Source organism: Lentzea sp. NPDC036955 (assembly GCF_055608005.1).
In genome coordinates, this window is record NZ_JBVJRC010000004.1 from 311,841 (window position 1) to 423,151 (window position 111,311).

General features: G+C 70.0%; 113 protein-coding genes, 1 tRNA gene and 1 riboswitch (2 of these 115 cut by a window edge). Of the genes, 65 read left to right on the forward strand and 49 right to left on the reverse strand.

Features of this window, described 5'->3' with window-relative positions; all coding sequences use genetic code 11:
- Window positions 1-42, reverse strand: the 5' portion of a protein-coding gene (locus ACZ7CF_RS14895; RefSeq protein WP_360393986.1) for a hypothetical protein. It extends 396 nt beyond the left edge of the window; 42 of the gene's 438 nt are visible here — the first part of the coding sequence; its start codon is at window positions 40-42; the stop codon falls past the left edge of the window.
- A gap of 52 nt (window positions 43-94) precedes the next feature.
- Here ACZ7CF_RS14895 and ACZ7CF_RS14900 point away from each other — a divergent pair, with 52 nt between their 5' ends.
- From ACZ7CF_RS14900 to ACZ7CF_RS14910, 3 genes are read left to right on the forward strand one after another with little or no spacing between them, the layout of a single operon-like run.
- Window positions 95-1,597 carry a dynamin family protein gene (locus ACZ7CF_RS14900; RefSeq protein WP_470369779.1) on the forward strand — a complete coding sequence of 501 codons (1,503 nt, stop codon included), beginning with the start codon at window positions 95-97 and terminating at the stop codon, window positions 1,595-1,597.
- Complete coding sequence (gene grpE, locus ACZ7CF_RS14905) at window positions 1,594-1,959, forward strand: nucleotide exchange factor GrpE (RefSeq protein WP_360393992.1); 366 nt, start codon at window positions 1,594-1,596, stop codon at window positions 1,957-1,959. The genes ACZ7CF_RS14900 and grpE (ACZ7CF_RS14905) overlap by 4 nt, the downstream gene beginning before the upstream one ends.
- On the forward strand, window positions 1,956-3,776 hold the full coding sequence (locus ACZ7CF_RS14910) for a dynamin family protein (RefSeq protein WP_470369780.1): 1,821 nt from the start codon (window positions 1,956-1,958) through the stop codon (window positions 3,774-3,776). The genes grpE (ACZ7CF_RS14905) and ACZ7CF_RS14910 overlap by 4 nt, the downstream gene beginning before the upstream one ends.
- On the opposite strand, the gene ACZ7CF_RS14915 is transcribed toward ACZ7CF_RS14910, so the two are convergent.
- Entirely contained in the window at window positions 3,773-4,153 is a 381-nt protein-coding gene (locus ACZ7CF_RS14915) for an Imm32 family immunity protein (protein ID WP_360393998.1), read from the reverse strand. The two genes, ACZ7CF_RS14910 and ACZ7CF_RS14915, sit on opposite strands and share 4 nt — an antisense overlap.
- Window positions 4,154-4,250: 97 nt before the next feature.
- On the opposite strand from ACZ7CF_RS14915, the gene ACZ7CF_RS14920 reads away from it, so the two are divergent.
- From ACZ7CF_RS14920 to ACZ7CF_RS14930, 3 genes are all read left to right on the forward strand, one after another.
- The gene (locus ACZ7CF_RS14920; RefSeq protein ID WP_360394001.1) at window positions 4,251-4,937 is read left to right on the forward strand and encodes a hypothetical protein; all 687 of its coding nucleotides are present in this window, start codon (window positions 4,251-4,253) and stop codon (window positions 4,935-4,937) included.
- 303 nt (window positions 4,938-5,240) lie between these two features.
- Window positions 5,241-7,052, forward strand: a complete 1,812-nt coding sequence (locus tag ACZ7CF_RS14925; RefSeq protein ID WP_360394004.1) for a phosphoenolpyruvate carboxykinase (GTP) — start codon at window positions 5,241-5,243, stop codon at window positions 7,050-7,052.
- A 115-nt stretch (window positions 7,053-7,167) separates the two neighbouring features.
- Window positions 7,168-7,380, forward strand: coding sequence for a hypothetical protein (locus ACZ7CF_RS14930; RefSeq protein ID WP_470369781.1), 213 nt, complete (start codon window positions 7,168-7,170; stop codon window positions 7,378-7,380).
- Between the two features lie 296 nt (window positions 7,381-7,676).
- Here ACZ7CF_RS14930 and ACZ7CF_RS14935 read toward each other — a convergent pair whose 3' ends face one another.
- From ACZ7CF_RS14935 to ACZ7CF_RS14995, 13 genes are all read right to left on the reverse strand, one after another.
- Window positions 7,677-8,519: a septum formation family protein gene (locus ACZ7CF_RS14935; protein ID WP_360394010.1), complete on the reverse strand. Its 843-nt coding sequence runs from the start codon at window positions 8,517-8,519 to the stop codon at window positions 7,677-7,679.
- Window positions 8,516-9,781, reverse strand: a complete 1,266-nt coding sequence (locus ACZ7CF_RS14940) for a pyroglutamyl-peptidase I (RefSeq protein WP_470369782.1) — start codon at window positions 9,779-9,781, stop codon at window positions 8,516-8,518. Before ACZ7CF_RS14940 ends, ACZ7CF_RS14935 begins: the two co-directional genes overlap by 4 nt.
- Before the next feature lie 80 nt (window positions 9,782-9,861).
- Window positions 9,862-11,496 carry a monocarboxylate uptake permease MctP gene (gene mctP / locus ACZ7CF_RS14945; protein ID WP_360394016.1) on the reverse strand — a complete coding sequence of 545 codons (1,635 nt, stop codon included), beginning with the start codon at window positions 11,494-11,496 and terminating at the stop codon, window positions 9,862-9,864.
- Window positions 11,496-11,762: a DUF3311 domain-containing protein gene (locus ACZ7CF_RS14950; protein ID WP_360394018.1), complete on the reverse strand. Its 267-nt coding sequence runs from the start codon at window positions 11,760-11,762 to the stop codon at window positions 11,496-11,498. Before ACZ7CF_RS14950 ends, mctP begins: the two co-directional genes overlap by 1 nt.
- A 107-nt stretch (window positions 11,763-11,869) precedes the next feature.
- The gene (locus ACZ7CF_RS14955) at window positions 11,870-12,562 is read right to left on the reverse strand and encodes a GntR family transcriptional regulator (protein WP_360394020.1); all 693 of its coding nucleotides are present in this window, start codon (window positions 12,560-12,562) and stop codon (window positions 11,870-11,872) included.
- Window positions 12,563-12,668: 106 nt separating this feature from the next.
- Window positions 12,669-13,565: an ROK family protein gene (locus ACZ7CF_RS14960; RefSeq protein WP_458429889.1), complete on the reverse strand. Its 897-nt coding sequence runs from the start codon at window positions 13,563-13,565 to the stop codon at window positions 12,669-12,671.
- A gap of 72 nt (window positions 13,566-13,637) precedes the next feature.
- Entirely contained in the window at window positions 13,638-15,749 is a 2,112-nt protein-coding gene (locus ACZ7CF_RS14965; protein ID WP_470369783.1) for a pentapeptide repeat-containing protein, read from the reverse strand.
- A gap of 58 nt (window positions 15,750-15,807) precedes the next feature.
- Complete coding sequence (locus tag ACZ7CF_RS14970) at window positions 15,808-16,569, reverse strand: amino acid ABC transporter ATP-binding protein (protein WP_470369784.1); 762 nt, start codon at window positions 16,567-16,569, stop codon at window positions 15,808-15,810.
- Window positions 16,566-17,363, reverse strand: coding sequence for an amino acid ABC transporter permease (locus ACZ7CF_RS14975; RefSeq protein WP_360394031.1), 798 nt, complete (start codon window positions 17,361-17,363; stop codon window positions 16,566-16,568). Before ACZ7CF_RS14975 ends, ACZ7CF_RS14970 begins: the two co-directional genes overlap by 4 nt.
- A gap of 74 nt (window positions 17,364-17,437) precedes the next feature.
- Entirely contained in the window at window positions 17,438-18,259 is an 822-nt protein-coding gene (locus ACZ7CF_RS14980; RefSeq protein ID WP_360394033.1) for a transporter substrate-binding domain-containing protein, read from the reverse strand.
- Between the two features lie 258 nt (window positions 18,260-18,517).
- Window positions 18,518-21,172: an MGH1-like glycoside hydrolase domain-containing protein gene (locus tag ACZ7CF_RS14985; protein ID WP_470369785.1), complete on the reverse strand. Its 2,655-nt coding sequence runs from the start codon at window positions 21,170-21,172 to the stop codon at window positions 18,518-18,520.
- 63 nt (window positions 21,173-21,235) lie between these two features.
- Window positions 21,236-22,933: an ATP-binding protein gene (locus ACZ7CF_RS14990; protein ID WP_360394038.1), complete on the reverse strand. Its 1,698-nt coding sequence runs from the start codon at window positions 22,931-22,933 to the stop codon at window positions 21,236-21,238.
- 75 nt (window positions 22,934-23,008) lie between these two features.
- The gene (locus ACZ7CF_RS14995; RefSeq protein ID WP_470369786.1) at window positions 23,009-24,430 is read right to left on the reverse strand and encodes a M20/M25/M40 family metallo-hydrolase; all 1,422 of its coding nucleotides are present in this window, start codon (window positions 24,428-24,430) and stop codon (window positions 23,009-23,011) included.
- A gap of 355 nt (window positions 24,431-24,785) precedes the next feature.
- Between ACZ7CF_RS14995 and pdhA the strand changes: the two genes are divergently transcribed.
- From pdhA to ACZ7CF_RS15015, 4 genes are all read left to right on the forward strand, one after another.
- Window positions 24,786-25,982 (forward strand): pyruvate dehydrogenase (acetyl-transferring) E1 component subunit alpha, encoded by a 1,197-nt coding sequence (pdhA, locus tag ACZ7CF_RS15000; protein ID WP_470369787.1) that lies wholly within the window; start codon window positions 24,786-24,788, stop codon window positions 25,980-25,982.
- On the forward strand, window positions 25,982-27,007 hold the full coding sequence (locus ACZ7CF_RS15005; RefSeq protein ID WP_470369788.1) for an alpha-ketoacid dehydrogenase subunit beta: 1,026 nt from the start codon (window positions 25,982-25,984) through the stop codon (window positions 27,005-27,007). The genes pdhA and ACZ7CF_RS15005 overlap by 1 nt, the downstream gene beginning before the upstream one ends.
- A 14-nt stretch (window positions 27,008-27,021) precedes the next feature.
- Window positions 27,022-28,428: a dihydrolipoamide acetyltransferase family protein gene (locus ACZ7CF_RS15010; protein WP_470369789.1), complete on the forward strand. Its 1,407-nt coding sequence runs from the start codon at window positions 27,022-27,024 to the stop codon at window positions 28,426-28,428.
- Between the two features lie 116 nt (window positions 28,429-28,544).
- Entirely contained in the window at window positions 28,545-29,468 is a 924-nt protein-coding gene (locus ACZ7CF_RS15015; protein WP_470369790.1) for a helix-turn-helix domain-containing protein, read from the forward strand.
- A gap of 142 nt (window positions 29,469-29,610) precedes the next feature.
- On the opposite strand, the gene ACZ7CF_RS15020 is transcribed toward ACZ7CF_RS15015, so the two are convergent.
- Together ACZ7CF_RS15020 and ACZ7CF_RS15025 are read right to left on the reverse strand one after the other, a co-directional pair.
- Window positions 29,611-30,825 carry an acyl-CoA dehydrogenase family protein gene (locus ACZ7CF_RS15020; RefSeq protein ID WP_360394054.1) on the reverse strand — a complete coding sequence of 405 codons (1,215 nt, stop codon included), beginning with the start codon at window positions 30,823-30,825 and terminating at the stop codon, window positions 29,611-29,613.
- A gap of 12 nt (window positions 30,826-30,837) precedes the next feature.
- Window positions 30,838-31,467 carry an SCP2 sterol-binding domain-containing protein gene (locus ACZ7CF_RS15025; protein WP_360394057.1) on the reverse strand — a complete coding sequence of 210 codons (630 nt, stop codon included), beginning with the start codon at window positions 31,465-31,467 and terminating at the stop codon, window positions 30,838-30,840.
- Between the two features lie 101 nt (window positions 31,468-31,568).
- Between ACZ7CF_RS15025 and ACZ7CF_RS15030 the strand changes: the two genes are divergently transcribed.
- Complete coding sequence (locus tag ACZ7CF_RS15030) at window positions 31,569-32,204, forward strand: TetR/AcrR family transcriptional regulator (protein ID WP_360394060.1); 636 nt, start codon at window positions 31,569-31,571, stop codon at window positions 32,202-32,204.
- On the opposite strand, the gene ACZ7CF_RS15035 is transcribed toward ACZ7CF_RS15030, so the two are convergent.
- Together ACZ7CF_RS15035 and ACZ7CF_RS15040 are read right to left on the reverse strand one after the other, a co-directional pair.
- Window positions 32,193-32,954: a MaoC family dehydratase gene (locus ACZ7CF_RS15035; protein ID WP_470369991.1), complete on the reverse strand. Its 762-nt coding sequence runs from the start codon at window positions 32,952-32,954 to the stop codon at window positions 32,193-32,195. The two genes, ACZ7CF_RS15030 and ACZ7CF_RS15035, sit on opposite strands and share 12 nt — an antisense overlap.
- A complete protein-coding gene (locus ACZ7CF_RS15040; RefSeq protein WP_470369791.1) occupies window positions 32,954-34,189 on the reverse strand; it encodes a 3-oxoacyl-ACP reductase in 1,236 nt (411 codons plus the stop codon). The genes ACZ7CF_RS15035 and ACZ7CF_RS15040 overlap by 1 nt, the downstream gene beginning before the upstream one ends.
- A 53-nt stretch (window positions 34,190-34,242) precedes the next feature.
- Here ACZ7CF_RS15040 and ACZ7CF_RS15045 point away from each other — a divergent pair, with 53 nt between their 5' ends.
- Window positions 34,243-35,448 (forward strand): acetyl-CoA C-acetyltransferase, encoded by a 1,206-nt coding sequence (locus tag ACZ7CF_RS15045; RefSeq protein ID WP_360394064.1) that lies wholly within the window; start codon window positions 34,243-34,245, stop codon window positions 35,446-35,448.
- A 58-nt stretch (window positions 35,449-35,506) separates the two neighbouring features.
- Complete coding sequence (locus tag ACZ7CF_RS15050; RefSeq protein WP_470369792.1) at window positions 35,507-36,478, forward strand: serine hydrolase domain-containing protein; 972 nt, start codon at window positions 35,507-35,509, stop codon at window positions 36,476-36,478.
- 57 nt (window positions 36,479-36,535) lie between these two features.
- Here the strand turns inward: ACZ7CF_RS15050 and ACZ7CF_RS15055 are convergent, their stop codons facing one another.
- A complete protein-coding gene (locus ACZ7CF_RS15055) occupies window positions 36,536-37,144 on the reverse strand; it encodes an SIMPL domain-containing protein (RefSeq protein WP_458429901.1) in 609 nt (202 codons plus the stop codon).
- Between the two features lie 359 nt (window positions 37,145-37,503).
- On the opposite strand from ACZ7CF_RS15055, the gene ACZ7CF_RS15060 reads away from it, so the two are divergent.
- The gene (locus tag ACZ7CF_RS15060; protein WP_167969512.1) at window positions 37,504-37,650 is read left to right on the forward strand and encodes a hypothetical protein; all 147 of its coding nucleotides are present in this window, start codon (window positions 37,504-37,506) and stop codon (window positions 37,648-37,650) included.
- Between the two features lie 229 nt (window positions 37,651-37,879).
- On the forward strand, window positions 37,880-38,734 hold the full coding sequence (locus ACZ7CF_RS15065) for an NAD(P)-dependent oxidoreductase (protein ID WP_458429902.1): 855 nt from the start codon (window positions 37,880-37,882) through the stop codon (window positions 38,732-38,734).
- Here the strand turns inward: ACZ7CF_RS15065 and ACZ7CF_RS15070 are convergent.
- Window positions 38,731-39,867 (reverse strand): LGFP repeat-containing protein, encoded by a 1,137-nt coding sequence (locus ACZ7CF_RS15070; RefSeq protein ID WP_470369793.1) that lies wholly within the window; start codon window positions 39,865-39,867, stop codon window positions 38,731-38,733. The two genes, ACZ7CF_RS15065 and ACZ7CF_RS15070, sit on opposite strands and share 4 nt — an antisense overlap.
- A gap of 5 nt (window positions 39,868-39,872) precedes the next feature.
- Entirely contained in the window at window positions 39,873-41,054 is a 1,182-nt protein-coding gene (locus ACZ7CF_RS15075; protein ID WP_470369794.1) for an LGFP repeat-containing protein, read from the reverse strand.
- Between the two features lie 135 nt (window positions 41,055-41,189).
- On the opposite strand from ACZ7CF_RS15075, the gene ACZ7CF_RS15080 reads away from it, so the two are divergent.
- On the forward strand, window positions 41,190-42,563 hold the full coding sequence (locus tag ACZ7CF_RS15080) for a S28 family serine protease (protein WP_360394081.1): 1,374 nt from the start codon (window positions 41,190-41,192) through the stop codon (window positions 42,561-42,563).
- A 15-nt stretch (window positions 42,564-42,578) separates the two neighbouring features.
- Window positions 42,579-42,923 carry an NTP pyrophosphohydrolase gene (locus tag ACZ7CF_RS15085; protein ID WP_360394084.1) on the forward strand — a complete coding sequence of 115 codons (345 nt, stop codon included), beginning with the start codon at window positions 42,579-42,581 and terminating at the stop codon, window positions 42,921-42,923.
- Window positions 42,924-42,926: 3 nt separating this feature from the next.
- Here the strand turns inward: ACZ7CF_RS15085 and ACZ7CF_RS15090 are convergent, their stop codons facing one another.
- Window positions 42,927-43,700: an HAD family hydrolase gene (locus ACZ7CF_RS15090; RefSeq protein ID WP_360394087.1), complete on the reverse strand. Its 774-nt coding sequence runs from the start codon at window positions 43,698-43,700 to the stop codon at window positions 42,927-42,929.
- Between the two features lie 97 nt (window positions 43,701-43,797).
- Between ACZ7CF_RS15090 and ACZ7CF_RS15095 the strand changes: the two genes are divergently transcribed.
- The 3 genes from ACZ7CF_RS15095 to ACZ7CF_RS15105 all read left to right on the forward strand — a co-directional run bounded on the left by ACZ7CF_RS15095 (window position 43,798) and on the right by ACZ7CF_RS15105 (window position 46,438).
- A complete protein-coding gene (locus tag ACZ7CF_RS15095; RefSeq protein WP_360394090.1) occupies window positions 43,798-44,469 on the forward strand; it encodes a dienelactone hydrolase family protein in 672 nt (223 codons plus the stop codon).
- A gap of 85 nt (window positions 44,470-44,554) precedes the next feature.
- Window positions 44,555-45,709, forward strand: coding sequence for a PucR-like N-terminal domain-containing protein (locus ACZ7CF_RS15100; RefSeq protein ID WP_470369795.1), 1,155 nt, complete (start codon window positions 44,555-44,557; stop codon window positions 45,707-45,709).
- A gap of 135 nt (window positions 45,710-45,844) precedes the next feature.
- Window positions 45,845-46,438 (forward strand): DUF6801 domain-containing protein, encoded by a 594-nt coding sequence (locus ACZ7CF_RS15105; RefSeq protein WP_470369796.1) that lies wholly within the window; start codon window positions 45,845-45,847, stop codon window positions 46,436-46,438.
- Window positions 46,439-46,445: 7 nt separating this feature from the next.
- Here the strand turns inward: ACZ7CF_RS15105 and ACZ7CF_RS15110 are convergent, their stop codons facing one another.
- Window positions 46,446-47,489 carry an NAD(P)-binding domain-containing protein gene (locus tag ACZ7CF_RS15110; protein WP_470369797.1) on the reverse strand — a complete coding sequence of 348 codons (1,044 nt, stop codon included), beginning with the start codon at window positions 47,487-47,489 and terminating at the stop codon, window positions 46,446-46,448.
- A 174-nt stretch (window positions 47,490-47,663) separates the two neighbouring features.
- Here ACZ7CF_RS15110 and ACZ7CF_RS15115 point away from each other — a divergent pair, with 174 nt between their 5' ends.
- The 5 genes from ACZ7CF_RS15115 (at window position 47,664) to ACZ7CF_RS15135 (ending at window position 53,185) form a co-directional block, all read left to right on the forward strand.
- Window positions 47,664-48,065, forward strand: a complete 402-nt coding sequence (locus tag ACZ7CF_RS15115; RefSeq protein WP_360394101.1) for a DUF4259 domain-containing protein — start codon at window positions 47,664-47,666, stop codon at window positions 48,063-48,065.
- 44 nt (window positions 48,066-48,109) lie between these two features.
- A complete protein-coding gene (locus tag ACZ7CF_RS15120) occupies window positions 48,110-49,930 on the forward strand; it encodes an NHL domain-containing thioredoxin family protein (protein ID WP_470369798.1) in 1,821 nt (606 codons plus the stop codon).
- Between the two features lie 36 nt (window positions 49,931-49,966).
- The gene (locus tag ACZ7CF_RS15125; protein WP_360394817.1) at window positions 49,967-50,260 is read left to right on the forward strand and encodes a GroES family chaperonin; all 294 of its coding nucleotides are present in this window, start codon (window positions 49,967-49,969) and stop codon (window positions 50,258-50,260) included.
- 289 nt (window positions 50,261-50,549) lie between these two features.
- The gene (locus ACZ7CF_RS15130; protein WP_470369992.1) at window positions 50,550-52,346 is read left to right on the forward strand and encodes a VanW family protein; all 1,797 of its coding nucleotides are present in this window, start codon (window positions 50,550-50,552) and stop codon (window positions 52,344-52,346) included.
- A gap of 110 nt (window positions 52,347-52,456) precedes the next feature.
- The gene (locus ACZ7CF_RS15135; RefSeq protein WP_360394823.1) at window positions 52,457-53,185 is read left to right on the forward strand and encodes a DUF1206 domain-containing protein; all 729 of its coding nucleotides are present in this window, start codon (window positions 52,457-52,459) and stop codon (window positions 53,183-53,185) included.
- A gap of 86 nt (window positions 53,186-53,271) precedes the next feature.
- On the opposite strand, the gene ACZ7CF_RS15140 is transcribed toward ACZ7CF_RS15135, so the two are convergent.
- Window positions 53,272-55,107, reverse strand: coding sequence for an acyl-CoA dehydrogenase (locus ACZ7CF_RS15140; RefSeq protein WP_360394103.1), 1,836 nt, complete (start codon window positions 55,105-55,107; stop codon window positions 53,272-53,274).
- 163 nt (window positions 55,108-55,270) lie between these two features.
- Window positions 55,271-56,305: an FAD-dependent oxidoreductase gene (locus tag ACZ7CF_RS15145; protein WP_470369799.1), complete on the reverse strand. Its 1,035-nt coding sequence runs from the start codon at window positions 56,303-56,305 to the stop codon at window positions 55,271-55,273.
- Window positions 56,306-56,387: 82 nt separating this feature from the next.
- Here ACZ7CF_RS15145 and ACZ7CF_RS15150 point away from each other — a divergent pair, with 82 nt between their 5' ends.
- Window positions 56,388-56,966 carry a TetR/AcrR family transcriptional regulator gene (locus ACZ7CF_RS15150; protein WP_470369800.1) on the forward strand — a complete coding sequence of 193 codons (579 nt, stop codon included), beginning with the start codon at window positions 56,388-56,390 and terminating at the stop codon, window positions 56,964-56,966.
- Here ACZ7CF_RS15150 and ACZ7CF_RS15155 read toward each other — a convergent pair.
- On the reverse strand, window positions 56,928-57,566 hold the full coding sequence (locus tag ACZ7CF_RS15155; RefSeq protein WP_360394112.1) for a response regulator transcription factor: 639 nt from the start codon (window positions 57,564-57,566) through the stop codon (window positions 56,928-56,930). The genes ACZ7CF_RS15150 and ACZ7CF_RS15155 overlap by 39 nt on opposite strands.
- 243 nt (window positions 57,567-57,809) lie before the next feature.
- Here ACZ7CF_RS15155 and ACZ7CF_RS15160 point away from each other — a divergent pair, with 243 nt between their 5' ends.
- The 4 genes from ACZ7CF_RS15160 to ACZ7CF_RS15175 all read left to right on the forward strand — a co-directional run bounded on the left by ACZ7CF_RS15160 (window position 57,810) and on the right by ACZ7CF_RS15175 (window position 61,835).
- Window positions 57,810-59,312 (forward strand): sodium:solute symporter family protein, encoded by a 1,503-nt coding sequence (locus tag ACZ7CF_RS15160; RefSeq protein WP_360394115.1) that lies wholly within the window; start codon window positions 57,810-57,812, stop codon window positions 59,310-59,312.
- A 122-nt stretch (window positions 59,313-59,434) separates the two neighbouring features.
- Window positions 59,435-59,851, forward strand: a complete 417-nt coding sequence (locus ACZ7CF_RS15165; RefSeq protein WP_458429915.1) for a hypothetical protein — start codon at window positions 59,435-59,437, stop codon at window positions 59,849-59,851.
- A gap of 123 nt (window positions 59,852-59,974) precedes the next feature.
- Window positions 59,975-61,168 carry a helix-turn-helix domain-containing protein gene (locus ACZ7CF_RS15170; protein WP_470369801.1) on the forward strand — a complete coding sequence of 398 codons (1,194 nt, stop codon included), beginning with the start codon at window positions 59,975-59,977 and terminating at the stop codon, window positions 61,166-61,168.
- 64 nt (window positions 61,169-61,232) lie between these two features.
- Window positions 61,233-61,835 (forward strand): hypothetical protein, encoded by a 603-nt coding sequence (locus ACZ7CF_RS15175; protein ID WP_470369802.1) that lies wholly within the window; start codon window positions 61,233-61,235, stop codon window positions 61,833-61,835.
- 50 nt (window positions 61,836-61,885) lie between these two features.
- On the opposite strand, the gene ACZ7CF_RS15180 is transcribed toward ACZ7CF_RS15175, so the two are convergent.
- Window positions 61,886-61,959: transfer RNA gene (locus ACZ7CF_RS15180), tRNA-Gly, on the reverse strand.
- A gap of 94 nt (window positions 61,960-62,053) precedes the next feature.
- Here ACZ7CF_RS15180 and dcd point away from each other — a divergent pair.
- Window positions 62,054-62,635, forward strand: a complete 582-nt coding sequence (gene dcd / locus ACZ7CF_RS15185) for a dCTP deaminase (protein WP_360394139.1) — start codon at window positions 62,054-62,056, stop codon at window positions 62,633-62,635.
- Here dcd and ACZ7CF_RS15190 read toward each other — a convergent pair.
- Window positions 62,632-63,606, reverse strand: a complete 975-nt coding sequence (locus ACZ7CF_RS15190) for a cation diffusion facilitator family transporter (protein WP_360394141.1) — start codon at window positions 63,604-63,606, stop codon at window positions 62,632-62,634. The two genes, dcd and ACZ7CF_RS15190, sit on opposite strands and share 4 nt — an antisense overlap.
- A gap of 311 nt (window positions 63,607-63,917) precedes the next feature.
- Between ACZ7CF_RS15190 and ACZ7CF_RS15195 the strand changes: the two genes are divergently transcribed.
- Window positions 63,918-64,298 (forward strand): phage holin family protein, encoded by a 381-nt coding sequence (locus ACZ7CF_RS15195; RefSeq protein WP_360394144.1) that lies wholly within the window; start codon window positions 63,918-63,920, stop codon window positions 64,296-64,298.
- A gap of 59 nt (window positions 64,299-64,357) precedes the next feature.
- On the opposite strand, the gene ACZ7CF_RS15200 is transcribed toward ACZ7CF_RS15195, so the two are convergent.
- Window positions 64,358-66,619: a (Fe-S)-binding protein gene (locus ACZ7CF_RS15200; RefSeq protein ID WP_470369803.1), complete on the reverse strand. Its 2,262-nt coding sequence runs from the start codon at window positions 66,617-66,619 to the stop codon at window positions 64,358-64,360.
- A 144-nt stretch (window positions 66,620-66,763) separates the two neighbouring features.
- On the opposite strand from ACZ7CF_RS15200, the gene ACZ7CF_RS15205 reads away from it, so the two are divergent.
- From ACZ7CF_RS15205 to ACZ7CF_RS15240, 8 genes are all read left to right on the forward strand, one after another.
- The gene (locus tag ACZ7CF_RS15205) at window positions 66,764-67,087 is read left to right on the forward strand and encodes a DMT family transporter (RefSeq protein ID WP_458429921.1); all 324 of its coding nucleotides are present in this window, start codon (window positions 66,764-66,766) and stop codon (window positions 67,085-67,087) included.
- Entirely contained in the window at window positions 67,084-67,659 is a 576-nt protein-coding gene (locus ACZ7CF_RS15210; RefSeq protein WP_470369993.1) for a TetR/AcrR family transcriptional regulator, read from the forward strand. The genes ACZ7CF_RS15205 and ACZ7CF_RS15210 overlap by 4 nt, the downstream gene beginning before the upstream one ends.
- A gap of 5 nt (window positions 67,660-67,664) precedes the next feature.
- Window positions 67,665-68,219, forward strand: coding sequence for a hypothetical protein (locus ACZ7CF_RS15215; RefSeq protein WP_470369804.1), 555 nt, complete (start codon window positions 67,665-67,667; stop codon window positions 68,217-68,219).
- Window positions 68,220-68,302: 83 nt separating this feature from the next.
- Window positions 68,303-69,139 carry a DUF4097 family beta strand repeat-containing protein gene (locus ACZ7CF_RS15220; RefSeq protein WP_360394156.1) on the forward strand — a complete coding sequence of 279 codons (837 nt, stop codon included), beginning with the start codon at window positions 68,303-68,305 and terminating at the stop codon, window positions 69,137-69,139.
- Window positions 69,140-69,327: 188 nt separating this feature from the next.
- Window positions 69,328-71,196, forward strand: coding sequence for a molecular chaperone DnaK (gene dnaK / locus ACZ7CF_RS15225; protein ID WP_360394159.1), 1,869 nt, complete (start codon window positions 69,328-69,330; stop codon window positions 71,194-71,196).
- Window positions 71,193-71,819 (forward strand): nucleotide exchange factor GrpE, encoded by a 627-nt coding sequence (grpE, locus tag ACZ7CF_RS15230; protein ID WP_470369805.1) that lies wholly within the window; start codon window positions 71,193-71,195, stop codon window positions 71,817-71,819. The genes dnaK and grpE (ACZ7CF_RS15230) overlap by 4 nt, the downstream gene beginning before the upstream one ends.
- Window positions 71,820-71,836: 17 nt before the next feature.
- Window positions 71,837-72,997, forward strand: a complete 1,161-nt coding sequence (gene dnaJ, locus ACZ7CF_RS15235) for a molecular chaperone DnaJ (RefSeq protein WP_470369806.1) — start codon at window positions 71,837-71,839, stop codon at window positions 72,995-72,997.
- Window positions 72,998-73,003: 6 nt separating this feature from the next.
- Complete coding sequence (locus ACZ7CF_RS15240) at window positions 73,004-73,432, forward strand: heat shock protein transcriptional repressor HspR (RefSeq protein ID WP_360394166.1); 429 nt, start codon at window positions 73,004-73,006, stop codon at window positions 73,430-73,432.
- A 1-nt stretch (window position 73,433) separates the two neighbouring features.
- Here the strand turns inward: ACZ7CF_RS15240 and ACZ7CF_RS15245 are convergent, their stop codons facing one another.
- Entirely contained in the window at window positions 73,434-74,330 is an 897-nt protein-coding gene (locus ACZ7CF_RS15245; RefSeq protein WP_470369807.1) for an SDR family oxidoreductase, read from the reverse strand.
- A gap of 83 nt (window positions 74,331-74,413) precedes the next feature.
- Between ACZ7CF_RS15245 and ACZ7CF_RS15250 the strand changes: the two genes are divergently transcribed.
- Window positions 74,414-74,980 (forward strand): TetR/AcrR family transcriptional regulator, encoded by a 567-nt coding sequence (locus ACZ7CF_RS15250; RefSeq protein ID WP_470369808.1) that lies wholly within the window; start codon window positions 74,414-74,416, stop codon window positions 74,978-74,980.
- A 4-nt stretch (window positions 74,981-74,984) separates the two neighbouring features.
- On the opposite strand, the gene ACZ7CF_RS15255 is transcribed toward ACZ7CF_RS15250, so the two are convergent.
- The gene (locus ACZ7CF_RS15255) at window positions 74,985-75,455 is read right to left on the reverse strand and encodes a pyridoxamine 5'-phosphate oxidase family protein (RefSeq protein WP_360394175.1); all 471 of its coding nucleotides are present in this window, start codon (window positions 75,453-75,455) and stop codon (window positions 74,985-74,987) included.
- Between the two features lie 456 nt (window positions 75,456-75,911).
- On the opposite strand from ACZ7CF_RS15255, the gene ACZ7CF_RS15260 reads away from it, so the two are divergent.
- The 3 genes from ACZ7CF_RS15260 to ACZ7CF_RS15270 all read left to right on the forward strand — a co-directional run bounded on the left by ACZ7CF_RS15260 (window position 75,912) and on the right by ACZ7CF_RS15270 (window position 80,302).
- Entirely contained in the window at window positions 75,912-77,015 is a 1,104-nt protein-coding gene (locus ACZ7CF_RS15260) for an FAD-binding oxidoreductase (protein WP_360394178.1), read from the forward strand.
- Window positions 77,016-77,021: 6 nt separating this feature from the next.
- A riboswitch (ZMP/ZTP riboswitch) is annotated at window positions 77,022-77,106 on the forward strand.
- A 14-nt stretch (window positions 77,107-77,120) separates the two neighbouring features.
- Window positions 77,121-78,338 carry a serine hydroxymethyltransferase gene (locus ACZ7CF_RS15265; RefSeq protein ID WP_470369809.1) on the forward strand — a complete coding sequence of 406 codons (1,218 nt, stop codon included), beginning with the start codon at window positions 77,121-77,123 and terminating at the stop codon, window positions 78,336-78,338.
- A gap of 293 nt (window positions 78,339-78,631) precedes the next feature.
- Entirely contained in the window at window positions 78,632-80,302 is a 1,671-nt protein-coding gene (locus tag ACZ7CF_RS15270; protein WP_360394180.1) for an MDR family MFS transporter, read from the forward strand.
- On the opposite strand, the gene ACZ7CF_RS15275 is transcribed toward ACZ7CF_RS15270, so the two are convergent.
- Window positions 80,200-80,583 carry a VOC family protein gene (locus ACZ7CF_RS15275; protein WP_360394183.1) on the reverse strand — a complete coding sequence of 128 codons (384 nt, stop codon included), beginning with the start codon at window positions 80,581-80,583 and terminating at the stop codon, window positions 80,200-80,202. The genes ACZ7CF_RS15270 and ACZ7CF_RS15275 overlap by 103 nt on opposite strands.
- A gap of 147 nt (window positions 80,584-80,730) precedes the next feature.
- Here ACZ7CF_RS15275 and clpB point away from each other — a divergent pair, with 147 nt between their 5' ends.
- The 7 genes from clpB to ACZ7CF_RS15310 all read left to right on the forward strand — a co-directional run bounded on the left by clpB (window position 80,731) and on the right by ACZ7CF_RS15310 (window position 87,267).
- Complete coding sequence (clpB, locus tag ACZ7CF_RS15280) at window positions 80,731-83,316, forward strand: ATP-dependent chaperone ClpB (protein WP_360394186.1); 2,586 nt, start codon at window positions 80,731-80,733, stop codon at window positions 83,314-83,316.
- Window positions 83,317-83,418: 102 nt separating this feature from the next.
- The gene (locus ACZ7CF_RS15285; RefSeq protein ID WP_470369810.1) at window positions 83,419-83,802 is read left to right on the forward strand and encodes a hypothetical protein; all 384 of its coding nucleotides are present in this window, start codon (window positions 83,419-83,421) and stop codon (window positions 83,800-83,802) included.
- 108 nt (window positions 83,803-83,910) lie between these two features.
- A complete protein-coding gene (locus ACZ7CF_RS15290) occupies window positions 83,911-84,627 on the forward strand; it encodes a type III secretion system chaperone family protein (RefSeq protein WP_360394832.1) in 717 nt (238 codons plus the stop codon).
- A gap of 88 nt (window positions 84,628-84,715) precedes the next feature.
- The gene (locus tag ACZ7CF_RS15295) at window positions 84,716-85,489 is read left to right on the forward strand and encodes an SDR family NAD(P)-dependent oxidoreductase (RefSeq protein ID WP_470369811.1); all 774 of its coding nucleotides are present in this window, start codon (window positions 84,716-84,718) and stop codon (window positions 85,487-85,489) included.
- A 37-nt stretch (window positions 85,490-85,526) separates the two neighbouring features.
- A complete protein-coding gene (locus tag ACZ7CF_RS15300) occupies window positions 85,527-85,877 on the forward strand; it encodes a hypothetical protein (RefSeq protein WP_360394194.1) in 351 nt (116 codons plus the stop codon).
- On the forward strand, window positions 85,877-86,824 hold the full coding sequence (locus ACZ7CF_RS15305; protein WP_360394196.1) for a WXG100 family type VII secretion target: 948 nt from the start codon (window positions 85,877-85,879) through the stop codon (window positions 86,822-86,824). The genes ACZ7CF_RS15300 and ACZ7CF_RS15305 overlap by 1 nt, the downstream gene beginning before the upstream one ends.
- Window positions 86,821-87,267: a hypothetical protein gene (locus ACZ7CF_RS15310; RefSeq protein ID WP_360394199.1), complete on the forward strand. Its 447-nt coding sequence runs from the start codon at window positions 86,821-86,823 to the stop codon at window positions 87,265-87,267. The genes ACZ7CF_RS15305 and ACZ7CF_RS15310 overlap by 4 nt, the downstream gene beginning before the upstream one ends.
- Window positions 87,268-87,271: 4 nt before the next feature.
- Here ACZ7CF_RS15310 and ACZ7CF_RS15315 read toward each other — a convergent pair whose 3' ends face one another.
- Window positions 87,272-87,847, reverse strand: coding sequence for a hypothetical protein (locus ACZ7CF_RS15315; RefSeq protein ID WP_470369812.1), 576 nt, complete (start codon window positions 87,845-87,847; stop codon window positions 87,272-87,274).
- 71 nt (window positions 87,848-87,918) lie between these two features.
- Here ACZ7CF_RS15315 and pyrE point away from each other — a divergent pair, with 71 nt between their 5' ends.
- Genes pyrE through ACZ7CF_RS15335 form a run of 4 tightly spaced genes read left to right on the forward strand, consistent with a single transcriptional unit; the run spans window position 87,919 to window position 90,678 of the window.
- Window positions 87,919-88,467, forward strand: coding sequence for an orotate phosphoribosyltransferase (gene pyrE / locus ACZ7CF_RS15320; RefSeq protein WP_360394835.1), 549 nt, complete (start codon window positions 87,919-87,921; stop codon window positions 88,465-88,467).
- A gap of 58 nt (window positions 88,468-88,525) precedes the next feature.
- A complete protein-coding gene (locus ACZ7CF_RS15325; protein WP_470369813.1) occupies window positions 88,526-88,894 on the forward strand; it encodes a DUF2784 domain-containing protein in 369 nt (122 codons plus the stop codon).
- Window positions 88,895-88,904: 10 nt separating this feature from the next.
- The gene (locus ACZ7CF_RS15330; RefSeq protein ID WP_470369814.1) at window positions 88,905-89,570 is read left to right on the forward strand and encodes a TrmH family RNA methyltransferase; all 666 of its coding nucleotides are present in this window, start codon (window positions 88,905-88,907) and stop codon (window positions 89,568-89,570) included.
- 25 nt (window positions 89,571-89,595) lie between these two features.
- On the forward strand, window positions 89,596-90,678 hold the full coding sequence (locus ACZ7CF_RS15335; RefSeq protein ID WP_360394210.1) for a glycoside hydrolase family 76 protein: 1,083 nt from the start codon (window positions 89,596-89,598) through the stop codon (window positions 90,676-90,678).
- Here the strand turns inward: ACZ7CF_RS15335 and ACZ7CF_RS15340 are convergent.
- Window positions 90,660-91,394 (reverse strand): sugar phosphate isomerase/epimerase family protein, encoded by a 735-nt coding sequence (locus tag ACZ7CF_RS15340; RefSeq protein ID WP_470369815.1) that lies wholly within the window; start codon window positions 91,392-91,394, stop codon window positions 90,660-90,662. The two genes, ACZ7CF_RS15335 and ACZ7CF_RS15340, sit on opposite strands and share 19 nt — an antisense overlap.
- A complete protein-coding gene (locus ACZ7CF_RS15345) occupies window positions 91,388-92,362 on the reverse strand; it encodes a LacI family DNA-binding transcriptional regulator (RefSeq protein WP_360394215.1) in 975 nt (324 codons plus the stop codon). The genes ACZ7CF_RS15340 and ACZ7CF_RS15345 overlap by 7 nt, the downstream gene beginning before the upstream one ends.
- Window positions 92,363-92,395: 33 nt before the next feature.
- Here ACZ7CF_RS15345 and ACZ7CF_RS15350 point away from each other — a divergent pair, with 33 nt between their 5' ends.
- Both ACZ7CF_RS15350 and ACZ7CF_RS15355 read left to right on the forward strand, forming a co-directional pair.
- Complete coding sequence (locus ACZ7CF_RS15350; RefSeq protein ID WP_470369816.1) at window positions 92,396-93,241, forward strand: PfkB family carbohydrate kinase; 846 nt, start codon at window positions 92,396-92,398, stop codon at window positions 93,239-93,241.
- Window positions 93,242-93,264: 23 nt separating this feature from the next.
- A complete protein-coding gene (locus ACZ7CF_RS15355; RefSeq protein ID WP_360394837.1) occupies window positions 93,265-93,840 on the forward strand; it encodes a nucleoside/nucleotide kinase family protein in 576 nt (191 codons plus the stop codon).
- A 21-nt stretch (window positions 93,841-93,861) separates the two neighbouring features.
- Here ACZ7CF_RS15355 and ACZ7CF_RS15360 read toward each other — a convergent pair whose 3' ends face one another.
- Complete coding sequence (locus ACZ7CF_RS15360) at window positions 93,862-94,521, reverse strand: DedA family protein (protein WP_470369817.1); 660 nt, start codon at window positions 94,519-94,521, stop codon at window positions 93,862-93,864.
- A 153-nt stretch (window positions 94,522-94,674) separates the two neighbouring features.
- Here ACZ7CF_RS15360 and ACZ7CF_RS15365 point away from each other — a divergent pair, with 153 nt between their 5' ends.
- Window positions 94,675-96,051, forward strand: coding sequence for an FAD-binding oxidoreductase (locus ACZ7CF_RS15365; RefSeq protein ID WP_458429942.1), 1,377 nt, complete (start codon window positions 94,675-94,677; stop codon window positions 96,049-96,051).
- Between the two features lie 79 nt (window positions 96,052-96,130).
- On the opposite strand, the gene ACZ7CF_RS15370 is transcribed toward ACZ7CF_RS15365, so the two are convergent.
- The 5 genes from ACZ7CF_RS15370 to ACZ7CF_RS15390 all read right to left on the reverse strand — a co-directional run bounded on the left by ACZ7CF_RS15370 (window position 96,131) and on the right by ACZ7CF_RS15390 (window position 99,834).
- Window positions 96,131-96,802, reverse strand: a complete 672-nt coding sequence (locus ACZ7CF_RS15370) for a DedA family protein (protein WP_458434286.1) — start codon at window positions 96,800-96,802, stop codon at window positions 96,131-96,133.
- Between the two features lie 68 nt (window positions 96,803-96,870).
- The gene (locus tag ACZ7CF_RS15375) at window positions 96,871-97,041 is read right to left on the reverse strand and encodes a hypothetical protein (RefSeq protein WP_360394226.1); all 171 of its coding nucleotides are present in this window, start codon (window positions 97,039-97,041) and stop codon (window positions 96,871-96,873) included.
- Between the two features lie 38 nt (window positions 97,042-97,079).
- On the reverse strand, window positions 97,080-98,231 hold the full coding sequence (gene nagA, locus ACZ7CF_RS15380; RefSeq protein WP_470369818.1) for an N-acetylglucosamine-6-phosphate deacetylase: 1,152 nt from the start codon (window positions 98,229-98,231) through the stop codon (window positions 97,080-97,082).
- A complete protein-coding gene (locus tag ACZ7CF_RS15385) occupies window positions 98,231-99,139 on the reverse strand; it encodes an ROK family protein (protein WP_360394231.1) in 909 nt (302 codons plus the stop codon). Before ACZ7CF_RS15385 ends, nagA begins: the two co-directional genes overlap by 1 nt.
- Window positions 99,140-99,267: 128 nt before the next feature.
- Complete coding sequence (locus tag ACZ7CF_RS15390) at window positions 99,268-99,834, reverse strand: SigE family RNA polymerase sigma factor (RefSeq protein WP_065915671.1); 567 nt, start codon at window positions 99,832-99,834, stop codon at window positions 99,268-99,270.
- Window positions 99,835-99,897: 63 nt separating this feature from the next.
- Here ACZ7CF_RS15390 and ACZ7CF_RS15395 point away from each other — a divergent pair, with 63 nt between their 5' ends.
- Complete coding sequence (locus ACZ7CF_RS15395; protein ID WP_458429945.1) at window positions 99,898-100,158, forward strand: YciI family protein; 261 nt, start codon at window positions 99,898-99,900, stop codon at window positions 100,156-100,158.
- Here ACZ7CF_RS15395 and ACZ7CF_RS15400 read toward each other — a convergent pair.
- The 3 genes from ACZ7CF_RS15400 to ACZ7CF_RS15410 all read right to left on the reverse strand — a co-directional run bounded on the left by ACZ7CF_RS15400 (window position 100,148) and on the right by ACZ7CF_RS15410 (window position 102,326).
- Window positions 100,148-100,999, reverse strand: coding sequence for an SDR family oxidoreductase (locus tag ACZ7CF_RS15400; protein ID WP_470369819.1), 852 nt, complete (start codon window positions 100,997-100,999; stop codon window positions 100,148-100,150). The genes ACZ7CF_RS15395 and ACZ7CF_RS15400 overlap by 11 nt on opposite strands.
- 45 nt (window positions 101,000-101,044) lie before the next feature.
- Entirely contained in the window at window positions 101,045-101,971 is a 927-nt protein-coding gene (locus ACZ7CF_RS15405) for an aldo/keto reductase (RefSeq protein ID WP_458429947.1), read from the reverse strand.
- A 70-nt stretch (window positions 101,972-102,041) separates the two neighbouring features.
- Window positions 102,042-102,326 (reverse strand): DUF427 domain-containing protein, encoded by a 285-nt coding sequence (locus tag ACZ7CF_RS15410; RefSeq protein ID WP_360394242.1) that lies wholly within the window; start codon window positions 102,324-102,326, stop codon window positions 102,042-102,044.
- A 10-nt stretch (window positions 102,327-102,336) separates the two neighbouring features.
- Between ACZ7CF_RS15410 and ACZ7CF_RS15415 the strand changes: the two genes are divergently transcribed.
- Together ACZ7CF_RS15415 and fbaA are read left to right on the forward strand one after the other, a co-directional pair.
- Window positions 102,337-103,134, forward strand: a complete 798-nt coding sequence (locus tag ACZ7CF_RS15415) for a TIGR03620 family F420-dependent LLM class oxidoreductase (protein ID WP_470369820.1) — start codon at window positions 102,337-102,339, stop codon at window positions 103,132-103,134.
- A gap of 57 nt (window positions 103,135-103,191) precedes the next feature.
- Entirely contained in the window at window positions 103,192-104,226 is a 1,035-nt protein-coding gene (fbaA, locus tag ACZ7CF_RS15420) for a class II fructose-bisphosphate aldolase (protein ID WP_360394248.1), read from the forward strand.
- Window positions 104,227-104,294: 68 nt separating this feature from the next.
- Here the strand turns inward: fbaA and ACZ7CF_RS15425 are convergent, their stop codons facing one another.
- The gene (locus ACZ7CF_RS15425) at window positions 104,295-105,134 is read right to left on the reverse strand and encodes an SDR family oxidoreductase (RefSeq protein WP_470369821.1); all 840 of its coding nucleotides are present in this window, start codon (window positions 105,132-105,134) and stop codon (window positions 104,295-104,297) included.
- An 84-nt stretch (window positions 105,135-105,218) separates the two neighbouring features.
- Here ACZ7CF_RS15425 and ACZ7CF_RS15430 point away from each other — a divergent pair, with 84 nt between their 5' ends.
- The gene (locus ACZ7CF_RS15430; RefSeq protein WP_360394253.1) at window positions 105,219-105,608 is read left to right on the forward strand and encodes a winged helix-turn-helix transcriptional regulator; all 390 of its coding nucleotides are present in this window, start codon (window positions 105,219-105,221) and stop codon (window positions 105,606-105,608) included.
- Here the strand turns inward: ACZ7CF_RS15430 and ACZ7CF_RS15435 are convergent.
- The gene (locus ACZ7CF_RS15435; RefSeq protein ID WP_470369822.1) at window positions 105,601-106,716 is read right to left on the reverse strand and encodes a hypothetical protein; all 1,116 of its coding nucleotides are present in this window, start codon (window positions 106,714-106,716) and stop codon (window positions 105,601-105,603) included. The genes ACZ7CF_RS15430 and ACZ7CF_RS15435 overlap by 8 nt on opposite strands.
- A 250-nt stretch (window positions 106,717-106,966) precedes the next feature.
- On the opposite strand from ACZ7CF_RS15435, the gene ACZ7CF_RS15440 reads away from it, so the two are divergent.
- Window positions 106,967-107,374 (forward strand): DUF3151 domain-containing protein, encoded by a 408-nt coding sequence (locus ACZ7CF_RS15440; RefSeq protein WP_360394259.1) that lies wholly within the window; start codon window positions 106,967-106,969, stop codon window positions 107,372-107,374.
- 220 nt (window positions 107,375-107,594) lie between these two features.
- Window positions 107,595-108,755: an FUSC family protein gene (locus ACZ7CF_RS15445; protein WP_360394261.1), complete on the forward strand. Its 1,161-nt coding sequence runs from the start codon at window positions 107,595-107,597 to the stop codon at window positions 108,753-108,755.
- Window positions 108,756-108,914: 159 nt separating this feature from the next.
- Here the strand turns inward: ACZ7CF_RS15445 and ACZ7CF_RS15450 are convergent, their stop codons facing one another.
- Both ACZ7CF_RS15450 and ACZ7CF_RS15455 read right to left on the reverse strand, forming a co-directional pair.
- A complete protein-coding gene (locus ACZ7CF_RS15450; RefSeq protein ID WP_470369823.1) occupies window positions 108,915-109,544 on the reverse strand; it encodes a GmrSD restriction endonuclease domain-containing protein in 630 nt (209 codons plus the stop codon).
- 115 nt (window positions 109,545-109,659) lie between these two features.
- Entirely contained in the window at window positions 109,660-110,268 is a 609-nt protein-coding gene (locus ACZ7CF_RS15455) for a hypothetical protein (RefSeq protein ID WP_470369824.1), read from the reverse strand.
- Window positions 110,269-110,378: 110 nt separating this feature from the next.
- Between ACZ7CF_RS15455 and ACZ7CF_RS15460 the strand changes: the two genes are divergently transcribed.
- Window positions 110,379-111,311 carry the 5' portion of an adenylosuccinate synthase gene (locus ACZ7CF_RS15460; protein ID WP_360394269.1) on the forward strand. 357 nt of this gene lie beyond the right edge of the window, so 933 of the gene's 1,290 nt are visible here — the first part of the coding sequence; it begins with the start codon at window positions 110,379-110,381; its stop codon lies beyond the right edge, outside the window.

Genomic DNA, 111,311 nt, shown 5'->3' on the forward strand with positions numbered 1-111,311 from the left:
GACGATCCCCAGCACTAGGAACGTCACGTAGCTGTCACCCATGCACGGTGGCTACCCGAGTACGTACGTGCACAAACCGTGGCAGGATTCGGACGTGACGGCGTTGCAGGGACGACAACTGGCCGGCCCGCTCTGCGCGGCGGTGGCCCACCTGTGCGTCGCGCTGCAACAGCAGGTCTCCCCCGCCACGGCCGCCGGTTTCCAGGAGGTCCTGCGCCGGCTGCACGCACCGTTGCAGGTCGCGGTCGCCGGCCGCATCAAGTCCGGCAAGTCGACGCTGGTCAACGCACTGATCGGGCGTCGGGTCGCGCCCACCGACGTCGGCGAGTGCACGCGGCTCGTGACCCGGTACCAGTACGGGACGGTCGACCGGATCGAGGTGGTGCTGCAGGACGGGCGGCGGCAGGTGCTGCCGTTCGACGCCGCCGGCATGATCCCCGCCTCGCTCGGCCTCGACGGCGTCTCGCACATCGAGGCCTACCTGACGAACGCGGTCCTGCGCGACTTCACCGTCATCGACACGCCCGGCCTGGGCTCCCTGGACGCGAGCTCGGTAGCGCGGACCGAGGAGCTGCTGGACCCGGTGTCGCGCAACGCGGTCGCCGGTGCCGAGGCCGTGCTGTACGTCGTGACGCAGGGCGTGCGCGCCGACGACCACCAGACGCTGGCCGCCTTCACCGCCGCCACGGCGTCGCGGGAGGCGGGGCCGGTCAACGCGGTGGCGGCGTTGAACAAGGTCGACGCGGTCGCCCCGGAGTCGGTCGCGGGGTCGGACGGCGACGTGTGGCGCGCCGCCGAGATCCTGGCGGCGAAGCAGGCCGAGCTGCTCAAGCCGCGGGTGGCCGACGTGCTGCCGGTGATCAGCCTGCTCGCCGAGTCCGCGGAGACCGGCGAGTTCACCTCCGCCGACGCCGACGCGCTGCGGCAGCTGGCCGCGCTGGACGCGGACACCCGCACGATGATGCTGATGTCCGGCGACCTCTTCACGTCGTGGGACTGCGCGGTGCCGGCGGGCGTGCGGTCGCGGTTGCTGGAGAAGCTCGACCTGTACGGCATCGGCCGCGCACTGGCCGCCCTGGACGCCGCGCCCGGTCTCACCGCCGGCGCGTTGCGGCGGGTGCTGTTCGACGCGTCGGGGTTCGCCGCCGTGCGGGCGCGGCTCGACGCGGTGTTCCGCTCCCGTGCCGACGGCATCAAGGCGGCGGCCGCGCTCGCGTCGGTGACGTCGCTGGCCGCGGCCGACCCCGGTGAACGGCAGCGCGTGCACGACGCGATCGAGGTGCTGCTGGCCCGGCCGGAGGCGCACCAGCTGCGGTTGCTGGAGGCGTTGACGCTGGTCTCGTCGGGTGCGGTGGTGCTGGCGCCGGACCTGACCGAGGAGGTGCTGCGGCTGGGCAGCACCCCCGGCGTGTCCGGCCGGCTGGGACTGCCCGGCCGTCCGGTGGCGGAGCTGCAGGCGTTCGCGCTGGAACGGGCCGGCTGGTGGCGTTCGTTCGCCTCCTTCGGCGCGACGCCGGCGCAGGCCCGGGTGGCGCACGTCGTCCACAGGGCGTATTTCCTCATTTGGCAGCAACTACGTGCTGGGGGGCACCGATGAGCGTGGGTGGAACCGATCCGGCGGACCTGGCGTCGGACGCTGGTGTGGAGACCATTGCCGACGAGCTGCTCGACCAGGCGCTGGCCGAACGCCGCGCACTGGTCCAGCTCTGCCTGTACGCGCTCGACCGCGCGAGCTCCGGCGTGGTGCAGCGCATCGAGGAAGGTCTGTCGTCCATAGGAGTGGTCGCGGTCCGCGCGGACGGCCAGCGGTTCGACCCCGCGCAGCACGAGGCGGGCGGCACGGTGCCGACGGACGACGTGTCGTTGCTCGGCCTGGTCGCCGAGACCGAGGTCCCCGGCTTCTGCGACCGCGGCCGGGTCCTGCGCGCACCGATCGTGACGGTCTACACGCCCCGATGAGCAACCTCCCGCAGACGGTCCGCGCGACCCGTGAACGCCTCACGGCGGTGGTCCGCGACCTCGACCCGGCGATGGCCGACTGGGTCTCCCGCCGCTCGGTGCCGGAGACCTCGTCCGTCGTGGTCGTCGGCGAGACCAACCGCGGCAAGTCGTCGCTGGTCAACGCACTGCTGGCCGCACCGGGCCTGTCGCCGGTCGACGCCGACGTGGCCACCTCGACCTACCTGGTCTTCCAGCACGGCCCCGACTGGGCCGCCCGCGCCTGCTACCCCGGTGTGCTGGCGCCCGTGTCGTTCCCGCTGCCCGCCTTGATCAACTGGGTGTCCGCGGCCCACGAGCTGCCGCCCGGCGAGCTGCCACCGCGCTACGTCGAGGTCGACGCGCCGATCCCGCTGCTCTCGCGGATGTCCGTTGTGGACACTCCGGGGGTCGGCGGGCTGGAGTCCGTGCACGGCGAGCTGGCCCTGGAGGCCGTCACCTCCGCCACCGCGCTGGTGTTCGTGGTCGACGCCTCCTCCCCGTTCACCCGCGGTGAGCTGGACTTCCTCAAGCGCGTCGGCGACCGGGTCGAGACCGTCGTCTTCGCCCTGACGAAGACCGACCGGTACCGCGGCTGGCGCCAGGTCCAGGACGCGAACACGGCCCTGCTGGCCGAGCACGCCCCGCGCTTCGCCGAGGCGGCGTGGTTCCCGGTCTCCTCCCGCATGTTCGAGATGGCCGCCCAGGCCCCGAACCCTGACGCCGCCGCGATGCTCCGCGAGCGTTCCGGCGTCGCCGCGTTGCAGACCTCGTTGCAGGAGCTGGTCTCCGGCCGCGCCGGGATGCTCGCCGAGGCCAACGCCCTGCGCGCACTGACGACGGTGCTCGCCGAGCTGACCATCCGCCTCGACCACGAGAAGCGCGCCCTGTCCGTCGGCGAGGACGAGGCGGAGGTGCTGCGCGCCCGCCGCGAGGAGCTCGTCACCGAGCGCCGTTCCTCCACCCGCGGCTGGCAGGTCCGCCTGCGCGGCGAGGTCCAGCGCGCCCGCGTCGAGAACTCCCACGAGATCTCCCGCCAGATGCGCGACCTGCAGACCTGGTACCGCCAGGCCATCGACACCGCCGACCGCACGGCACTGGCGGCGCTGCCCGCCCAGGTCGACACGGCACTGCAGGTCGTCTCCAGCCGCATCTCCACCGTGCTGTCGGTGCGCTTGGCCGCCATCGCCGACACCGTGCTGTCCTCGTTGTTCAGCCCCGACGAGCTGACCCTGATCCGCGGCCAGTTCGCCCGCGGCGAGCGCCCCCCGGTCGTGTTGCGCCCCAAGGAGAAACGCCCACCCACGGCGGAGGACAAACTGCTGGTGTTCATGGGCGTCTCCGGCGGCCTCGGCGCCGGCAAGCTCGCCGTCATGCCGCTGGCGGGCCTCGGCATCGCCGCGCTGAACCCGATCGTCCTGCCGGTGACCATCGCGCTGGGCCTGGGCGCCGGCTGGTGGATGGCCAGGACCCGCACCCACACCGCCGAGAAGCAACACGTCAAGCAGTGGCTCTCCGACGCCATCGCCGACGCGCGGTCGATGGTCGACCAGCTCGCCGCCGAACAGCTCATCGAGGCCGAACAGGCGTTGTCGCTGGCGCTGGACGAGGCGCTGGCCAAGCGGATCGAGGCCATCGAGGCCGAGCTGCGCGAGGTCGACAAGGCCCTCCGCATGGAGGCCGGTGAACGCGGCCGCGAGCTCCAGGCCGTGACGCGTCAGCTGGCGGAGGTGGAGTCGGGGCGGTCCAGGGCGGAGGAGCTGCTGGGCCGCATCCGCCAGGTCCGCGACCGCACCTAGGCTTCGGTGACCTGCACGACCAGCGGCCACGACTCCTCGGCGAGGTGGTGGTGGCCCGGGAAGTGGTCGACGTGCACGTGGTGGTCGAAGTCCGCCTCCTCGGCCAGATCGCGCAGCACCTCGCCCAGCACCGCCAGGTGCTCGGCCCCACCGCTGACCACGAGCTCCTGGTCCACCACGTCGACCACGACCTCGCCCCCGGTCACCCGGACCTCCAGTGCCCGCAGGCACGTCTCGTACGGGGCCGGGTCGGTCAGCTCCGTCTCCACCCGCCCGCCCGTGCAGAAGAACAGGTCGGCGGCCTGCGCGACCGACCCTCGGGAGCCCGACAGGTCGACCTCCCGCGTACGCGACGAGCAGCGCAACACGACTGCCATGACTGTTCCTCCGGTCGGCGGGTGTGGTTGGCGGTGGAACCAAACCGGCATAACGTAGGTCAGACCGGTACGCAGAAGGTGTAGGAGGTGTGTCCCGGTGTACATCGACGAGAACGGTGCGGCCGACGCCGAGCTGAAGGTGACCGTCGAGGACGAGGAGTACACCGCCGACGTCACCTTCGACCTGAACGACGACGGCGTGAACGACTCCGCCGTGGTCGAGACGGACGACGGCGGCCATCTGGCGTTCACCGACACGAACGGCGACGGTGACGCCGATCTGATGAGCACGTTCGACAAGGACGGCAATCTCCTGAGCCAGGCGCGGTTCGAGGAGAATTCCGGTGAGTGGGTTGCCGTCCACCCGGACGACCAGACGCAACAAAAGACGAATTCCGGTGCTTCGCAGACGATTGTCGTGGACACCGACGAAGGTGAGCGAAAGGTCGGTCCGGCGACCGAGGACACCGACGGCGACGGCAAGGCCGACACCGCGGTGGTCAAGGACGACGAGGGCGACACCTGGCTGTTCACCGACAAGAACGGTGACGGGCGTGCCGACGTGGCGACCGAGATCACACGGTCTGGCGAGGTCACGATGTCCGAGCAGCGCGGTGACGACTGGGTCGAGGTCGAGCACGGGCACATCGAGTCCGACGGCCGGTACGTGACGGACTCCAAGAGCGGCGTTCTGGACGACTCGGACGAGTGGTTCGAGGAAGAACGGTTCAACGGGGTCGTCCGAATCGATTCCACGACCGGGCAGTGGATCAGCCCCAACTGAAGCGCAGCTCACAGGCCCCGATGTGGTGAGAACCGCATCGGGGCCTCTTGTGTTTTTCCCCCGTCGTGGACGCCTTAACTCCGTCCGTGTGCTGAATCGATTCCAGAATCGGTTTTGTGAGGCAAGCGACAGGCTGGGGGTGCGTTACCCGCCATTCACCGGGCTAACCTCGGTCCATCCCCTTCCACGTGCGCCCGGCCCCACCGGGCGTTGTGGAGCTATTCCCGAGGACGACGAAGTCCCGCACACCGGACGATCCACGTCCTCGGGCGGCCGAGGCGTTCAGTCAGGAGACGAGACGAGATGACGGCAGTGACCATTCCCGGTCTCGACCACGCACCTACCAACCACGCGCGTCTGCTCGCATGGGTTCAGGAAGTCGCAGAGCTGACCTGCCCCGACGAGGTTGTTTGGGCTGACGGGTCCCAGGCCGAATGGGACCGCCTCACGAAGAAGCTCGTCGACGCCGGCACGTTCGTGCCGCTGAAGAAGAAGCCGAACTCGTTCTGGGCCGCCTCCGACCCCAGCGACGTGGCCCGCGTGGAGGAGCGCACGTACATCTGTTCGGTGCGCGAGGAGGACTCGGGCGCGACGAACAACTGGATGGACCCTTCCGAGATGAAGGCCATCATGACCGAGCTCTACCGGGGCTGCATGCGTGGCCGCACGATGTACGTGATCCCGTTCTGCATGGGCCCGCTCGACGCGGAGAAGCCGATGCTGGGCGTCGAGATCACGGACTCGGAGTACGTGGTCGTCTCGATGCACATCATGACCCGCATGGGCAGCAAGGCCCTCGCGGTCTTCGGTGACGACGCGGACTTCGTGCCCGCGCTGCACTCGCTGGGCGCTCCGCTGGAGCACGGTCAGGAAGACGTGCAGTGGCCGTGCAACGAGACCAAGTACATCTCGCACTTCCCGGAGACCCGCGAGATCTGGAGCTTCGGCTCCGGCTACGGCGGCAACGCCCTGCTCGGCAAGAAGTGCTACTCGCTGCGCATCGCGTCCGTGATGGCGCGCGACGAGGGCTGGCTCGCCGAGCACATGCTGATCCTCAAGCTCACCTCGCCGGAGAACAAGGCGTACTACGTCGCCGCCGCGTTCCCGTCGGCCTGCGGCAAGACGAACCTCGCCATGCTGGAGCCCACCATCCCGGGCTGGAAGGTCGAGACGCTCGGCGACGACATCGCCTGGATGCGCTTCGGTGAGGACGGCCGCCTGTACGCGGTGAACCCGGAGAACGGCTTCTTCGGCGTCGCGCCCGGCACCGACTACCACACCAACCCGAACGCGATGCGCACCATCGCCAAGGGCAACTCGCTGTTCACGAACGTCGCGCTGACCGACGACGGCGACATCTGGTGGGAGGGCATGGGCGAGCCCCCGGCCCACCTCACCTCGTGGAAGCACCAGGACTGGACGCCGGACAGCGAGGAGCTCTCCTCGCACCCGAACTCCCGCTACTGCACGCCGATCGAGCAGTGCGACATCAAGGCGCCCGAGTGGGACGACCCGAAGGGCGTGCCGATCAGCGCGATCTTCTTCGGTGGCCGTCGCGCCACGACGATCCCGCTGGTCACCGAGTCGCGCGACTGGCAGCACGGCACCTACATGGGCGCCACGCTGTCGTCGGAGACCACGGCCGCTGCGGTCGGCAAGACCGGTGTCGTGCGTCGTGACCCGATGGCGATGCTGCCGTTCATCGGCTACAACGCCGGCGACTACTTCCAGCACTGGGTCGACCTCGGCAAGCGCGCCGACGCCGACAAGCTGCCGAAGATCTTCTACGTCAACTGGTTCCGCCGCGGCGACGACAAGCGCTTCCTGTGGCCCGGGTTCGGCGAGAACTCGCGCGTGCTGAAGTGGGCCATCGAGCGCATCGAGGGCAAGGCCGCCGCCCAGGAGACGCCGATCGGCTACGTGCCGACCGCCGCTGACCTGGACCTGGAGGGCCTGGACGCGCCGATCGAGGACATCGAGGCCTCGCTCGCGTTCGACGCCGACGAGTGGCGTGCCGAGATCCCGCTGGTCGAGGAGTGGTTCGACAAGATCGGCGAGAAGGTGCCGACCACGCTCCGCGACCAGTTGGCCGCCCTGAAGCAGCGCCTCGGCTGACCTTTCACGGCACGCGGGGACCCCGCGTTCCCCCAGAGGGAACGCGGGGTCCCCGCGTGCGTTTTCAGCGGAGGCGGGGAGTGACTGGGTCGCTGAGGTGGGGTATCACTGAGGGGTGACGCAGGACGAGGACTTCCTCGGCGGACTCCACTACGACGGCACCAGCCGCGACGTCGCGGTCGGTCCCTCCACGGGCATCGTCCGCTACTACCCCGTGCCGCCCGCACCACCGGCCCGCACGCCGTGGTGGCGCTACGCCCTCGTGTTCCTCGTCGGCCTCGCACTAGGCGTTGCCGTCGGCGTGGTCCTGTGCAGCGAATTCCTCTGAGTCCGCGCAGCTCATCGTCCATTGCGGACGAAGTTGTCCACAGGTGTGGACGGCTCTGTGCACAGGTTGTGGATGGTTGTGGACAGCCCTGTGGGCACACCGGGGCGCGGTCTCGATCGGGAGAAGCGGTCCCGCTCCAGGAATGAACCCGGCCCCTCCCGGGAACGTCTTGTACATGTGATGGCGATCACCAAGATCGTCACCGGGGACGGAAAGGGAGGTGTGCCGTGGGAATCGCAGGAGTCGCGATGCTGGTGCTGTCCCTCGCCGCCGTGCTGATGGTCGTGATCGCCGGATCAGTTGGGCAGCGGGTTGTCGCGGATGCCGAGGAGAGTGCCGCTGAAGGCCCTGGTGGCCTCCGCGTAGCAGATGGCGTTGGTCCAACCCTCTGACCACGCCTGCGAACCGGGGTTCCGCCACGCCGGGAAGACGTCCGTGCGCTTGGACGAACCCAGGTAGTCGTGCACGGCCTTGGTGCACTTGTCCGTCGCGATGGCGTTCATCTGCTCCTTGGACGGAGCCGGGTCGCTCGGCTTGCCGAGGGAGACCACACCGCCGGGCACGGCCTCGGCGAGGTGCGCGCCGTTGCAGGCCGTCACCTTCACCTCCGCGTCCTTCGACGGTGAGCCGCTGGTGCAGGTCTGGAACGTTGAGAAGCCGTTCTGGCCGAGGATGTTCTTCACGGAACCCTTGCGCGCCAGTGGCTTCTCGTCGGGGCTGATCTCCACGACGGTGCACAGCCGCCAGCGCTGACCGTCCTTCCAGCCCTGCTCGTTCGGCCAGAAGGCCCACACCCGCAGGCGCGTCGAGTCCGCGTCGCCACTGCCCAGGTACTCGGTCAGCACCGAACGGCACGGCGGCAGCGCGACCTTGCGCAGCGCCTGCGTGTCCGGGTAGCTCGCGCCGAGACCGGAGAGCTCACCGACGCTCATCACCTCGGCCTCGTGCGCCCCGGCGCAGTCGAGGACCTTGAGGTCGAACGCGTTCATGCACTGCCCCGCCTTCGGCAGCGTCGGCGCGGACGCGCTGGCGGTGGACGGCATCGGTCCGGGGACCGCCTGCCCGCCCACGTTGATCGTGCAGGCCGAGACCGCCCACGCGCTCAAGAAGATGCCCACCGCCAGCCGCACACGAGTCACACCGCAGAGACTAGGGCCTTGACCTGATCGGCGATGGCCCGGCGCTGGTTTTCGAAGGCCGCATCGGTCAGCGCGGCCGGGTCGGCGGGCTGCCCGAGGACCGGCGTGTGCAGGTGTCCACCGAGGACTTCCGTTGCCCCGTAACCGATCCGCAGCCGGTTCGCGCGGTACATGCTCTCGTTCGACAGGTAGTCGCCGCCACCGCCGACCGCCGCGACCGCACCGGGGGTGGGCTCGTCCGTGCGGCAGTCCTGCTGCGAACCGACCGGCGTGCCGACCTTCCACTCGCAGAAGCTGCGGTTGAGCACCACGGGGTACGGACCGGTGCCCGCGTCGATCATCTTCTGGTACGGCAACGAGGTCTCGATGAACTCGGTCGCCGGCTGCGGCCACCCGGCCGCGTCCGGGACGCTGCCGAACGTGCGCACGTCGTTGTTGTCCGGCGAGCCGCCCCGCCAGCGAGCCGCCCACCGTTCGACGTCGAACCGGTCCGGCCGGCCCTGGCTGATCGTCACGAACCCGTCCGGCCGGTTCCGCTGCTGCAACGCGGAACCGTAGAACTGCTCGACGATCCCCTCGTCGAAACCGCCCCACAGCACCGGGAGCACCGCCGCCTGCACCACGACCTTGCCGCCGGGGGTGTCGATCTCACGGCCGTCGAGCTGCAACGCCGCCGCACCGGCCGGGTTGGCGCGCCGGACGTTCGTGCCGGTGAGCTGGAACGGGTCGAAGCCGGTCACCGCGATCCGCCGCACCCCCGGCCTCGTGGGGAACGCCGCGTCGCTCAGCCCGCGCGAGGCCCAGTCGAACTGCTGGATCAGCTTCGCCCGGTCGTTGACGGACAACGCGAACCGCGGCTTCCACTGCCGCAGCGCGGTGGTGAGCTGCAAGCGCGCCCAGTAGAGCGGGCGGTCGTCGTAGGCGTCGTGCGCGAGCGGTTTCGCGCTCTGCGCGCGGGCGACGGCGGCCTTCCACAGCGCGTTGCCCTCGTTCACGACGAACTGCCGCGCCTGCTTCGCGACGATCTGGCGGCACAGCTTGGCGGTGAAGTCCCCGACCCTGCCGTCGAACCCGCCGAGCGCCACCAGTGCGGGACCGACCGCGGGCCCGCCGGGCACGAGCACGTCGTCGAGCCGCTGCTCCTCGACCGTGAGCGGTGCGGCGGTGTCGTAGCAGTGCGCGTCCTGGGCCTGCGCGACCCCCGGCGCCACGACGAGCGACGCCGTCGCGATGAGTCCGACCAGACCGGCGATGGTTTTCACACCTAGATGCTTAGCGCAACGGGCCACCCGGCAAACCCGCCAGGTGGCCCGTTGTCGTCAGCCTTGCGTCTCGACAGGTGTCAGTGCGCGGCCACCGGCTTGACCCGCGGGCTGTCCTCGTCGACGTGGTAGTCCGACGGGTCGGTGTGGTCGACGCCGTTGGAGACCCCGGCCTTCCTCGCGATCAGCGTGGCGATCACCGCGACCAGCAGGTTCACCACCAGCGCCACGATGCCGACGTAGATCTGCACGGTAGAGGCGCCGAACGGGTGCCAGCCGAAGATCGACAGTTTGCCGAGCGGCAGCGCCGACCCGGCGAAGTGCGCCTTGCCGATGGCCGGGTTGCCGATGTTGTAGAGCAGCCACATGCCGTAGCCCATGCCCGCGACCCAGCCGGCGATCAGGCCGTAGACGTGGAACCAGCGGGTGTACAGCGCGATCGCGACCGCCGGCAGCGTCTGCAGGATCATCACGCCGCCGATGAGCTGCAGGTCGATCGAGAACTGCGGGTCGACGAACACGATGAACGCGACAGCGCCGAACTTCACGACCAGCGACGCGAGCTTGGCCTGCTTCGCCTCCTGCGCCGGCGTCGCGTCCTTCTTCACGTACTCCTTGTAGACGTTGCGCGTCCACAGGTTCGCCGCCGCGATCGACATGATCGCCGCGGGCACCAGCGCACCGATGCCGATGGCCGCGAACGCGATGCCCGCGAACCACGACGGGAAGTTCTGGCCGAACAGCTCGGGAACGATCGTGTTCGTGTCGGGGCGGCCGGTCGCCTGGTTGACGATCGGCTTGGTGCCCGCGCTGATCGCGACGTAGCCCAGCAGCGCCAGCAGACCCAGCACCAGCGAGTACGCCGGCAGCGCGACCATGTTGCGCTTGATGACGTTGCGGCCGCGGCTCGCGAGGATGCCGGTCAGCGAGTGCGGGTAGATGAACAGCGCCAGCGCGGAGCCCAGCGCCAGCGTCGCGTACTGCAGCTGGTTGTTGCTGTTCAACAGGATGCCGTCGGTCTTGGCCGGCGTCGCGTCGAACTTGGCCTGCGCGTCGTTGAAGATCTCGCCCCAGCCGCCGAACTTCGCGGGCAGGTAGACGATCGCCACGAGGATGACGATGTAGATCAGGATGTCCTTGACGAACGCGATCAGCGCCGGCGCCCGCAGGCCCGACTGGTAGGTGTAGAGCGCGAGGATCACGAACGCGATGAACAGCGGCAGGTGGCCGAGGATGCCGGAACCGTTGAGGCCCATCGACCGCAGCACCGCTTCGAGACCGACCAGCTGCAGCGCGATGTACGGCATGGTCGCGACGATGCCGGTGACGGCGATGATCAGTGCCAGCCAGTGCGAGCCGTAGCGGCCCTTCACGAAGTCGGCGGGCGTGACGTAGCCGTGCACGCGGCTGACCGACCACATGCGCACCAGCGGCAGGAAGACGATCGGGTAGAGCACCACCGTGTACGGCAGGGCGTAGAAGCCGAGCGCACCGGCACCGAACATCAGCGCCGGCACCGCGACGAACGTGTACGCGGTGTAGAGGTCGCCACCGACCAGGAACCACGTGATCCAGCTGCCGAACTTCCGGCCGCCCAGACCCCACTCGTCGAGGTGGTCGAGGGTCTCGCCCTTCTGCCACCGCGCCGCCACGAAACCCATGACCGTGACGAGCAGGAAGAGGACGCTGAAGACGATCAGCTCAGTCCACTGCATCAGTTCGCTCCCTCGTCCAGGTCGTCGACACCCAGCTCGTCCGGCTTACCGGTGACGACCGGCGCGTCCTTGGTCTTCACGTAGACCAGACCGACGGCGAGCACGCCGACCGGCACGAACACGAACTGGTACCAGTAGAAGAAGGGGAGCCCGAAGAGGCGGGGCTCGTCCATGTTGAACCACGGTGTGATGAGCATCAGCAGCGGGACTATCAGCAACAGGTTCCAGTTGCTCCAGCGCAAGCCGGTCCTGGGTTCCGACGGCATGGGGCCCTCCGTGTACGCGGTGTTGCGCGGATGTTAGGCCTGACGACACGGCTCGTCAGCACGCTGATCGGAATCGTTGCACTCCGCTTAACACTTTCTTTGGGCGGTCAGCTCCGCGCTTCCCCGAGCTGCTCGACGAGGTCGGCCTCCGCGAGGTCGAAGTACTCCCGCAGCTTGCCGGTCGCGCGGTCCACGTCACCCGCGTTGAGCAGCTCGACTATCTCCCGGTTCAGCGGCAGGTACGCCAGGTGCAGCCGCTTCGGATCGCTGACCACCCGGAACGCCAGCATGAGCTCCGCGAACAGCCGGTCGGACTCCTCGCTCAGCCGGCTGCTGCCCGCCAGCCCCACGATCCCGCGGTGGAACCGCACGTTGGCCGTCCCGACCCGCCCCCAGTCCTTCCTGGACCCGTGCGAGAGCGCTTCCTCGACCGGCATCCGCACCGCGTTGCGCCGCGCCTCGTCGACGTCGGCCCACTTCTGCAGCGCACCGCACTCGATCACCCGCCGCGCCGCGTAGAGGTCGCGCACGTCCTCGGCCGTCGGCGTCCGCACGAACACCCCGCGGCTGTGCTCGTGCACGAGGATTCGATCCCGCGTGAGCAGCCGGAACGCCTCCCGCAGCGTGTTGCGGCTGACCCCGAGCGCCCCGCCGATCGCCTCCTCGCTGAGCCGCAGGCCCGGCGCCAGCTCCCCGTCGAGCACGCGCTCGCGCAGCATGTCGGCGACCTTCTGCGCGGTGCTGGCCCGCTCCAGGCCGCCCTTGCCCTGCGCCAGCGTCGACACCCACGTCTCGGTCACCGCGCCAGTCTATTTGCGGGATCGTTCGATTGCAGTATCGTTCAACAATTCTACAATCGCGCGCCGGTGCCCACGCATCGCCGCACCGGATCGCGCCTGCCCCGCCTCACCGGGCCTGGACCAGCGCCGCCGCCCCGACCAACCCCGCTTCCCCACCGAGCTCCGCCGCCCGCACCTCAAGACCCGCCAGGTACGACAACCCGGCGTGCGCCTTCAACGCCCGCCGCACCGGCTCGAACAGCAGCTCACCGGCCTGCGCCACCCCGCCGCCGATCACCGCCACGTCCAGGTCGCACACCGCAGCCGCCCCCGCGATGGCCATCCCGACGGCTTGGCCAGCGCGGTCGAAGGCGGCCAGCGGGATCTCCTCACCGGCGAGCGCTGCGGCGGCGAGCAGGGCGGCGTCGGCGTCGTCCGGGGCCTGCCAGCCCGCGTGGCGCGCCCAGGCGACCATGCGGGGGCCTGCGGCCACGGTTTCCACGCAGCCGCGGCCACCGCACGTGCACGGCGTGCCGTCCGGGTCCACGACGACGTGGCCGATGTGGCCGGCGTTTCCGGTGCGACCGCCGAACGGGCGGCCGTCGAGGACCAGGCCGCCGCCGACGCCGGTCGAGACGACCAGGCCGACCAGGTAGCGGCTGCCCTGGCCGGCGCCGCGCCAGTGCTCACCGAGGGCCATGCAGACGCCGTCACCGGCCAGTTCCACCGGCACGCCGGGGAGCAGGGACGCCACCGAGTCGCGCAGTGGGAAGTTCCGCCAGGACGGCACGTTGATCGGCGACACGGTGCCGTCCACCGTGTTGACCGGGCCGGCCGAGGCGATGCCCACACCGGCCACCGCCACGTCGGCGACCACCGACGTGACCAGCGACGACACCGCGGGCCACGGGTCCGCGGCGGGGGTGGGGACGCGGGTGGTCCGCACCACCGCGCCGGAGGGGTCGACGAGGGCGGCGGCGATCTTGGTGCCGCCGAAGTCCAGTGCCAGCACCAGATCAGTCACGGTCGCCGATCCTAATCCGCGCACCCCGGCAGCGGCTCCACACCGATCACAGTGGACGGTGTGGCGGCGGGGTCAGCGCTTCAGCATCCGGGTGAGACCGGCGGCCACGGTCGTCGCCAGCACCCAGCCGGACACGATCAGGCCGGACGCGATCCACATCGACGTGCCCGGCGTCTGCCAGCGGTTCTTGTTGCCGAAGTCCACGATGGGCACGACCAGGTCGATCGTGTAGAGCCACGCGTTCCACGGCAGGTGGTCGTCCTCGTTGATCGGCACCAGCGGGCCCTTGTGCTGGAACCAGATGCTCCCGATCAGCCACGCGGTGATCAGCCACCCCAACGCGCGCGCCGGGCGGTAGCCGTAGCCGACCATCGAGCGCTGCAGGAAGCTCCACAGCAGCACCAGCGGCCCGAAGAACCGCATGCCCTCGGCGACCGCGCGGTACCGCAGGCGCTGCTTCTCGATCAGCACGGTGGAGGCGTGCTCCTCGTTGCCGGCCGCGGTCAGCATCTCCGCGAACTGGTCGTACGGGCGCGGGTGGTAGCTGCGCCGCATCGCGTGCCGCAGCCAGCGCAGCCGCTGCTCGACCTGGGCGTCGTCGCGCAGGTCGATCGGGTGGGCCAGCGAGTCGTAGCGGAAGTCGTCGAGGTCGATGAAACCGGTGGCGTTCCAGAAGTTCTCGTTGTCGTCCAACGAGTTGCAGCGCGCCTGCCGCAGCGTCACGAGACCCTTCGGCGGTGACACCACGTTCAGCATCAGCTCCTGGACCTGCATGCCCATGCCGTTCAACGCGTGGCTGTCGAGCTTGTAGCCGAGCACGCCGCCGTTGAAGTTCGCCATGCGGCCGATCACCGCGCGCCGGCACCGCACCCCGCCGTGCGCCACGAACTCCTTCTCGCCGCGCGCGCAGATGAGGTCGCGGCCGATGGTGGCACCGCCGATGTCCAGCGACGGCTTCTCCCGCGGCTGGTGGCGGTACTTGCCCGGCTTGGTCAACCGGCTGCCGCGCAGGTCGAGGTTCGCGCCCACGGTCACGGCGCGCAGCTCCAGCCCGCCGGAGACGTTCGACTCGCGGACCACGAAGTTGCTGCCCACCCGCGTCCGGTTCGCCAGCACGGCGTCCGCGAACGGGTTGTCCACAACGGCGCGTTCCACGGTGATGCTGCCGCGCACGTGCGTGTCGACCATCCGCAGCTGGCCCTGGATGTGCACGCCGCGGCCCACGACGTCACCGCCGATCTCCGCGCCGTCGACGTGCAACGCGCGCCCGGCGCCGGTCGGCTCGGTGCCGACGGCGGGGGGCGACACGGCGTCCAGCACGGCGTCGGCGAACGACAACGTGCCGCAGATCTTCGCGTTCACCGCGCGGATCGTGCCCGCGCTGGTGAAACCGCGGTCGAGCTCGACGTCACCGGACACGTCCACGCGGTCGAGGACCAGCGTCGCCGACGGGTCCGCGTGCGGGTCGGTGGTCTCGTCGAACTCCGCGCCGCGCGATAGCACCGCGCCGCGCAACGACAACGCCGAGCTGATCCGGGCGTTCGCGAGGAACACCACGCCGTGCGAGGTGAACGTGCCGAGGAAGTTGCCGCCGACCTGCACCCCGTTGCCGTTCAAGGTGAACCCGTCGGCGTTGCTCAGCACCGCGCTGACGAGGTTGACGTTGCCGCCGATCCGCGCACCGGCGATCCGGATCTCGCCCTCGGTGCGGATGCCGAAGCCGAGCAACGCGCCGGCGAGCGTCACCCGGTCAGCGTGCACGCACAGCCCTCCGGGAACGCTGAACTCGCTGTCGCGCAACAGGACCGAACCCGCGATGTCGGCGTCGGTCAGGTCGACGAGGCCGCCGACGCGACAGCCGAGCAGCGAGACGTCGTTGCTGCTGTGCAGGTTGCGCGCCTGCAGACCGGGCAGGTCGCAGTCGGTGAAGGAGATGCCGGCGAGGTTCGCCTGCCGCAGGTCCGGTGTCGCCTCGAACCGGCAGCGCTCGAACTCCAGCACGTACGGCACCTCGACCGCGCGCAGGTCGAGCACGCCGGTGACGACGTGGTCCACCACGCGGATGACGGGTGGGGTGCTCGGCTTGCGCCGCGGCAACCGCCACCCGCCACCGCCGGTGCTGTTCTCGTTCTCCCCCAGGCCGCGCAGTACGTCAGCCGCAGGGAGCCTCTTCTGCGTGGCCACCGCACCAGTGTGACCGGCCGCGCCGCGTTTCGAGGTCGATCACGGGGAACCGGCGCGGCTACGCGGACGGCCCCTGGTGCGTCGGGTCGAGCACGCGCGACAGGAACGACTTGGTGCGCTCCTCCTGCGGGTTGCCGATCACCTCGGCCGCCGGGCCCGCCTCGACGATGTAGCCGCCGTCCATGAAGATCACCTTGTCGGCGACCTCGCGGGCGAACTGCATCTCGTGCGTGACGACCAGCATGGTCATGCCCTCGTCGGCGAGCTGCCGCATGACGCCGAGCACGTCACCGACGAGCTCGGGGTCGAGCGCGGAGGTCGGCTCGTCGAACAGCATCACCTCTGGGTCCATCGACAGCGCGCGGGCGATCGCCACGCGCTGCTGCTGCCCGCCGGACAGCTCCGCGGGCATGGAGTTGGCCTTCTCCTTGAGCCCCACGCGTTCGAGGTTGCGCAACGCGATCTCGTTCGCCGCCTGCTCGCTGCGCTTGAGCACCTTGCGCTGCGCCATGGTCAGGTTGTTCATGACGTTGAGGTGCGCGAACAGGTTGAAGCCCTGGAAGACCATGCCGATCTTCGTGCGCGCGAGGTCGATGTCGACGTCCGGGTCGGTGAGCTCGACGCCGTTGACGACGATCCGGCCTCCCTGGGGCTCCTCCAGCAGGTTGATGCAGCGCAGCAACGTGGACTTGCCGGAACCGGACGGGCCGATGATGCAGACCACGTCACCGCGGTTGACCTGGAGGTCGATGTTCTTCAGGACCTCGAGCGGGCCGAACGACTTCTTCAGCCCGCTGATCTCGACACTGACGTCGCTCATACGACGGCCACCTTCTTCCCGCCGGAGCGCCGTTCCAGGTACCGCGACAGGTAGCCCAGCGGCAGCGTGATCACCAGGTAGGACAGGCCGACCACGAGGATCGGCGTCAGCGTGGGGCTGCGGCTGAGGAACTCGCGGCCGAACTTGAGCAGCTCGTAGTCGTCGCGCGCCAGGCCGATGACGTAGACCAGCGACGAGTCCTTGGTGAGCAGGATCAGCTCGTTGGTCAGCGGCGGCAGGATGATCCGGAACGCCTGCGGGATCACGATCGTGATCATCGCGCGGCCCCGCGACATGCCCAGCGAGCGCGCGGCCTCGACCTGGCCCTTCGGCACCGCCTGGATGCCGGCGCGGACCGTCTCCGCGATGTAGGCACCGCCGACGAGGCCGAGCGCCATCATCACGATCGAGTAGATGTCGAACTTCAGCTGGAACGCCAGCGGCACCGCGACGGTGAACGCGAGGAACACCAGCAGGGCGGGGACACCGCGGAAGAACTCGATGTAGACGGTGGCGATCCACCGGTACGGTGCCACCGACGAGAGCTTCATCAGTGCCAGCAGCAGGCCGAGCACCAACGCGAGCCCGAACCCGAACAGCGTGTAGATGACGGTGTTCTTGAACGCGACCGTGATGAGCTCGGGGAACATCGCCCCCGCGGTATCCACGTCGAAGAACGTGTGCGCGATCTCCGACCAGTTCGCGGTGAACGCCACCACCAGTGCGACCAGCACCAGCAGGCCGTACTGCGCGTACCTGAAGTATGTGGCGCGCTTTCGCTTGGACAGCGCCATGTGAGGCTCCTAGCGGATCGGTCCGGACGTGAGACGGGGTCGGCAGGTCCTCTGCCGACCCCGTGGGAAGCCGCTTACTTCGACGCCGGCTTCTTGCCGAACCACTTCTCGTAGATCTTGTCGTACTCGCCGCTGCTCTTCGCGTCCTTCAACACCTGGTTGACGACGTCGAGCAGGGCCTTGTTGTCCTTCTTGATGCCGATGCCGTACTTGTCGCCGGTCGGGAACTCCGTCGTCACCTCGGTGTCGGGGAACTCCTTGGCGTAGTCGTACAGCGGGCCGTTGTCGTTGATCGCGGCGTCGACGGACCCGGTGCGGACCGCCGTCTCCTGCAACGTCAGGTCCTCGAACTGCACGACCTCGTAGCCGTACTTCTCCTTGTTCTCGTTCGCGTAGATCTCACCGGTGGTGGACTGCTGCACGCCGAGCTTCTTGCCCTTCAGCGCGGCCAGGTCCTTGTAACCGGTGCCCTTCTTCACGAGCAGGGCCTGCTCGGCGTCGAAGTACGGGTCCGAGAAGTCGAGCGCCTTCTTGCGCTCGTCGGTGATCGTCATCGCCGCGGCGGCGACGTCGCAGTCGCCGACGTTGAGGCTCTGGCCGTTCTGGATGCCCTCGAACGCGGTGTCGAGGATCTCCTGCTGGACGTTCAGCTTCTTGGCCACCAGGTCGACGAGGTCGACGTCGAAGCCGATGGTCTTGTCGCCCTCGCTGTACTGGAAGGGCTTGTACGACAGGTGCGTGCAGGTGACGAGCTTGCCGTCCTTGACGAGCTTCACCCCGCTGTCGCTGCTGGTGCCGCCACCGCTGTTGGTGCTCGTCGCGCAGCCGGTCAGCGCGGTCAGCGCTAGGGCCGCTGCGGGCAGCAGGGCGAGCACGTGCCTGGTTCGACGAGCCACTGCGTCACTCCTCGTAACTGTTGCGGACGAGTGAACGGGATACTGCCACCCGGGTGACGTGGTGGACAGCACGTGCGTGTTACAGGCCACTCCGTTGCAACAATTTTGCGTGACATGGGCAAATCGGCCGCAGGATGTTGCGCAAATTGGCCTAGATCACACAACGTCTGCACGTATTGCACACGAATGGTGACGAACTGCGAGCGCGTCCTTGATCAGGATTTGATCACGGGGACCGCGGGTCGGTCCGGTTCCGCCTCAGCTGCTCCGTTCCGTGAGCAGCCCCGCCACCAGCGCCGTCCACCCCGTCTGGTGCGTCGCCCCGAGCCCTTCGCCCGTGTCGCCGTCGAAGTACTCGCTGAACGTCACGTGCCGCCGCCAAAGGGGTGACTCCGACGCCTCGATCCGCTTGCCGTCCGACGGCCGGCGCCCGTCGTGGTCGGGCAGGAACAGCCCGACCAGCCGGTCGCTCAGCTCGTCCGCGACCTGACCGGCCGTCATCGCCCGCCCGGAGTTCGTCGGCATCTCCACCTGGAACTCGCCGCGGTGGAACGCCTCGACCGTGCGCAGCGCCTCGACCAGCAGGGCGTTCGTGGGCAGCCAGACCGGGCCGCGCCAGTTCGAGTTGCCGCCGAACATCGGGGTGTGCGACTCGCCCGGCTCGTAGCCCATCCGGTGGTCCTGTCCGGCGACCTTGACCTCCAGGCCCTCGCGGTGCGCGGCGCTCAGCGACCGGATGCCGTGCGGCGAGAGGAACTCGTGCTCGTCGAGCATCCGGTGCAGCACCCGCCGCAGCCTGTGCTCGTCCAGCAACGACGCGAACGCGCCGCGCTCGTAGTGGAACGTGATGAACTGCCGCAGCTCCGGCCGCCGCTTGAGCAGGTGCTCCAGGCGTGACGTGAAGCCGTGCAGCTCCTCCAGCACCCACGGTTCCAGCACCGCGGACGCCAGCAGCGGGATCAGGCCCACCATCGACCGCACCCGCACCGGTTCGGACTCCACTGACCCGTCGTGGGCGCGCCGGGAGACCCGGTCGTAGCAGAAGCCGTCCTCGTCGTGCCAGATGCCGCTGCCCGACGACCCGAAGTGCGTGAACGCCTCCGCGATCGACAGGAAGTGCTCGACGAACTTGGTCGCCACGTCCTCGTACGACTCGTCGTCGCGTGCCAGCTCCAGCGCGATCTGCATGAGGTGCAGGCTGTAGGCGGCCATCCACGACGTGGCGTCGGACTGCTCCAGCCGCCACTCGCCGAGCATCGGCTCCGACCGGTTGACCGGGCCGATGTTGTCCATGCCGAGGAAGCCGCCCTCGAACAGGTAGCTGCCGCCGGCGTCCTTGCGGTTGACCCACCAGGAGAAGTTCAGCAGCAGCTTGTGGAAGACCTTGGCGAGGAACCCGCGGTCCCTGCTGCCGTCCGCGCGGTAGACCTGCAGCGCCGCCCACGCGTGCACGGGCGGGTTGACGTCGCCGAACTCCCACTCGTAGGCGGGGATCTGGCCGTTCGGGTGCATCATCCACTCGCGGCAGAACAGCAGCAGCTGCTCCTTCGCGAACGCCGGGTCGACCAGCGTGAACGGGATCGTGTGGAACGCGAGGTCCCACGCCGCGAACCAGGGGTACTCCCACTCGTCCGGCATCGAGATCACGTCGGCCACGTCGAGGTGCCGCCAGTGCACGTTGCGCGCCTCGGGGGTGCGCCGCGAGCTGGGCGCCTCGGGCTTCGTCGGGTCGCCGTCGAGCCAGTCGCGGGTGCGGAAGCGGTAGTGCTGCTTCGTCCACATCAGACCGGCGAGCGCGCGCCGCAGCACGTGCCTCTGCTCAGGCCCCGCCTCGGGCGCGATCGCGTCGTGGAACTCGTCGGCCTCCAGCCTGCGGGCGGCCATGGTCTCGGCGAAGCTCGGCCCGAACGGGTCCACGTGCCCGTCGCCGCCGGTCAGCCGCAGCCGCACCGTCACCGTCTCGCCCGGCTCCACCGGGTCGAACGAGTACCAGGCCGCGAACTTCGTGCCCGCCGCACCGGGGTCGTCCGGCCCCACGACCTGGCACGCGCTGGTCGAGCCGCGCACCACGTACTCGCAGATGCCGTCCTTGGCCCACGGCGACGGGTTGCGCTCGGCCCCGAAGAGCGCCACCTCGTTGCTCTCGTTGTCCGTCATCAGCAACGACGGCGAGTCGTCCAGGTGCAGCGTGTACCGGCCGAGGTTGCCGTGGTCCGCGGTCACCTTGCGCCCGGTCGTGGTGCTCGCGACCAGCCGGCACGGCCGCCCGTCCCGCCCCCACGCCCAGGTGTTGCGGAACCACAGCTGCGGCAGCAGGTGCAGCGGCGCGTCCTCCGGTCCGCAGTTCGTGGCGCTGATCTCGACGCAGATGTCGTCGGTCTCCGCCTTCGCGTACGTGACCACGACGTCGAAGAACCGGTTCTCGTCGAGCACCCCGGTGTCGGACAGCTCCGGCTCCCGGTTCTCCCGCCCCGCGGTGCGCGCCATCTCCCTGAGCCGCTCGTACGGGTACTCGCGCTGCGGGTAGCGGTAGACCACCTGCATCCAGGAGTGGGTGGGCGTCCCGTCGGTCACCCACCAGTGCTCCTTGACGTCCTCGCCGTGGTTGCCCTCCTCGTTGGCGAGACCGAAGTACCGCTCCTTGAGGATCGGGTCCCTGCCGTTCCACAGCGCCAGGGCGAGGTTGAGGAACCCGTGCACGTCGCAGATGCCCGCGATGCCGTCCTCGCCCCACCGGTAGGCCCGCGAGCGGGCGTGGTCGAACGGGAACGACGCCCAGGCGTCACCGCCGGGCGAGTAGTCCTCGCGGACCGTGCCCCACTGCCGGCCGGAGAGGTACGGCCCCCACAGCCGCCACGGCGAAGTCGGTGTGCCCGACTCCGCGAGACGCGCCCGTTCCGCTTCTTCGCCCATCGACCCAGTGTGCGTCACGGATTCGGAGGTCCGGTCACCTCCTGGTCAGCGCTGAGTCGTTCCTCACTCGAGCCCTGCCCACAAGTACCTGCGCTTGGGGCTGTTGGGTGCGCCCTCGACCCGCGCCAGACCGGCCTTGACCAACTCGTCCAGTCTGGTCAGCACCGTCTGCCGCGAGTAGCCGGTGGCGGCGGCGAGCTCGGCCGCGCGCGCCACCCCCCTCACGCGGAGTGCGTCGGCAACCTCTGGTCGGGGTTGGTCGACGGTGAACAGATCGGGCGTCTCGGCGGTCACGCCCAGCGAATAGGTCGCGTACCGCCGGCCGCCTGTGCGGACCGCCAGCTCCTTGGTGACCAGGTCGCGGAGCACGGTCGTGGCCTCCGCCCGACTCGCCCCGAACTGCCGGAGGGCCGCGTTGCTGATCGGCCGGCCGTGGAACATGGTGGCGAGTGCGAGCTCGTGCAGCTGGGTGAGTCCCGACTGCCGGAGCCCGGTGAGCCACCGCCGCGTTCTGAGGTCGAGCAGTTCGGACCGGCTGAACTCCACCTCGAACCGGCTCAACGGACTGCGGAAGATCGGTCGCGCCAGTCCCGAGCGCTGCAACTCCCTGATCATCGCGGGGATGCCGGACGCCCTGTTCTCCGCTACGAGCCGATCGCTGCCCGGCAGGAAGGTGTCCGACAGCAGCGAGGCGAGGAACGCGTTGCGCGACGAGCTGACGCCCTCGGCGCCGAGGTCCTCGAGCAGGACCGGACCGAAGAGGCCGCCTGGGCTGCGGACGACCAGCCGGTCCGGGTGCAGCTCGATCTGTACTTGGACACCCCTCGTGCCACCGCTGTAGTCGCGGTGCAGCACGGCGTTGACCACGGCCTCGCGAACCGCTTCCATCGGGTAGTCCGGCATCTCGCGCCTGCCGGAGCCGTCGACGAACGAACGGGTGCGCATGTGGCGGCGCAGCACCGCCATGGTCTCGGCCACCAGCTCGGGTATCGGGCCGCGGATCACCGGGTTGTCCGTGAAACGCGCTTCGGTGTCGTCACCGCCGTAGACCACGACCGACACGGTGAGCTGGGGGAAGTACTGCTGCGGGTAGGTGCCGAACGTCAACAGCCCGCCCAGGGACGGGACCAGGTGACCGTTGTCGGCACGGACCAGGACGCGCATGCGCTCCAATGCCGTGACCTCGTCCACGTCGCGGAACGCGCGGGTGGTCTGGCGGACGCGTTCGATCGTGCGACCGAAGGCGACCCGGTCCAGGTCGCCGACGACGGCGTCCGGCACGGCCTCCAGGTCGTAGCGGGGTTGGCCGCGGTTGGCGATCGCCAGACCGATCTCCACCTGCGTCATCCGGCGGTCGCCGTCACCGACGCGGACGTAGGAGCCGGACGCGATGCCCTTCGCCTCGACGTAGCAAGGCCGTTGGTCCGCTGGGAGCGGGTCGATCTCGGCGACCACGACCGGTGCGCCCTCGAAGTCCAGGACGTCCACCGCGATGCGCAGCGGCGGGTGCAGGGAGTCGCTCGCCTGCGAAGCCAGGTCGTCGCGCAACTTGGCCGGAGCCGTGAGCTCAACCGGCCGGAACCCCTCGTTCTCGGCCAAGCCCAGGACGAGGGTGCCGCCGTGGGTGTTGGCGAACGCGGACAGCGTCTCGAGCGTGCTCTTCGGCAGGCCGCCCGCAGCGGCCTTCACCTCGACGTCGGCCATCTCCGCGCCTGCTCGGCGCAGGCGGTCGACGAGTGAGGTCAACGCTGAGGTGTCCACCGGCACCACTCTCTGCTCTCAAGTACTCTCCAACTGAGTGGAGAGTACTTGAGAGTAGTGGGGAGTAGCGGAGGGTTATGACCCCTGTGCCGCGTGCGCGTCCAGCACCAGCGCGACCGCCTCGGTGACCCTGGCCGCGTGCGCCAGGTGCAGCCACTCGTCCGGCACGTGGCAGTTCGAGTCCGGTCCGATCACGCCGGTGACCACGAACTGCGCCTCCGGGTACGCCTCGTGCAGCAGCCCCATGAACGGGATCGAGCCGCCCAGCGACACGGTCCGCCACGGTGCGCCGAAGACGTCCTTGCCCGCCTCGTCGAGCACGGCGGACAGCCACGGGGCCAGCTCGGGCGCGTTCCAGCCGTCGGCGGCCTCGACGCGGGAGAGCTCCACGGTCGCGTTGTAGGGCACGTCGGTGGTGAGCAGCGTGCGCACCGCCTCCAGCGCGGCCGCGGAGGACGCGGTCGGCGGCAGGCGGAACGACAGGACCAGCGAGGTGTACGGGCGCAGCACGTTGCCCGCGTCGTCGGGCAGCGGCAGGCCCTCGGCGCCGGTCACGGACAGGGTGGGCCGCCAACCGGAGTTCAGCGCGAGCTCGACCTCGTCCGGCGACATCGGCTGCAGGTCGCCGACGCGCGGGACCGGGTCCCACAGGGCGCCCGGTGCGGCCTCGACGGCCTCGCGGACCTCCGCCAGCCGGTGAGCGGGGATCTCGACGTGCATCTCCGGCACCAGGACCTCGCCGGTCTCGGAGTTCTCGATGCGGTCGAGCAGGGTGCGGGCGATCCGGAACGACGACGGCACGATGCCCGACGCCATGCCGGAGTGCAGGCCGCCCTCCAGCACCCGCACGGTGACCGTGACCTGCACCAACCCGCGCAGCGACGTGGTCAGCCACATGCGGTCGTAGTCGGAGCCGCCCGAGTCGAGGCAGACGACCAGCGACACGCGGCCCAGCCGGTCGGACAGGTGCTCCAGGTACGCCGGCAGGTCGGGCGAACCGGACTCCTCACCGGTCTCCAGCAGCACGACGCAACGGGCGTGCGAACCGCCCGACGCGCGCACGGCCTCGATTGCGGCAACTGCGGCATAACCGGAGTAACCGTCATCGGCAGCGCCGCGCCCGTAGAGACGTCCGTCACGCAGCACGGGGGTCCAGGGGCCGAGTCCTTCGCCCCACCCGCCCACCGGGGGCTGCTTGTCGAGGTGTCCGTAGAGCAACACCGTGTCGTCGCCGGAGTTGCCGGAGGCCGGCACGTCGACCACGAGCAGCGGCGTGCGTCCCGCCAGTTGGACGACCTCCAGGGTCGCGCCGGGCAGGTTTCGCGAGGCGATCCACGCGCGCACGTGGTCGATGGCGGCGGCCAGTTCGCCGTGTTCCTCCCACGCCGGGTCGAAGGCGGGGGAAACGGCAGGCACGGCCACGAGCCGAGACAGGCTCGGGACGATCTCGGAGTCCCAGAGCGTCCGGACGGTGCTGGTCACAACGGAGCGGTCCACCTCTCGATCCTGTCACGACTCCGCCTCTGCCCGCGTCGTCAGACTCTTACCAGGAGGCCCGCACAGAAGTTAACGATCGGTAACCGGGACAGTGGCGTCCGGTAGTCGGACGGCCTACTCGGAGGGCAAAAGGTCGAACCTCCGACTGTTGTCCCTGATCAGAACGTTGACTCGTGTGTTACGAAGTGGGACGGGTCTCACCAACTCGGGTGAGGCCGTGTCAGGATGTGGTCGTAAGCCACCGTCACCGTCGACGGCTGCCTCCGGCCCCACAGGGCTGGCGGCGACCGCCGACGTCGCCGCACGAGGTCGTCACGAGCGATCGGGCGGTCGGAGAAGACAGAGGAGAAGGCGCATGTCGTCCCCTGAGCAATGGACGCACCCTGAGCCGGACGCAGCGCCGGCCGCCACTGCCGCGAAACCGACGGCGGAACAGGTGATCGCGGGCTTGCGAGCGACCGACGAGGGCGGCGCCGACCTGGTGCAGCTCCTCACCCCCGAGGGCGAGCGGGTCGAGCACCCCGACTTCGACATCGACATCACGGCGGAGGAGCTGCGCGGCCTGTACCGCGACATGGTCCTGATCCGCCGCGTCGACCGCGAGGCGAACGCGTTGCAGCGCAAGGGCCAGCTCGGCATCTGGGTGCCGCTGCTGGGCCAGGAGGCCGCGCAGATCGGTGCCGGCCGCGCGATGCGCCCGACCGACATGGCCTTCCCGAGCTACCGCGAGCACGGCATCGCGTGGACCCGCGGGATCAACCCGACGGAGCTGCTCGGCATCTTCCGCGGCACCGACCAGGGCACCTGGGACCCGGTCGAGAAGCGCTTCCACCCGTACACGATCGTCATCGGCAACCAGGTCCTCAACGCGGCCGGGTACGCGATGGGCCAGAAGTTCGACGGCAAGGTCGGCGACGACGAGGGAGAAGCCACCATGTGCTTCTTCGGCGACGGCGCGACCAGCCAGGGTGACGTGCACGAGGGCTTCGTGTGGGCCGCGGTCTACGACGCGCCGCTGGTCTTCTTCTGCCAGAACAACCAGTGGGCCATCTCCGAACCCACCGAGCGCCAGTCGCGCCTGCCGTTGTACCAGCGCGCTCGCGGCTACGGCTTCCCCGGCATCCGGGTCGACGGCAACGACGTGCTGGCCACGCTCGCCGTGACGAAGTGGGCGCTCGACGAGTGCCGCCACGGCAACGGCCCGATCCTGATCGAGGCGTTCACCTACCGGATGGACGCGCACACCACCTCCGACGACCCGACCCGCTACCGGCTGTCGGACGAGCTGGAGATGTGGAAGCTCAAGGACCCGATCGAGCGGGTCAAGGTCTACCTCGTGAAGCAGCAGTGGGCCGACAGCGCGTTCTTCGAGGGCGTCGAGGCGGATGCCGACAAGCTCGGCGAGGAGCTGCGGGAGTTCTGCACGAACATGCCCGACCCGCCGGCTGAACGGATCTTCAGCAACGTCTACGCGGAGGGGAACCCCAACCTCGACGCGCAGCGCGATGAGTTCCTCGACTACGTCTCGGGTTTTGCTGGAGGTGAGCACTGATGGCTGCTCCGACGATGGACCGCTCCACCGCTGCCGCCCCGGCGACCCCGGTGCAGACGCTCACGATCTCGAAGGCGCTCAACATGGGCCTGCGGGCGGCCATGGAGGCCAACCCCAAGGTCATCATGATGGGCGAGGACATCGGCAAGCTCGGTGGCGTCTTCCGCATCACCGACGGCCTGCAGAAGGACTTCGGTGAGCAGCGCGTGCTGGACACGCCGCTCGCGGAGTCCGGCATCATCGGCACCGCCGTGGGCCTCGCGATCCGCGGCTACCGCCCGGTGTGCGAGATCCAGTTCGACGGCTTCATCTTCCCCGGCTTCGACCAGATCGTGTCGCAGGTCGCGAAGCTGCACTACCGCACGCAGGGCAAGATCAAGATGCCCATCGTGATCCGCGTGCCGTTCGGTGGCGGCATCGGTGCGGTCGAGCACCACTCGGAGTCCCCGGAGTCGTACTTCGCGCACACCGCCGGCCTCAAGGTCGTCTCGTGCTCGAACCCGGCCGACGCGTACTGGATGATCCAGCAGGCGATCGACTGCGACGACCCGGTGCTGTTCTTCGAGCCGAAGCGCCGCTACTACGAGAAGGGCGAGGTCGACACCACGACCCAGCCCGGCAAGCTGTTCGAGTCGCGCGTGCTGCGTCCCGGCACGGACGCCACGCTGGTCGCCTACGGCCCGATGGTCCGCACCTCGCTCGACGCCGCCAACGCGGCCGCCGAGGACGGCACGTCGCTGGAGGTCATCGACCTGCGCACGCTGTCGCCGCTCGACCTGGAGCCGGTGTTCGAGTCGGTGCGCCGCACCGGCCGGCTGGTCGTCGTGTCCGAGGCGCCGTCCGAGTCCTCGATCGCCAGCGAGATTGCGGCCAAGGTCCAGCAGGAGTGCTTCTACTCCCTGCAGGCACCGGTGCTGCGGGTGACCGGTTTCGACACCCCGTACCCGCCGTCGAAGCTCGAGGAGGAGTTCCTCCCCGACCTCGACCGGGTGCTGCACGCCGTCGACCGCTCTCTCGCCTGGTAAGGGGACAACCGGAAATGCCGCAGTACAAGCAGTTCCCCCTGCCGGACACGGCTGAGGGGCTGACCGAGGCCGACATCCTCACCTGGCACGTGAAGCCGGGTGACACCGTCACGGTCAACCAGATCATCGTCGAGATCGAGACGGCCAAGGCTGCCGTCGAGCTGCCGTGCCCGTGGGCCGGCGTCGTGACCGAGCTGCTCGCGGAGCCCGGTCAGACCGTCGAGGTCGGCGTCCCGATCATCACGATCGACACCGACCCCGGTGGCGCGGCCGCACCCGCCCCCGCTCCTGCCGCGGCAGAGACGAACGGCACCTCGTCCGGCAAGATCGGCGAGGAGATGCCGGGCGGGCGCATCGCGACGCTCGTCGGCTACGGCCCGAAGTCCGGTGCGGCCAAGCGCCGTGCCCGCAAGGACGCCCCGGCCGTGGCCGGCGCCGCCGTCGCCGCGGTCACCCCGGCCGCCGTCGCGGCACCGCCGGCCCCCGCCCCGGCTCCGGCTCCGGTCGTCCCGGAACCCGTTGCGGCGGCTCCGGTCTCGGCCCCCGGCGGGTACGTGCCGCTGGCCAAGCCGCCGGTCCGCAAGCTCGCCAAGGACCTCGGCGTCGACCTGCGCGCGCTCACGGGCTCCGGCCCCGGCGGCGTGATCACCCGATCCGACGTGGAGAACGCGGTGTCCGCACCGGCCGCCGCACCCGTTGCCGCGTCCACTGTGGACAACGGCACGCGGGAGCGCCGGGTGCCGATCAAGGGCGTCCGCAAGGCGACCGCGCAGGCGATGGTGGACAGCGCGTTCACCGCACCGCACGTCACCGAGTTCCTGACGGTCGACGTGACGCCGATGATGGAGCTGCGGGCCCGGTTGAAGAACCACCCGGAGTTCCGCGGCGTGAAGCTGACGCCACTCGCGTTCTGCGCCAAGGCCGTGATCCTCGCGGCCCGCCGCACACCGGACGTCAACGCCACGTGGGACGCGGCGGCCAACGAGATCGTCTACAAGGACTACGTCCACCTCGGCATCGCGGCCGCCACGCCGCGCGGCCTGGTGGTCCCGAAGGTCCGCGACGCCGACCGCATGTCGTTGAAGGAACTGGCCGTCGCGCTGGACGAGCTCGCCACGGTGGCCCGCGAGGGCAAGACCGCGCCGGCCGACATGATGAACGGCACCATCACGATCACCAACGTCGGCGTCTTCGGCGTCGACACCGGCACGCCGATCCTCAACCCCGGTGAGTCCGCGATCCTCGCCCTCGGCGCGATCCGCGACATGCCGTGGGTGGTCGACGGCGAGATCAAGGTCCGCAAGATCTGCCAGCTCGCGCTGTCGTTCGACCACCGCGTGGTCGACGGCCAGCAGGGCTCGCAGTTCCTGTCCGACGTCGGCGCGCTGTTGGCCGAGCCGGGCATCGCGCTGACCTACTGATCCCAGGTCCGTGAAAGGCCCCCGTGCTGCGGCACGGGGGCCTTTTCGCTGTTCAGCCACCTGTTCGGCCAATCCGGCTTGACCCTCCAGCCACTGGAGACTGCACAGTTGTCCCCGTGACGCGCTACCAGATCGGCGAGCTGGCCAGGATGACCGGCCTGACCGTCAAGACCATCCGGTTCTACTCGGACTCGGGCCTCATCCCGCCCACGGACCGGACCGCCGGCGGGTACCGCACCTACGACGCGGAGGCCGTCGCCCGGCTCAAGCTCGTCCGCACCCTGCGCGACCTGGGTGTGGACCTGCCGACGGCCGGGCGGGTGCTCGCCAAGGAGGTGTCGGTGACCGACGTGGCGCGTGCACACGCTGATGCGATCGACGCGCAGATGAGGACGTTGCGGCTCCGCCGTGCCGTGCTGCGCGCCGTCGCCAAGGGAGGGGAGATGGAACTGATGAACGAGCTGGCCCGCATGTCGGACGAGGAGCGGCAGCGCATCCTCGACGACTTCTTCGAGGACGTGTTCGGGCCGTACGAGCTGGACCCGCAGTTCGAGCAGCACATGCGGTCCGTGCGGATCGAGCTGCCGGACGACCCGTCGCCGGAACAGCTGGAGGCCTGGGTCGAGCTCGCGAAGCTCGTGCAGGACCCGGACTTCCGCGCGTCGATCAAGCGGATGTCCCGGCAGCACGAGCAGTACCGCCGCGACAACGTGAACATGACCCCGCCGTCGAGCGGCAACCAGATGGAGACGTTCACCTACTCCATCGACCAGGCACGGCAGGCGATCGAGGCCGGCATCGCACCGGACTCGGCGGAGGCCGCGGAGGTCGTCGCCCGCGTCAACGCGAAGTGGGCGGAGGCGCTGGACGTGCCGAACGACGAGACCGTCGTGCGGCGGCTGCGCGAGTTCGCCGACTTCGCGGACCCGCGCGCCGAGCGGTACTGGGTGCTGATCGGCCGCGTCAACGGCTGGCCCGTCATGCCGGACAACACCCGCGAGCGCGAGTGGCTGCGCGCCGCCGGGGTGCCGCTGGGCTAGACCCTGCGCACGACGCGGGAATCAGCTGGGCGCCCAGCTCGTTCCCGTGGCGACGAAGGGGACGGCTCGCGGTGGACGGGGTCTTCAAGCCTCGCAAGACCCCGCCCCTCAGACGGCCTGAGGACGGCCTGGGGTGATCAACTCACTTGATCTGCATCCCGGAGATCATCCGCGACACCACCAGCCGCTGGATCTCCGACGTCCCCTCGAAGATGGTGAAGATCTTGGCGTCGCGGTGCATCCGCTCCACCGGGTGCTCCCGCGTGTAGCCGGCGCCGCCGAGGATGTGGATCGCCCGCTCGGTCGCCCACACCGACACCTCGGACGCCTTCAGCTTCGACATCGAGCCTTCGCCCGCGGTGAACGGCACGTTGTTGCGGCCCATCCACGCCGCCCGCCACACCAGCAGGCGTGACGCGTCGATCTCCATCCGCATGTTCGCGAGGTCGAAGGCGATCGACTGGTTCTCGATGATCTTGCGGCCGAACGCCTCGCGGTCCTTCGCGTACTCCAACGCGTAGTCGTAGGCGGCCCGTGCGACACCGACGGCCATCGCGCCCACGGTCGGGCGGGTGGTCTCGAAGGTCGCCATCGCCGCCTGGCCGCCGGCCTTCAGGCCCTCACGAGCTCGTGCCAGCCGGGCGTCCAACCGCTCCTTACCGCCCAGCACGCAACGGCCCGGCACCCGCACGTCGTCCAGGAACACGTCGGCGGTGTGCGACGCGCGCATGCCGTGCTTCTTGATCTTGCCCGGTGACGACAGGCCGGGGGTGCCAGGGGGAACGATGAAACCGGCCTGCCCGCGCGAGCCCAGGGCGGGGTCGACGACTGCGGTGACCACGTGCACGTTCGCGATGCCGCCGTTGGTGGCCCAGGCCTTCTGGCCGTTCAGGACCCACTCGTCGGTGGCCTCGTCGTAGCGGGCCCGCGTCCGGTAGCCCGCCACGTCCGAGCCCGCCTGGGGTTCGGAGGCGCAGAACGCCGCCAGCTTCGGGTCCGACTCGTCGCCGAAGCACTCCGGGACCCACTCGGCCAGTTGTTCCGGCTCGCCGCCCGCGAAGATGCCGGCGACCGCGAGACCGGTGCCCATCAACGACAGCGCGATGCCCGCGTCACCCCAGAAGAGCTCCTCGGTGGCGATGGGCAGCGACAGCCCGATCGGGTCGGCGAACCAGGTCGCGAGGGCCTCGAAGCCGTAGAGACCGATCTTCGCGGCCTCCTGGATGACCGGCCACGGCGTCTCCTCGCGCTCGTCCCACTCCGAGGCCGCCGGCCTGATGACGTCGCGAGCGAAACCGTGCACCCAGTCGCGCAGGTCGGTCTGGTCTTCGTTCAGTTCGAGCGAGAAGCCACCCACGGGAGAACCTTCCTACGCCTTCGGGATGTTGAACAGGCTCATGAACCCGGCCGCGAACCCCAGGTCGCCCTTGACCTTCAGCTTGCCCGTCATGAACAGCACGGGGGCTGACGCGTTGCCGGTCGCGAGCTTCAGGAAGTCGGCCGGCGTCAAGGTCACGATGGCGCGGGCCTCGCGGGTCACGCCCTTGTTGATGGTGCACGTCGCGTCTTCGATGATGGCCTCGTAGACGTCTTCGAGCACGTGGAAGTGCACGACGGCGCGGGTGGCACCGGCCCGGTCCGCGCGGAAGTGGACCTCCATGCGGCGGAACACCTCGTCCAGCACGCGCACGCGCAGCGCCGGGTCCGCGACGACCGCCTCGATCTGGTCCTTGGAGGCGCGCGAGATGATGCGGGCGAAGTTCGACGGGTCCATCTTCGAGAGGTCGAGGTCCGCGCCGCCGTCGGCCAGGGCGCCGAGGGCGTTCAGCAGGGCGGCGAAGTCGTCCTTGCCGAGCTTCTTCGGGTCGATGCCGCGTGCGATGACGTCGATGTCGACGTCCTTCAGCGCGGGGTCGTCCGGCGAGATCTGCTGCAACGTGCTGATGAGCTCGGCGGGGCTGAGCTTCGCGATGGCCTCGGTCGTGAGGTCGTGCGTCATCGAGACACCTCCTGGTACCTACTCGCGAGTAAGACTACTGGCGAGTAGATAGAGCGGCAAGCCGATCGGATAATCTTGCACCTCCGAACCGAGGGGTAGTGATGCGCACAGAAGGTCGAGCCAAGCGCTTGCCGCGCGCCGTGCGGGAGCGGCAGATCATGGATGCCGCCGTCGACGTGTTCTCGCGGCTCGGCTTCCACGCGGCGTCGATGGACGAGATCTCCGACGTCGCGGGCATCTCCAAGCCGATGCTCTACGCCTACCTCGGGTCGAAGGAGGAGCTGTTCGCTACCTGCATCCGGCGCGAGGCCACCAGGATGATCGAGGCCATCGCGACCGGCGTCGAGCCCGACCAGGAACCGGACGTGCAGCTGTGGAGCGGGCTGCGGGCGTTCTTCGGGTTCGTCGGGGAGAACCGGGCGAGCTGGCAGGTGCTGCACCGGCAGGCGTCCTCGCAGGGCGGGCCGTTCGCGGCCGAGCTCGCGGACATGCGCGGGCGCGCGGTGTCGCTGGTCGCGGCGCTGCTCACCCAGTCGACGAAGGCGCCGGCGACCACGCTGGAGGCCGAGTCGCTGGCGGCCGCGCTCGTCGGTGCCGGCGAGTCGCTCGCGGACTGGTGGCTCGACCACCCCGAGGAACCGGCCGGCGTGGTCGCCGCCCGGCTCATGAACCTCGTGTGGATGGGCTTCGGCGACCTCGTCGACGGCAACGTCTGGCACCCGCCGTCACGTCGCTGAGCCGAGCAGGTGGGGTCCCTTGCCCCAGACGGCGAACCCCCAGCCGTTCTCGTTCTCACGCGCGGAAAACTCCACGCGGCCGGGAATCAGCAACGGCTTCTTGAACCTCACGTCCACCGTCACGGCCTCGGGCAACCGGCCTTCCAGCGCCGCGAGGCACCGCGCCTTGGTCCACATCCCGTGCGCGATCGCCCGCGGGAACCCGAACAGCTTGGCGCTCAACGGATGCAGGTGGATCGGGTTGCGGTCGCCGGACACCGCGCCGTAACGCCGCCCGATGTCCGCGGGCACCCGCCACTGCGCCGACCCGGCCGGCCGCCGCAGCTCCTCACCGGAGGACGAGCCGGAACCGGTGCGCCGCAGGTAGGTCGACACCCCTTCCCAGACACCGGACACCGCCGTCACCACGTCGAGCTGGCTGCCCTGCGGGTGCGGGCGAAGGTCGCGCGCCGACACCGTGACCTCCAGCGGTTCGTCCAGGCGCAACGGCCGCGACTGCGTGATCCGGTTCGCGACGTGCACCAGACCGGGCAGCGGGAACGGGAAACCGGCCCCCGTCATCAGCTCCAGCTGCAACGGGAAACCCAGCACGTGCGGATAGGTCAACGGCAACGCGTCGCGCAGCCCGAACCCGCACACCTCGTTGTACACCGCCAGGTGCTTGAGCGAGACGTCGTAGGTGGCCGAAACCGGTTGTGCGGCAAGGGAGTCACCGCGCCGGAACGCCGTGAGCGCCGCCTTCAGCAACATCACGCCCCCAGCAGCATCTGGCCGCACACCCGCACGACGTTCCCGTTGACACCACCGGATCCGGGCGCGGCGAACCACGCGACGGTCTCCGCGACGTCGGAGGGCAGCCCGCCCTGCGACAGGCTGTTCATCCGCCGCCCGACCTCGCGGGTCAGGAGCGGCACGGCCGCGGTCATCTTCGTCTCGATGAAACCGGGTGCGACGGCGTTGATGGTGGCGCCGCGCTCGGCGAGCACCGGTGCCAGCGACGTGACCATCCCGATCACGCCTGCCTTCGAGGTGGCGTAGTTGGTCTGCCCGACGTTGCCCGCGATCCCGGCGATCGACGACACCCCGACGATCCGCCCGCCGGTCCGCAGCACGTCGCCGTCCAGCAGGGCCGCGTTGATCCGCTCCTGGCAGGCCAGGTTGACCTCCAGCACGGCGTCCCACTTGTCGGAGTCCATGCGCGCCAACGTCTTGTCACGGGTGATGCCCGCGTTGTGCACGACGACGTCCACGCCGCCGTGCCGTTCCATCAGGTACGAGGTCAACCGAGCCGGGTCGCCGGTGATGTCGAGCTGCAACGCCGACCCGCCGACCACGTTCGCGACCCTGGACAGGTCCTCGCCGGCCGCCGGGACGTCCAGGCACACCACGTGCGCGCCGTCGCGGGCCAGCGTCGTGGCGATCGCCTCGCCGATGCCGCGCGAGGCACCCGTGACCAGCGCGACCTTGTCCTCCAGCGTGCCGGTCGACGCGGCTCCCGACACGTGGACGACCTGGCCGGACACGTACGCGGACCGCCCGGACAGCAGGAACCGCAGCGTCGACTCGGCACCGTCCTCGGCGCCGTCGGCGACGTACACCAGGTTCGCCGTGCCGCCGCGGCGCAGCTCCTTGCCGACCGAGCGCACGAACCCTTCGAGGGCCCGCTGCGCCACAGAGTCCGGCGACCGCCCGATGACGACCACCCGCCCGCACGGGCCGAGCTGCGTGATCACCGGGTGGAAGAAGTCGTGCAGCTGCCGCAGGCCGGCCACGGTCTCGATGCCGGAGGCGTCGAACACCAGCGCGCCGTAGGGCGCCGAGCCGGTTTCGAGCGTCTTGAGGAAGGGCAGCCGGGAGGTGCCACCGACCAGGACCGGTGTCGCCAGTGCGGCGTCGCGGCGGAGCGGATGCGGGTTCGGCAGGCCGAGCCTGCGCACGAGCTGGCGGCCGAGTCCCGACGAGGCGAACTTCTGGTACCTGTCCACGTCACACAACCTACTCGCTAGTAAGTCTACCCGCTAGTAGGTAGTATGGCAGCATGCGAGTAGCGATCATCGGCGGCAACCGCATCCCGTTCGCCCGCTCGAACGGCCCGTACGCCACCGCGTCGAACCAGGACATGTTCACGGCGGTGCTGGACGGCCTGGTGAGCCGCTTCGGGTTGCAGGGCGAACGCCTCGGCGAAGTGGTCGCCGGCGCCGTGCTCAAGCACTCGCGCGACTTCAACCTCGTCCGCGAGTCGGTGCTGGGCAGCAGGCTCAGCCCGCAGACACCCGCGTACGACCTCCAGCAGGCGTGCGGCACCGGCCTGCAGGCGATCATCGCGGTGGCCAACAAGATCGCGCTCGGCCAGATCGAGTCCGGCATCGCGGGCGGCGTCGACACCACCAGCGACGCGCCGATCGGCGTGAACGAGGACTTCCGCAAGCTGCTGCTGGAGTTCAACCGCACCCGCAAGGTCGGTCTGCTGGCCAAGCTGCGGCCCGGCCACGTCGTCCCGCACCTGCCGCGCAACGGCGAACCGCGCACCGGCAGGTCGATGGGCGAGCACGCCGCGCTGACCGCCGCCGAGTACGGCATCACCCGCGAGGACCAGGACGAGCTGACCGCGCGCAGCCACCGCAACCTCGCCCGCGCCTACGACGAGGGCTTCTTCGACGACCTCGTCACGCCCTACCTCGGCCTCACCCGCGACCAGAACCTGCGCCCGGACAGCAGCGTCGAGAAGCTCGCCAAGCTCAAGCCGGTCTTCGGCGACACCATGACCGCGGGCAACTCCACCCCGTTGTCCGACGGCGCCTCCGCGGTGCTGCTCGCCACCGAGGAGTGGGCGGCGGCCCGCAACCTCCCGGTGCTCGCGTACCTGACGTTCGCCGAGACCGCCGCCGTCGACCACGTGCACGGCGGCGAAGGCCTGCTCATGGCCCCGGTGCACGCCGCACCGCGGATGCTCGACAAGGCGGGGCTCAAGCTGCAGGAGTTCGACTTCTACGAGGTGCACGAGGCGTTCGCGTCCCAGGTCCTCGCGACGCTGAAGGCCTGGGAGACCGACCTCGGCGAGATCGACCGCGCCAAGCTCAACGTCAACGGCTCGTCGCTCGCCGCGGGGCACCCGTTCGCGGCGACCGGTGCGCGGATCGTGGCGACGCTCGCGAAGCTGTTGCACCAGAAGGGCAGCGGGCGCGGGTTCGTGTCGATCTGCGCGGCCGGCGGCCAGGGGATCACGGCGATCCTGGAGCGATGAGTTCCGCGCGGTCCCGAGGTCAGCACATCCGACCCGTTCACGGAGAAGGATGACGACCATGACCTTGCAGGACGTGCTGGAGAAGCACCGCGGGACCACCCCGAACGCCGTGGCGCTCGTCGCCCGCGGTGACGACGTGGAGGTCGCGGCGGTCGGCGGCGAGACCCGCGACTCGGCGTTCGCGGTCGCGTCGGTGACCAAGCCGGTCGTCGCGTACGCCGCGCAGCTGCTGGTGAACGACGGCCGGATCGCGCCGGACGACCCGGTCGCGCGGTGGCTGCCGGAGCTGGCCGAGCCGAAGGTCGTCCGCACGCCGCAGGGGCCTGCCGACGACGTGGTGCCCGCGACGACGCCGATCACCGTCCGGCACCTGCTGACCTCGCGGTCCGGCTGGGGCTTCACGGCGGACTTCTCGTTGCCCGCCACGCGGGTGCTGTTCGAGAAGGCGCACCTGCACGGCGTGCCGGAGCTGCCCACGCCGGACGAGTGGTTGCCGCGCCTCGCCGAGGTGCCGCTGCTGCACCAGCCGGGCGCGGGGTGGACCTACAACACCTCCTACGACGTGCTCGGCGTGCTGGTCCACCGCGTCACCGGCTCGTTGCCCGACTTCCTGGCCGAACGCGTCTTCGCGCCGTTCGGCATGACCGCCACGGGCTTCGTGAGCCCCGTCTTCCCGTCCGGCGCCGGTGGCCTGAGCTCCACGGCGGACGACCTGCTGGCGTTCGGCCGCGGTCTGCTCGCGAGCGACCTGCTGCCGGTGCTCGCGACCGACACGACCTCGGCGGCCGAGCGGGCGGCCGCGCGGATCTTCCTGGAGGGGCAGGGCTGGGGCTGCGGCGGCAGCGTCGACGTAGCGGACGTCGACCCGTGGAACGTCCCCGGCCGCTACGGCTGGGTCGGCGGGTCGGGCACTGCGCTGCACGTCGTCCCGGCGCAGCGGAAGGTGACCGTGCTGCTCACGCGCACGGCCATGACGAGTCCCGAGCCGGCGCCGGTCATGCGCGACTTCTGGGAACTCGCTGCCGGATAGCACCCTCCGTCGCGCACACCTGCCCACGGCTGCCCTGGAGCGCTGGGCGGGCCGGAGCTAGTCGAGCAACGCCCAGGCCGCGGTGCAGGTCGCGGTGACCGTGATCTGCTGCGCCTTGAGGTTCAGCTGGTCGACCATTCCGGCCGGCCCGGCCATTTCGAACGACGCGCTGCGCATCATCTTCGGCGAGTAGCCGCCGCCGTCCGTGTCGCCGATGCGCAACAACGGCCCGAGCCGCCGCCCCAGCGCGTTCGCGTAGCCCTCGGCGCGGCGCAACGCGTCGGCCACGGCCTCCTTCTGCGCCTCGCGGACCGCCTCGGTGTCGTCGACGAGCGTCCACGACGGTCCGTTGACCCACGACGGCTCGGCCTGCACCAGCTCGGCGAGCAGGCCGTCGAGCTTGTCGAGGTCGGACACCCAGATCACGTACTGCTGGGTGGCGCGGCTGCCGATGCGCTGGTTGTTGTCCCAGTTGTCGTGCACGGACAGCTGGCGCGACCGCACCTCGAAGTCCGCCAGCAGCGGTTCCACGGCGGAAATGCGCTGGTTGAGCGTGCTCACCGCCTCGGACCGTTCGGCGCCGAGCGCCTCGAACGTCACGTCCACCTGGGCGCGGTCGGCGGTCCGCTCGACCTCGCCGGTCCCCTTCGTCACCACTTCAGCCACACCACCCACCCAACCGCCACCCCACTCCATCCGCAACCACTACCCCCTCCAGCTCTCCCTCCAGCACCCCCAATCCTCACTTCGCGAGTGCACGCGGGGAGCTTTCGTACCCTCCTAGGGCACGCGGGGTCCCCGCGTGCCCCTTGGAGCGGGCCTGGAGCGGGCCGCCGGGCCGTACGTCGGCCGGTCTCTGCCTGGGCGTGAGGGATGACCGGTGTTGTCCGGTCGTTCACGTTGTCCACCGGCGATTCATCGGCGTGTGCCCCACCTCACCGGATAATCGCGTGCTTTCGACGGGCTCAGGGTGCATACTTGAGTCACCAGCCCAACAGATCTCCGAGAGGGAAGTGCAGACCGAGATGAACTTCGCAGCGAAGCTCCGCGCCCGTCGTGCCGAGGCGCGCAACCGGAAGGCCGTGGCTCGCGCGATCGACATGGCCACCACCCCGGCCATGCGTCACGAGCTGATGGCCATCGCCCAGGCTCAGGTCACCACCCTGCGCTGACACTCGAGAACCCGGCACTCGCACGGCGCCCCGGCGCGAGTGCCTCCCCAACGGGAACCCCTGGAGCACCTCCCGCGCTCCAGGGGTTTCATTCTGTTAAACGTGATCCACGCCACAGTATGCTGGCCGTGTAACAGAGCGCATCGGTCCGCCGATGTCACGGATGACCTCGCGGTGCTGTCGGACCCCCGACCTGGCAGCACCGCGAGGTTTCTTGTTTGCTGGGGGCATGAAGATCGCCGTGCTCGGCACCGGCCTCATGGGTGCCCCGATCGCAGCCAACCTCGCCGCCGCCGGACACGACGTCCGGGTCTGGAACCGCACCCGCGCCAAGGCCGAACCGCTGGCCGCGCAGGGCGTCACCGTCGTGGACACGCCCGCGGGGGCCGTCGACGGCGTCGAGGTCGTGCTGACGATGCTCAACGACGGCCCCGCCGTCACCACGACCATGCAGGACGCGGCCCCCTCGCTGCCGCACGACGCGGTGTGGGTCCAGGCCTCCACGGTCGGCATCGAGTCGACCGAGGACCACATCGCGCTCGCCCGGTCGCTCGGGCTGGAGTTCGTGGACGCCCCGGTCCTCGGCAGCACCAAACCGGCCCAGGACGGCACCCTCGTCGTGCTCGCCGCGGGTGTCGAGGAGCTGCGCGAACGGGTGCAGCCGGTGTTCGACGTGATCGGCGCCCGCACGATGTGGGTCGGTGAGGCGGGTGCGGCGACGCGGTTGAAGCTCGTCGCGAACAGCTGGGTCCTCTCGCTGACCGCCGCGGTCGGCGAGGCCGTGGCGCTGGCCGAGTCCTCCGGTCTCGACCCGAGGCTGTTCCTGGAGGCCGTCTCCGGTGGCCCGCTGGACTGCGCGTACCTGCAGACGAAGGGCAACGCGATCATCGAACGCTCCTTCCCGCCGGCGTTCACCGTGCAGAACGCCCTCAAGGACGCGCTGCTCGTGAACGAGGCAGCCACGCGGGCCGGGGTGCAGCTGGACGTGGCGCAGGCCTCGGGCGCCCGCCTGAACCGCGCGGTCACCCGAGGCCACGGCGACGAGGACCTGGCCGCCGCCTACTACGCCAGCTTCAAGAACTAGTTCCGCACCGACCAGGCACCCTTGGCGGGCGTCCAGTAGAAGGTCGAGCCCTCGAAGACCTGCATCCGGCCGCCTGCCTCGCCGGCCCAGTCCTTCTCGGCCTCCCTCGGGTAGCCGTGGGTGTGCTCGTCCCCGGTGCTCATGAACTTCGAGAGGATGTCGCCGTACACCGGGTACGCGCTGGTGCGTGCGCTCCAGTACCAGATGCCGTTCTGGAACTTCTGGTAGCGACCGCCGTTCGCCCCCGGCGCCTCCTCCATGAGGGGATAGCCCCACCGGTGCTCGTCACCGGCGTTCATGAAGTTGGTCAGGATCTCGCCGTAGACGGGGAACGCCCCGGTGGCCGCTGTCCAGTAGAAGTGCGCCACCTGGAACTGCTGCCATCGGCCGCCGTGCGCGCCCGGTGACTCGTCGTTGACCGGGTAGCCCCAGCGGTGCTCGTCACCGGTGTCCATGAACCTGGTGAGGATGTCGCCGTACACGGGGTGGGCGTTGAGCGCGGGCGTCCAGTAGATGTTGCCGCGCTGGAAGCCCTGCCACCGGCCGCCGGGAGCGCCGTCCTGCTCGTTGTTCACAGGCGCGCCGACGACGCTGTTCTCCGCGCCCATCGCACGCCACTTGACGCCGATGTCGCCACCGACCGCGATCCTGACCTCGTCGAGCATCTGCCGCGCCTTGGCCTCGGCCTGGTCGTAGCGGGCGGGGCAGCACGAGCGCTGCACCTTGTCCGCGAGCAGACCCGCGGTGAGGTTCGGGTACTTCGGTTCCACCCGCTGCGCCTCGGCGAAGAAGCGGTCGGCGGCGTACGCGACGTTCATGATCTGCTCCGGCGTGCCCCAGCCCTGCGAAGGCCGTTGCTGGAACACGCCGAGCGAGTCGCGGTCGCCGCAGCCCAGGTTGTTCATGTGCGACTCGACCCAGCCCGCCTCGAACCCGGCGAGCATCACCTTCGCCGACACCCCGCGGCGGACGCCGACGTCGTGCACGGTCCGGGTGACGTTGATGTCGCGGTTGGCCGGCACCGCGCACGCCGCCTGCATCTCGGCGTTGGAGATGTGCGCGGGTTCGGCCTGGGCGACGCCCGCCAGCGAGAGCAGGGACAGCGTTGCGAGAGCGAGAACTGCCTTCCTCATCGCCGTCACCCGTTCCGGACGGACCAGGCGCCCTTGGCGGGGGTCCAGTAGAAGGTGGAGTTCTCGAACGTCTGCATGCGGCCGCCCGTCTCGCCGGCCCAGTCCTTCTCGGCCTCCTTCGGGTAGCCGTGGGTGTGCTCGTCGCCGGTCGACAGGAACTTGGTCAGGATGTCGCCGTAGACGGGGTACGCGCTGGTGCGCGCGCTCCAGTACCAGATGCCGTTCTGGAACTTCTGGTAGCGACCGCCGTTGGCGCCGGCCGCCTCCTCCATGAGCGGGTAACCCCAGCGGTGCTCGTCGCCCGCGTTCATGAAGTTGGTCAGGATCTCGCCGTACACCGGGAAAGCGCCGGTCGCCGCGGTCCAGTAGAAGTGCGCGGTCTGGAACTGCTGCCACCGGCCGCCGTGAGCGCCGGGCGACTCGTCGTTGACCGGGTAGCCCCAGCGGTGCTCGTCACCGGTGTCCATGAACCTGGTCAGGATGTCGCCGTAGACCGGGTGGGCGTTGAGCGCAGGGGTCCAGTAGATGTTGCCGTGCTGGAAGCCCTGCCAGCGACCGCCGGGAGCGCCGTCCTGCTCGTTGTTGACCGGGGCGCCCACGACGCTGTTCTCCGCGCCCATCGCACGCCACTTCGTGCCGATGTCGCCGGCGACGTTGTACGAGACGATGTTGTTGTAGCGGATCGGCGTGTACTTGGCGGCCGTCGCGGCCGACCAGTTGCGCTCCACCGTGGGCGAGCCGTTCGGACCGGCCTGCTCGCGCACCCGCGGCATCGTCCGCGCGGCGTCGGCCCAGCCGATGAACAACGCGGTGTGCTGGCCCGGCCAGTTCAGCGCGTCACCCGGCTGCAGGTCTGCCCGGTTGATCGTGTGCGACACCTGGTGCAGCGTCGACGTGGTGTAGGAGTGGGCCAGCCCCCAGATCATCGACAGGTAGCCGCTGCAGTCGGTGCGGTACGAGCCGAACTGGTTGTTGTGGCAGGCGCTCTGGCTGTACGGCACCCGCGCCTGGAGCCACGTCGTCGACCTGGCCAGCGCCTCGTCCCTCGCGGTCTGCTTGCCCGCGGGGTAGTTGCCGCAGTTGAACATCACGCCGATCTCGTCGGCGGTGGCCACGTTCGCGTTCGCCGTCCCCATGACGAGCGCGACGGCCACGGCTGTCGTGCCGAGCAGTTCTCGAACCTTCATGTCAGTCCCCCTCTTCGAACGTGGACCCAGGTTCGGGGGCCGGTCTGCAAGGCGTCTCCAAGTCCGCTGCAAGCCACCTGCAGTCCCGCCGATCGGCCGGTCCGCCGCCCGCCCGCCGCTGGCTAGCGTCGGAGCGTGAACAGACTCGTACGCTCCCTGCTGGCGTTCGGCCTGGTATCAGCGCAGGTCACGGCCACAGCGGCGGTCGCGACCGCCGCCACCGACATCAAGGACCGCATCGCAGCCATCCCCGGTGTGCGGATCATCAGCGAGGGCACGTCCGGCACCGCCAGGACGTTCGTGCTCGGCATCCAGCAGCCCGCGGACCACCGCAAGCCGCGCGGCCAGCGGTTCGAGCAGCGGTTCTCGTTGCTGCACAAGGACGTCTCCCGCCCGATGGTGCTGCACACCACGGGTTACAACCTGCCCGGCACGATCGGCGCCTCCGAACCGGCCCGGCTCGTCGACGGCAACCAGCTCAGCGTCGAACAGCGGTTCTTCGCGCCCTCGCGCCCGTCACCGGCCGACTGGGACGACCTGACCATCTGGCAGGCGGCCAACGACCACCACCGGATCGTCACGGCGTTCAAGGAGCTCTACGGGGCGAAGTGGCTGTCGACCGGTGCCAGCAAGGGCGGCATGACGTCGATCTACCACCGGCGGTTCTTCCCGCGCGACGTCGACGCCACCATCGCCTACGTCACGCCGAACGACGTGGTGAACGACCGCGACACCTACGGCGAGTTCATCCGCGAGGTCGGCACCGACCCGTCCTGCAACCGCCGGCTCGAAGGCGTGCAGCGGCAGCTGTTGCAGCACCGCGACGAGATCGTGGCCAGGCTGACCGCGCGGGGCTACACGTTCCAGCAGTTCGGCGGCGGGCACCGGGCGCTGGAGGTGCTGGTGCTCGACACGCCCTTCACGTTCTGGCAGTACGGCACCCAGGAGCAGTGCGCGCTGGTTCCGGGCGCCGGTGCGTCCGTGGACGACCTCTGGACGTTCATCGACAAGACCGTCGGCTGGGACTTCTACAACGACGCGGGCGTCGCGCCCTACGCGGCGTACTACTACCAGGCTGGCACGCAGCTCGGCTGGCCGGAGGCGGACGAGTCGGCGGTGGCGGACCTGCTGCGCCACCCCGGCGTCTCGGTGCCGCGCACGATGGTGTCCCCCGACATCAGGTTCCCGCGCTTCGACCGGCACGCCATGAAGGACGTCGACCGCTGGGTGCGCCACCAGGGCAACCGCCTGCTGTTCGTGTACGGGCAGAACGACCCGTGGAGCGCGGAACCGTTCCGGCTCGGGCCCGGCACCCGTGACTCGCTGTCGTTCGAGGTGCCCGCCGGCAACCACGGCGCGAACATCGCGAAGCTGCCGGAGGACCGGCGCGCGGCGGCCACGGCGGCGGTGCTGCGGTGGGCCGGCGTGTCCTCCCCGGTCTCGGCCGCGCTGTCCGACACCGGCCCCGACCCGGACTCGCTGGACGCGCTGCGGGCCCGCCGCGGCTGAGGCAGGCTGACGGGCGTGAAGCCGTTGCTCGTGGTCGACGCCGCCAACGTCGTGGGTTCGGTGCCCGACGGGTGGTGGCGCGACCGCGCGGGCGCGGCCGAACGCCTGCGCGACGCGCTGCGCGGCCGGGACGAGGAGGTCGTCCTGGTCGTGGAAGGCAAGGCGCGCACCGTGTCCAGCGTCGACGACGTGCGGGTCGTCGCCGCGGAGCACTCCGGTGACGACACCGTCGTCGAGGTCGTGCGCACCGAGGGCGCCGGCCGCGCGGTGACGGTCGTGACCGCCGACCGCGAGCTGCGGCGGCGGGTGGCGGAGCTCGGTGCCGAGGTGGCCGGACCCACCTCGGTGCCGCGCCGTTAGGCCCTAGAGGCGGAAGAGCCGTTCGAGGACCTGCGCCACGCCGTCCTCCGTGTTCGGCGGCGCGTGGTTCGCACAGGCCTGCTTCACGAGCGGGTGCGCGTTGCCCATCGCGTAGGCCGTGCCCGCCCAGCCGAGCACCGACAGGTCGTTGGGCATGTCCCCGAATGCGACGACCTCGTGCTGACCGATGCCGCGCGTCGCGCAGAGGGCTTCGAGCGTGGCGGCCTTCGACACCCCCGGCGGGCTGATCTCCAGCAGCCCGAGCCCGCCCGAGTGCGTGACCGAGACGTGCTGGCCGACCGCCTCCCTGGCGATCTCCATCATGTGGTCGGACTCGCTGTCCGGCGCCCACGCGAGCATCTGCACCACCTGGTGCGCCTCGTCGAGGACGTGGTCGAGCAGCTCCAGCGTCCGGTGCGGGTTGTTGGCGCTGAACCCGCGGAAAGCGGGCTCGCACAACACCTCCAGGCCGGTCTCGACCGCGATGCCGACGTTCGGGATGACGTTCGCGAGCGCCTCCGACACCGTCCGCACGACGTCCAGCGGCACCGTCTGCGCGTGCGTGACGCTCTGGCCGGCCAGGTCGTAGACGATCGCCCCGTTGGAGCAGACCGCGGTCCCGGTGAACCCGAGGTCCGCCACGAACCGCGGCGGCCGGGCGGTCACCACGACGACGTCCGCGTCGACGGCCTCCAGCGTGGCGCGCGTGCGGTCGCTGAGCACACCGCCCGGCTGCAGCAGGGTGCCGTCGAGGTCGGTGGCGATCAGCCTGATCATCGGCCGATTATCGGGCACCGGCCGCGCGTGCGGGACGGGTTTTCCCGTCGCACGGGCGGGCGTGGGCGCGAAGTCGACCTTCCGGCAGGATCACCCCATGACTCACCGCGTGAACGACATCCCGCTCCCGGTCTGGTTGCCGGAGAGCGGAACCGGCCCCGGCATCGTGCTGATCCAGGAGATCTTCGGGCTGGACTCCTACCTGCAGGGGGTCGCCGCCGACCTCGCCGCGCGCGGGTACGTCGTGGCGATCCCCGAGCTCTTCCACCGCTTCCAGCCGGGCTGGGTCGGCGAGCACGACGAGGCCGGCGTCGCGCGGTCCATGGAGGTCGTGCAGGGCCTGGACTTCCCGCAGGCCGTGCAGGACGTGGTCGCGTCGGTGCAGTACCTGCGCTCGCTGCCCGAGGTCTCCGGCGGGGTCGGCGTGTTCGGCTTCTGCCTGGGCGGGACGCTCGCGTTCAACGCCGCCGCGGTCTCCGACCCGGACACCGCCGTGTCGTTCTACGGCTCGGGCGTGCCGGACCAGGTCGCGCTGCTGGACCAGGTGTCCTGCCCGATCATCTTCCACTTCGGCACCGAGGACGACTTCATCCCCGGCTACCAGAAGGTGGTCGACGCGTCCGACTCGCACGAGGGCGCCGAGGTGCACCTGCAGCCGGCCGGGCACGCGTTCCACAACCACCTCGGCCACTTCCACGACAAGGCCGCCGCCGACCGCGCGTGGGACCTGACGACGGCGTTCCTGGACCGCACCCTGCCCGTGGCGTAGTGCGGTCGTCCCGACTGCGGCTTCGTCCGGTTGGCTGACGACGTCCTTTCACCTGCCCCGTACGCTCCGGGCAGTGGGAGGGTGAATGAGCCAACCGGACGATCCACGCAGTTCGGTGCCCCGCGAACTCGCGCCACTTCTGCGCCGGGAGATACCGCCGCTCGCCGTGAGCATCTTCGAGGCGATCGAGAAATCGATTCCGGAGTACCAGCATTTCCGGGAAAATGTCATCGAAGGCATTCAGCAGGCGCTGGACAAGTTCGTCGACCACATCGCGGCACCCGATGCGCTGGTCTACCCGCACGACATCCACCGCAAGCTCGGCGCCTGGGAGTTCAAGTCCGGCCGCAGCCTGGACAGCCTGCAGGCGGCCTACCGGATCGGCGCTCGGGTGGCGTGGCGGCACGTGTGCGCGTTCGCGGAGCGGCGGACGCTGTCGCTGCACCTGATGAGCGTGCTCGGCGAAGCCATGATCGCGCACGTCGACGAGCTGGTGAGCCTGTCGGTCGACGGGTACGCCGCGGCTCAGGCCAGTGCCGCCGGCACGCTGGAGCGCAAGCGCCGGCGGCTGACGGAGCTGCTGGTCGGTGACCCGCCGGTGCCGTGGCAGTCGGTCGTCGACGCGGCGGACGTGGCGGCGTGGCCGATGCCGGACTCGCTGTGCGCGGTGGCGCTGGAGCCGTCGTCCGGGCACGTCGACGAGCTGCTGCTGCCGCAGGACGTGCTGGTCAACCTCGAAGACGCCACGCCGTACGTGCTGGTCCCGAACCCGGTCGAGGTGCCGCGCATGGTCCGCGCGGTGGGCTGGCGGGCCGTGGTGGGGCTGGCCGTGCCACCGCGGGAGGCGCGCCGGTCGCTGGCCTGCGCCCGCCGGGTGCTGGCGCTGTCGAACGCCGGGGTGCTGCCCGGTGACCAGGTGCTCGACTGCGCCGACCACCTGGTCGAGCTGACCCTGCTCGCCGACGAGTTCTTGGCCCGTCAGCTGGCCGAACGCGCGTTGGCGCCCCTCGCGCCGTTGACCGCCCGGCAACGCACGAAGCTCGCCGAGACGTTGTTCGCCTGGCTCTCCGCCCGCGGTGGCGCACCGGAGATCGCGGCCAGGCTGGCGGTCCACCCGCAGACCGTGCGATACCGGGTGAACCAGTTGGAGGAACTGTTCGGCGACCGTTTGCAGGACGCCGGCGAACGCTTCACGCTCGAACTCGCACTGCGGGTCCGCGCGTTTTTGGGTCTCGACTGACAAATCGCACCGCGGCAATTATTACGCGGATGACAAAAACGCGCTAATGCTTGCTTTGCATTGTCGGCGTCGCTACCTTACTGACCAGTAGCTCCATTCCCTGCAGTTCGATGCCGCACTCAGGAGAACCCTGCCATGAAACTCGGAATCATCGCACGTGCCGCCGCGGTCGTCCTGTTCGCCGGAGCGACGAGCATTGTCGCGGCGGGCACCAGCCAGGCCGCCGACGTGACCCTGAACATCACGTACTCCTGCACGTTCACCCTGATCGGCCTGCAGGACCAGCCGTCCACGGTCACCGCGACGAACCTGCCGGACTCCGCCACCGTCGGCACGCCCACCGCGGGCGGTCAGACCCAGGTCGTCTCGACCGTCTCCGCCGCGGCCACGGGCGTGCTGAACTGGCTCGGCGCCGCGACCGTCGAGGGCACGCTGAGCACCACGAACACGATCAACAACGCGGGCAGCGTCTCGTCGGTCACGGCGACGCTCGCGATCCCGAAGACGAACGTCGCCTCCTCCGGGACGTTCAACGTGACCGGCACCGGCACGTTCCCGTCGCTGACGCTGACCAAGGCGGGCACCACCACGGTCAACCTCGGCAACGCCTCGCTGACGCTCACCCCGCGCCACGCGGACGGCTCGACGACGTTCCTCGGCACCTTCACCTCGCCGTGCACCGTCAAGGCCGGCCAGAACACCAAGCTGCACGAGTTCCAGGTGGTGTAAGGCCCTTTCAGGCGATACAAGGCACCGCGAGCTGCGTGGAGAAGAACCTCTCCAGCGGCTTGCGGTGCAGCCTGCGTTCCACGGCGATCAGCTCGTTGTGCCGGTAGTGCTCGACCTGCACGTTGGTGACGACGAACCCGGTGCGCCGCCTGGCCGGCATCTCGTCGTAGAGCAGTGCGTTCTGTCCTTGCGGCACAACGACGTCCGCCAGCCCCTCCGGGATCTCCCGAGCCCTGGTCGCGATCGCCGCCGCCAGCGCGTCCGGCCGGTTGCGCAGCTTGCGGTGCGGCCACGGCACCCCGTGGTGCTCGGCCTCCAGCGTCCGGTGCAGCGCCCTCGTCGAGTGCCGGATCGCCCTGATCGAGTCACCCGCCGCCAGGTGCACGTGCGGCACGTCGAGCGTGGTGTCCCGCTTGAACCCGGTGCACGCGATGACCCGGTCGTAGTACAGCTCCCCGGTGTCCAGCACCGCCTTGAACCCCTTGCCGTGCCTGGCGATCCGCCGCACGGTCCGCCCCACCGTGTGGGTGACCGCCGCCGTCGACGACACCAGGTCCGCCGTCTCGAACGCGCTGTGCCCCCGCCCGATGATCAGCACCCGCTGCCCCGCGTACACCGTCGGGTCGGTGCTGGCCGTCGCGTACGTCTCCGCGAGCCCGATCCCCTCGATCCGCGGCAGGTGCTCCTTCGCCCGCCCGGTGGCGAGGATGATCCGCTCCGCCTCGATCCGCCCGTGCGCGTGCCGGACCTCGTTGCCCCGGATGCCCTCGACCCGCGTCCGGTACCGCACGTGCAACGGCCGCGCGAAGTCCTCCAGGTACCGCACCAGCTCGTCCGCCGGCGGGAACGCCCGCTTGCTGTACCGCTCGAACGGCGTGCCGAACAACGAGTTGTCGTCCGTCGCCAGCACCCGGTGCCGCGGGAACTCGCGGAAGAACGTGCCCGCAGACGGCCCCGCTTCGAGGATCACGTAGTCGCGCCCGGCCTCGTGCAGGAAGTGCCCCATCTGCAGACCCGCCGGACCGGCGCCGATCACCAGGTACTCCACCATCGCGCACCTCCCGGCGACCTCTACGCCGACGGCACGTAAACGGTTCAGAACCTGTCGACGTCGACAGGTTCGGCGGGCGCGTGGCCAGGGGGCCGCTCGCGGGGGCCGCGCGGTCGCGCATGATCAGCGCCGGACGGCACCACGCCGCCTTTCCACCTGCGCTGGGAGATCGCCTTGGGTACCTGGGACATCGGGTCGTTCGACAACGACGCGGCAGCGGACTTCGCCGGCAGGCTGGACAAGGCGCGGGCCGAGGAGCGCGAGGGCATCGTCCGGGCCGTCCTGGCCGGCGCGGCCGAAGCGGACGACGTCGAGGCCGATGACGGCAGCGAAGCCGTGGCGGCAGCCACGCTGGTCGCCGCGCAGTGTCCTGGTGGGAAGCCGGTCACCACCGCCTACGGCCCCCGCGAGCCCCTCCCCGCGTTCCCGGCGGACCTGCCTCCGCTGGCGGTGAGGGCGCTGGACCGCGTGCTGGCGAACTCCGAGCTCGCCGTGCTCTGGGACGACGCCGGGCACGGACCGCTGTGGCGCCAGGGCGTGGGCGACCTGCGCGCGGTACTGGCCCAGTCCACATGATGGACGTCGGAACACCACCACCGTCCACAGTGTTGGATACGGCCGTGACGACTGCCAAGCGCCGTGCCCGTGTCCGTGCCCCCGAGCTGCACGGCCGCGGCTGGCTGAACACCGGTGACGCCGCGATCAGCCTCAGGGACCTGCGCGGCAAGGTCGTGCTGCTCGACTTCTGGACGTTCTGCTGCATCAACTGCCTGCACGTCCTCGACGAGCTGCGGCCGTTGGAGGCCAAGTACTCCGACGTCCTGGTCACGATCGGCGTGCACTCGCCGAAGTTCGTGCACGAGGCGGACCCGGAGGCGTTGAAGGCCGCCGTCGAGCGCTACGAGGTGCACCACCCGGTGCTCGACGACCCCGAGCTGGAGATGTGGCAGCAGTACGCGGTCAAGGCGTGGCCGACGCTCGCGCTGGTCGACCCGGAGGGGTACGTCGTGCACGTCGCCGCCGGTGAGGGGCACGTCGACGCGCTCGACACGATCATCGGCGAGCTGGTCGCCGAGCACGCGGCGAAGGGCACGTTGCACCGCGGCAGCGGGCCGTACGTCGCGCCGGAACCGCCGAGCACCACGCTCCGGTTCCCCGCCAAGGCGATCGTCACGCCGCGGAACACGATCCTGGTCAGCGACAGCGCCCACCACAGCCTCGTCGAGCTCGAAGCGGACGGCGAGACGGTCGTCCGGCGCATCGGCACCGGTGAGCGCGGGCGCGCGGACGGGCTGAACCCCACCTTCTCCGAGCCCGCCGGGCTCACGCTGGTGCCGAACACGCACGGCTACGACGTGGTCGTCGCGGACACGGTCAACCACCTCCTCCGCGGCCTCGACCTGGAGACCGGCGAGGTCACGACCATCGCGGGCACCGGTGAGCAGTGGCGTGACGGCCAGACCGACGGACCGGCAGACAAGATCGACCTCACCAGCCCGTGGGACGTGGCGTGGTGGAACAGCGGCGTCGCCATCGCCATGGCCGGCAACCACACGCTCGGGTTCTTCGACCCGGGGACGAACCAGGTCAGCAGGCTCGCCGGCACGACCGTCGAGGGCATCAACGACGGCCCGGCGGAGGGGGCGTTCTTCGCCCAGACCAGCGGGCTGGCCGCGGCCGGCGACCGGCTGTGGATGGTCGACTCGGAGACCTCCGCGCTGCGCTACCTCGAGAACGGCGAGGTGCGCACCGAGGTCGGCAAGGGGCTGTTCGCCTTCGGGCACAGGGACGGCGACGCCGACGAGGCGCTGCTGCAGCACCCGCTCGGCGTCACGGTGCTGCCCGACGGGTCGGTGGCGGTCTCGGACACCTACAACGGCGCGATCCGCCGGTACGACCCGGAGACGCGGACGGTCAGCACCATCGCGACCGACCTCGCCGAGCCGAGTGACGCGCTGGTCGTGGACGGCGAGCTCGTCGTCGTGGCGAGCGCGGCGCACCGGCTCGAGCGGTTCACCGCCGCGGCCGTCAAGGTCGACGGCGAGGCGCACCGGGTGAAGCGGCCGAGCACCGACATCGCGGCCGGTGCGGTCGAGCTCGCCGTCGTCTTCACCCCGCCGACCGGGACGAAACTGGACGAACGGTACGGACCGTCCACCCGCCTGGAGATCACCAGCTCACCCCCGGAGCTGATCCTGGAGGGCGCGGGCGTCGGCACCGAACTGGTACGGGCGTTGCGGATCAACGATCAGGTCACGAACGGCGTTCTGCACGTCGTAGCGCAGGCGGCCAGTTGCAGTGACGATCCTGCCGACGAACACCCGGTCTGCCGCCTGACCAGGCAGGACTGGGGCGTCCCCGTTCGAGTGGTTGCCGATGCACCGACCCGGCTCCCGCTGCTGATGGGCGGCATGGACGAGGCACCTCCGCAGGCCACGTAGACTCTGCGGGTGCCTGATGTCAAGCTCGAGATCCAGATGCTGTACGACCGTGTGATGGTGCGCATCTCGCCGGAGGACGGCGAGCGGCGGTCCAGCGGTGGCATCGTGATCCCCGCGACGGCCCAGATGGCGAAGCGGTTGGCGTGGGGCAGCGTGTTCGGAGTCGGTACCAGCGTGCGGCACGTGAAGGTGGGAGACCGGGTGCTGTTCAACCCGGACGATCAGCTCGAGGTCGAGGTGCAGGGCACCACGTACCTCGTGCTGAGGGAACGCGATCTGCACGCTGTGGCCAGCGAGCTCACCGAGCACGGCACCGGCCTGTACCTGTGAGCCGCCGGTTCGAGATGGTGAACTGCTAGCTGTACACACGTATACGCCGCCTCAGTGGAGAGACAGGGCAACGGGGAGAGCTGTGCCGTACGACGCTGACAAGACGAGGGCGATGCCACCGGTCAACCCGAGAGGCACCGCCTCCGAGGAGACCACCCAGATCGCGCCCGTGAACGTGAACGCGTCCACCGAGGCCTGGCCGTCGGAGGAACCGGACACCGAGCAGCCGACCGTCACGGCCGCCGTGCCCGGTGTCGGCTTTCCCGCCGGCGAGGACGCCACCGAGTACATGCGACCGGTGACCCCGCCGCAGCCCCTGCCGGAGGACTCCGGCGTCTACGGGCCCGTGATGATCGAACCGGGCGACGAGGACGACGGGGCAGAGCCGAAGAACACGAAGAAGAAGGCGTTGATCGTGGCCGCGGCCGTGGTCGGCGCCTTCGGTCTGCTGTACGGCCTCGACATGCTCGTCTCCAGCGGCAACGTGCCCCGCGGCGTCACCGTCGCGGGCGTCGACGTCGGCGGCATGAGCCACTCCGAGGCCGAGGGGAAGCTGCGCGAGGCGATCGAGCCGCGGCTGAGCAAGCCGGTCGCGCTGAAGGCCGGTGACGTCACGGGCGAGCTCGACCCGAAGGCGGCGGGCCTGGAGCTCGACTGGAACGCCACGATCGACCGCGCGGGCAGCCAGCCGCTCTCCCCGATCACCCGCGTGACGTCGTTCTTCACGAGCCGCGAGGTGGGCGTGGCGACGAAGGCGGACGACGAGAAGGTCGCCGGCGCGCTCGAGGCGCTGCGCCCCGAGCTCGACCACGAGCCGATCGAGGGCACCATCAGGTTCGAGGGTGCCGCCCCGGTCGCCGTCGAGCCGCACGCCGGTCAGAAGATGCGCACGGAGGACGCGGCGCGCACCGTCGTGGCCAACTGGGCCTCCGGTGACCCGGTCGACGTGCCGATGGACTTCACCCCGGTCAAGACCACCAAGGAGGGCGTCGAGAAGGCGCTCAACGAGGTCGTGAAGACCGCCGTCTCCGCCCCGGTCACGATCAAGGGCGAGGGCAAGGACGCGGTCCTCGCACCCGAGCAGATCGCCGCCACGCTGAACTTCGTGCCCCTCGACGGGGGCGCGCTCGACGTCGGCGTGAACAAGGACAAGCTCGTCGAGGTGGCCGCTCCGCCGCTGAAGGAGACGGTCAAGGAGGGCAAGGACGCCCAGATCGTGTTCGAGGGCGGCCGGCCGACCGTGAAGCCGTCCGTCGACGGGCTCGACGTCGACTGGGACAAGAACATCCAGCCGTACTTCGACACGCTCAAGAAGACCGACGGGCGCGAGCTGAAGTTCGAGTACAAGCACACGCCCGCGAAGGTCACCACCGAGCAGGCGAACAAGATGGGCATCAAGGAGGTCATCGGCGAGTTCCAGACCGGTGGCTTCGCCGCGACGTCGGGCGTGAACATCCGGGTCGTGGCCGAGAAGGTCAACGGTGCGATCGTGAAGCCCAAGGAGACGTTCAGCCTCAACAAGCACACCGGCCCGCGCGGCACCGCGCAGGGCTACGTCGAGGCGGGCATCATCGAGAACGGCATCCCGGGCAAGGCGGTCGGCGGTGGCATCTCGCAGTTCGCGACCACGCTCTACAACGCGTCCTACTACGCGGGCATGAAGGACGCGGGCCACAAGGAGCACAGCTACTGGATCACGCGGTATCCGAAGGGCCGCGAGGCCACCGTGTTCATGGACGGCGCGGGCAACAGCCTGATCGACATCGCGTTCACGAACCCGGACGACACGGGCGTCGCCATCCAGACGATCTGGACCCCCTCGTCGATCAAGATCGTGCTCTGGGGCACCAAGAACTACGACGTCACCGGCTCCACCAGCGGTGAGTTCGCCCCGACCCAGCCGCAGGAGAAGAAGATCACCAAGGAGGGGTGCACGCCGAGCAACGGCGCCCCCGGCTTCTCCGTGACGGACACCCGCACGATCAAGGACCGCCGCACGGGCCAGACCCGCAGCGAGTCGCGCACGGTCCGCTACGACCCGCAGTTCAAGATCATCTGTGAGGGTCCGCCGCCTGCGGGCGGCTGACCCGAACCCGGGATTTGCCGTGGCCACGAGCGGGTATTCACCCGTTCGTGGCCACTGTTGCGCATGAGGCGCGAAGACACCCCGTCGTCCAGACGCTGGGGCGGGTGGGGATGGTTGTGTACGGAGCGGTGCACGTGCTCATCGCGTGGCTCGCGCTCCAGGTCGCGTTCGGCACGGACGCCGAGCGGACGGACTCCAAGGGAGCGCTGAGCGAGCTCGCGAAGAACGGCGCCTGGTTGCTGTGGGCCGTCGGCATCGGTCTGGTGTTCTTCGCCGTGTGGCAGCTGATCCTGGCCTTCGTCGGCTACACCTACGTGAGCAAGAAGCGCAAGCGGATCTCCAAACGCGTCGGCTCCGCGGCACGTGCCATCACTGCGGGCGGTATCGCGTTCGGTGCGTTCAAGTACGCCACCAGCGGTGCCACCGGTGACTCCACACAACAGCAGCAGGAGCTGACCGCGCAGGTGCTCGCGTGGCCGGGCGGCCAGCTGATCGTGGGTGCGATCGCGATCGGCATCCTGGTCACCGCCGGCGTGATCGCCTACAAGGGCTTCAAGAAGTCGTTCGAGAAGGACCTCGACATGAGCCGTGCGCCGTCGTGGGTCGAGCCCGTCGGCCGGATCGGCTGGATCGGCAAGGGCGTCGCGTACGGCGTCATCGGCGTCCTCGTCGGACTGGCCGCGATCAACGCGGACCCCGAGCAGTCCGGCGGCATGGACAAGGCGCTGCACACGCTGGCCGCGCAGCCGTTCGGCATGTTCCTGCTGTCGGCGGTCGCGGTGGGCATCGCGGCGTTCGGCGTCTACTGCTTCGTCGCCGCGCGGGCGCTCAAGGAGTGAGCAGGAGCCGGAAAACGGAGACCGACTGAAAACGGGTCCGCGCACCTCGGGAAGGAGGTGCGCGGACCCGTCGTCGTGATCGCGTCCTAGAAGACGCTCTCGTCGATGTCCATCAGCGAATTGTCGGTCTGCTCGGTGACCTTGCGGCGCGCGGTCAGCTCCGGCAGCACGTTCTTCGCGAAGAACGACGCCACCGCGATCTTGCCCTCGTAGAACGCCTTGTCCTTGGCCGACGGGGTGCCGCCGAGCTTCTCCAGCGCGACCTCGGCCTGGCGCAGCAGCAGCCAGCCGACGAGCACGTCACCCGCGGTCATCAGCAGGCGGACCGAGTTCTGGCCGACCTTGTAGAGGTTGCGGACGTCCTCCTGCGACGAGGTCAGGAAGCCGACGAGGGCGCCGAGCATGCCCTGCAGGTCTTCCAGGCCCTGCTTCAGGAGAGCGCGCTCCTCCTTGAGACGACCGTTGCCGCCCTCGTTGTCGAGGAAGGACTGGATCTCGCCGTTGATGAACGCGAGCGCCTGGCCCTTGTCGCGGATGATCTTCCGGAAGAAGAAGTCGAGCGACTGGATGGCCGTGGTGCCCTCGTACAGCGAGTCGATCTTCGAGTCCCGGATGTACTGCTCGATCGGGTACTCCTGCAGGAAGCCGGAGCCGCCCAGGGTCTGCAGCGACTGCGCGAGCTGCTCGTAGGCGCGCTCGGAGCCGACGCCCTTGACGATCGGCAGCAGCAGGTCGTTCACCTGGGCCGCGAGCTTGGCGTCGTCGCCGCCGAGCATCACCTTGTCCTGGAACGTCGCGGTGTACAGGTACACGGCGCGCAGGCCCTCGGCGTACGCCTTCTGCAGCATCAGGCTGCGGCGCACGTCCGGGTGGTTGGTGATGGTGACGCGCGGGGCGGTCTTGTCCGTCATCCGCGTGAGGTCGGCGGACTGGACGCGCTCCTTGGCGTAGGACAGCGCGTTCAGGTAGCCGGTCGACAGCGTCGCGATGGCCTTGGTGCCGACCATCATGCGGGCGTACTCGATGACGTCGAACATCTGCGCGATGCCGTCGTGCACCTCGCCGAGCAGCCAGCCCTTGGCCGGGACGCCGTGCTGGCCGAACGTCAGCTCGCACGTGGTGGACGCCTTGATGCCCATCTTGTGCTCGACGTTGGTCACGAAGGCGCCGTTGCGCTCGCCCAGTTCGCCGGACTCCGGGTCGAAGTGGAACTTCGGCACCAGGAACAGCGACAGGCCCTTGGTGCCGGGCTTCGCCTCGATGCCCTCACCCTCGGGACGGGCGAGCACCATGTGCATGATGTTCTCGGTCAGGTCCTGGTCGGCGGACGTGATGAACCGCTTCACGCCCTCGATGTGCCAGGTGCCGTCGTCCTGCTTGATCGCCTTGGTGCGGCCGGCGCCGACGTCGGAACCGGCGTCCGGCTCGGTCAGCACCATCGTGGCGCCCCAGCCGCGGTCGATCATCAGCTGCGCCCAGTGCTGGTCGCGCTCGGTGCCGTTGTTGTAGACGACCGTCGCGAAGCTCGGGCCCGCCAGGTACATGTAGATCGGCGGGTTGGCGCCCAGGATCAGCTCGGACGCGGCCCACGCCACCGAGGGCGGGGTGCCGAAGCCGCCCAGCTCCTCCGGCAGGAACATGCGGTACCACTCGCCGTCCCACACGGCCTGGTACGACTTCTTCAGCGACTCCGGCAGGGTCGCCGAGTGCGTCGCCGGGTCGAACTTCGGCGGGTTGCGGTCGGCGTCGGCGAACGAGTCCGCGAGCGGACCCTCCGCCAGGGTCTTCATCTCGGCCAGAACGCCGCGCGCGGTGTCCTCGTCGGACTGCTCGAACGGCCCCTTGCCGAGGTGGTCCTGCACGTTGAAGACCTCGAACAGGTTGAATTCGAGATCCCGGACGTTGCTCTTGTAGTGGCCCATCTCGTCAGCTCACTCCTCAGGGTCGCGGCGGGGTCGCCTACTGACCGGTAACAACAGAGTATTACCCGACAGTAACCCCGGCAAGGGCGACCACCCACCGGTGGCGAAGCAGACAGTCCTCCGCGCGGCCTGAATCGGGCATGAGGTCGGACATGAGAGCAGGTCAGACGCGTACGGGGCGTGCGGGAACCATGTCGAGCAGTCCGGCCTCCGTGCGCTCGGCGAAGTCGACCGCACGCGGCACCATGACGGACTCGTAGGCCCGCACGCCCTCGTCGACACCGTCGCGGGCGACCGCGAGCGCCAGTTCGGCGGCGTCCTGCAGTGCGAGGTTCGCGCCGACGCCCAGCGGGGGCATCAGGTGGGCGGCGTCCCCGAGCAGCGTCACGCCCGGCGTCGGGTCCCACCGGTGCGGGACGGGCAGGGCGTACAGCGGCCGGTGGACGGGCTCGCCGCGCAGGAACGCCCGCAGCGACGGGTGCCAGTCGGTGTAGACGTCCAGCAGGTCGGCGGTGGAGGGCCGCCAGTCCTCGGGGGCACGCAGGCACGCGTACGCGCGGATGTGGTCGCCGCTGCTGCGCTGCGACCACAGCATCAGGCCGTCGTGGTCGGCGACCATGGTGCCCTGGCCGGTGAGGTCGAGCAGCGCCTCGTCGCCGTCGTGCCGGACCTCGACGAACAGCACGCCGGTGTACCGCGGCACGGCGGCCGAGACCGCGCCGCGCACCCGTGACCAGGCGCCGTCCGCGCCGATGACCAGGTCGAACGTCGCGGTGGTGCCGTCCGTGAGCGTGACCTCGTGCGGGGTGGCGCCGGTGACGCCGAGGCTCCACGCGACGGTGCCCGGCGCGAGCGAGTCGAGCAGGAGGCCGCGCAGCTGCCCGCGGTCGATCTCCGGCCGGAAGTCGCCCTCGGCCGGTTCGTGCTCGACCAGCGCGGCCGTGGCGTGGTCGACCTTGCGCTGCTCCTGGCCCTCGAACCGGGCGAGCGCGCGCCACTGGTCGTAGAGGCCGGCGGCGCGGATCGCCTGCTGGCCGCTGCCGGCGTGCAGGTCGATCGTGCCGCCCTGCTGGCGGGCGTCCGGGGAGCTCTCCCGCTCGAAGACGGTGACGTCGGTGAACCCGTGCTGCTGCAGGACGCGGGCGCAGGTGAGGCCGCCGAGACCAGCTCCGGCGATGGCGATGCGTGGTGTGGTCATGCCACCGATGAAAGCGCACTGACTCAAAAAGTGCAATCACTACACTTTTGAAGTGGCTCAACTCGCAGGGTAGGCTGCCGGCGTGACCGAACTCGGCCGCCGTGAGCGCAAGAAGCTGCAGACCCGCCAGTCGATCGCCGACGCGGCGCTGGAGCTGTTCCTGGCGCGCGGGTTCGACGACGTGGGCGTGAAGGAGGTCGCCGACTGCGCCGACGTGTCGGTGACGACGCTGTTCAAGCACTTCCCGAGCAAGGAGGCGCTGCTGTTCGACGAGGACGCCGAGATGGAGTCCTCGCTCATCGGCGCCGTGCGGGACCGCCCGGCGGGGACGTCGATCCCGGCCGCGCTGCGCGACCACTTCGTCGGCGCCGCGGAGGGCCACGTCGACCACCCGCTGTTCGAGTCGTTCGCCCGGCTGGTCGAGAGCACCCCGTCGCTGCGCGCCTACCAGCGCACGATGTGGCTCCGCCACGAGAAGGCGCTGGCCGAGGCCATCGCCGCGGAGATCGGCGCGCCACCCGGCGACGTCCGGTGCGCGGGCCTCGCCCGGTTCGCGCTGGAGGCCCGTGACGTGATCTTCAGCCGGCCGGACCGCGAGCGGGCGGCGGCGGAGCTGTTCGGCCTACTCGAACACGGTTGGCAGGCTCAGCAGCAGGCCTGACCGGTACGCGAGCGACACCGCGTGCGTCCGGTCGCGCGCGCTCAGCTTGCGGAGGATGCCCTTCACGTGGGTCCGCACGGTCTCCACGGACACGATCAACGCGTCGGCGACCTGCCGGTTCTCCATCCCGTCCGCGATGAGCGTGAGCACCTCGTACTCGCGCCGGGTCAGCGCCGGCCGTTCCCGGCAGCGCAGGTCGGGGTGGACGTACCCGCGGATGCGCAGCGTCTCGGAGATCACCCGCACGATCTGCTCCGGCTCCGCCGACCGCGGCACCACACCGCGAACACCCGCCTCCAGCGCGCTCGTGACGTAGTTCGCGTGCGAGTGCGCGTCCCTGGCCAGCCCGATCACGACGAGCCGGCTGTCGCGTTCGAGGAGCTGCCGCGCGAGCTGCCCCACCGGGTCCAGCATCGAGTCGACCAGCAGCACGTCCGGGTTCAGGTGCTCCTGCAGGCGCGCGGCGGCCTCCGGGTGCCCCGTCGACCCGAGCCAGCGCAGGCCGGCGGTCCGCCTCACCAGCGAGGACAGGCCCTCGCGGTAGAGCGGTACGGGGTCGATCAGCGCGACGCCGGGAGCAGGCCGGCCTGGCGGGAGCATCAGCACCTCCGTTCGTGCTTCCAGAGGAATGACGTCGTTCCCCCGGCCGCATGACGTGGAAAGTGCCGTTCATGTAGGTGAACAAGGGTCACGAATGTGATTCAAGACTGGCCAAGGTCTTCCACCAGGGGGCAACGGTCTCGTAAGACCTACGTCACATATCCCGTGCGGATGTGCCAGGTTCCCGCCGCCATGAGGCCTGGTGCTCTCGCGGGCACACGTGTGTGCACGCAAGGAGGTCACATGGGCACCCTCGATTGGATCGTGGTTGTCGGCTATTTCTTCGTGATGGTCGCGATCGGGCTCTGGTCGCGCGGGCGGGTCCAGAACATCGCCGACTTCTTCACGGCGGGCGGCAAGATGCCGTGGTGGCTGTCCGGCATCTCCCACCACATGTCGGGCTACAGCGCGGTCATGTTCGTGGCGTTCGCGTCCGAGGCGTACCGGCTCGGTCTCACCGTCTACGTGTGGTGGTCGCTGACGATCGGCATCGGCGTCGGCATCGGCGCGTTCCTGTTCGCACCGCGGTGGAACCGGCTGCGCTCCAAGCACGACGTCAAGTCGCCGCTCGAGTACCTGGCCAAGCGCTACAACCTGCCCACCCAGCAGGTCATGGCCTACGCGGGCGCACTGCTCAAGGTCGTCGACATCGCCGCGAAGTGGGCGGCCGTCTCGATCCTGCTCCGCGGCTTCGCGGGCGTCCCGATCACCTGGGGCATCGTGATCATCGGCCTGGTGACGATGGTCTACTCGGTGCTCGGCGGCCTGTGGGCGGACGCGCTCACCGACTTCGGCCAGTTCATCATCCAGGCGGCCGCGGGCTTCGCGATGTTCATCGCCGTCGCCGACACCCTCGGCTGGGGCTTCCCCGTGACGATCTGGGACAGGCTCCCCGACAGCCACAGCGACCCGCTCGCCGGCCCGTACACCTCGACGTTCCTCATGGCGCTCTTCCTGATCAAGACGCTGGAGTACAACGGCGGCATGTGGAACCTGGCGCAGCGCTACATGGCCGCGCCGTCGGGCTTCGCGGCCAAGCGGTCCGCGCTGCTGTCGTCCGCGCTGTGGCTGGTGTGGCCGCTGGTGCTGTTCTTCCCGATGTGGGCAGCGCCGCTGATCGTCCCCGGCCTCGAAGGCGCGCAGGCGGAGAACGCCTACATCGAGATGGGCAAGCAGATGCTGCCCGCCGGCATGATCGGCCTCGTCCTGGCCGGCTTCTTCTCGCACACGATGGCCATGGTGTCCTCGGACGCGAACGTCATCGCCGCCGTGATCAACCGCGACATGCTGCCGCACATCTGGAAGAAGGTGAAGACGTTCTCCGCGGACAACCAGCTCGTCCTGGCCCGCGTCACGACGTTCCTCTTCATCGGCATCAGCATGATCATCGCCATCGCCTCCGGCGGCCAGGGCTTCGTGCTCAAGGTGGTCGTCGACCTGGTCGCCGCCACGATGGGCCCGATCGCGATCCCGCTGATGCTGGGCCTGCTCCCGTGGTTCCGCAAGATCGGCTCGACGGCCGCCATCGCCTCGGTCGTCGGCGGCCTGGGCATGTGGGCGTTCCTCTACGTCGAGCAGATGAGCAAGGCCGCGTGGGTCACCAAGGGCGTGCTCGTCTCGTGGCCCCTGCTGCTCTCGCTGGTGCTGTACCTGTCGATCGGCTTCCTGAAGAAGGAGCCCTCCACCGAGCGCGACGCCCTGCTCGACTCGCTCAACTCCGACGAGCGCGAGCGCGTCAGGGCTTGATTTCCTGCGCGTCTCGCGGCGCCACGCCACGCCGCCGCGAGACGCGCAGATCACCCGTTGGTTGCCGTGGCGTGCGTCATCGTCACGAGACTCCCGCTTCGTCCGCATGCACAGTGGAGGTCATGGGTGCATGGCGTCCGGCGGACGACGCGGAACTGACCGCAGGCTGGCGACTCTGGCTGGAGCTCGCCGACCGCGTCTACCCCGGCCCGTCCTGGGACGGCACCCCGGCCGACGCCATCCGCCAGGTCCGCGACCTGCTGGCCGCCTGCGACTCGATCCGCACCGACTACCTGACCGAGTCACCGTCGCCTTCCGCCGCGCTGCTGCAACTGCTGCAGTCGATGACCTTCGTGGCGTCGTTCCCGGTCGACCTGTGGCACGACGACGTCCATCCCCTGGACGTGGAACGCGCCGAGCTGCTGCACGGGGACCTGGCCTCGTTCGCGGAGCACGTCGCGGGGGTGCGTGCGGCGCTGGCCCGTGGCGGCGGGTGGGTGGACCTGGACCGCCGACCGTGGGGCCTACCGGTCGACTGACAGACCCTCGCAGCCGGTCCAGCCGCGGCCGCTGACACGTCCTTTGCCAGGTCGACCGTCCCGCTACCCTCGGACGAGCTTCTCCACTCGCTCCGGCGGCGATCAGGCGAACGAGGTGCTGTCGTGCCCGACGAACCCTCCACCAGCGACATCGGCCGCCGCCTGCGGCAGGTCCGCCACGCCCGCAGGAAGTCGCTCGCCGTCGTCGCCGGTCTCGCCGGCATCTCACCGTCGTACCTGTCGAGGCTGGAGTCCGGTGCGCGAGCACTGGACCGCCGCTCGCTCATCGTGGCCCTGGCCGATGCGCTCGAGGTGGCTCCGAGCGAGATCACCGGCCCCGGGGTGGTGTCACCCGGTGAGCTCGACGAGGACCGCTCGCTGAACGCGGTCCGGCTGGCGCTGCTCGCGGCGGGCATGGGCGAGCCGCGCGGTGAGGCCCTGCCCGTCGAGGTGCTCACCAGGCGCGTGACGGCGTTGTTGAAGGCACAGCGGGAATGCCAGTACGCGCGGGTCGGTGACGCACTGCCGGCACTGGTCCGCGACCTGCACACGACCGTCCAGGCCGGCCGGGACGTCGAACCGGTGCTGCGCCTGCTCGCGTTGACGCACGTCCAAGGCACTCAGGCGTGGCTCACGGACATCGGCGCCAACCTGGACCTCGGCTGGCAAGCAGTCCTGCTCGCGCAGCAAGCCGCGGCCCGCACCGACGACCCGCTCTCCCACGCGGTGAGCGCCTTCGGCACCGCTTTCGGCCTCATGGGCGCCGGCGCGTTCGACCTCGCCGCGCAGGCCCTCGCCGTTCCCGGCCTCGGAACGGGCACGAAGGAAGCCGCGGAGGCAACGGGGATGATCGCCCTGACCGCGTCCCTCACCGCGGCGGCGAGGGGCGACGCCGCCGAGCGGGAAGCGGCACTCGCGCACGCGGCCGATCTCGCCGCGCACACGGGCGAGGGCAACGCGCTGTGGTTCGGGTTCGGCCCCAGCAACGTCGGCGTCTGGCGCATGTCCGTGGCACTCGAAGCCGGCGACCACGCCGAAGCCGCCCGCATCGCAACCACCGTCGTGCCCGCCGCGCTGCCCTCACCGACCAGACGCGCCGCCTACTGGCGCGAGTGCGGCCGTGCGTTGGCGCACCTGCCCCGGAGGCACGACGAAGCGGTGCTGGTGCTGCGCCGCGCCGAACAGCTGTCGCCCGCGCGCATCCACCGGCATCCGTTCATGCGGTCGGTGCTCGCGGAACTGCTGACGAAGGTCAAGCGGGACAGCGTGGTCCGGGAACTGCGCGGCATGGCGCACCGCGCGGGTCTTCCGGTGTAACTCGATCAGGCGACCTTGCCACGGGGGCAAAAGAGCAGGCCGACTCGTTCCTGCCGTTCGCCGCATGGATGTCGTTGTGCCGTACGTGGCCGCGTGGAGTGCTGAACAGGACCTGTTGTGCCGGGTGGTCGAACGCCCCGGACGGGGCATCGCCTACGCCGAGGAGCTTCCGGCCGACCGCGATCCGCACGGCGTTCTCTGGCGCCAGACCGCGGTCAACCGAGGCGTGGGCCGGCCTGAGTTCGGCCGGGTCCATCCGCACAGGCAGCGGCACGCGATGGAGCACCTGCTGTGCCAGGTGTGCGGTGAGCCCGCGGATCGGACCGGCCTGGGCACGTTGTGGCTGCACCGCGACCACCGCGGCGACTGGCCGTCGTGGCCGGAGGGGATGGGCTCGACAGAACCACCTGTGTGCGCGCCTTGCGCCACGAGGTGCGTGCAGCTGTGTCCGGCGCTGCGCCGCGGTGCCGTCGCGCTCCGCGTCCGCGAGCACCCCATCGCCGGCGTGCGAGGTGTGCTCTACCGGAAGGGCCCGCTCGCGCCGGTCCCGGCGGGCGCGGTCTCCGTGCCCTACGACGACCCGGCCGTGCGCTGGGTGCTGGCGTCGGCGGTGATCCGTGAACTGCGTGGCTGCACCGTCGTCCCGCTCGCGGAGCTGGCGGCGTGACGTGCCGATGGCCGGAACGACGAAGGCCCTCCGCGAGGAGGGCCTTCGGGTGGAGCGGGTGACGGGAATCGAACCCGCCTCTACAGCTTGGGAAGCTGTCGTTCTACCAATGAACTACACCCGCAGGAGCAAGCTCGCAGCCGATCATACACAGCCCGGCAACGTGACGTCTCACCGTCCTCGTCGGCGAGCCGGACCAACTCGGTTACCCTGCCCAGGTGCTGCTGAGTGACCAGGATCTGCGCAAAGAGGTCGAGTCCGGCCGTCTCCACCTCGACCCCTTCGACGCCGAGATGCTCCAACCGAGCAGCATCGACGTGCGGCTCGACCGGTTCTTCCGGGTCTTCAACAACACGAAGTACACGCACATCGACCCGTCGCAGCAGCAGGACGACCTGACGAGCCTGGTGGAGACGCCGGAGGGTGAGCAGTTCGTGTTGCACCCCGGTGAGTTCGTGCTGGGCAGCACCTACGAGATGGTGACGCTCCCGGACGACCTGGCGGGCCGGCTGGAGGGCAAGTCCAGCCTGGGGCGCCTCGGGTTGCTCACGCACTCCACGGCCGGGTTCATCGACCCGGGGTTCTCCGGCCACATCACGCTGGAGCTGTCGAACGTCGCGAACCTGCCGATCACGCTGCACCCCGGCATGAAGATCGGCCAGCTGTGCCTGTTCAAGCTGTCGAGCCCGGCGGAGCACCCGTACGGCTCGACGCAGGCCGGCAGCCGGTACCAGGGGCAGCGGGGACCGACGCCGAGCCGCGCGTACCTGAACTTCCACCGGACGGACACGCGCCGCTAGAAGCCGTAGCGCTCCAGCACGCGGCGGCGCAGTTCGGGGTCGGTGCGCGGGACCGGTTCGAGGAAGATCTCGTCCAGGTCGGGGAACTCCGAGTGCAGGTCCGCGGAGATGCGCACGCAGGCCAGTTCCAGTTCGTGGGCGGTCATGGAGTCGTCGAAGTCCAGTCGGGCGCACAGCAGGACGCGGTCGGTGCCGATGAGCATCGTCAGGACGTCCACCACGGCGTCGACCTCGGGCAGGTCGGCGAGCCACTTCCAGATCGCCTTGACCACCACCTGGTCTGCCTGGCGGCCGATCAGCAGGCCGCGGTTGGTGCGGGCCAGGGTGTAGGCGACGAGGGCGAGCAGCACGCCGATCGCCAGTGACGCGAGGCCGTCCCACACCGACGAGCCGGTCAGCTGGTGCAGGCCGAGGCCGGTGAACGCGAGGACCAGGCCGATCAGGGCCGCCGAGTCCTCCAGGAACACGGTCTTCACGGTGGGGTCGTCGGACTCGCGCAGGAACGCCCAGAAGCTCTTGCCGTGCTCGGCGGACTGGGAGCGGACCTGGCGGAACGCCTGCGTCCACGACACGGACTCCAGCAGGAACGCCAGTGCCAGCACGATGTAGCCGACCAGGGGGCGGGTCTGCTCCTCCGGTTCGCCGAAGACGGTGCGGAAGCCCTCGTAGAACGCGAACATCGCGCCGGAGGCGAAGATCGAGACGGCGGCCAGCAGCGACCAGAAGTAGCGCTCCTTGCCGTAGCCGAAGGGGTGGCGGCGGTCGGCCGGGCGGTCGGAGCGGCGCAGGGCCGTGAGCAGCAGGGCCTCGGTGAACGTGTCGGCCACCGAGTGCGCGGCCTCGGAGAGGATCGCGGCCGAACCGGTCAGCACGCCCGCGATGGCCTTGGTGATGGCGATCGCCAGGTTCACCAGCAGGGCGAGTACGACGGTCAGCGTGCTTTCCCCAGAGCCCTGCGGCTTGTCGCTCATGGTGATCAGCGTAGGCCCGGCGGGGCCGCTCCACCGGTTGTGACCTGGCACGATCCGAACCTCGGCAACCGGACAAACCGCCCTGGACAACGGGCATCCGTTGGTTCATTCGAGTGACATTCGGGGAACCGGGCAACATCGCCGGGGGCTGTGGTGTCTTAGGGACGGGATCTGCTCCGGGGGGAGACGCTGATCACCAAGGGGGTAAGACGGAACTGCCCGCGTCCAGCGAGAGGACGCGGGCGGTTCTGCGTCCGGGGCACCACGCCGGCGCTCCCGGCCACTTAGGACCGAAGTGGTTAGTCTGCGGCATGGGCATCTTGGTGCATGTGCTGCTGACTGCCGTGGCGGTCTGGGTCTCGACGGCCATTCCCGGCATCGACCTGGGCGAGGGCAGCACCGGGTCGCGGATTCTCACGCTGATCGGCGTGGCGGTGATCTTCGGCCTGGTGAACGCGGTCGTGAAGCCGCTCGTGAAGTTCTTCGGCTGCCTGTTCTACCTGCTGACGCTCGGTCTGATCGGGCTCGTGGTGAACGCGCTGCTGTTCATGCTCACCGGCTGGCTGGCCGAGCAGCTGGACCTGCCGTTCCGCGTCGACGGGTTCTGGCCCGCCTTCTGGGGCGCGATCATCGTGGCGCTCGCGAGCTGGCTGCTGAACGTGGTCTACGACAAGGTCACCGACAACGACTGACGCGCAACGAGAAAGGCCCTCGGTCCATCGGACCGAGGGCCTTTCTCATGCCGTCAGGCTCAGGCCTTCGCCTTGTCCTCGTTCGGCAGCGGCGTGCCGGTCGGGACCTCGTCGGTCGGCGTGTCGGCCTTCTCCGTGCTGCGCTTCACCGACGCCAGCAGCATCTGCGCCACGTCCACGACCTCGACGTGCGCACCGGCCTGGCCGTCGGACTGCCGCGCGGTCACGCCGTCGGTCAGCATCACGCGGCAGAACGGGCAGCCGGTCGCGATCTTCGACGGCGCGGTGCCCAGCGCCTCGTCGACGCGATCGATGTTGATGCGCTTGCCGATCCGCTCCTCCATCCACATGCGGGCGCCACCGGCACCGCAGCACATGGAGCGCTCCTCGTGGCGCGGCATCTCGCGCAGCTTCGCGCCGGACGCGCCGATGAGCTCGCGCGGGGCCTCGTAGACCTTGTTGTGGCGGCCCAGGTAGCACGGGTCGTGGTAGGTCACGTCCTCGGTGACCGGCGCGACCGGCACCAGGCGGCGTTCGCGCACCAGCTTGTTCAGCAGCTGCGTGTGGTGCACGACCTCGTACGTGCCGCCGACCTGCGGGTACTCGTTGGCCAGCGTGTTGAAGCAGTGCGCGCACGTCACGACGATCTTGCGCTGGCCTGCCGGGCGGTCCTCGAACACCGCGTTCAGCACCTCGACGTTCTGCTGCGCCAGCATCTGGAACAGGAACTCGTTGCCGGCGCGGCGGGCCGGGTCACCGGTGCAGGTCTCCTCCGGGCCGAGCACCGCGTACTTGACGCCCGCGGTGTGCAGCAGCTCGGCCACGGCGCGGGTGGTCTTCTTCGCGCGGTCCTCGAACGCACCGGCGCAGCCGACCCAGAACAGGTACTCCGCGTCGCCCAGCTCGCCGTCGAACACCGGCACCTCGAACTCGAGGCCCTCGGTCCAGCTCAGCCGGTCCTTGGCGTTCTGGCCCCACGGGTTGCCCTTGTTCTCCAGGTTCTTGAACATCCCGCCGAGCTCGGTCGGGAAGTTCGACTCGATCAGCACCTGGTAGCGGCGCATGTCGACGATGTGGTCGACGTGCTCGATGTCGACCGGGCACTGCTCGACGCACGCGCCGCAGGTCGTGCACGACCACAGCACCTCGGGGTCGATCACGCCCAGCTCGCCGGGGCCGCCGACCAGCGGGCGCTCCGACTCGGCCATCGCCAGCACGTCGATCGACTCGAGGCGCTTCTTGTAGTCCTCGTACTTGTCCTCGGTGAGGCCGACCTCGTCACCGGCCATGTCGCGCGAGCCACCGGCGAGCAGGTACGGCGCCTTGGCGAACGCGTGGTCGCGCAGCTGCGTGATGACCATCTTCGGGGACAACGGCTTGCCGGTGTTCCAGGCGGGGCACTGCGACTGGCAGCGACCGCACTCGGTGCAGGTGGAGAAGTCGAGCCAGCCCTTCCAGCTGAAGTCCTCGACCTTGCCGACGCCGAACACGTCCTTGTCCGGGTCGGCCTCTTCGAGGTCCAGGACCTTGCCGCCGGACATCATCGGCTTCAGCGCGCCCAGCGCGACGCCACCGTCGTCCTCGCGCTTGAAGTAGATGTTGAAGAAGGCCGAGAACCGGTGCCAGGCGATGCCCATCGTCAGGTTCCGGCCGACCACGACCAGCCAGAGCATGCCGCTGAGCAGCTTGACCAGCGCCATCACCGACACCCAGATCGGGGCGGCCGGCAGGATCTGCGCGAGCGGCTGCGTCACGAACGACGTCCACAGCGGCGCGGACTCGAGGCCGCTCGACTGCTTGAACGCCTTCACGAGCAGGATGCCGAGGCCCTCGACGATGACGACGGCCTCGACGAAGTACGCCGACCTGAAGCTGGAGCCCGCGAAGCGCGAGATGCGGTCGGCGCGGCGCGGGTGGTTGCGCTGGCGGATGACCGCGAGGACCACACCACCGACGACGGTGCCGAGGCCGAGCAGCTCGACGAGCAGCAGCCAGATCGACCACGTGCCGATGACCGGCCAGTGGAAGTGCGGGTCGAACACCTCGCCGTAGGCCTCGAACAGCACCGCGGAGCCGATGAGGAAGCCCCACATCACCATCCAGTGCCACGGGGCGACCGAGCGGAACTTCGCCATCCTGGTGTGCGCGACGAACTCGACGACCATCGTCTTCAGGCGCGGCCAGAACGGTCCCGTGCGGGTGCCGTCCGGCTGGCCGAGCCGGATGATCTTGATCATCTTCCAGACGCCGGCGACGAACACGCCCCAGGCGACGACGCTCACCACTACGGCGACGAGTCCGAGAACCAGCTGGAGGGTCATGGCGGGAGTCTAGGCCAGGTTACCGCTGAGTAACCACTTGGACGTGGCCGGTGTCTCGTCACGTACCGGTCAAGTACCCGGAATGTGATCGAAAACTTGTGGAACACTTGTTCAGATAGTTCTGCGAGGCATCCGGAGGTCGCCGTGTTGTACCTGTACCTGGCCGCGGCGATCGTCGCGGAGATCGCCGCCACCGTCTCCCTGAAGGTCTCCGAGGGATTCACCAAACTGTGGCCTTCGGTGATCGTCGTCGCCGGCTACACGATCGCCTTCACAGCGCTCTCGCGCGCGTTGAAGTTGGGTATGCCCGTGGGCGTCGCCTACGCCGTGTGGTCCGCGATCGGTGTCGCCGCCGTGGCGCTCATCGGCTGGCGGTTCCTCGGCGAGGCGCTCAACCCCACGATGGTCGTCGGGCTGGCCCTGATCATCGGGGGCGTGGTGACCCTGGAGCTCGGGAGGACGCACTGAGCGCGACGGCAGTCGACGGGCGCAAGGCGCGCGGCGAGAAGAAGCGGCGCGCCATCGTCGAAGCCACGTTGCGGGTCATCGAACGCGAGGGCGTCGCCGGGGTGACGCACCGCAGCGTGGCCCGCGAGGCCGGCGTGCCGACCACGGCGCCGACCTACTACTTCGCGACGCTCGACGACCTGCTGACCGCCACGCTGCTGTGGTCGGCCGAGGCGATGTGCGACGAGGTCCTGAAGATCATCGCCGTCGGCACGCCGCGGGAGATCGCGCGCAGCCTGGCCAGGGCGGTCGACGAGCACCGGGCGCGCACGCTCGCCGAGTACGAGCTGTACCTGCTGGCCGGGCGGCGACCGGAGCTCAAGCCCGCCGCTCGCCGCTGGCTCGACCTGGCCGCCGAGGTGGCCGCGCCCGCGGACCCCGTGGCGTTCCGCGCGTTCCTCGCCGCGATCGACGGCCTGCTCATCCAGGGACTGATCGCCGACGTCGCCCCGGACGTGGACGAGCTGGAGCCAATCGTGTCCTTCTTGATCCGCGGTCGCGACGGTTCCAGCCCCGCCGCACGGGGAGAATGAGCGGCATGAGGTTCGCGCGAGAGGTGTCCGGCATCAGCCACGGGGTGAGCCTCGGGCTGCTGACCGCGCTCTACGTGCGCGACGGCCTGGCGTTGTCGGTGGACGTCGAACCGCACGTGCCGGGACTGGAACCGTCGCTGCCGGTGCACGTGCCGGCCGGGGTCGACCGCGCCGCCGTGACCGCCGAGTGGCCTGGCTGGTGGGCCGACGCGCTGGACGCGTGCACCCGCGGTGCCGAACCGGCCGTGCCCGAGGACGCGGAGGCGTTGCTGACCCGGCCCGCCAGCCGGACGGCGGTGCTCGCGCTCAAGCCCGGCATCCAGGAGCTGCACCGGGTGCAGAGCCCGGCCGCGCTGCCGATCGGCGACGTGCTGCGCGGCATCGAGTCGCGGATCGGGCGGTGGGCGCAGAGCGTGGAGCTGCACATCGCCGAGGTGCCGGTCGAGGGCCTGCTCTGGGAGCGGATCGCGCCCGCGCACGTGCTGGCGTCGTCGCGGTTCCTCAACGACCCGGCGCGGACCGCACCGGCCCTGCGCGCGGTGCTCGAAGACCTGGTCTAGGCGCGGGGTAGGGAGAACCCCACCCCGCCTCCGGGGGCTGACTGCCGTGTGGCCCGACCCCGGCCGCCTCTACTTTTGTGCCCATGATGAGGGCAGCGCTGGTGGCGTTGGTGGCGGGGACGGTGCTCACGGCGCTGACGGGCTGTGGCATCCGCATCGTGAAGTACGAGTTCTCCGATGACTACGTCGTCTCGGAAACGTTCACGTCGGTGCGTGCGCGCAACGGGTCGGGTGACGTGACGATCAGGTACCAGGAGGGCCTGACCGGGACGAAGGTCCACCGCAGGGTGGAGCACGCCAAGAACAACAAGCCGGGGGGCACCACGCACCGGGTCGAGGGCGACACGCTGGTGCTGGACACCTGCGGCGACAACTGCGAGGCCAACTACGAGGTGCTCGTGCCCGCCGCCGGCATCAGGGTCGTCGGCGACGTGGGCTCGGGCGACGCGGTCGTCGAGGGTCTCGCGTCCGTCGAGTACGCGACCGGCTCCGGGGACATCACCACCCTGGACATCTCGGGGGACGTCAAGGTGAACACCGGGTCCGGCAACTTCCGGGCCACCAGGGTCGGCGGCACCGTGACCGCGGACCTCGGGTCCGGGCACATCGAGCTGAACACGGTGAAGGGCAAGCTGCTCGCCGTCACGAGGTCCGGTGACATCGACGGCTCGTCCCTGAGCGGCGAGGTGATCGCCGACGCCAGCTCGGGACGGGTCGAGCTGATCATGGCGGAGCCGCGGTCGGTGCGGGTCAACTCCGGCTCCGGTGACGTGGACGTCCGGGTGCCGGGCGGTCCGTACCGGATCACCGGGGTGTCGGGCAGCGGTGACCGCGACATCCAGGTCGCGACCGCACCGGACGCACCGCTCGAGCTCAACCTCACCACCGGTTCCGGCGAGGTCCGGGTGCTCGCCATCTGAGTCCGTCCGAGGGGGACTGTGTCGAGGGCCACTCCACAAGGGGTGGCCCTCGTGGCGTTCTGAGGGAACAACGGGAGCTTCCCGGCCGTTGTGCCAGTCAGAAAGCTTGAGTCGGGTAGGCTCAAGGTTGAGCAAGGTGGCAAACTTGAGCCAGCAACGCTCAACAAGTACTAGCGGAAGGAACTCCAATGGCGCGTGCAGTCGGCATCGACTTGGGGACGACCAACTCCGTCGTCGCCGTTCTCGAGGGCGGTGAGCCGACGGTCATCGCCAACTCGGAGGGCTCGAGGACGACCCCGTCCATCGTCGCTTTCGCCAAGAACGGCGAGGTCCTCGTGGGTCAGCCCGCGAAGAACCAGGCCGTCACCAACGTCGACCGCACCATCCGCTCGGTCAAGCGCCACATCGGCACCGACTGGAAGACCGACGAGGTCGACGGCAAGAAGTACACCTCGCAGGAGATCAGCGCGCGCGTGCTCATGAAGCTCAAGCGCGACGCCGAGGCGTACCTGGGCGAGGAGATCACCGACGCGGTCATCACCGTCCCGGCCTACTTCGAGGACGCGCAGCGGCAGGCCACCAAGGAGGCCGGCCAGATCGCGGGTCTCAACGTGCTCCGCATCGTCAACGAGCCGACCTCCGCCGCTCTGGCGTACGGCCTCGACAAGGGCGAGAAGGAGCAGACCATCCTGGTCTTCGACCTCGGTGGCGGCACGTTCGACGTCTCGCTGCTCGAGCTCGGCGACGGCGTCGTCGAGGTCCGCGCGACCTCCGGTGACAACCACCTCGGTGGCGACGACTGGGACCAGCGCGTCGTCGACTGGCTGGTCGAGCGCTTCAAGCAGGCCAACGGCATCGACCTGACCAAGGACAAGATGGCCCTGCAGCGGATCCGCGAGGCCGCTGAGAAGGCCAAGATCGAGCTGTCCAGCTCGGCGCAGGCGTCCATCAACCTGCCCTACATCACGGTCGACGCGGACAAGAACCCGCTGTTCCTCGACGAGACGCTGTCGCGCGCCGAGTTCCAGCGCATCACGTCCGACCTGCTCGAGCGCACCCGCGCGCCGTTCAACAACGTGATCAAGGACGCTGGCGTCTCCGTTGGCGACATCGACCACGTCGTGCTCGTCGGTGGCTCGACCCGCATGCCCGCCGTCGCGGAGCTCGTCAAGGAGCTGACCGGCGGCCGCGAGCCCAACAAGGGCGTGAACCCGGACGAGGTCGTCGCCGTCGGCGCCGCCCTGCAGGCCGGTGTCCTCAAGGGCGAGGTCAAGGACGTCCTGCTGCTCGACGTCACCCCGCTGTCCCTCGGCATCGAGACCAAGGGCGGCATCATGACCAAGCTGATCGAGCGCAACACCACGATCCCGACCAAGCGGTCCGAGACCTTCACGACGGCGGACGACAACCAGCCGTCCGTGCAGATCCAGGTCTTCCAGGGCGAGCGCGAGATCGCGTCGCAGAACAAGAAGCTCGGCATGTTCGAGCTGACCGGTCTGCCCCCGGCCCCGCGCGGCGTGCCGCAGATCGAGGTCACCTTCGACATCGACGCGAACGGCATCGTCCACGTGTCGGCGAAGGACCTGGGCACCGGCAAGGAGCAGTCGATGACGATCACCGGTGGCTCCGCGCTGCCGAAGGACGACATCGACCGCATGGTCAAGGACGCGGAGGCCCACGCGGAGGAGGACAAGCGCCGCCGCGAGGAGGTCGAGGTCCGCAACCAGGCCGAGACGCTGGTCTACCAGACGGAGAAGGTCGTCAAGGAGAACGACGACAAGCTCCCGGCGGAGATCAAGGACAAGGTCAACGCCGCCGTCGCCGAGGCGAACGAGGCGCTCAAGGGCACCGACATCAACGCCATCAAGGCCGCGGTGGAGAAGCTCGCGACCGAGTCGCAGGCCATCGGCCAGGCGATCTACGCCAACGCGCCGGGCGCGGCGGGTGCCGAGGCCCCCGGTGCGGGCGCCGGTGCGGCCGGTGCCGGCCAGGCCAAGTCCGACAAGGACGACGACGTCGTCGACGCCGAGATCGTGGACGAGGACGAGAAGAAGTGACCGAGCCGAGGCACGCAGCTCCTGACGAGCAGCAGCCTCCCCTCGTCGTGAACGACCGGCGCCGGATCGACCCCGAAACGGGCGAGGTCCGCGCGCCGGCCGCTCCGGCGGAGGAGGGCACAGCCCAGGAGACCGACGAGACCGTGGTCGCCGCCGAGTTCGTGGACGACGCCGCCGTCGAGCTGAAGGCCCAGCTCGACGAGCGCACCGCGGACCTGCAGCGGCTCACCGCCGAGTACGCGAACTACCGCAAGCGGGTGGAACGCGACCGGGAAGCGGTGATCAACAACGCGAAGGCGTCCGTGGCCGCCGAGCTCCTGCCGCTGCTGGACGACGTCGAACGGGCCGCCGCTCACGGCGACCTGACCGGCGCGTTCAAGGCGGTGGCGGACAAGCTCGTGTCCACGCTGCAGAAGACCGGCCTGGAGCCGTTCGCGCACGAGGGCGAGGCGTTCGACCCGTCGGTGCACGAGGCCGTGCAGCACAGCACGTCCCCGGACGTCGAGGGCCCGACCGTCACCGCCGTGCTGCGGCGCGGCTACCGGTTCGGCGAGAAGCTCGTCCGCCCGGCGCTCGTCGCCGTGACGGACCACGAGCCGGCAGCACCCGCTGAAGAGAGCTGAAGGGAGGGAGACGTCCGGTGAGTGCTAGGGACTGGATCGAGAAGGACTTCTACCGCGAACTGGGCGTCTCCTCCGACGCCTCGGCGGACGAGATCAAGAAGTCGTACCGCAAGCTCGCCCGTGAGCTGCACCCCGACGCCAACCCCGGCGACGCCAAGGCGGAGGCCCGCTTCAAGGCCGTCTCCGAGGCCTACGGGGTGCTGTCCGACGCGGCGAAGCGCAAGCAGTACGACGAGGCTCGTCGCCTGTTCGCGGGCGGAGGGGGCTTCCCCGGCGGCTTCGGCGGTGCCGGCGGCTTCGACGTCAACGACCTGTTCGGTCGGGCGGCGCAGGGCACCGGTGGCGGTGGCCTGGGCGACCTGCTCGGCGGCCTGTTCAACCGGCGCGGTGGCGGCGGTGCGGCCTCGGCCACGCGTCCCCGTCGCGGCGAGGACGTAGAGACCGACGTCCGGCTCGACTTCACCGAGGCGGTGAGGGGCGCGCAGGTGCCACTGCGGCTGTCCTCACCGGCCGCGTGCACGACCTGCGGCGGCTCCGGCGCCAAGCCCGGCACGACGCCGCACACCTGCGCGACCTGCTCGGGTTCCGGCCTGGTCACGCGGTCGCAGGGCGCGTTCGCGTTCAGCGAGCCATGCCGCGACTGCCGCGGCACCGGCCGGATCATCGACGACCCGTGCGTCGAGTGCGGTGGCGACGGCGTCAGCACCCGCACCCGCACGCTGACCGTCCGGATTCCCTCGGGGGTCGACGACGGCCAGCGGATCCGCCTGGCGGGGCAGGGCGAACCGGGGCGCAACGGCGGACCGTCGGGCGACCTGTTCGTCCGCGTGCACGTCAACCCGCACAGCGTGTTCGGCCGCCAGGGCAACGACCTGACGCTGACCGCGCCGATGACGTTCCCCGAGCTGGCGCTGGGCACGACGTTGACCGTGCCGACGCTGGACGGCAAGGTGACCTTGAAGGTGCCGGCCGGCACCGCTTCCGGGCGCGTGCTGAGGGCGCGCGGCAAGGGCATCACCCGCAAGGACGGCAGCCAGGGCGATCTGCTGATCACGCTGGAGGTCGCCGTCCCGAACAACCTGTCCTCCGAGGCGCGCACGGCCCTGGAGGGCTACGCGGACGTGACCAAGGAGCACGACCCGCGAGGTGAGCTGAACGCGCTGCTGGAAGGGCGGTGAGTTCCGGTGAGTTTTCCGTTCCCGCCGGGGACCGACGAGGACACGCCGTTCTTCGTCATCTCGGTGGCAGCACAGCTCTCCGGCCTGCACGCGCAGACCCTGCGGTCCTACGACCGGATGGGCCTCGTGTCGCCGGGCCGCACCTCCGGCGGCGGCCGCCGCTACTCGATGCGCGACATCGTGCTGCTGCGCGAGGTCCAGCGCCTCTCCCAGGAGGAGGGCGTGAACCTCGCCGGCATCAAGCGCATCATCGACCTGGAGCACCAGGTCGACGCCCTGCGCGCGCGCGTGACCGAGCTGTCCCAGGAGCTGGCCCAGGCACTGGCCGCCGCCGACTCCGCGGCGGCCGCGGTGCACGCCTCCTACCGCAGGGACCTGGTCCCGGTGCGGCAGGAGACGGCGCTCGTGGTGTGGAAGCCCAAGCCGCGCAAGTAGCTCACCGCTCGAAGTAGAACCCGGTCTCCAGGTCCGCCAGGAGGCCGGGTTCCTGCGGTTCCCACCCCAGCAGCGTCCTCGTGCGCGCGCTGGACGTCGGTGCGTCCCGCGTCACCATGAACGCCAACGGCCCGAAGTGCTCCTGCGCTCGTTCCGCGGGAATGCTCTCGACCGGCAGGCCGAGCTTGCGCCCGATCGCCTCGGCGATGGTGCGCATCGGCACGGCCTCCTCGGCCACCGCGTGCAGCACGGAGCCGGCGGGTGCCTTCTCCGCTGCCAGCCGGTACAGCCGCGCCGCGTCCAGGGTGTGCGCCGCGGACCAGCGGTTCGTGCCGTCACCGGGGTAGCCGGACACGCCCTTCTCCCGCGCGGTCCTGACCAGGATCGGGATGAACCCGGCCGTGTCGAGCGGGCTGTGCACGGTGGGCGGCAGCACGACCACCGAACCGCGCACGTCTGCGGCGTCGACGATCGCGTTGCGGGCGGCACCGCGGGTGTCGCTGTCGGCGACCCGCTCCTCCTCCGTCGCGGTGCGGCCCAGCCCGGCGTATGACAGCGTGCCACTGGTGCCGATCAGGGCCTTGCCGGTGCCGGAGAGCTCGTCGAGGAACGCCTTGACCACCGCCAGGTCGGCTCCGGAGGCACCCGCGTAGTCGCCGGCGAACATCTCCTCGTGCTTGAACGCCAGGTGGACCACCGCGTCCGCCTCGGCCGCGGCCTTGCGCAGCCCGTCCATGTCGTCGAGGTCACCGCGCCGGACCCGGGCGCCCCAGGCCTCCAGCCTGGCGGCGGACATGTCGGACCGGGCCAGGCCGACGACCTCGTGCCCGGCTCCCAGCAGCTCCGGGACCAGCGCCGAACCGACGTGACCGCTGGCGCCCGTGACGAAAACCTTCATCGCACTTCCTCAAGGTGATGGGACTTGGTCTCATCAACCGTAGCAGAGTGATGGGACTTAGTCGCATCACTTAGGATGGGGTCATGGGTCGATGGGAGCCGGACGCACGGGAGCGGTTGGTGCGCGCCGCACTCGACCTGTTCGGCGAGCAGGGGTACGACAACACCGCGGTCGCGCAGATCGCCGAACGCGCCGGGCTCACCAAGAGCACGTTCTTCCGGCACTTCCGGGACAAGCGCGAGGTGCTGTTCGGCGGTCAGGACCAGCTCGCCGAGGTGCTCACCACCGGCATCGCCGGCGCGCCGGAGCAGGCGGAACCGCTGGCCGCGGTCGAGGCGGCGCTGGTCGCGGTCGGCACCTGGTTCACCGACGAGCACCGGGCGCACGGCCCGCAGCGGCAGGCGGTGATCGAGGACCACCTGGAACTGCGTGAGCGGTCGGCGCTGAAGATGGTCGGGTTCGGCGTGGCCATGAAGGACGCGCTCGAACGCCGCGGCGTCGCCGAGCTGGCGGCAGCGGTGGCCGCCGAGCTCGGCGTGCTCGCCTTCGAACGCGCGTACGGCACGTGGGTGACGACCACCGGGGACTGGTCCGACGTCGTCCGGCGGTCGGTCGCCGAGGTGCGGACCGCGGCCGCGACGCTCGGCTAGCCGCTCACGACTCCTCGCCAGACCCCTTGCCGGCCTTCACCCCGAAGTAGTCGCCGCCCTTGCGCTTCGCGTCGTCGGTGCCCCAGTCGCGGATGCGGTCCACCGGCACCATGCGGGGGATGTGCTTGCGGCAGTGGACGTAGGCCTCCTGCACCTGCACGACGACCCAGCGCTCCACCTTGCGGTCCTCGGTGGGGAACTCCTCGCGCGGCGCGATGCGGGCCCTGCCGTTGACGTGCAGGCCGATCAGGTCCTCGGTGAAGTCCACCATCAGCATGCCGACGTGCGGGTTCTCCATGATGTTGCCGAGCGAGGCCATGACGCCGTTGCCGCGGTACTCGGGGTACGCGACGGTCCTCGGGTCGACCACCCGGATGAAGCCCGCGGGTCCGGCGCGCAGCGTCGAGTCGCATTCGCCGTCGGCGTCGGAGGTCGAGATGAACGCCATCTCCATCCGGCCGACGAACTCGGCCATCGCGGGGTTGAGGTGGTCCAGTACCTGGTCCGAGTAGAAGCGTGTGGCGCGATCGGAGGTCTCCAGGGCACATTGGAGGAAGTGCTCGCCGCGGGAGCCGGGATGTTCGACACGGTTGGGTGAGGTGGTTCCAGTCAATTCAGGCAAGGACACGCGCCACACCGTTGCACGCAAGCGCGCAACTCGGTACGGAGGGACCCTCAGATTCACACTGTTGCGGTAACAAGCAGTTGCGTACCGTAGTCATGCTTCGCTCGAAGGTGGCATCAAGGAGTCGGAAGGCCAGAACAGAGGTTAGTGTCCACCCCGTCGGGGGACGGATGTTTGACGAGCACGGCGCCTCACCGGTGCCAGGACGAAGAACGTGGAGACTGCGCGCGGACCATGACTGCGAACGCTGTGCTGAGCCCCATCCCTACCCCGCCACACCGTGAACCCCCGCCTGGCGTCACCGCGATGGTGCGGATGATCCGGGAGAGCTTCGCGGTGGTGGAGCCGCATTCCGAAGAAGTGGCGAAGTTCTTCTACGGGATGCTCTTCTCGCTCTCGCCCGCCACACGCGAGATGTTCCCCGCCAACATGGAGGTGCAGCGGAGCCGTCTGCTGCGCGCCCTGGTGCACGTGGTGCAGATGGTCGACCGCCCGGACGACCTGATCCCCTTCCTCCGCCAGCTGGGCCGCGACCACCGCAAGTTCGGTGTCATCAACGTCCACTACGAGGCGGTCGGCACGGCACTGCTGTCGGCGGTGAAGAAGTTCGCCGGTGCCGCCTGGACGCCGAAGGTCGAGATGGCCTGGGCCGAGGCGTACACGCTGATGGCCCGCGCGATGCAGGAGGCGGCCGACGCCGACAACGGGCCCGCGTACTGGCACGCGACGGTGCTGGAGCACCAGCGCGTGTCGTGGGACCTGGCGGTCGTGCGGCTGCAGCCCGACCACCCGGTCAACTACCGCGCCGGGCAGTACGTGTCCGTCGAGACGCCGCAGCGCAAGCGGCTGTGGCGCTACTACACGCCGGCGAACGCGCCGCGCGAGGACGGCATCATCGAGTTCCACATCCGGTCCGTCGACGGCGGCTGGGTGTCGCGCTCGGTGGTCGGCCACACGCAGGCTGGCGACACGTGGCGCATCGGACCGCCGATGGGACGCCTCTCGGTCGACCGCACGTCCGGGTCGGACATCCTGATGGTGGCCGGTGGCACGGGCGTCGCGCCGATGCACGCGATCATCGACGAGATGGCGCAGTGGGGCGACAACCCGCGCGTGCACCTGTTCTACGGCGGCCGCACCCGCGAGGACCTCTACGACCTGGACAACCTGCAGCGCATCGCGACCACGAACCCGTGGCTCACGGTCGTGCCGGTGCTGGAGTCGGACCCCGGCGTCCGCGGTGTCGAGCAGGGCACCCTGGCCGACGTGGTCACCCGCTACGGCGCGTGGGAGGAACGCGACGTCCTGGTCTGCGGCAGCCCGGCGATGATCAGGTCGACGGTGTCCCGCATGCTGGTCGCCGGAACTCCGCTCGACCGGATCAAGTACGACCCGTTCACGCTGGACTAGGCTCGGCACGTCGAAAGCGACTGGCGTGCCGAGGGTGGAACCGACCACCGGGAAGCGACTGCCGAGCGCACCGAACGCCTGGGTGCACCGGTGTGGAGCTGAGCCGTGCTCTCCCAGGTCGATCCCGAGATCGCCGCACTGATCGAGGCCGAGTCCGCCCGCCAGTCCCGCAGGCTGCGCATGATCGCGTCGGAGAACGACGTGTCCGCCGCCGTGCTTGAGGCAACGGGCTCGGTGCTGACGAACAAGTACTCCGAGGGGTATCCCGGCAAGCGGTACTACGAGGGCCAGCAGGTCGTCGACCAGGTCGAACAGCTCGCGATCGACCGCGCGAAGGCCCTGTTCGGCGTGGACCACGCCAACGTCCAGCCGCTGTCCGGCGCGCCCGCGAACCTCGCGGTGTACCTCGCGTTCCTGTCGCCGGGCGACACGGTGATGGGCATGTCGCTGCCGATGGGCGGCCACCTGACCCACGGCTGGAACGTGTCCGCGACCGGCAGGTGGTTCCACGCGGTGCAGTACGACGTGCGCAAGGACACCGGCGTCGTCGACCTGGACCAGGTCCGGTCCCTCGCGCTAGCCGAACGCCCGAAGGTGATCTTCTGCGGTGGCACGGCCATCCCGCGCACGATCGACTTCCCGGCGTTCGCCGCCATCGCAGCCGAGGTCGACGCCGTCCTGGTCGCCGACATCGCGCACATCGCGGGTCTCGTCGCGGGCGGCGCCCACCCGTCCCCGGTCGGCCACGCCCCGGTGATCACCACGACCACGCACAAGACGCTCCGCGGCCCGCGTGGCGCCATGATCCTCAGCGACGCCGAGCACGCCAGGGCCGTCGACCGCGCTGTCTTCCCCGGCCTGCAGGGTGGCCCGCACAACCACACGACCGCCGCCATCGCCGTGGCCCTGCACGAGGCGGCGCAGCCGGCGTTCCGCGAGTACGCGCACACCGTCGTGGCCAACGCACAGGCGCTCGCGGCCGCGTTGCTGGAGCGGGGCTTCGACCTGGTCTCCGGTGGCACCGACAACCACCTGATCCTGATCGACCTGACGTCCAGGGGCATCGGCGGCAAGCCCGCCGCGCGGGCACTGGACCGGGCGGGCATCGAGCTGAACTACAACGCGGTGCCGTACGACTCCCGCACGCCGTTCGACCCGTCCGGCATCCGGCTCGGCACCCCCGCCATCACCACCCGCGGCCTCCGCCCGTCCCACATGCCGCAGATCGCCGACTGGATCGACCGGGCCGCCACCGCCGTCGCTGACGAGCCCGCACTCGCACGCATCGCCACCGAGGTCGAGGCCCTGCTCACCTCCCTCTAACCCCCGCCGTAAGTGCACGCGGGGACCTTTCGTACCCCTGGGAGGGCACGCGGGGACCTTTCGTACCCCCAGAGGGCACGCGGGGAGCTTTCGTAACCCTCAGGAGTGCACGCGGGGAGCTTTCGTAACCCCCGGAAGGGCACGCGGGGACCCCGCGTACCCCCAGAGGGAACGCGGGGGCCCCGCGTGCCCTCCACTCCTGGCGGAGTGACGCAGGAGACCGTGGGAAAGTTGTTCTAGCTAACTATTTCCCGATATAGTTGTATGGCATCAACTAACTACTGGAGGTGTGCTTGAACCGGCCCTCGTCGCATCGGGAGATCCTCGAAGCGCTGTCCGGCATCTGGGTGGCGTTGCTCGTCGCGATCCTCAGCTCCACCATCGTCTCGAACGCTCTCCCGACGATCCTGGCCGAGCTCAAGGGCACCCAGACCCAGTACACCTGGGTCATCACGGCGATGCTGCTGGCCTCCACGGCCAGCACGCCGCTGTGGGGCAAGCTCGCGGACCTCTTCGACAAGAAGAAGCTGCTGCAGGCGGGCATCGTGCTGTTCGTCATCGGCAGCGTGCTGTCGGGCCTGAGCCAGAACATGGAGCAGCTCATCGCGTTCCGGGTCGTGCAGGGCCTGGGCATGGGCGGTGTGCAGGCGCTCGGCCAGGTCGTGGTCGGCGCGCTGCTCAGCCCGCGTGAACGCGGCCGTTACAGCGGCTACACCGGCATGGTGATCTCGGCGGGCACCGTCGGCGGACCGCTGGTGGGCGGGTTCCTCGTCGACTGGCCCGGCTGGCGCTGGTGCTTCTTCGTGTGCGTGCCGCTGGCCCTCGTGGCCCTCGCCGTGCTGCACAAGACGCTGCACCTGCCCGTGCAGAAGCAGCACGTGAAGATCGACTACCTGGGCGCCACGCTGATCACCGGCGGGGTGAGCCTGGTGCTGATGTGGGTGTCGTTCGCCGGCAAGGACTTCGCCTGGTTCTCCGGTGAGAGCGCCCTCTACGTCGGCGGTGTGGTGCTCGCGCTGACCGCCGCCTACTTCGTCGAGCGCAGGGCCTCTGCCCCGGTCATCCCGCTGCACCTGTTCCGCAACCGCACGGTCGTGCTGGCGATGCTGGGTGGCATCGCGGTCGGCACGGCGATGTTCGGCGCCTCGGTGTTCATGGGGCAGTACTTCCAGATCGCGCGGGGCTTCTCGCCCACGAAGGCGGGGCTGCTCACGGTGCCGCTGGTGCTCGGGCTGAGCATCTCCTCGACCGTCAGCGGCCAGCTGATCGCGAAGAGCGGCCGGTGGAAGAGCTACCTGGTCTGGGGTGCGTTCTCGCTGGTCATCGGGCTGGCGCTGCTCGGCACGATCGACCACGGCACCAACCTCACGCTGATGGGCGCCTACCTGCTGCTGGTCGGCGTGGGCGTCGGGCTGACCATGCAGAACCTGGTGCTGGCCGTGCAGAACGGCGTGGGCATGGCCGACCTGGGCGCGGCGAGCTCCACGGCGACGTTCCTGCGGTCGCTGGGAGGCACGGCCGGCGTCTCGGTGCTCGGTGCGGTGCTGGCCGCCCACGTGAGCACCACGTCGCTCGACCGCGGCTCCCTCTCCCCGGCCGTGCGCAACTCCTACGGCGACGCGATGGGCGAGCTGTTCCTGATCGCCGCCGGGCTCGCGGTCTTCACCGTCATCGCAGTGCTGCTGATCAAGGAACAGCCGCTGCGGGACTCCGTGGACGTGACGGCGGAGATCACCCCAACGGGTTCTGGCGCACAGACGGTCGCCACCGAACTTGCCTCACCTGTGGATACTGACCAGCGGATTGTGGACAACTCAACCCCTGGTGTGGACAAGCGGTTGATCCGAACGAGTGACGGCGATCATGAGGTCGCGGCACGTTCGGCTGCGCTGCGTTCCACGCAGAACTCGTTGCCCTCGGGGTCGCGCATCGTGACCCAGCCGGTGCCGTCCGCCCTGCGCTGATCGTCGTAGACCGTCGCACCGATCCCCAGCAGCCGGTCGACCTCCTCGTCACGGGAGAGGTCGGCCGGCTGCAGGCAGATGTGCACCCGGTTCTTGACCGCCTTGTCCTCGGGAACGGCGACGAACAGGTAGCGGATGCCGTTCGGCAGTTCGATCAGGCACTCGTCGTCGCCGGGGTTGTCGTCGGGGTGCAGCGGCAGCCCGAGCACCTTGCTCCACCACGACGCGATCTCGTAGGAGTCGCGCGCGTCGACGGTGACGTTGTGGATGATTGAGGTCATGGTGCTGATCTTCGCCCATCCCCGCTCCACCGACGTGCGATTTTCGCGACCTCCGTCACGTTCTCGTAGTTGAGCGGAACAGGCTCAACTTTTCTGACGTTGTGCGGGATGATGGTCCGTGCCGCAGGCTGACCACGAGGTGGAGGAATGGACGCTTTCAACCCGACGACCAAGACCCAGCAGGCCGTGTCCGCGGCCGTGCAGGCAGCGACCCTCAACGGGAACCCCGACGTGGGACCCGTGCACCTGCTCGGTGCCCTGCTGGCGCAGGCGGACGGGTTGACCGCGCCGTTGCTCTCCGCGGTGGGCGCCGACCCGACGCTGGTGCGCAAGGAGCTGGAGCAGCTCTCCCGCGCGCTGCCCAGCGCCTCCGGTGCGAGCGTGTCCGCCCCGCAGTTCTCGCGCGACGCCGTGCGGGTGCTCAGCCGGGCGCAGGAGCTCGCCACCGAGATGGGCGACGAGTACGTGTCCACCGAGCACCTGCTCGTGGGCTTGGCGCAGCACGGTGGCCAGGTGGCCGACCTGCTGCGGCGCAACGGCGCGACGCCCGAGGCGCTGACCGAGGCCTTCACGAAGGTGCGCGGCTCGGCGCGGGTCACCTCGGCCGACCCCGAGGGCACCTACAAGGCGCTGGAGAAGTACGGCGTCGACCTGACCGAACGCGCCCGCAAGGGCGAGCTCGACCCGGTGATCGGCCGCGACTCCGAGATCCGCCGCGTCGTGCAGGTGCTGTCCCGGCGCACCAAGAACAACCCGGTGCTGATCGGCGAGCCCGGCGTCGGCAAGACCGCCATCGTCGAGGGCCTGGCCCAGCGCGTGGTGGCCGGTGACGTGCCGGAGTCGTTGCGCGGCAAGCGGGTCGTGTCGCTGGACCTCGGTTCGATGGTCGCGGGCGCCAAGTACCGCGGTGAGTTCGAGGAGCGGCTCAAGGCCGTCCTCAAGGAGATCACCGACTCGGCCGGCCAGGTCATCACGTTCATCGACGAGCTGCACACGATCGTCGGCGCCGGCGCGACCGGTGAGTCCGCCATGGACGCCGGCAACATGATCAAGCCGATGCTGGCGCGCGGCGAGCTGCGCATGGTCGGTGCCACGACGCTCGACGAGTACCGCGAGCACATCGAGAAGGACGCCGCACTGGAGCGCCGCTTCCAGCAGGTGCTGGTCGGCGAGCCCTCGGTCGAGGACACCGTCGGCATCCTGCGCGGCCTCAAGGAGCGCTACGAGGTGCACCACGGCGTGCGCATCACCGACGCCGCCCTCGTCGCCGCGGCCACGCTGTCCGACCGCTACATCACCGCGCGCTTCCTGCCGGACAAGGCCATCGACCTCGTCGACGAGGCCGCGTCCCGGCTGCGCATGGAGATCGACTCGCGCCCGGTCGAGATCGACACCGTCGAGCGCTCGGTCCGCCGTCTCGAGATCGAGGAGATGGCGCTGGCCAAGGAGTCCGACCCGGCGTCGCTGGAACGGCTCTCCGCCCTGCGCGCCGAGCTGGCCGAGAAGCGCGAGGAGCTGTCCGCGCTGACCGCCCGCTGGCAGAACGAGAAGGGCTCGATCGACAAGGTCCGCACCCTGAAGGAGCAGCTGGAGTCGCTGCGCGGCGAGTCGGAGCGCGCCGAGCGCGACGGCGACCTCGGCCGGGCCGCCGAGCTGCGCTACGGCCGGATCCCGGCGCTGGAGAAGGAGCTGGCGGCCGCCGCGGAGGCGTCCACCCAGGAGTCCGCCATGCTCAAGGAGGAAGTCGGTTCGGACGACGTCGCCGACGTCGTGTCCGCGTGGACCGGCATCCCCGCCGGCCGGCTGCTGGAGGGCGAGACCGCGAAGCTGCTGCGGATGGAGGACGAGCTCACCCGCCGCGTCGTCGGCCAGGCCGAGGCCGTGCGCGTCGTCTCGGACGCCGTGCGCCGCACCCGTGCCGGTGTCGCCGACCCGGACCGCCCGACCGGCTCGTTCCTGTTCCTCGGCCCCACCGGTGTCGGCAAGACCGAGCTCGCGAAGGCGCTGGCGTCGTTCCTGTTCGACGACGAGCGGGCGATGATCCGCATCGACATGAGCGAGTACTCCGAGAAGCACTCGGTGGCCCGCCTGGTCGGTGCCCCTCCCGGCTACGTCGGCTACGACCAGGGCGGCCAGCTCACCGAGTCGGTCCGCCGCCGCCCGTACTCGGTCGTGCTGCTCGACGAGGTCGAGAAGGCCCACCCGGACGTCTTCGACGTGCTGCTGCAGGTCCTCGACGACGGCCGCCTGACCGACGGCCAGGGCCGCACCGTGGACTTCCGCAACACGATCCTGGTGCTCACCTCGAACCTGGGCTCGCAGGCCATCGCGAACCCGTCGCTCACCGAGGTCGAGCGCAAGGACGCCGTGCTGGCGGTGGTGCAGCGCCACTTCAAGCCGGAGTTCCTGAACCGGCTCGACGACGTGGTGGTGTTCCACGCCCTCGCCACCGAGGAGCTGACGTCCATCGTGGACATCCAGATCGCCCGCCTGGCCGAGCGCCTCGCCGCGCGCAGGCTGACGCTGGAGGTCACCACGGCCGCACGCGACTGGCTGGCGCTCAACGGGTTCGACCCGGTGTACGGCGCCCGGCCGCTGCGCAGGCTGGTGCAGTCGGCGATCGGCGACCAGCTGGCCAAGGAGCTGCTGGCCGGCGAGGTGCGCGACGGTGACGCGGTGAAGGTCGACGTGGTGGACGACCAGTCCGGCCTGATCGTGGGCCGCGGCGTCTAGTTCCACCGAGCTGGGCTGAGGTGTCGTCGCGGGTGTGGTCAACCCACACCCGCGACGCCGTTCCAGCCCGCCCGATCCCCCGCGGTCGATAGGTTGGCCGCCATGGGGGATCTTCGCTTCGTGCGGTTCGAAGGGGTCGAGCCGACCGCCCGCGGCACCTGGCCGGGTGTCTTCGGGCTGGTGAACGGCCTGCGCAGGGCCGGTCGGCTGACCTCGGAGCAGGAGTCGTACTGCCGCGTGAACGGTGACTGGTTCAACGCCGCCTACACCGACCCGTCGACGGTCGACCCGGCCGTGTACGACCGCGAGCTCAACCCCGGTGCCGCCGCCTGGTTCAAGGTCGAGGCGACGCACCTGGTCGAGCGCGTGGCCGGCTACCTGGACATCCTCGACGCCCACGGCGTGCGGTGGCGCAGGGTGGAGTCCGACGACCCCGGTCGCGTCGTCTACGAGGACGCGGACCAGGTCGTCGTCGTGCCCCGGTGACCGGTCGCGGGACCCTCGCCGACGTGGAAACACGGCCCCCGGCCCACGACGCGCGGAAGTGATCTTCGTTCTCGGCTGCCGACCCACTACGCTTCAGCTGTGGGTGGCATACCGGCGTGGGTCTGGTTCACCGTCGCCGCGGTGGCGGGCGTGGCGGGGTTCGCCCTGCTCGCGACCGACCGGGCGCAACGAACCGCGCGTAATCGTGAACGGCGCCGTTGGGCTGCCCTGCGCGGCTGGCAGTTCGAAGAGACAGACCACGTGCTGCCGACACGCTGGGAAGCGGGCGCGATCGCCTACTACGGCACCGGGCTCGCCCGTGACGTGGTCGCCGGTTCGACCTTCACCGCGGACGGGCGGCGCCAGGTCTACGTGCTCGACCACGAGACCGGCGGCAAGGTCAACTCGGTGCTGGTCGGCGTGCGGTGCCGCCGCGCGTTGTCCGTGGTCATCGAGCTGTGGCTGTCGACTGTGCCGTTCCAGCGGGACAAGATGCCGGACCTGCTCGGACCGGTCGGGTCGCGCTACGCGTTCGTGACGGACGTGCCCGCGGCGCGCAAGCTCATCACGCCGGACCTGATCGACGCGGCCGAGGAGATCGGTGGCGACGTCACGGTCGTCTGGCTGGAGAACGACTGGGTGCTGGCCTCCGCGCCGCCGAACTCGTCGCCCGCGCGCCTGGAGCGGCTGCTGCGCGACGTCGGCGAGCTCGCGGACGTGATCGACCCGTTCGACGCGGACCCGGCGCGGGACGAGCCCGTCGCGGACGCCGAGGACGAGGGCGGAGAGGTCTACCGGCCGACGTTCGGGCGAAAGCAGACGTAGCTGAGTCGGGTGTGACTCACGTCATACCTCACTCTGCGTGGAACCGCGTGCTTCGACCCCGGCGGTTTTCCGACTAGCGTGCGGAGCCATGCCAACCGCACTGGTGACCGGAGCAACCGTCGGGATCGGGGCCGCCTTCGCGCGCAGGCTCGCGGCCGAGGGCTACGACCTCGTCCTCGTCGCACGGACGGCGTCCGCTTTGGACGAGCTCGCGAAGCAGCTGCACGACCGCCACGGCGTGCACGTCGACACCCTGCCCGCCGACCTGAGCGACCGCGCTGACCGCCTCAAGGTCGAGGCCCGACTCTCCGAGTCCGCTGTGGACCTCCTCGTGAACAACGCGGGCTTCGCCACCAGCGGCGAGCTCTTCCAGACCGACGTGGAGAAGCTCCAGTCCCAGCTGGACGTCAACGTCGCCACCGTCCTGCGCCTGAGCAGGGCCGCCGTCCCGCTGATGGTCGCGCGTGGCAAGGGCGACGTCATCAACGTGGCCAGCGTCGCCGGCTTCCTGCCCGGCCGCGGCACGAGCTACAGCGCCGACAAGGCGTGGGTCATCGCGTTCTCCGAGGGCATGTCGCTCGCCGTGGCCGGCTCGGGCGTCCGCGTCCTGGCCCTGTGCCCCGGTTTCGTGCGCACCGAGTTCCACAAGCGCGCGAACATCGACATGTCGAAGACGCCGGGCTGGCTGTACGTCGACGCCGACCGCCTGGTCCACGAGGCGCTGCGCGACCTGCGTCGCGGCCGGGTCCTGTCGATCCCCGGCTCCCAGTACAAGGGCATCGTCGGCGCGACGAAGCTGCTCCCCAGGGCGCTGGTCCGCAAGATGGCCTCGCGCTTCGCCGGCGGGCGCGGCCGGACGTGAGCGGAACCATTCAGACCAACCGAGCGTCGGAGCAGCCGTGAGTGAACAGTTCCACGTCGTGCCGGAGGAGCTGCGCGGGTACAGCGAGCTGCTGGACCGCAACGCCCAGCACTTCCTGACCATCAAAGACCACGCGATCTCCAAGGGCGGTGACACCAGCGGGTTCACCGGCCTGCTGTCGTTGCTGCACCCCGTCGTGACCGGGGTGGCGAGCCTGTACGGGGAGACCCTGGACTTCGCCAACAAGATGCTGCTCAAGGACTCGGAGGCGCTGCGCAAGACCGCGGAGCACTACGAGAAGGCCGACGCCATCGGCCTCAAGCTCTTCGACGGTGTCCAGAACAAGCTGGCGAGCGCCCAGAAGGCGCCGCAGGTCGGGGGCAACTGATGACGACGGCGTACGCGGACGTCGAGGACCCCTCGGTCGCGCTGAACAAGGCGGCGGAGGACCGGCCGGGCCGGCAGTCCACCAAGGAGCTCATCGAGAAGGCCGGCTGGAAGATCCAGGGCGTCAACTGGATCTACGAGAAGGTCACCGGCGAGAACCTGGTCGAGTCGCTGATCAACCCGCTGCTCGGCGATTTCGAGAAGATCGACGCCAACGCCAAGGCGTGGGACAACGTCGCGAAGGCGCTGGACTCCGTGCGGCACAACGTCGACGCGGGCGTCGACCAGCTGAACCCGCACTGGAACGGCTCTGCCGCGCAGGCGTTCGAGCGCCGCATGGACACCATGTGGGTCATCGCGATCGAGGCGGACTCGCAGGTCGCCCGCATCATCGGCGACAAGTTCAAGTCGACGGCGAACACCTGCCGCACGCTGACGGGCCTCGCGCTGTCGCTGCTCGACTACCTGTGCCAGAAGCTGATGGAAGCGGTGATCCTCGCGCCGATCCCCGTGGTCGGCTGGGGCAAGGCCGTGTGGGTCGTCTACGACTGCATCCAGATCGTCGACCGCATCCGCAAGATCATCATCGCGGTGCAGACGCTGATCGAGGGCGTGCAGGGCATGATCAACGGCATCAAGGACATGGGCACCGCCCTGATGAAGCTGAAGGACGTCCGCGACGTCAACGACCTGCTCGACGTCGTCGACGGCTACCAGGACGGCAAGGAGAAGTTCGACGACGGCAAGTCCGCGGCCAAGTCCGGGGCGCTGGGCGTCGCGCTCAACGGCTACAAGCTGAACAAGGACATCGGCAAGGCCACCACCCGCTACGACACCAGCAGCGCGTCCAGCGCCGCGTCGAGCAGCTCGTCGGCAGCGGGCAGCAGCTCGTCGTCCGCGGCGGGCAGCTCGTCGGCCTCCGGCGGCCAGGGCGGAGGACAGCAGTGACGTTCCCCTACGACCAGGCCCGGTTGCAGGCGCTCGTCGACGGGTTCGACGCCACGACGGCCGCGGTGGAGAAGACCGGCAGGGAAGCCGCCCAGTTCCAGCCGCGTTCGCGTGGGGTGACCGAACAGGACCTCGCCGCGATCGAGCGGTACGCCAAGGGCCCGAACGCGCCCAAGGAGTTCAAGGAGCTCCAGCGGCGCATCGACTCCGGCGAGTTCAGCTGGCAGGACGTCGCGGCCGGCCGCGTGATGGACGACGGCGTGCAGAAGGCGCTCGCCACCGGCGTGCCCGACCTGCGACGCGCCTACACGGCCATCCAGGAGGGCCACGACCTCGACGACATCATCGAGTCGGGCAACCCGTCGCGGCCGCCGGCCCGTCCCGCACGCGGTGACGACGGCGACGACGACGGCCCGCCCGTGTTCAAGGAACGAGTCTGGTGAGCCGCTAGCTCGACAGGAAGTCCGGGATGACGTCGCCGGTGCCGAGGTGGTTCGTCCCCACCCCGCGGACGACGTCGAACGCCACCACGGCCGCGACCGCGAGCGACCGGACGGGGTCGGCGGTGCCGGGGCGGAGCTGAGCGACGTCCCGGCGCACCCGCTTGCCGTTGCGCTTCGTGATCTGTCCGATGTGGAGCTTCAGCACGTCGCCGAGCAGGCAGAGGTGCGTGCCGTTGGCGTCGAGCAGGGCGTACCGGCCCGGTTGCGGCACGATCGAGCCGACCGGCCGCCCGTCCGGCCACGCCACCTTCGTCGGCCGCCTGCCCACGCCGGCCGACTTGGTGATCACGAGCAGCGGCCGGCCGTCCGGTCCGGTGGCGAGCAGGCGGAACGGCGTCCACCGGGACAGGCTCAGGTTGCGCAGGCGGGCGGTGACGAACCCGCGCCTGGTCTCGTGCACCGACCCCAGCAGGGTGTTGCGTTCGTCATAGGCCTCGACCGAGTACCTCGACCCCAGCATCAGCCGCACCGGCGTCCACGGCTGGTCCACCACGAAGGAGTCCGCGCTCAACAGGTTCACGGTGATGCAGGGTATGCGGCGTCTCGGCGGCGCGTGTGCGAAGCTTGCGACCTGTGCGAACTGAACAGGTCTTGGACGCGAACGCGAAGTCGGAACTCGCCCGCTTGGTGAGCGAATTGGCCGTGGTGCACGGCAAGGTGACCCTCTCGAGCGGCAAGGAAGCCGACTACTACGTCGACCTGCGCCGCGCCACGCTGCACCACGCCGCGGCCCCGCTGATCGGCAAGCTGCTCCGCCAGCTCACCGCCGACTGGGACTTCGTGGCTGTCGGCGGCCTCACCCTCGGCGCCGACCCCGTCGCCTACGCGATGATGCACTCCGCCGCCACCGCCGGCGACGTGCTGGACGTCTTCGTCGTCCGCAAGGCCGCCAAGGCCCACGGCATGCAGCGCCAGATCGAGGGCATCGAGGTCCGCGGCCAGCGCGTCCTGGCCGTCGAGGACACCTCCACCACCGGCGGCTCCGTCCTCACCGCGGTCGAGGCCCTGCGCGCGGCCGGCGCCGAGGTCGTCGGCGTCGCGACCGTCGTGGACCGCGGCACCGGCGCCCGCGAGGCCATCGAGGCGGAGGGCCTGCAGTACCGCTACCTGCTGGACCTCGACGACCTCGGTCTCGCCTGAGTTTCGTCGAGCGCGGTTCGAGCTACCCCGTCCTGGTCTGGAGGACGGGGTGGTGCGAATGGCCGGGTTCCTCGCGGGAGCCGTTGTGCTCCTGCACTTCGCCGTGCTGGCGTTCCTGCTGGCCGGCGGTTTCCTCGCGTGGCACTGGCGCCGCCTGATCTACCCCCACCTCGCCCTCGCCGCGTGGGCCGTGCTGAGCCTCTCGGTGCCCACCGTGTGCCCGCTGACCACCTGGGAGAACGACCTGCGGGCCGCCGCCGGGATGCCGGTGCTGGAGACCGGGTTCATCGACCACTACATCGACGGGGTCTGGTACCCGGAGAGCGCGTCGACGGTGGTGCAGCTGGTGCTCGGGGCGGTCGTGGTCGTGTCCTGGGTCGGGTTCGCGGCGAGTGCCAGGACGGCCCGGCGGGTGGGCGTTCAGTAACGTCTGGTCCGTGCTGCTCGAAGGGTTCCACGCCGTCAAACACGCCCTGCGCTTCGGCGGGAACGTCACGTCGCTGGTCACCACCAGCAGGCCCGCCGCCGTCGGGCTCGCCGAGTCGCACGCACCGGACCTGGTCGAGGCCTTCTGCCGGGCGACCGAGGTGACGAAGGAGGAGTTCGTCCGCCGGGTCGGCCGCACCCACCCGACCGGTGTCGCGGGCTTCGCCGACCGCCCTGACCTCCCGTTCGACCGCGACGCCCCGGTCGTCCTCCTCGACAACCCGCGCAACCTGGGCAACTTCGGCGCCGCGATCCGGGTGGCCGCGGGCCTCGACGCCGGCGGCGTCCTCTCCACCGGTGACGTCGACCCCTGGCACCCGAACGTCCTCAGAGGATCCGCGGGCCTGCACTTCGCCCTCCCCGTCGCCAAGGCCACCACCCTCGACCTCGCGGGCCCGCTGATCGCCTTCGACGCCGACGGCGAACCGCTCAGGGGGCCGATCCCCGACAACGCCGTGCTGGCGTTCGGCTCCGAGCGGCACGGCCTGAGCGACGAGGTGAGGCAGCGCGCGGCGAAGGTCGTCCGCCTTCCCATGCGCGCCAAGGTGAGCAGTTACAACCTGACGACCTCTGTCGCCATGGGTCTCTACCACTGGGCGGTTCACCGAGCTTCTTGACCGGTCAAGAACTCACCATTGCAGGGTGGTGATCGCGAAACTGCTGGCCGCGCGGGCGGGTGTTGCGGAGCGTGCCGTGCATTCGAGGCACCTGCGACGGGTGTGGGGTGTGCCGGGCACGAGCCTGGGGGCCTGCGGGTGGCCGCCCAGGTTCAGGGACAAGGTCTTCGCGCCGTTCAACTACTGGTGGCAGGCGCACCTGCTCGACTGCATGGTCGACGGGTACGAGCGCAACCCGCTGGAGGCGCGCAGGCAGGCGATCGTGCGGGTGGTCCGCGGCATCCGGGTGCGCAACGTCAGCGGGTGGACCAACGACTACTACGACGACGTCGCGTGGCTGGGGCTGGCGCTGCAGCGGGCGGAGAAGATCGGGGTCGGGCGGCCCAGGGCGGTGCGGCAGATCGCGGACCAGCTGCGCGACGGGTGGACCGACCACGCCGGTGGCGGGATCTGGTGGAAGCGCGGCGACGACTTCAAGAACGTGCCGGCGAACGGGCCCGCGGCCATCTTCCTCGCACGGCAGAACGAGGGGACCGACCTCGCCAAGGCGCGGTCCATCGTGGACTGGGTGGAGGAGCACCTGGTCGACCCCTCTGGGCTCGCGTGGGACGGGCTGCACGTGCACCCCGACGGGGAGGTCCGCGAGGTCGAGAAGAACATCTACACGTACTGCCAAGGTGTTCTCATCGGTGCGTGCGTGGAGCTGGCCAAGCACGGGCAGCAGCAGAAGTGGCTGGAGAAGGCCGCGCGCACCATCACCGCCGTGTACGACGACCTCGCCATCGGTGGGGTGGTCAAGGGGCAGGGCGAAGGCGACGGCGGTCTGTTCGCGGGCATCCTCGTGCGCTACCTCGCCCTGGCGGCGGTGGAGATGCCGCGGCTCGACCCCGCGCAGCAGGGGGCCGCCGAGCTCGCCCGGCAGCTGGTGGTGGAGTCGGCCGAGGCGGCGTGGGCCAACCGGACGGTGGCGGTCAGCGGGCCGCTGTTCGGTCCGGAGTGGAGCGTGCCGGCCGAGGAGGCGCAGAGCAGGGACCTGTCGGTGCAGCTGGGCGGGTGGATGTGCCTGGAGGCGGCGGCCCTGCTCGAACGTCACGACGCGGCGAGGTAGCCCAGCAGGGTCCTGGCGTCCTCGCGGAACTGGTCGACGGAGTCGTCGCGCACGAACTCCAGCAGCACGTTGCGGTCGACGCCGTCGCGTGCGAGCTCGCCGAGGACCGGCTTCCACAGGTCGCGGCGCGCGGACAGGGGCAGGCGGTCGGTGAAGCCGCCGGGGCCCCAGGAGAAGACGTGCGCGGTCACCGGTTCCAGGGTGCGGACCTCGTGCACCGCCGAGAACACGTCCTGGCCGCCGCTCGGCTGCCAGTACGGCACCACGCCGTCGACCTCGTCCAGCAGCCGCACGGCCGAGTCGAGCGTGTCGGTCAGCGTGTTGCGGTGGTACTCCAGCGCGATCCGGGTGCCTGCGGCGTCGGCGTGCTCGACGGCGTGCCGCAGCGCCTCCACCACGGCGCCGCGGTCGGCGCACTCGGCCGAGCCCGCCGTGCCGGCCCACACCCTGACCAGCGGTGCGTCCAGCTCGGCCGCGGTCTCCAGCACGGCGGCGAGCTCCGCGCGGTCCGTCACGCCTGCGCGGTAGTACGAGCCGTAGGCGGCCACCTTCAGGCCCGTGTCCACCGCGCGCCGCGCCGCCGTGAAGTCACCGGGCGGCACGTGCACGTCGGCACCCCACTCGACCGCCTGCAGACCGCAGTCCAGCGCCAGCTCGCCGATCTCGCCGACCGACAGCTGCCGGAACGTCACCGAGACCAGGCCGGGGATCAGCACCCGCAGGACTGCCGGTGCAGCAGCGACGGGGCCAGCCGGATGGTCTCCGCGGGACGGGACGGGTCGGCGATGCGCGACAGCAGCAGCTTCACGGCGGTGCGGCCGATCTCCTCGACCGGCTGGGCCAGTGTCGTCAGCGGCGGGTCTATCAACGTCGCCCACTCCACTTCGTCGTAGGCCACGACGGCCAGGTCCGTGCCGAGCTTCAGGCCGCGGGCGCGGGCCTCGTGCAGCATGCCGACCGTCACCAGGTGGTCGGCCGCGACGACGGCGGTGACCGGGTCGTCCTGGTCGATCAGCGGCGCGAGCCAGCCGCTCTGCGAGACCAGGGACTCGTCCCACTTCAGGCCCGCGCGGCCGAGGCCGAGGCGGTGGCCGAGGACGCGCTCCTCGGTCGTGGCCACGCCGGCCTTGCCGCAGACGATGCCGATGCGGCGGTGGCCGAGCTCGGCCAGGTGCGTGACCAGGCCGGAGGTGGCCTGCACGTTCTCCGGGCCGACCTGGTCGATGTCCTTCGCCACGGTCAGGCGGTCCACCAGCACGGTCGGGATGCCGAGCCGCTTGAGCTCCGGCAGCACCTGGCTGCCCGCACCGGCGGAGGGCGTCAGCAGCAGCCCGTCGACCCGGCGCGACCGCAGCATCCGCACCGCGACCTGCTCCGACTCCGGCGTGTCCCTGGTGTCGATCAGCACGAGCGAGTAGCCCGCTCTCGTCGCCTCCGACTCGATGGCCGCGATCAGCTCGGCGAAGTACGGGTGGGAGACCAGCGACACCGCGAGGCCCAGCGACTTCGTGCCACCCATGACCAGCGACCGCGCGATGGCGTCACCGGTGTACCCGGTTTCGTCGATCGCCTTCTGCACGCGCTCGCGCGTGTCCCCGGCGACCGGCCTGGTCTCGTTGATCACGTGTGACACCGTGGTGATGGAGACCCCCGCGAGAGCCGCGACATCCCGCATGGTGACCATGGCCGGGACCTTACCCGTTTGGAGGAAGGCCAGATGGCAGCCGTGCTGTGTGTCGGGCTCACAACTCTCGACGTCACCCAGCGAGTGGCCGCGTTCCCCGCTCCCGGCGAGAAGGTCAGGTCGGCCGAGGCGCACCTCGCCCCCGGCGGTCCGGCGGCCAACGCGGCACGGGCGGTGGCCGCTCTGGGCGGATCTTCGTCACTTCTCACCGCCCTGGGCGCCGACGCACTGGGTGAATTCGTGCGGGCCGGGTTGGAGCCGGTCCACGTCGTCGCCGTCGAGGGGACGACGCCGGTGAGCATGGTCGTCGTCAGAGATGCTGATGGGGAGCGCACGGTCGTGTCGCGCAACGCCTCGGTGCCGGTCATCGCGCCGGATTTGTCCGATCTCGTGGCCGCCGCGGACGTGATGCTCTTGGACGGACACCACGACGGACTGGCGTTGCCCGCCGCCCGTGCGGCGAAAGCCGCGGGATTGCCTGTGGTGCTCGACGCCGGGAGCTGGAAACCTGTCCTCGATCACCTGTTGCCGCTGGTCGACGTGGCCGCTTGCGCTTCGGGGTTCGAGCGGTCCGCTGCCGAGGTGCACTCGTACGGGGTCCCGCTGGTGGTTCGCACCAACGGCCCCGCACCCGTGACCTGGTCGTGGAACGGCTCGACCGGGGCGGTGCCCGTGCCGGCGGTGCAGGTGAAGGACACGAACGGTGCCGGTGACGTCTGGCACGGCGCGTACGCCTACGCGCTGGCGTCAGGAGCCGACCCGGTCGCGGCCATAGGCTTCGCGTCGCAGGCCGCCGCCGTTCGGGTCGGTGTGATCGGGGACTGGGTTGAGGAGCTGGCACGGTGGCAGGACAGCAGGTCAGGTTCGAAGAGCTGCTAGAGCGGGCCAAAGCGCTCACCGACATGGGCGAACGCAAGATCCTCGGGATCGGCGGAGCTCCCGGCTCCGGCAAGTCGACACTCGCGCGCAGGCTCGTCGAGGCGCTCGACGGGCAGGCCGTGCTCGTCGAGATGGACGGTTTCCACCTCGCGCAGAGCGAGCTGGAGCGGTTGCGGCTGGTCGAGCGCAAGGGCGCGCCGGACACGTTCGACATCCCGGGCTACGTCGACCTGCTCGGCCGCATCAAGGCGTGCGGGCCGGACATGATCTACGCGCCGGAGTTCCGCAGGGAGGTCGAGGAACCGATCGCGTGCGCGGTGCCGGTGCACCCGGACGTCCCGCTGGTCGTGACCGAGGGCAACTACCTGCTGCTCAACTACGACAAGTGGAAGCGCGTCCGGATCATCCTCGACGAGGCGTGGTTCCTGTTCATCGACGAGGACGTGCGGGTGCAGCGGCTCATCGACCGCCACCTGCGGTACGGGCGCACGTTGTCCGAGGCCGAGGAACGCGTGCTGCACGGCACCGACCACGTCAACGCGCTGATGGTGAACTCGTCCAAGGGCTCGGCGGACCTGCTGATCACCGAGGTGCTCTGACCGGGCCGCGGGCCCCCGCCGTCAGCTCCGGCGGGCGGAGGGCTCCAGCTCGGCCGCCTCGTCGATCGGCTTGCGCATCTCCTGCCGGTAGCGCCAGACGCCCCACCCGGTGCCGACGAGGAAGAACGCGACGCTGACGACCAGTGCCGCCGTCTCCAGCCAGGGCAGCTGCTCCAGGACGCCGGCGCCGTAGTAGCCGGCGAGCACGAGCGTCGGCACCCAGGCGACGGCACCGATGGTCGTGGCCAGCGTGAACCGCTTCACGTCCATGCGGGCCGCTCCGGCGATCATCGGCGCGAGCGTGCGCACCCACGGCAGCCAGCGGGCCAGCACGACGGCCCAGAACCCGCGCTGGTCGAGGAACCGGCGGGCCTTCTCCAGGTTCTGCCGGTTCAGCACCTTCCCGTCCTTGCGGGCCAGCACGCGGGTGCCGGTGTGCTTGCCGATGTGGTACCCGACCTGGTTGCCGACCACGGCCACGACCAGTGCGACCGCCGAAAGCGCCCACGCCGAGACCTCGCTGCCGTGTGCCGCCAGGACCACCCCGGCCGCGAAGAGCAGCGAGTCACCGGGCAGGAACAACCCGAAGATGAATGCGCACTCGATGAAGATGAAGCTCAGGACGAGCAGCCACACGGCCACCGGACCTGCGGTCTCCAGCGAGGCGAATGCGTGCGCCACGGTGAACCAGCCTACGTCGTGCCCGCCGGCAGGGCGGCGACATCGGTGCGACGGGCCGGCCAAATCCGGGTTGAGGACGCCCGGTCACCGGGTGAACTCGCCCGTGCTCGTTCACCCTCGAAGGAACCGGCCGGTCCCGCTAGCGTGGCTGACATGGAGACCCTGCTCGGCGAACTCCGCACCGCACTGGGTGACTCGGGCGTGCTCACGGACGCCGACGTCACGGCGGGCTACCAGCGGGACATGATGCCGCTCGCCCCGTTCGGCAGTCCGCTCGCGGTGGTGTTCCCGTCGGACACCGAGCAGGTCCAGGCCGTGGTGCGGGCGTGCGCGCGGCACCGCGTGCCCGTCGTCCCGCGCGGCGCCGGCAGTGGTCTGTCCGGTGCCGCGAACGCGGTCGAGGGCTGCGTGGTGCTCGTGACCACGAAGATGGACGCGATCGTCGAGGTCGACACCGACAACCGGCTCGCCGTCGTGGAACCCGGTGTCGTGAACCTCGACCTGCGCGGCGCGGTGGAGAAGCACGGGCTGTTCTACCCGCCGGACCCGAGCAGCTACGACTGGTGCACGATCGGCGGCAACCTCGCCACCAACGCGGGCGGCCTGTGCTGCGTGAAGTACGGCGTGACCACCGACTCCGTGCTGGGGCTGGAGGTGGTGCTGGCCGACGGCGAGGTGCTGCGGACCGGCCGCCGCACCGTCAAGGGCGTCGCCGGCTACGACCTGACCAAGCTCTTCATCGGCTCCGAGGGCACCCTCGGCGTGATCACGAAGGCCACGCTGGCGCTGAAACCGCTGCCGCAGGCCCCCGCCACGCTCGTCGCCGCGTTCAGCAGCACCGCGACGGCCGGTGCCGCGGTCAGCCGGATCGTCCGCGAGGGCCTGGTGCCGTCGCTGATGGAGATCATGGACCGCACCTCGATCGAGGCCGTCGAGCAGTACCTCAGGACCGAACTCGGCGCCGGTCCCGGCTGTGCGGCGCTGCTGATCTGCCAGTCGGACGCGGGCGGCGAGCAGGCGCGCCACGAGCTGCGCAAGATCGAGGAGATCTGCCTGGAGGCCGACCTCGTGTACGCCACGCACGACGTGAGCGAGGGCCGTGACCTGCTGACCGCGCGCCGGGCCGTGCTCACGGCGCTGGAGGTCTACGGCTCGTGGCTCACCGACGACGTGTGCGTGCCCCGCACCCGCATCGCCGAGCTCATCCAGGGCTGTGAGGACATCTCCGCGGCGACCGGCCTCAAGATCGCCGTCGTGGGCCACGCCGGTGACGGCAACATGCACCCGACGATCGTCTACGACCCCGCGGACGCCGACCAGTTCGCCCGCGCCCGCAAGGCGTTCGACGACATCCTCGCCCTCGGGCTGGCGCTCGGCGGCACGATCACCGGCGAGCACGGCGTCGGCAAGGTCAAGCGGGAGTGGCTCGCGAAGGAGATCGGCCCGGTCGGCCTCCGCGTCCACCGCGAGATCAAACGCGCACTGGACCCGGAAAACCTGTTCAACCCCGGTTCGATGTTCACCCCCTGACCCCCTTGCAGATGCCGGCAGAGGCAGGGCGCGCAGGCGGTGACCGCAGTCGACCCGGTGGCCGCCGCCCGGCCTGGGCTCAGCGCTCGACGCGGGGGATGATCTGCGTCGAGTCGTCCTGGAGCTGCGCCTCCATGACCTGGGTGATGTCGTCCGCCTCTTCCTCGATGAGCGACTTCTTCTCCCGGCGGGCCTTGACGACCTCGATGATGATCGGGATGAACGAGATCGCCACGATCGCGAGGAGCGTGATCTCCAGGTTGTCCTTGATGAGCGCGATCTGGCCCAGGTAGTACCCCAGGACGGTCAGACCGGCAGCCCACGCCACTCCGCCGATGGCCGAGTAGGTGAAGTACTTCTTCGCGTCCATGCGGCCGATGCCCGCCATCGCGGTGATGAACGTGCGGACGATCGGCACGAACCGCGCGAGGACGATGGCGCGCGGGCCGTACTTGTCGAAGAACTCCTGCGTCTTGTCGACGTACTCCTGCTTGAAGATCTTCGACTCGGGTTTGTTGAACAGCGCTGGACCGGCCTTGCGGCCGATGTAGTAGCCGACGACGTTGCCCACGAAGGCGCACACCGTCAGCAGCACGCAGACCAGCCAGAGCGGCGTCGAGATGTGTCCGGCCGCGACGAAGAGTCCCGCCGTGAACAGCAGCGAGTCGCCCGGCAGGAAGAACCCGATGAGCAGACCGCACTCGGCGAAGACGATCAAGCACAGCCCGACGAGCATCCACGGGCCGAGCATCGTCAGCAGTTTTTCGGGATCCAGCCAGTCAGGGCCCAATGCAATCGTCACGGCGACAACGGTACAGGTCAGCCGAGCGTGATCACTGCGGCCACCGTGCCCGCTGCCAGGCCCAACAGCAGGGCGAGGCCCAGCACCCACCACGTGGACATGGGTGCGGGGCGCTCAGGAACAACCGGGGCAGATGCGACAAATCCGGCATTCGTGCTGGTCGCCTGCGCGCGCAGTGCGTTGGTCACCAGTCGCTCCGGATCCTCCGCCATGCCCCGCCCTCAGCTCAGTCCTGGACCCACTCGCCCTTGCTCATCACGTCCCTCGGCTTCAATTCTGCATCGAGGACGACGAGGTCGGCGGCGCAGCCCGGTTGCAGCTTGCCGGTCTCCAGGCCGAGCAGCTCGGCGCCGCGGGTCGCGGTGGCGTACGCGGCCTCCACGAGCGACAGCCCGCACGCGTTCACGGCGTTGCGGAACGCCATGTCCATCGTGAGCGTGCTGCCGGCCAGTGCGGCGCCTCCTGCCAACGTTGGAACGCCGTCGACGACGCGCACCTCGAGGCCGCCGACGTCGTACACGCCGTCGCCCACGCCCGCCGCCGCGATGGCGTCGGTGATGAGGACGGTGCGCCGCAGACCGGCGTGGCGGGCGGCCAGCCGGACGGCGGTCGGGTGCAGGTGCACCAGGTCGCAGATGAGCTCGACGGTCACGCGCTCGTCGTCCAGCAGCGCGCCGATCGGGCCGGGCTCGCGGTGGTGCAGCGGCCGCATGCCGTTGAACAGGTGCGTGGCCACGCTGGCACCGGCGTCCACGGCCGGGCGGACCTGCGCCTCGGTCGCGTCGGTGTGGCCGATGGCGGCGAGGACACCGTTGTCAACGAGCTGGTGCACGGCCTGGACCGCGCCCTCCAGCTCGGGCGCGACGGTGATCATGCGGACCGTGCCCTTGCCCGCGTCGAGCAGCTTCGTGACCGCGCTCTGCTCCGGCGGGCACAGGATCGCCGGGTCGTGCGCGCCGCAGCGGGCCGCGGACAGGAACGGGCCCTCCAGGTGGATGCCCGCGACCACGCCCTCCTGGACCAGCTCTGCCAGCGCGGAGACCTGGTCGGCCAGCTCCGGCACCGGGCGCGAGACCAGCGACGCGAGCAGCGTCGTGGTGCCGTGCCTGCGGTGCGCGGCCGCGGCCTTGCGGACCTTCACCGGGTCGCTGCTGGTGAACGCGTCACCGCCACCGCCGTGGCAGTGGATGTCGACGAAGCCGGGCACGATCGTGCCGCCGCCGACGTCGGTCGTGGGGCCGTCCGGTACCGCTCCCACACCGACCCCGGCGATGCGACCGCCCCGGACGCTCACCCACCCGTTCTCGAGCACCCTGTCCGGCGTGACGACCCGACCACCGGTCAGGGTCACGTCGACCGGTCCACCCCACGTGCTCATCACGCCTCCAGCGTGTCGATGGCCAGCAGCGCCGCGCCGAGGAAGCCCGCCTCGTCGCCGAGCGCCGCGAGCCGAAGCTCCGGTCGGCGCTGGAAGGCGATCAGGCCGTCCAGCCTGTCCTCGAGCGGCTCCACCAGCAGGTTTCCCGCCAGTGCGAGCCCGCCGCCGAGCACCACGGCCTCCGGGCCGAGCAGCGTCGCCAGCACCAGGACTCCCCTGGCGAGCGCGTCCACGGCCTCGTGCCACACGGCGACGGCGTCCTCGTCCCCGGCTCTCACCAGGTCCGCGACCTCGGCGGCACCGTGCACGGCCCGTCCGGTGCGCGCGGTGTAGCGGCGGGCGATGGCGGCGGAGGACGCCACGGTCTCCACGCAGCCGACCTGCCCGCAGGCGCACGGCACGCCGTGGCCGACGTCCACGTGCCCGATCTCGCCCGCGTACCCGCCGCCGCTGAAGATCTGCCCGTCCAGCAGCAGCGCGCCGGCGATCCCGGTGCCGATCGGCATGATCACCGCGTTGCGCAGGCCCTTCGCGGCACCCATCCGGCACTCGGCCAGACCCGCGGCGCGCACGTCGTGGCCGAACGCGACGGGGACGCCGAGCCGTTCGGTCAGGACCTCGCTGAACGGGAACTCGCTCCACGGCAGGTTCGTCGTGTACACGCCGACGCCGTTGGCCTCGTCCACGATGCCCGGCGCCACGATGCCCACGGCGTCGATCTCGTGCTCGGAGGCCCCGCGGAGCTCGTCGACGAGCTCGGCGAGGACGTCCAGCAGCGGCTCCAGCTGTGCCGGAGTCGCCCTGCGCGCGTGCTTCTGGGCCACCACGGCTTCCGAGGTGCCGGTGACCAGCGCCGCCTTGGTTTCGGTGCCACCGATGTCGACGGCGACCACGTGTCTGCGTGCCACGGGGTGTGATCCTGCGGCATCGGAGCCCTATTGGTCTATACCAAGCACCGGATTGGGCGCGTGTTCCTGCGACCGGAAACCGCCTTCATCGGGCAAAAGGGGTGTCCGGTGGGCGGTGCGACGTTGCCTCAGCGGCCGGCCATGAGCTTCTGCAGCGCGTCGAGGGCCCGGGACGCGGTCGACTTGACCGTGCCCTTGGAGATGCCGGTGGCCTCGGCGATCTCGGCCTCCGACAGGTCGCCGTAGTAGCGCAGCACGAGCACCTCGCGCTGGCGCGGCGGCAGCTGCTGGAGCGCCTTGACCACGGCCTGGTGCTCCGCGGTGAGCATGGCGAGCGACTCGGCCGAACGTGCGTTCGCCACGTGCGGAGGGGTGTAGTCGCGGGCGGTCTTGCGGCGGCGCAGCACGCTGCGCGAACCGTTGACCACGGCCGTGCGGAGGTAGCCCACGGCGGCCTGGGCGTCGCGCAGGCCCTTCCAGTTGCGGTGCAGGCCCGTGAAGGCCTCCTGCACCACGTCCTCCGCCGTCGCCGGCTCGTCCACCAGCAGCAGCGCGAGCCTGATGAGGCGCATGCGGTGCTGCTTGTACAGGTCTTCGAGCGTCAGAGGCCCTGCGGGAGGTCCTGCGACGCCGTCCTTGATGCGCAGGTTGGTCAGGGTGTCCTGCACGCTGCGCGGGGTTTCGTCGCCAGCCACGAGGTAGGACGGTACCGGTCACGTCGCTACGGTGGTGCCATGGCCCGCTTTGCAGTCGAATTGGTGTTCGGTTCAAACCGTGACGAGCGTCTCGCGGCGCGCCCGGCGCACCGCGAGTACATCGCCTCCCTCGCCGAGAAGGGCGTGGTGCTCGCCGCCGGCCCGTACTCGGACGACACCGGCGCGTTGATCATCTACGAGGCCGCGGACGAGACGGCCCTCCAGGAGATCATCGCCGCCGACCCGTACACGCCCGCGAACGTCGTCACCAAGTGGGACGTCCGCCCGTGGAACGCCCTGCTCGGCTCCTGGCTCAACGGCTAGCGGCCTGCCCGCCGGGCCCGACCAGACCGGACGTGTCGTTCGCGGCCATCTGCCGGTCGGCCTCGGCCACCTCCGCGACCGCCTGGCGGTCCACGACCACCGGCGTGAACGCGCGGAAGTACTTCAGAGCGCCGACCCAGCCGGGGACGTGGACCGCCTTCGACCGCTTCTCGATGCCCTTGACCACGGCCCTGCCGACGTTGCGGACCGGGTACTTCTTGCTCGCGACCCCCGGCATGCCCTGGCGCAGCTTGCCGAACACCGGGTGCTCGTCGGCGCTGTTGACCATGTCCGTGGAGATCCACGAGAAGTACGCGGTGCCGACGTCCACGCCGAGGTGCCGCACCTCCGCGCGCAGGCTGTCCGCGAACGCCTCGCAGCCCGCCTTCGCCGCCGAGTAGGCCGCGTTGCCGGGGATGTGCACGATCGCCGCCAGCGACGACACGACCATGCAGTAGCCGCGGCTCTCGATGAGGTGCGGCAGCGCCGTGCGCACCGTGCGCCACACCCCGAGCAGGTTGACCTCGATGACCCGTTCGAACGCCTTGGGGTCCATCGAGCGCACGAAACCGGTGGCGGCGATGCCCGCGTTCGCGACCACCACGTCGATGCCGCCGAAGTGCCCGGCGACCTCGTGGAAGGTGCGTTCGAGCGCGTCCCAGTCGGTGACGTCGACCTCCCACGCCCTGCCGCCGGTCTCCCGCGCGACCTCCTCCAGCTGGGCCTTCTCGAGCCCGACGAGCGCGAGCCGAGCCCCGCGTGCGGCCAGCTGCCTCGCCACCTCGGCGCCGATGCCCCTGGCCGCGCCGGTGATCAGTACCACCTTGCCCGTGACGTCCATGACCACCACGGTAACGCAACCTACTCCCAGTAAGCTACTGGCAAGTTAAATTGCACTCAGACGGTCCACCTCGGCCTGCGACAGCTCCAGCTCCAGCACCGGCGTGAGGTCGCTGAGCTGCTCCAACGTCCTGGCCGACGCGATCGGCGCCGCCACCGTCGGCTGCTGGGCGAGCCACGCCAGCGCCACCGCGGCAACCGTCGTCCGGTGCGTCTCGGCCAGCTCGTCGAGCACCTCCAGCACCTGCAGGCCGTGCTCGTCGAGGTACTTCGACGCGGCACCCGCCCGCTCGCTGCGCACCTCCACGCCGGGCCGGTACTTGCCGGTGAGGAAGCCCTTGGCGAGCGACCAGTACGGCACGGTCGCGAGGCCGTGCTCGGCCACGACCGCCTGCAGCTCGCCCTCGAACCGGTCGCGGCTCACCAGGTTGTACTCGGGCTGCAACGCGACGAACTTCGCGAAGCCCTCGCGCTCCTGGACCTCCAGCGCCGCCGCGAGCCGTTCGGCGGAGAAGTTGGACGCGGCGACGTAGCGGACCTTGCCGTCCCGCACGAGCTGGTCGTAGGCGGCGAGCGTCTCCTCCAGCGGCGTGTCCGGGTCGTCGAGGTGGTTGTAGTAGAGGTCGATGTGGTCGACGCCGAGCCGCTTCAGCGACCGCTCGGCCGCCGTCAGGACCGTGTCGCGCTTCTGGTTCTTGAAACCGGCCAGCATGCCGACCTTGGTGGCGACCACGACGTCGTCGCGGTCGCCGCGCCTGGCGAGCCACCTGCCGATGATCGTCTCCGACTCGCCGCCGGAGTTGCCGTCCGCCCAGGCCGAGTACACGTCGGCGGTGTCGACGAAGTTCCCGCCCGCCGCGACGTAGGCGTCGAGCACGGCGAACGAGGTGTCCTCGTCGGCGGTCCAGCCGAAGACGTTGCCGCCCAGGCAGAGCCGGGACACGTTCAGGTCAGTGGTGCTCAAGATCCCCATGTTCCGACGGTAGTCCGCCGTGGCCGGGGACACGTGACGAGATCGGCGGGTGGAACACGGGCCGGCCGGCTCAGGCCGTGATCTCGACGCCCTTCCAGAACGCCACGCGGCCCTTGATCTCCTTCGCGGCGTCCTTCGGTTCGGCGTAGTACCAGGCGGCGTTGGTGTTCTCGGCGCCGTCGACCTGCAGCGAGTAGTAGTTCGCGGTGCCCTTCCACGGGCAGACGGTGGTGTGGTCGGTCGGCGTGAGCACCGCGGGGTCCACGGAGTCCAGCGGGAAGTAGTGGTTGCCCTCGACCACGACCGTGTCGTCGCTCGAAGCGATGATCTTGCCGTTCCACTCAGCGGTTGCCATGGTCTCCACTATGCCTTCGAAAGCGTCGCTCGGAACGTTCGGTGTGCGGGGCTCGCACGTGCAGTGGGCCGACGGGGTCGATCGGATCGCCGAGCTCGAACAGCTCGGCTACGGCACCTTCTGGATCGGTGGCTCGCCCGACGTCGGGCTGGTCGGCAGGGCGTTGGCCGCGACCGGGTCGATGACGATCGCCACCGGCATCGTCAACGTCTGGCAGTCGGAGCCGGAGGAGGTAGCCGCCGAGTTCCACCGGCTCGCGAGCGACCGGTTCCTGCTCGGCGTCGGCGTGGGCCACCGGCAGCTGGACCAGGCGTACGAGAAGCCCTACGACAAGCTGGTGGCGTACCTGGACCGCCTGGACGTGCCGACCGAGTCGCTCGTGCTCGCCGCGCTCGGCCCGCGGGTGCTCCAGCTCGCCGCCGACCGCACCGGCGGCGCGCACCCGTACCTCGTCCCGGTCGAGCACACGGCGCACGCGCGCGAGGTGCTCGGCGACAAGGTCCTCGCTCCCGAGGTGACCGTCGTCGTCGAGGCGGACCCGGACCGGGCGCGGGCGATCGCACGCGAGCAGCTCGCGTTCTACTTCACGCTCACCAACTACACGGACAACTGGCTGAGGTGGGGTTTCTCGGCCGACGACGTCGCCGGCACCGGCTCTGACCACTTGATCGATGCACTCGTGGCGTGGGGAACCCCGGACCAGGTCGCCGCCAAGTTGCGCGCGCACGTCGACGCGGGAGCCGACCACGTCGCCATCCAGTCGCTGAACGGGCACTACGCCGAACTGGCCGCCGCGTTGGGCCTGTGACCCAGCCTCGTAGGATGCCGGTGATACGGCGTTCAGGGCACCTGAGGAGGACGACCGATGCCCATCGCAACTCCCGAGGTCTACGCGGAGATGCTTGACCGGGCCAAGGCGAACGAGTTCGCCTACCCCGCGATCAACGTCACTTCTTCGGAGACTCTCAACGCGGCTCTCCGCGGGTTCGCCGAGGCCGAGAGCGACGGCATCATCCAGGTCTCGACCGGTGGTGCCGAGTTCGCCTCGGGCACCAAGGTCAAGGACATGGTGACCGGCGCTGTCGCACTCGCCGAGTTCGCGCACGTGGTCGCCGCGAAGTACCCGGTGAACATCGCGCTGCACACCGACCACTGCCCGAAGGACAAGCTCGACGGGTACGTGCGTCCGCTCATCGCCATCAGCCAGGAGCGGGTCGACAAGGGCGGCAACCCGCTCTTCCAGTCGCACATGTGGGACGGCTCCGCTGTTCCGCTGGAGGAGAACCTCCAGATCGCGAGCGAGCTGCTCGACCTGTCCGCCAAGGCGAAGATCGTCCTCGAGATCGAGGTCGGCGTCGTGGGCGGCGAGGAGGACGGCGTCGACAACGAGATCAACGACAAGCTCTACACGACGCCCGAGGACTACCTGAAGACGGTCGACGCGCTCGGCGCCGGGGAGAAGGGCCGCTACCTGCTGGCCGCGACCTTCGGCAACGTGCACGGCGTCTACAAGCCGGGCAACGTGAAGCTGCGCCCGGAGATCCTCAAGCAGGGCCAGGACGTCGCGGCGGAGAAGCTGGGCCTCGCGGCCGGCTCGAAGCCGTTCGACCTGGTCTTCCACGGCGGCTCCGGCTCGCTGCTGGAGGAGATCCACGAAGCCGTGTCGTACGGCGTCATCAAGATGAACATCGACACGGACACGCAGTACGCGTTCACCCGTCCGATCGCGGCGCACATGTTCGCGAACTACGACGGCGTGCTGAAGATCGACGGCGAGGTCGGCAACAAGAAGGCCTACGACCCGCGCAGCTACCTCAAGGCAGCTGAGCAGGCCATGGCCGCCCGCATCGCCCAGGCGTGCGAGCACCTCAAGTCGTCGGGCCGCATGATCGCGGGCTGATTTCCGACCGCACGCGGGGACCTTTCGTACTCTCGGAGAGTACGAAAGGTCCCCGCGTGCGTTTGCGGCTAGCGGAAGGACTCGGCGTTGCGCGTGGCCCAGTCGGCGAACGGGCGCGGGGCGCGGCCGAGCACGGCCTCGACGTCCGGGCTGACGCGCAGCTCGGCCTCGGTCGGGGCGCCGATGATGTCGAGGGTGTCGTCGGCGAGCTCGCCCGGCATCATCCGCTCCATGCCCGCCTTCGCCTCGGCGCGGGTGAGCTCGTGGAACCGCACCGGTTCGCCCAGCGCGGCGGCGATGGCCGCGGTCTGCTGCCGCGGCGTGACCACCTCCGGGCCGGTCAGCTCGTACACCCCGCCGCTGTGCCGGTCGTCGGTCAGGCAGGCGGCGGCGACCGCCGCGATGTCGGCCGGGTCGATGACGGGCACGCCGACGTCCCCGAACGGTGCCGCGACGAGCCGCTGCGCGCGAACGGACTCCGCCCACCACAGCGCGTTGGACGCGAACCCGCCCGGCCGCAGCAGCGCCCAGTCGGCCCCGGACTCCCGCACCCCGTCCTCCAGCGCCCGCAGCTGGACCCGCGTCGTGCCGAACGGCCTGGTCACCACGCTCAGCGAGGACAGCAGGACGATTCGGCGGACCCCGCTCGCCACCGCCGTGCCGATGACGTCGGCCGGGTTGGCGCCGACCGCGTGCAGGTCGCCCGACAGCAGCAGGAACAACGCCTTCGCGCCCGCCAGGGCGGGTTCCAGACCCGCCGGCTCCGCCAGGTCGGCCACCACGTGCCGCACGCCGTCCGGCACCTCCGCCGAGTGCCGCGACACCGCCGTCACCTGCTCTCCGGCCTCGGCCAGCGCCCGCGTCAACGGCCGGCCCACGTTCCCGGTAGCCCCGGTCACCACGATCATGAACAGCTCCTTCGTCGTTGTCGGCACGACGCTAGGAACCGGGCTAACTCCTGGTAAGGACGTACCTGGAGGTAAGCTCAAGACGTGACGGGAGGTGTCCAGGTGGACCAGACCGAGGTCAAGGCGCGGTATGAGGTGTTTCACACCGACTGCCCGGCGCGCGACATGGTCGACCACGTCACCAGCCGGTGGGGCATCTGGGTGCTGATCTCCCTGCGCGGCGGCGACCTGAGGTTCTTCGAGCTGCGCGACAGCATCCGCGGCATCAGCGAGAAGATGCTCTCCCAGACCCTGCGCGGGCTGGTCGAGGACGGTCTCGTGTGGCGGCACGTCGAACCGACGACCCCGCCGCAGGTCACCTACGGGCTGACGGGGTTCGGACGGGACCTCGGCGAACCGCTGGAGGAGCTGTTCGGCCGGATCACGCGGCACCTCACGGCGTCCGGCCTGACCCGGCCGCAGCCGGTCAGCTGAGTTTCAGCCGCGCGGCCAGCTGGTGCGCCTCCGGCCGGTGGATCACCAGGTCGCCCACGGTCCACAGCACCGCCAGCAGCACGGCCGTGACCGCCGCGGACGAGAACGAGATGGGCGGCGCCCACAGGTACTCCTGCTGCGCCCAGATCCCCACGTACCCGATGGTGGTGACCGCGGCCGACCCGAGCACCGCGGCGGCCGGCGTCGGCATCTTCACGACGTGCGCCGCGTCGATCGCGAGCCCCACGACGACCAGGAACAGCGGCACGGCGGACTTCGGGAAGTCGATGCCCGCGAGCAACGGCCAGATCAGGCACCGGTAAGCCACGTACCCGCCCGCGACCGCCGTGGCCGCCCAGACCCGGTCGGTGGTGCGGCGCGCGATCACGAGCACGACGGCCGCGGCCACCAGCCCCCACACCGGGTAGACCCAGTCCGCGATGGGCAGCGCGAAGTTGACCACCGCCTCCCGGCCGACCGGGACGCCCAGCTGGTCGGCGGCGAACTGCAGCAGGATCGGCTCGGCCTCCGGCTTGCCGCTGTCGTAGGCCTGCAACGCGCGCACGCCGTACTCCTGGTGCTGGTTGGGGAACCAGACGTTCTCCAGGACGAAGAACCACAGCGCCACCAGCCCGAACGTCCGCCAGTTGCCCGCCGGGAAGTACTTGATCCACCCGCGGATCGCGCCCGCCAGCATCACCGCCGTCCCCAGGTACAGCAGCGCGTGCGAACCGGACCAGCTGGTGATGTCGAGCCCGTTGATCCGGTGGTTGATCACGTCGATCGGCAGCGCGACCAGGAAGATCCCGCACCCGACCTGCATCAGCCGCAGTGCGGCCTTGTCGGCGCCGTACCCGGTGAACGTGTGGAACAGCGTGAGGCCGACCACGATCGCCGTGCCGACCGTGTTGATCAGGTGCGGCGGCGCGAAGTCGTCGCGCAGCCACTTGAAGTGCCACGAGACGTCCCACGACGAGCCGATCAGCTTCAGCAGCAGCCCCACGAGCCACAGCTGGTACAGCTGCCTGGTCAGCGCCGCCGGCGTCTCCCTGCCGGGCACACCCCGCTCCCAGTACGTGTCCCGGAACTGCCTAACCCCCTGGATCATCCGCCCATCATGAGGTGACAGTGGGTGATCATGTTGCCGAAACGCCCCTGGTTTTACCCTGATGTTTCCAATTCGTGTGCACGGACGAGTGAGTGTCATTGCTCCGCCTGGTCCAGAACGGCACCATGCACGCCCATGGGCAAGAAGATCGTCGCCGGTGTGCTCGTCACTGCTCTGCTGCTGGCCGTCGTGGCCGCGGTCATGCGGCTGTTCCTCTCCTAGCCGCGCGCCGTGCGGCAGGATGGACCGCATGGTTGAGAACCTCCTGGGCCCCGGTCCGACCCACCTGCCCGACCGTCCGGAAGCGCAGGCCGCGGCCGACGGCGGGACCGACCCCGCCAAGATTGTGCGCGCGTACCCGGACTTCTCCGAGGCGTGGGCCCTGCTCGCGGAACGGGCGCTGCAGGCCGGCGACCCGGTCGCCGCCTACGCCTACGCCCGCACCGGCTACCACCGCGGGCTGGACCAGCTCCGCCGCTCCGGCTGGAAGGGCTTCGGGCCCGTGCCGTGGGACCACCGGCCCAACCAGGGCTTCCTGCGGGCGCTCGCCGCGCTGGCGCTGGCCGCGCGGGAGATCGGGGAGGACGAGGAGTGGGAGCGCTGCTCGAAGTTCCTCGCGGAGTCCGACCCCCAGGCCCCGGCCGCCCTCGGCCTCTGATCCCACCCCTGGCTGTCCAGGCGTCTGCGAGTACCACCAACCCTTGATCGAGACGCCGCTGACTGCACCCAACTCGCGCACGGGGCGGTTCGCCGTCCCGTGCGCGCGGTGTGAGGCTGCTCGCCATCGCGGATCGAATCCGGGTCCCCGCAGGTTGTGCCTGGTGGCCGTGGGACGAAGACTGACGGCGGCAGGTGCGGCGGAAGACGGGGTGGCAGTGGTGGGCGTGGTCAGGGACGCGGTCGGACGGGGGTTGACGCGGTGGCGCGCGACCGCGTTGCCGATCGTCCAATGTGCCCTGTCGGCCGGGTTGGCGTGGGTGGTGGCGACGCTCGTCATCGGGCACCAGCACCCGTTCTTCGCGCCCATCGCGGCGGTCGTGTGCCTCGGGGTGTCGCTGGGGCAACGGCTGCGCCGGGTCGGTGAGCTCGTCGTCGGCGTGTCGGTCGGGGTCGGGGTGGGCGACGCGCTCATCGGCTGGATCGGCAGCGGGCCCTGGCAGATCGCGCTCGTGGTGGCGCTGGCGATGTCGACGGCCGTGCTGCTCGACGGCGGGTCGGTGATCGCCCTGCAGGCCGGGAGCAGCGCGGTGCTGGTGGCCACGCTGCTGCCGCCCAGCGCGGGCGGCGGGTTCGACCGGATGATCGACGCGCTCACCGGCGGGCTGGTGGGGCTGGCGGTCGCCGCGCTGATCCCGGCGAACCCGGTGATGGTCGCCCACCGGCAGGCGAAAGCGCTCACGGGCACCCTCAGCACGGCCCTGCGGAGCATCGCGGAGGCCATCGACCAGCGCGACGCCGTGAAGGCGGCCGGGGTGCTCGCGGAGCTGCGCAACAGCCAGTCGGCGATCGACGACTACAAGTCCGCGCTGCAGACCGGCAGCGAGATCGCGAAGATCGCGCCGATCCGGTGGCGGTCCAAGGACGAGCTCAAGCGCTACCAGACCGCGGCCGGGCCGGTGGACTACGCGATCCGCAACACGCGCGTGCTGGCCCGCAGGACGATGGCGGCGCTGAAGGCCGAGGAACGGATTCCGGACGGCGTGTCCGGTGTGCTGCAGCGCTACGCCGACGCCGTCGACTGCCTCAGGGGTGAGCTGGAGAGGGGCAGGACGCCGCAGCTGACCAGGGAGGCCGTGCGGGACGCCGCACGGCCGTTGACCGCGCGGCGCCTCGGTGGGGACGGGTTCTCGTCCAAGGTGGTGCTGGCGCAGATCCGCAGCATCGCCGTGGACCTGCTGCAGGCGACCGGGCTGAACCGTGCGGAGGCGATGGAGGCGTTGCCGCCGCTCAGCCCTCCGGCCGGTGCAGAAGAGCCAGGAGCAGGGAGTGGACCGGCTCGTGGTCGCGAGGATCGGTCAGGGCGGACGCAGCGCCCGTGACGGCGTACCACTCTTCCGCGCCTTCATAGCGGACCAGCGCCTGGAACTTCCCGTCGTCGGAAAGGTCCGTGCGCAGTTCGAGGTCGCCGGTCACAACGCCGACCTCGTCGGTCATCACGCCGCCGGGACCCGCCACGAACAGCGAGGAGAGTGACGCCATCAGCACCTTCCGAGCATGTCCGACAAAGCCGATTTCTCCGACGAGTTCACGCTGAGGCTCCAGCGGTACTTGGTGTGTACCCACATCTTGGCGTAGGTGCACCAGTAGGACGTCAGCGGAGGCTTCCACGTCGCCGGCGTCTGGTCGCCCTTCGCCTGGTTCACGTTGTCGGTCACCGCGATGAGCTGCGGGCCGGACATGTCGTTGGCGAACGACTGGCGCTGCGCCGTCGTCCAGGAGGCCGCTCCCGACCTCCAGGCGGCCGCCAGCGGCACGACGTGGTCGATGTCCACGTCGGAGGCCGCGGACCAGGTCGCGCCGTCGTACGGGGAGAACCAGCTGCCGGAGGTGGCGGCGCAGGAGGAGTCGGTGACCACGTTGGTGCCGTCCCGCTTCAGCACGGCCTCACGGGTGTTGCAGGTACCCGACTGGGTGATCCAGTGGGGGAACTTGTCGCGGGAGTAGCCCGTCATCGAACCGTCGGCGCGAACGGTCAGCCCGGCGAGCTCGGCGGTCGCCGTGGCGGCACTGGGGATGTTCGGCGGTGTCGCGAGTGCAGGGGTGACGAAACCAAGGGTGAGCGCCACCGCGGTGACGGAGACACCGATGATCCGGTTAACTGTTGACATCGTCCCGACCTTCCTGGTTGGAAGTGATCGGAACCACCCTCGGTCACATTGTGCAATTAGGCAATGCCTTCGAGTGACACACGAGTGAACGACAAACGCCGAACAAGCCCTGTTTTTAAAGACCGCGAACCAGCCTCAGGTCTTCCGTGTGGCGGTACCAGGTCCACTTGTCGACCGGCCGCGGGTGCTTGTGCCCGTCGAGCACGGCGGTGGTGGGCAGGCAGCCCAGCTGGAACGCCCGCGGCTTGCTCTCCCGCACCCGTGACCCGAACAGGCGCTTGTTCACGATCCGGACGGTGAGCCCGAGGCCGCCCTCGGTGTCGGGCGTGCACTCGATCCGCGACGCCTGACCGCGCAGCACGTTCTCCGCATCGCTGTAACCGACGCCACGAACGGGGGAAAGCACGCCCAGACCCATCAGGACACCGCCGACGTCGTCACGCACGAACGGCACGGGATCCACGTCACCGTTCAGGGCGATGTCCAGTGCCCGCGCCGGGTCCGTCGAAAGGTTCCACAGGGCGGCCACCGCCGACGGTCCGACGGGCACGAACCCGAGGGCCACGGACGCGAGCTTCTCCTTGCGCAGCAACCGAACCCCGACGGCGGCGAGGTCGGCGTCGGTGCCCACGACGACCAGCCGTTCCGCGTCCAGGTGGGGGTCGACGTGCTCCTTGCCAGGGCGGGTGGGCACCACCTGCACGTCGTCACGTTCTGTGATCATTGGCAACTGCGCGTTTCCGCAGGCCAACACGATTCCGTGCACGGTCATCTCCTGGTCTACCCTCGCTTACCGGCGTTCGCTCGAACCAGTCCAAGCGCTTGGAGTTTCACATGCCGGCCGTCGTGCTGATCGGTGCCCAGTGGGGCGATGAGGGCAAGGGCAAGGCCACCGACATCCTCGGTGAGCGTGTCCAGTGGATCGTCCGCTACCAGGGCGGCAACAACGCGGGTCACACCGTCGTCCTCCCGGACGGCCAGAAGTTCGCCCTGCACCTCATCCCGTCCGGCATCCTCACGCCCGGCGTGAAGAACGTGATCGGCAACGGTGTCGTGGTCGACCCCGGCGTGCTGCTCACCGAGCTCGCGGGCCTGGAGGAGAAGGGCGTCGACACCAGCGGCCTGCTGATCTCGTCGGACGCGCACTTGATCATGCCGTACCACGTGGCCATCGACAAGGTCACCGAGCGCTACCTGGGCAAGGCGAAGATCGGCACGACCGGTCGCGGCATCGGCCCCGCCTACCAGGACAAGCTCGCCCGCGTCGGCGTGCGCGTGCAGGACCTGCTGGACGAGAAGATCCTCCGGCAGAAGGTCGAGGCCGCGCTGGACTTCAAGAACCAGGTGCTGGTCAAGGTCTACAACCGCAAGGCGCTCGACCCGGAGCAGGTCGTCGACCAGGTGCTGGAGCACGGTCAGCACTTCGTGCACCGCATCGCCGACACCCGCCTGCTGCTGAACCAGGCGCTCGACCGCGACGAGATCGTGGTGCTGGAGGGTTCGCAGGGCACGCTGCTCGACGTCGACCACGGCACCTACCCGTTCGTCACGTCGTCGAACCCGACCTCGGGTGGCGCGACGGTCGGCTCCGGTGTCGGCCCGACCCGCATCAGCACCGTGATCGGCATCCTGAAGGCCTACACGACCCGCGTCGGCTCCGGTCCGTTCCCGACCGAGCTGAACGACGACCAGGGCGAGTACCTGCGCAAGCAGGGCGGCGAGTTCGGCGTCACCACCGGCCGCTCGCGCCGCACCGGCTGGTTCGAC

Bases quoted from the DNA above. Each gene is read 5' to 3' on its own strand.
- grpE (WP_360393992.1), top strand. From the start codon at position 1,594: ATGAGCGTGGGTGGAACCGATCCGGCGGACCTGGCGTCGGACGCTGGT.
- ACZ7CF_RS14910 (WP_470369780.1), top strand. From the start codon at position 1,956: ATGAGCAACCTCCCGCAGACGGTCCGCGCGACCCGTGAACGCCTCACG.
- ACZ7CF_RS14915 (WP_360393998.1), bottom strand. From the start codon at position 4,153: ATGGCAGTCGTGTTGCGCTGCTCGTCGCGTACGCGGGAGGTCGACCTG.
- ACZ7CF_RS14925 (WP_360394004.1), top strand. From the start codon at position 5,241: ATGACGGCAGTGACCATTCCCGGTCTCGACCACGCACCTACCAACCAC.
- mctP (WP_360394016.1), bottom strand. From the start codon at position 11,496: ATGCAGTGGACTGAGCTGATCGTCTTCAGCGTCCTCTTCCTGCTCGTC.
- ACZ7CF_RS14950 (WP_360394018.1), bottom strand. From the start codon at position 11,762: ATGCCGTCGGAACCCAGGACCGGCTTGCGCTGGAGCAACTGGAACCTG.
- ACZ7CF_RS14970 (WP_470369784.1), bottom strand. From the start codon at position 16,569: ATGAGCGACGTCAGTGTCGAGATCAGCGGGCTGAAGAAGTCGTTCGGC.
- ACZ7CF_RS14975 (WP_360394031.1), bottom strand. From the start codon at position 17,363: ATGGCGCTGTCCAAGCGAAAGCGCGCCACATACTTCAGGTACGCGCAG.
- ACZ7CF_RS14985 (WP_470369785.1), bottom strand. From the start codon at position 21,172: ATGGGCGAAGAAGCGGAACGGGCGCGTCTCGCGGAGTCGGGCACACCG.
- pdhA (WP_470369787.1), top strand. From the start codon at position 24,786: ATGTCGTCCCCTGAGCAATGGACGCACCCTGAGCCGGACGCAGCGCCG.
- ACZ7CF_RS15005 (WP_470369788.1), top strand. From the start codon at position 25,982: ATGGCTGCTCCGACGATGGACCGCTCCACCGCTGCCGCCCCGGCGACC.
- ACZ7CF_RS15010 (WP_470369789.1), top strand. From the start codon at position 27,022: ATGCCGCAGTACAAGCAGTTCCCCCTGCCGGACACGGCTGAGGGGCTG.
- ACZ7CF_RS15025 (WP_360394057.1), bottom strand. From the start codon at position 31,467: ATGACGCACGACCTCACGACCGAGGCCATCGCGAAGCTCAGCCCCGCC.
- ACZ7CF_RS15030 (WP_360394060.1), top strand. From the start codon at position 31,569: ATGCGCACAGAAGGTCGAGCCAAGCGCTTGCCGCGCGCCGTGCGGGAG.
- ACZ7CF_RS15035 (WP_470369991.1), bottom strand. From the start codon at position 32,954: ATGTTGCTGAAGGCGGCGCTCACGGCGTTCCGGCGCGGTGACTCCCTT.
- ACZ7CF_RS15045 (WP_360394064.1), top strand. From the start codon at position 34,243: ATGCGAGTAGCGATCATCGGCGGCAACCGCATCCCGTTCGCCCGCTCG.
- ACZ7CF_RS15050 (WP_470369792.1), top strand. From the start codon at position 35,507: ATGACCTTGCAGGACGTGCTGGAGAAGCACCGCGGGACCACCCCGAAC.
- ACZ7CF_RS15060 (WP_167969512.1), top strand. From the start codon at position 37,504: ATGAACTTCGCAGCGAAGCTCCGCGCCCGTCGTGCCGAGGCGCGCAAC.
- ACZ7CF_RS15065 (WP_458429902.1), top strand. From the start codon at position 37,880: ATGAAGATCGCCGTGCTCGGCACCGGCCTCATGGGTGCCCCGATCGCA.
- ACZ7CF_RS15070 (WP_470369793.1), bottom strand. From the start codon at position 39,867: ATGAGGAAGGCAGTTCTCGCTCTCGCAACGCTGTCCCTGCTCTCGCTG.
- ACZ7CF_RS15075 (WP_470369794.1), bottom strand. From the start codon at position 41,054: ATGAAGGTTCGAGAACTGCTCGGCACGACAGCCGTGGCCGTCGCGCTC.
- ACZ7CF_RS15090 (WP_360394087.1), bottom strand. From the start codon at position 43,700: ATGATCAGGCTGATCGCCACCGACCTCGACGGCACCCTGCTGCAGCCG.
- ACZ7CF_RS15095 (WP_360394090.1), top strand. From the start codon at position 43,798: ATGACTCACCGCGTGAACGACATCCCGCTCCCGGTCTGGTTGCCGGAG.
- ACZ7CF_RS15100 (WP_470369795.1), top strand. From the start codon at position 44,555: ATGAGCCAACCGGACGATCCACGCAGTTCGGTGCCCCGCGAACTCGCG.
- ACZ7CF_RS15105 (WP_470369796.1), top strand. From the start codon at position 45,845: ATGAAACTCGGAATCATCGCACGTGCCGCCGCGGTCGTCCTGTTCGCC.
- ACZ7CF_RS15110 (WP_470369797.1), bottom strand. From the start codon at position 47,489: ATGGTGGAGTACCTGGTGATCGGCGCCGGTCCGGCGGGTCTGCAGATG.
- ACZ7CF_RS15125 (WP_360394817.1), top strand. From the start codon at position 49,967: ATGCTGTACGACCGTGTGATGGTGCGCATCTCGCCGGAGGACGGCGAG.
- ACZ7CF_RS15130 (WP_470369992.1), top strand. From the start codon at position 50,550: ATGCGACCGGTGACCCCGCCGCAGCCCCTGCCGGAGGACTCCGGCGTC.
- ACZ7CF_RS15135 (WP_360394823.1), top strand. From the start codon at position 52,457: ATGGTTGTGTACGGAGCGGTGCACGTGCTCATCGCGTGGCTCGCGCTC.
- ACZ7CF_RS15140 (WP_360394103.1), bottom strand. From the start codon at position 55,107: ATGGGCCACTACAAGAGCAACGTCCGGGATCTCGAATTCAACCTGTTC.
- ACZ7CF_RS15145 (WP_470369799.1), bottom strand. From the start codon at position 56,305: ATGACCACACCACGCATCGCCATCGCCGGAGCTGGTCTCGGCGGCCTC.
- ACZ7CF_RS15155 (WP_360394112.1), bottom strand. From the start codon at position 57,566: ATGCTCCCGCCAGGCCGGCCTGCTCCCGGCGTCGCGCTGATCGACCCC.
- ACZ7CF_RS15160 (WP_360394115.1), top strand. From the start codon at position 57,810: ATGGGCACCCTCGATTGGATCGTGGTTGTCGGCTATTTCTTCGTGATG.
- ACZ7CF_RS15165 (WP_458429915.1), top strand. From the start codon at position 59,435: ATGGGTGCATGGCGTCCGGCGGACGACGCGGAACTGACCGCAGGCTGG.
- ACZ7CF_RS15175 (WP_470369802.1), top strand. From the start codon at position 61,233: ATGGATGTCGTTGTGCCGTACGTGGCCGCGTGGAGTGCTGAACAGGAC.
- ACZ7CF_RS15190 (WP_360394141.1), bottom strand. From the start codon at position 63,606: ATGAGCGACAAGCCGCAGGGCTCTGGGGAAAGCACGCTGACCGTCGTA.
- ACZ7CF_RS15195 (WP_360394144.1), top strand. From the start codon at position 63,918: ATGGGCATCTTGGTGCATGTGCTGCTGACTGCCGTGGCGGTCTGGGTC.
- ACZ7CF_RS15200 (WP_470369803.1), bottom strand. From the start codon at position 66,619: ATGACCCTCCAGCTGGTTCTCGGACTCGTCGCCGTAGTGGTGAGCGTC.
- ACZ7CF_RS15215 (WP_470369804.1), top strand. From the start codon at position 67,665: ATGAGGTTCGCGCGAGAGGTGTCCGGCATCAGCCACGGGGTGAGCCTC.
- ACZ7CF_RS15220 (WP_360394156.1), top strand. From the start codon at position 68,303: ATGATGAGGGCAGCGCTGGTGGCGTTGGTGGCGGGGACGGTGCTCACG.
- dnaK (WP_360394159.1), top strand. From the start codon at position 69,328: ATGGCGCGTGCAGTCGGCATCGACTTGGGGACGACCAACTCCGTCGTC.
- ACZ7CF_RS15245 (WP_470369807.1), bottom strand. From the start codon at position 74,330: ATGAAGGTTTTCGTCACGGGCGCCAGCGGTCACGTCGGTTCGGCGCTG.
- ACZ7CF_RS15250 (WP_470369808.1), top strand. From the start codon at position 74,414: ATGGGTCGATGGGAGCCGGACGCACGGGAGCGGTTGGTGCGCGCCGCA.
- ACZ7CF_RS15255 (WP_360394175.1), bottom strand. From the start codon at position 75,455: ATGGCCGAGTTCGTCGGCCGGATGGAGATGGCGTTCATCTCGACCTCC.
- ACZ7CF_RS15260 (WP_360394178.1), top strand. From the start codon at position 75,912: ATGGTGCGGATGATCCGGGAGAGCTTCGCGGTGGTGGAGCCGCATTCC.
- ACZ7CF_RS15275 (WP_360394183.1), bottom strand. From the start codon at position 80,583: ATGACCTCAATCATCCACAACGTCACCGTCGACGCGCGCGACTCCTAC.
- clpB (WP_360394186.1), top strand. From the start codon at position 80,731: ATGGACGCTTTCAACCCGACGACCAAGACCCAGCAGGCCGTGTCCGCG.
- ACZ7CF_RS15285 (WP_470369810.1), top strand. From the start codon at position 83,419: ATGGGGGATCTTCGCTTCGTGCGGTTCGAAGGGGTCGAGCCGACCGCC.
- ACZ7CF_RS15295 (WP_470369811.1), top strand. From the start codon at position 84,716: ATGCCAACCGCACTGGTGACCGGAGCAACCGTCGGGATCGGGGCCGCC.
- ACZ7CF_RS15305 (WP_360394196.1), top strand. From the start codon at position 85,877: ATGACGACGGCGTACGCGGACGTCGAGGACCCCTCGGTCGCGCTGAAC.
- ACZ7CF_RS15325 (WP_470369813.1), top strand. From the start codon at position 88,526: ATGGCCGGGTTCCTCGCGGGAGCCGTTGTGCTCCTGCACTTCGCCGTG.
- ACZ7CF_RS15345 (WP_360394215.1), bottom strand. From the start codon at position 92,362: ATGGTCACCATGCGGGATGTCGCGGCTCTCGCGGGGGTCTCCATCACC.
- ACZ7CF_RS15350 (WP_470369816.1), top strand. From the start codon at position 92,396: ATGGCAGCCGTGCTGTGTGTCGGGCTCACAACTCTCGACGTCACCCAG.
- ACZ7CF_RS15355 (WP_360394837.1), top strand. From the start codon at position 93,265: ATGGGCGAACGCAAGATCCTCGGGATCGGCGGAGCTCCCGGCTCCGGC.
- ACZ7CF_RS15365 (WP_458429942.1), top strand. From the start codon at position 94,675: ATGGAGACCCTGCTCGGCGAACTCCGCACCGCACTGGGTGACTCGGGC.
- ACZ7CF_RS15370 (WP_458434286.1), bottom strand. From the start codon at position 96,802: ATGCTCGGCCCGTGGATGCTCGTCGGGCTGTGCTTGATCGTCTTCGCC.
- nagA (WP_470369818.1), bottom strand. From the start codon at position 98,231: ATGAGCACGTGGGGTGGACCGGTCGACGTGACCCTGACCGGTGGTCGG.
- ACZ7CF_RS15400 (WP_470369819.1), bottom strand. From the start codon at position 100,999: ATGGACGTCACGGGCAAGGTGGTACTGATCACCGGCGCGGCCAGGGGC.
- ACZ7CF_RS15405 (WP_458429947.1), bottom strand. From the start codon at position 101,971: ATGGGGATCTTGAGCACCACTGACCTGAACGTGTCCCGGCTCTGCCTG.
- ACZ7CF_RS15410 (WP_360394242.1), bottom strand. From the start codon at position 102,326: ATGGCAACCGCTGAGTGGAACGGCAAGATCATCGCTTCGAGCGACGAC.
- ACZ7CF_RS15415 (WP_470369820.1), top strand. From the start codon at position 102,337: ATGCCTTCGAAAGCGTCGCTCGGAACGTTCGGTGTGCGGGGCTCGCAC.
- fbaA (WP_360394248.1), top strand. From the start codon at position 103,192: ATGCCCATCGCAACTCCCGAGGTCTACGCGGAGATGCTTGACCGGGCC.
- ACZ7CF_RS15425 (WP_470369821.1), bottom strand. From the start codon at position 105,134: ATGATCGTGGTGACCGGGGCTACCGGGAACGTGGGCCGGCCGTTGACG.
- ACZ7CF_RS15435 (WP_470369822.1), bottom strand. From the start codon at position 106,716: ATGATCCAGGGGGTTAGGCAGTTCCGGGACACGTACTGGGAGCGGGGT.
- ACZ7CF_RS15440 (WP_360394259.1), top strand. From the start codon at position 106,967: ATGGTTGAGAACCTCCTGGGCCCCGGTCCGACCCACCTGCCCGACCGT.
- ACZ7CF_RS15450 (WP_470369823.1), bottom strand. From the start codon at position 109,544: ATGTCAACAGTTAACCGGATCATCGGTGTCTCCGTCACCGCGGTGGCG.
- ACZ7CF_RS15455 (WP_470369824.1), bottom strand. From the start codon at position 110,268: ATGATCACAGAACGTGACGACGTGCAGGTGGTGCCCACCCGCCCTGGC.